The sequence below is a fragment of the Rhodobacter sp. 4.3.4 genome, from assembly GCF_058724655.1.
Genome location: NZ_CM178967.1, coordinates 232672 through 343304 on the forward strand (window position 1 = coordinate 232672; position 110633 = coordinate 343304).

The following is a 110633-nucleotide window of genomic DNA, read 5'->3' on the forward strand; positions in this document are numbered from 1 at the left end:
GCCGCCCCAGCACCGTGCCGGGCGAGACTTCGTCGCCCTCGGAGACATTCAGCTCCGCCAGAATCCCGCCCTCCAGGTTCTGGATGATCTGCGGCTTCGACGACGAGACGATCTCGCCGGGCCCGCGCACGATCTGGTCGATGCGGGCATAGGCGGACCAGACCAGAAAAGCCAGGATCGACAGGCCGATCAGCCAGATCGTCCAGCTCATCCGACGCGCCGCCGTGGTCACCGCCGAAGGATCGACGGTGCTCATTGCGTCCCCCCGGCCTTCGCCTTGCTCAGATGCGCCAGCACCGCATCGCGCGGACCATCAACCGCCATCCGGCCGTTTTGCAAGATCAGCGTGCGCGCGGTCAGCGCCAGAATCGGCACCCGATGCGTGGCGATGATCGCCGTGCGCCCCTCAAGCCAGGTCTCCAGCCGGCTGACCAGCGTGGTTTCCAGCGTGGTGTCCAGCGCCGCGGTGGGCTCGTCCAGGATCACCACCGTCGGGTCCTGCAGCCAGAGCCGCGCCCAGCCGATCGACTGGCGCTGCCCCACCGAAAGCCCCTCGCCGCCGTCGCGGATCGGCAGATCAAGCCCCTTCGGATGGCTGCGCAGGAACGGCCCCAGCCCGGCAAAATCGAGCGCCCGGTAAAGCCTGTCCTCGTCGCGTTCCAGCTGCGTCAGGTTCAGGTTGTCGCGCAACGTGCCGGAAAACAGCCGCACGTCCTGGCTCAGATACCCCACCGCCCGGCGCAGATCGCGCGGATGCAGCTGGCCCAGATCGACGCCATCCAGCAGGATCCGCCCGCCCGAAGGGTCGTAAACCCCCGCAAGCAGCTTCAGAAGCGTTGACTTGCCAGAGCCGTTCGCGCCCAGAATGGCGACCCTTTGCCCCGGCGGAATGCGCAGCGCGGCAATGTCCACCGTCGCCGATCCCTCGGGGTCGTATTTGAACTCCAGCCCGCGCAGCTCGTATTCGCCCTCGATCCGCTCGGCGCGCAGATAGCTGCGGCTGGCCGCCTGCACCTGATCGGCGCTTGCGATTTCCTCCAGCCCCTGCAGTGCCGCCTTCACATTGGCCCAGCGCGCCATCGTCCCCGCCAGCTGCGTCAGCGGCGCCAGCGTGCGCGAGGTCAGAAGCCCGATGGCGATGATCGCGCCGACGGTGAACTCGCCCTCGAAGACCATATAGGCGCCGACCATCACCGCGGTCACATAGGTCGCCTGCTGCACCATCTGCGCCCAATAGGTCAGCGCCGAGGCAAGCTTGCGGCTTTCCGAGGATTTCACCGCCGAAAGCGTCGTCAGCTCTTCCCAGACCCGCTTGAACCGGTCGGCGCCGCGCTGGGTGGCCACCGTTTCATGCTCATAAATCGCCTCGTGCAGAAGCTTCGCCGCCCGGGCCGAGGCGCCTTGCGTCGATTGCGTGATCTTCATCATCTTGCCCTGCAGCAGGAAGCCGGGCACCACCATCAGGATCGCTCCCGCCAGCAGCACCCAGACCAGATTGCCGCCGATCGAGGCGACAAGGGCAAGGAAGATGAAGATGAAGGGAATGTCGGCGATCGTGCCGATGGTCGAGGCGGTGAAGAACTCCCGCACCGAGGAAAATTCCCGCATCGCGGAAAACAGCTGGCTGGGCGAACGCCGACCGGGCGCCGCCTTCATCCCCAAAAGCCGGTCCATCAGCAGGCTTTGCACCGTCAGCTCGATCTTGCGCCCGGACAGATCCATCAGCCCCGACCGGGCCAGCTTCAGCGCCATTTCCAGCACCAGCGCCAGCAGCGCGCCAAGGGCCAGCACCCAAAGCGTCGCTTCGGATTTGTGCGGGATCACGCGGTCATAGACCTGCATCGAGAACATCGAAACCGCGACGGCCAGGATATTGGCAAAAAGCGAGCCCAGCGCCACTTCGACAAAGGCGCGGCGTTGCGCCTTGAAGGCGCCCCAGAACCAATGTTCGGGCGCGGTGTCGGGGGCGTGGCGTTGTTCCAGCTGGCGCAGCGAGGTGCGGGCGCGGATGATCTTGCCAGAAAAGAACGGCGCGAATTCGGTCAGGGCCACTTCGGCGCGCTGATCGGGGCAGGTCTTGTCATAGACGAACAGCAGTTCGGCTTCCTGCCGGATCACCAGCACCAGCTGCCCCGAGGTCATCTGCGCCAGCGCCGGCCATTGCCCGGGCGAGAGCCGGGTGATCTGCTCGACCGTGGCGGTCATCCCCGCCACCCGCAGCACCGCGGCGATATGTTCGGGCTGGACCTCCCCCGCCTCGGCGCCGGTGACGGCGGCGGTGGCCTCGCCCACGGCCAGAAGCATCTGTTCCAGAATATCGGCGGCGGGCACCTGCGCCCCCAGCAGCGCGGCATAGGCCGAGGCCAGTTCCGCCCGCGCCCGCGCCCGTCCGGGGGTCTTGGGCGGGTTCGGCTGCGCGGGCACGGCTTTGGGCAAAGCGCCATCGGACGCCCCGCTGACACGGGCCGCATTCAGATCGAAGGCTATCACCCGGTCTGCCAAACTCCCGCACCGTTTCAGATATTGCTGCCGTCCACCAATATCCCGTGTTTGCGCGCGATTTCCAGCTCTATCAGCGCGATGTCATACTTCAGCCCGGCCTGCGCATGGGCCATCTGCGCGTGGTTTTCATACATGCTCACCAGATCCATCAGCGACCGCCGCCCCATCTTGTATTGCTCGGTGAACATTTCCAGCCCGGCGGCGGTTTCCGCCACCACCGCGCCATCGCGGGCCTCCCGCGCGGCAAGCGCGGCGATCTTGGCGCGCAGCGCCGCCAGCTCCTGCGCCTCGGCCTGTTCGGTCCGCGCCACCCGGGCCGACGCCGCCTCGCGCGTGGCCTCGACCGCTTCCAGCTGCGCTTTCGTGCCAAAGCCCAGCATCTGATCGATGCCCAGCGTCAGGCCGATGTCGCTGTCGCCGCTGCCGGTGCGGGCCTCGGCGCCCAGTTTCGGCAGATGCCCGGCGCGGTTGATCTGCGCCTCGGCCTCGGCCCGTTCCGCCTCGGCGCGCGATTTCGTCACCGAAAGCGGCCCGGGCAGGGGCTCTGGCAGGGCCAGGGCGTTCATCCCCGCAAGCCCGTCGAGCGGCACCGCCGTCATCGCGCGCAGCTGCGCCAGCGCCGCCGTCGCCGCGTCGCGATCGGCCTGGGCCGTCGCCTGCATCTCGGACAGCTTTTGCGCCAGCACCCGCGCCTCGGTGCCATCCGACAGCCCGCCTTCGACGCGGATCTGCATGATCGTGTTGAAATCGCCCAGTTTCGCAACCGAACGATCGGCCACCGCCGCCTGTTCGCGCGCCTTCAGCGCGTTGATATAGGCCCGCAGCCCCTCGGCCACGGTGTCGTTCATCTCGGCCGAAAGCGACACCGCCGCCACTTCGACATCGGCCGCCGCCGCTTCGCGCTCGGCCCGTTTCGCGCCATTGTCCCACAAGGTCTGGCTGATCAGCAGCTCGGCCGCCAGATCGCCCAGCCGCGTCAGGCTGAGGCTGGGCCCGATCCGCGGCAGCCAGTTCTTCGAGGTCGCCTGCGCCGTCAGCCGCGCCACCCGCAGCTCCGCCTTGGCAGAGCCCTTGGCATCGCGCAGCACCGCCTCGGCCACCTGCGCATAGGGGCCCGAGCCGGGCAGCACCGACACCCGGCCCGCCAGCTCGGCGATGATCGCCGAGGTCTCGGCGGTGGTGCCGGGCTGGCCCGCGACAAGGCTGGCCGTCGCCGGCGAGAAGGCCGAGCGGCCGGTGGGGAAGGGGGTTCCCTCCATGCAGCCGCTCGCCATCATCGCAATCAGTGCCGCCGCCGACATCCGGGCCACGGGGAGGGCCCGGAAAAGCGGCGTGAAGCTGCCATTCCGGGTCATCGGGGCACCGTCAGATCGTGACGTTGGTGATCGAGTCGTCGATCAGGATGCGGTGTCCCTCGTCTCCCAGCGTGTAGATGCTGAAGTTGTGCCCGTCGATCGACGCCGTCGCGCCGGTGTCGGTGGCCCCCAGCGCGGTGACGCGGTCGTTGGCATCGCCCCGCACGATCAGGTCGTTGTCGCCGCCGGTCAGCGACTGCAGCTGCGCGGCGGTGATCGTCAGATTGACCGAGGCGTGATGCAGGTCGATGGCTCCGAAGTCGAACCGGTCCAGCCCGCTGTTGTTCAGATCCATCGTCACGCTGCCGTTCGGGCTGACGACCAGCAGGGTCGACACCGCGTTTCCGGCGGTATCGCTGTCGGTGACGACAAGGAACTGCCCATCCGGCACCCGGTTGAACGCATAATATTCGTCCGAGCCCGGTGTGGTCGTTGGCGCGCTGTCACGCAGCAAGGTGACGGTGCCATCCGCCGCGACGGTTTCGATCACATAGTGATCGGCCTCGCTGACATCGGCGTAAAGGCCGCGGGTGCCGTTGCCGTTGTTGGTCACGTCACCGATCACCGGCGCATCCGGCGCCACCAGGTCATAGGTGAAGCTGCCCGAGGTCGTCGCGGTGTTATGCGCGGTATCGGTGGCCACGGCGGTATAGTGCATCGTCCCCGAGCCGCCCGGCATGTCGGTCGTGGTGAAGACCGCGGTCCAGGTCCCGTCGCCGCGGGCGGTGACGGTGCGCACGGCGCCGTTTTCCAGTGTCACCGCGACCGTGGCCCCGGGTTCGACCGTGCCCGAGATCGCAAAGCCCGTCTGCGCCTCGGCCCGGTTCACCACGTTGTCGTTTGTCACCGTGCTGACGGCCTGGAAGTTGCGCACCAGCGGATCGACATCGATCAGACTGGTCTGGGTCGCGGTGTTGCCATAGGGATCGGTGGCCTTCACCGTCAGCTGCAGGTTGTTCGTCTCACTTGTCGGCAGGTCCGAAGCCGGGATGTTCGCCGACCAGGTGCCGTCCGACTTCACCGAGGCAGTGACGACCCGGCCCGAGGCCAGCTGCACGGTGACGACCGATCCGGCCTCGACGGTGCCCTCGATCCGCAGCCCGCCCGAAGCCTCGGCGCCGTTCACCACGCCGTCGGTGCCGGGGGTGTCGGTCCAGTGCGACAGCGGTTTCACCTCGGTGTCGACATCGATCAGATGCGTCGTGGTGGCGGTATTGCCGGCAAGGTCGGTCGCGGTGACCGTGGCCGTGCCGGTATAGGTGCCCGCGGCATATTCCCCGGCGCTGAAGGCGGCGCTCCAGCGGCCATTCGCATCGGCGGTGACGCTGTGCGAGCCGGTGCCGAACTGCACCACCACCGTGGCCCCGGCCTCGGCCGTGCCGGTCAGCACCAGATTGCCCGCGGCGCGTTCGGCCTGGTTCACCAGATCGTCCCCGCCCGCCAGATTGGTATCGAAGCGGACGCTGGTTTCGGTATCGACGGCCAGCGTGTCGGTCAGCGTGGTGACGTTGCCGTGGATGTCGGTCGCGGTGACCAGCATGCCCTTGGTATAGGTGCCCCCCGGCAGGTCGGAGGTCGGGAAGGTCACGTTCCAGTTGCCGTTGCCACCGACGGTGGTGGTCTGTTCATGGCCGTCGATCACGACGCGGATCGTCGCGCCGGGCTCGCTCGTGCCGCGAATGGTGACGCCATCGGCATGTTCGCTGGCGTTTTCGATGTCGCCGGTCGAGCGCGCGCCCTCGGTGATCGCCACCGGCGGACGGGTCATGTCGATCAGGTAATCGGGGCCGTCGAGATTGTAGATCTTGCCGCCGGGCGCGGTCACCACCACGCTCGAGGAATAATCGCCATCCGCCGGGAAGGTCGAGCCGGTGAAGGTCACCGACCAGGTGCCGCTGGCACCGACGGTGGCGGTCAGGGTCTTGCCGCCCAGGGTGACCACCACAGTCGAGCCGGTCTCGCCGGTGCCCGATACCGTCGCCGAGGCTGCGGTATTGGTGGTCAGCGTCGCCGGATCGCGCTCATCGACGGTGGGCGTCGGATGCGTGGGCTCGGTCGGGTCGGTCGGCCCGGTGGGGTCGGTCGGGTTGGTGGGGCCGGTCGGCCCGGTAGGATCGGTCGGGTTGGTGGGACCGGTCGGTCCGGTAGGATCGGTCGGGTTGGTCGGCCCGGTCGGTCCGGTGGGATCGGTCGGGTTGGTGGGGCCGGTCGGCCCGGTGGGGTCGGTCGGGTTGGTGGGACCGGTCGGGTTCGTCGGGTTGGTCGGCCCGGTGGGGTCGGTCGGGTTGGTGGGACCGGTCGGGTTCGTCGGCCCGGTCGGGTTCGTTGGGTTGGTCGGCCCGGTGGGGTCGGTCGGATTGGTGGGGCCGGTCGGGTTCGTCGGGTTGGTCGGCCCGGTGGGGCCGGTCGGGTTCGTCGGGTTGGTCGGCCCGGTGGGGTCGGTCGGGTTGGTGGGGCCGGTCGGGTTCGTCGGGTTGGTCGGCCCGGTGGGGTCGGTCGGGTTGGTGGGACCGGTCGGGTTCGTGGGGGTCGTCGGGCTGGTCGAACCGCCGCCGCCGCCGCCGCCGGCAACGCCCAGACCGGCCAGGCCGGCCGCAGCCCAGCCCAGCGGCCCCAGAGCCAGCGCAGCCGGAGCAAAGGCCGCCATGCCGGTGACATCATCCCCGGCCGGGGCCAGGATGCCATCGCCATCAAGGAAGGCCAGCTGGTCGTTCGGGCTCCATTTCCCCATCACCTCGGGGGTGCCGTAATCGGCATAAATCACCCCGTTGCCGCCCTCTTCAAGCGCCACCGCGGTCAGTTCCCCGTCCGAAGAGATGTAAAGCTCGCCCCGCGCGGGATAGAAGCCCGACAGGGTGATGGTGCGCCCGTCGACCAGAACGATCTGGAGATCGTCGCCGTCCCGCATGTATTTCAGGATGCTGGTCTTGCTCAGGTTCAGCGAAATCTCGTCGCCAACCCCCACCTGAATGAAGTCGCTTGCGCCCGCACCGGCAACAACGCCACGGGAAATACCGCCCATAGTATCACGGACGGCAAAGTCGACAGACTCCGCCATTATACTGCTCCGCCTCGAACATGAACCGGCTCTTTTGGCCGACTGTTAACTGCTAAACTTCGAATACCTCAAAATTGACACAATGACTAGCGGTCCTGTTGACGCCGGGACAGTTTCGCGTTGCAAAAGCCCGATATTGCAGTGTTTTCGCAACACTCAGCCCAAATTTTGCAGAACTTTCGCCATGAAGTGCCGATCCCCGGAATTGCTCAGCGCGGCCAGCGCCTCGGCGCCCGACATCCAGAAGGCGGTATGGCCGGGTTCGCTCGGCGGGCCACGGCGCAGCGCCGGACGCGCCAGATAGATGTGGCAGACCTTTTCGGCCCAGCGGTCATATTCCGGCATGTAGGTGAAGCGCCGATAGGCCCCCAGCCGCCGATGCCCGCTGATCGACCAGCCGGTCTCCTCGTAGACCTCGCGGTTCAGCGCCGTCAGCGCGCCTTCGCCCGGGTCGATGCCGCCGCCGGGCAGCTGGAATTCGGGGGTCGGTTCGGTCTGATGCGTCAGCAGGAATCGGTCGCCCCGCATCAGCACCGCATAGGCCCCCGGCCGCAGCCTGTAGCGCTGCCCTGCCACCACCTGTTCGCCAAACCGCCGCATTTTCGCACATCCTCTGTTGGGGGAACCGGTTGCCCCGCCTATATAGGCACGATATGCCAGCCCAAGGGCTGCTCGAAAACCCCCGGGAACCAGATGACACCGCTTTCGCAAATCGCTTGGGACGATACCGTCCTGCCGTTCCAACTTGACCGCTCGGATGTGCGCGGCCGGATCGCCCGCCTTGATGGCGTGCTGGAAGACGTGCTGCGCCAGCACGATTACCCCGCCATCGTCGAAGGGCTGGTGGCGGAAATCGCCCTGCTGACGGCGCTGATCGGGCAGACGATGAAACTGCGCTGGAAGCTCTCGCTGCAGGTGCGCGGCAAGGGGCCGATCCGGATTCTGGCCACCGATTATTACGCCCCCGAAACCGAGGGCGGCTCCGCCCGCATCCGTGCCTGGGCCAGTTTCGATCCGGCGCGGCTGGAGGAAGACGCCGATCCCTTCAGCCAGATCGGCGAGGGCTATCTGGCCGTGCTGATCGACCAGGGCGAGGGGACGCTGCCCTATCAGGGCATGACGCCCTTGGCCGGGGGCTCGCTTTCGACCTGTGCCGAGACCTATTTCGCCCAGTCCGAACAGCTGCCGACGCGGTTCCAGCTTGCTTATGGCCGCTCGACCGAAACCGGGCAGGCCGAACGCTGGCGGGCCGGTGGCGTGATGCTGCAGATGATGCCCTCCTCGCCCATCGCCGCGCGCGAAGGCTCGGGCGAGGGCGGTCTTCTGCGCCATGCCGACATTCTGGCCGGGGCCGAGGACGAGAACTGGACCCGGGCCAATGTGCTGCTGGATACGGTCGAGACGATGGAGCTGATCGGCCCCTCGGTCGGGCTGACGAACCTGCTGGTGCGGCTCTTCAACGAGGAAGTGCCGCGGGTCTATGATCCGGTGCCGGTGCGCTTCGGCTGCACCTGCTCGGCCGATCGGGTGCGCACCAGCCTGTCGATCTATTCGGCGCGCGATCTGCGCCACATGACCACCGCCGAGGGCACGGTGACCGCCGATTGCCAGTTCTGCGGCGCGCATTACGTGTTCGATCCGCTGACGCTGGGCTTCGAGGCGGTGAAGAACCCCGATGGCAGCCCGAAAGAGGCGACGGATGGCTGACGGCTTCGCGCCCCTCCTTGCCGCTCTGGCAAGGCCGGGGCGGCCGTCGTCGGATTTCGACCTGAACCCCGGCACCGTGCTGCCCGAGGGCCGTGTGCTGCGGCCCGCGGGGGTGCTGCTGGTCTTCGAGGAGACACCCGCGGGGCTGCGGCTTTACCTGACCAAGCGCGCCTCGCATCTGCGCCACCACCCGGGGCAGATCGCCTTTCCGGGGGGCAAGGTCGAGCCGGGCGACGCAGGCCCGGTGGCGGCGGCTTTGCGCGAGGCCGAGGAGGAAATCGGCCTGCCGCGCGCGGCGGTCGAGATCCTTGGCACGCTTGACCCGCATGAGACGGTGACCGGCTTTCTGGTCACCCCGGTTCTGGCGCGGCTGAGGGCGCCCTTCACCCCGCGCCCGGACCCGTCCGAGGTCGAGGCGGTGTTCACCATTCCCCTCTCGCATCTGGTTTCGGGCCGGTTCAGGGTCGAAAGCCGCCACTGGCGCGGCGGGATGCGGCACTATTATGTGGCGCCTTTTGGCCCGCATTACATCTGGGGCGCCACCGCGCGGATGCTGCGGGCGCTGACCGATCGGATGGGCCGATGAAGATCGCGGGCGACTGGCTGACGGCGGGCCATGTGCAAAAGGTGCTGGCGATGCTGTCGGGCGGCGGGCATCAGGCGCTTCTGGTCGGCGGCTGCGTGCGCAATGCGGCTCTGTTCCAGCCGGTTTCCGATATCGACATCGCCACCGATGCGCCGCCCGAACGGGTGATGGCGCTGGCGAAAGCTGCCGGGCTGAAGCCGGTGCCGACGGGGATCGCGCATGGCACGGTGACGGTCGTTGCCGATCATGTCGGCCACGAGGTCACCACCTTTCGCCGTGATGTCGAGACCTTTGGCCGTCATGCCACCGTGGCCTTCTCGACCGATCTGCGCGAAGACGCGGCGCGGCGCGATTTCACCATGAACGCGCTTTACGCAACGGCAGATGGCATCGTGATTGACCCTTTGGGCGAGGGCTTGGCCGATCTTTCCGCGCGACGCCTGCGCTTTGTCGGCGATCCGGCGCAGCGTATCACCGAGGATTATCTGCGCATCCTGCGCTTCTTCCGCTTCACCGCCTGGTATGGCGATCCCGACCAGGGGATGGATGCCGAGGGTCTGGCCGCCTGCGCCGCGTTTTCTGCCGGAATAGAGACGCTTTCGCGCGAACGTATCGGCCATGAGATGCGCAAGCTGCTGGCCGCCCCCGATCCCGCCCCGGCCGTCGCGGCGATGGCGGCAAGCGGCGTGCTGGCGCAGGTTCTGCCCGGCGCCGAGGCGCGGTTTCTGGCGCCGCTCGTGCATCTGGAAGGCTCTGTTCCGCCGGATCCGCTGCGGCGGCTGGCCTGTCTGGGCGGCGAAGACCCGGCCGACCGGCTCCGGCTTTCGAAAACCGAGGCCCGGCGGCTGGAGCAGTTGCGCACGGCCCTTTCCGGTCCCGGCTCGGACGCTGAACTGGGCTATCGCTACGGCGCCGAGACGGGGCGCGATGCGCTGCTGATCCGCGCCGCTGCGCTGGGGCAAGACATCTCCGATTCCAGCCGGAACAGGGTCGCATTCGGGGCGGCGCAAAGGTTCCCGGTCAGCGCCGCCGACCTGATGCCGACGCTTGCCGGACCGGCCCTGGGCGCGCGGCTGAAAGCGCTGGAAACCCGCTGGATCGCCTCGGGCTTCTCGCTTTCGCGTGAGGCGCTGCTTGCCGCCGACGGCTGAGCTTCCCCTTTCCTCTTCGCCCGCTATATTCAAGGACGAAAGGAAATCCGATGATCGACGCCTTCCTGCCTGCCGAGGGCCCGCCGCCCTCGCGATTCACGCCGTTTCTGCGCTGGTGCCTGAAGGGCGCCTGGCCCGCTGTCTGGATGGCCGGGATCGCCTCGGCGCTGGCGGGCTCGATGGAGGTGGGGGCGGCCTGGCTGCTGGGGCTGGTCATCGATTCCGTCGTCGGCGCCGATCCCGCGACCTATGCCGGGCAGCATCTGTGGCTGCTTTTCGCCTTCGTCATCTTCTATCTGGTGATCCGGCCCGGAGCCTTTGGGCTTTCGACCTGGACGACGAACATGCTCGTGGCGCCGAATGTGATGCCGCAGGTGCTGTCGCGGCTGCACCGCTGGACGATGGGGCATTCGGTCACCTTCTTTGACAACGACTTTGCCGGCCGCATCGCGCAAAAGCAGATGCAGACCGCCCGCGCCGTCACCGATGTGGTGTCCGAAGTCATCGGCACGGTCTTTTTCGCGCTCGCCTCGATCATCGGCTCGGTGGTGCTTTTGGCTGGAATAGACACTTGGGGGGCGCTGGCGCTGGCGCTTTGGCTGGTGTTCTATCTGCTTCTGATCCGGGCCTTCCTGCCGCATGTGCGGGGGCGGTCCAAGGCCCGCGCCTCGGCCCGGGCGATGGTGACGGGGCAGGTCGTCGACACGATCACCAACATCAAGACGGTGAAGCTTTTCGCCCATGCCGCCCACGAGGATCAGGTGGCGCTGGGCGCGATGGAGGGGTTCCGCACCGCCACACGGCGTTTCGGCGTCACCTCCACCTGGTACCGGCTGAGCCAGATCACCTTCTCCGGCCTGTTGCCGATCCTGCTGGTCGGCGGTGCGATGCTGATGTGGCGCAAGGGCGCCGCGACGCCGGGTGACATTGCCGCCGCGGGGGCCGTTGCCATGCGCATCGCGCAGATGTCGGGCTGGGTGTCGCAATCGCTGATGGCGCTGTGGTCGAACATCGGTGAGGTCGAGGATGGCATGCGCACCCTGACCCCCGCCCATGCGATCACCGACGCGGCCGATGCGCAGGTGCTGGGCCGGGTGAAGGGCGAGGTCCGGTTCGATCAGGTCAGCTTCGCCTATGGCCGCGAGAAGGGCGGTATCGAAGCGGTCGATCTGACGATCCGGCCGGGGGAGCGGATCGGCATCGTCGGCGCCTCGGGGGCGGGGAAATCGACGCTCGTCTCGCTGCTGCTCAGGCTCTATGACACCGAAAAGGGCGCGGTGCGGATCGATGGCACCGACCTGCGCGCGGTCACGCAGGAAAGCCTGCGCCGCAATATCGGCATGGTCACGCAGGAAACCGCGATGTTCAACCGCTCGGCGCGGGAGAACATTCTGTATGGGCGCCCCGATGCGACCGAGGCCGAGATGATCGCCGCCGCACAGGCCGCCGAGGCGCATGACTTCATCCTGGGGCTGGTCGATCACACCGGCAAGACCGGCTATGACGCGGCGCTCGGCGAGCGCGGGGTGAAGCTGTCGGGCGGGCAGCGGCAGCGGATCGCGCTGGCGCGGGCCTTCCTGAAGAACGCCCCGATTCTGGTGCTGGATGAGGCGACCTCGGCGCTCGACAGCGAGGTGGAGGCGGCGATTCAGCAGGCGCTTGGACGGGTGATGGAGGGCAAGACCGTGCTGGCCATCGCGCACCGGCTCTCGACCATCGCGGAAATGGACCGGATCGTCGTTCTGGATCAGGGGCGAATCGTCGAGGAAGGCAGCCATGCCGAGCTTCTGGCGCAGAACGGTCTTTATGCGCGCTACTGGAACCGGCAATCGGGCGGCTTCCTTGGCACCGAGGAGGAAGAGGCCGAAGAGCCGCTGCCGGGCGCCGAGGCCGCGCAATAGGCTTGGCGGGGCGGTGCCCATCGGCTAAGCGGGCGCAAAGGAGCCCGCCCATGCCATTCACCATCGATCGTCTTTCCCTGCTTGCCGATGGCGTCGCGCATGGGCCTGAGGGCACCGTGCATGTGGCGATGGCGCTGCCGGGCGAGCTGGTCGAGGGGACGGTCGAAAATGGCCGCATCGCTGCGCCCTCGATCGTCACGCCCTCGCCCGACCGGGTGAAGGCGCCCTGTCCGCACTACCGCGCCTGTGGCGGCTGTCTGTTGCAGCATGCCTCGGAGGCTTTCGTCGCGGGCTGGAAGGCGCAGGTGGTGGAAACCGCGCTGGTGGGCCGGGGCATTGCCGCGCGGGTTGCCCGGGTCGAAACCTCGCCCGAGTTTTCGCGCCGCCGCGCGACCTTTTCCGGGCGGCGGACGAAGAAAGGCACGCTGGTCGGCTTTCACGCCCGCGCCTCGGATACCGTCGTCGAAGTGCCCCAATGCCGGATCCTGCGGCCGGAGCTGCTGGCCGTGCTGCCTGCGCTGAACGCGATGACGGCGGCGGGGGCCTCGCGCAAGGGCGAGATTTCCTTTGCGGTGACACTCTCCGAAGCCGGGCTGGAAGTGGCGGCCAAGGGCGGCAAGGAGATCGACCCCGCGCTGTTTCAGACCCTTGCGCGTCTGGCCGAACAGCAGGATTTCGCCCGGCTGAGCTGGGAGGCCGAGACCATTGCCGCCCGCCGCCCGGCGCTGCAGAGCTTTGGCGCCGCCCGGGTCAACCCGCCGCCCGGGGCGTTCTTGCAGGCCACCGCCGCGGGCGAGGCGGCCCTGGTCGATTTCGTGCGCGAGGCCACCCGCGGCGCGGCGAAGATCGCCGATCTGTTCGCCGGTTGCGGCACCTTTGCCCTGCCGCTGGCCGCGACGGCCGAAGTCCATGCGGTCGAAAGCGAGGCCGCGATGCTGGCCGCGCTCGACAAGGGCTGGCGCGGGGCGCAGGGTCTGAAGCGTCTCACCCACGAGGCCCGCGATCTGTTTCGCCGCCCGCTTTTGCCCGACGAGATCGACCGTTTCGACGCCGTGGTGATCGATCCGCCGCGGGCGGGCGCCGAGGCGCAGGTGGCCGAGATCGCCGCATCACGGCTGCGCCATCTGGCCTATGTGTCCTGCAACCCGGTGACCTTTGCGCGGGATGCCGAAAAGCTGGTGCAGGCGGGCTTTGCGCTGGCTGACGTGATCGTGGTCGATCAGTTCCGCTATTCGGCGCATATCGAGCTTGCAGCAAGCTTCCGGCGCACGTAAGGCCATCGCGCCCGGCCTGATTTCCTGATAGGCTGGGCGCAACGATAACACCAAACTACCGGCAGCACACAGGCACGTCATGCACCGTCGCACGCTTCTTCTGGGGCTTTCCAGCCTCACACTTCTGGCCGCTTGCGGCGGCGATTCCGCAAAATTCCGCAATTATTCCGGGCCCAAGGTCACCCAGATCCAGGTCTTCAAGCGCAAACGGAAGATGTTCCTCTTCATCGGCGACGATGTGGTGCGGAAATACAGGATTTCCCTTGGCAATCGGCCGGTCGGCACGAAGCGCTTCGAGGGCGATGGCAAGACCCCCGAGGGGCTTTACCACATCACCCATCACAATCCGCGGTCGGCCTATCACCTGTCGCTGGGCGTGTCCTATCCGAATGACCAGGATCGCGCCTTTGCCGAGGAACATGGCCGCAAGCCGGGCGGCGACATCATGATCCACGGTCAGGGGCGGAAATACCGCGGCCGCCGCGATGACTGGACCGCGGGCTGCATCGCGGTGACCGATGCCGAGATCGAGGAAATCTACGCGATGGTGCCGAATGGCACGCCGATCCTCATCTTCCCCTGATCCGATCCCCGGACAGGCAAAAGGCCCCCGCGGGGGCCTTTTTCGTTTCTGCTGCGGGCCTTTTTACTGGCCGGTGACCATCGTCCACCAGATCTTGCCCGAGGGCTCCTGATACCAGGAAAAGCCCATCTGCGTCGCCGCCGGGTTCAGGATCACGTCGCGGGTGTCGGGAAGACCCATCCAGGCCGACAGGGTCTCGGTCTCGGTCTCGTAGGTCTCGGAGATGTTCTCGCCGAGGAACTGGCCCATGAAGCCCGCGCGCTGCACGCGCTGCAAGGGCGAGGACCCGTCCGAGCCCCAGTGCCAAGGCCGGTTCTGATCGGCCATGTCACGGGAATGCCGTTGCGCGGCCGCGGTCAGCGCCGGGTTCAGCGCCACCGGCGCGGTGCCGCGGGCGGCGCGCAGCGTGTTCACGGCCTCGACAACCCGCGCCGGGATTTCCTTCGCATCGCTTTTGGAGATGCGATACATCTGCGGCAGCGGCTTGCCATCGGGGCCGATCTGTTCGCCGGAAGTGGTGCAGGCCGCCAAGGCAAGGCTGGCCGAAACAAGCAGGACGGTAGCGCGGATCATGGGTTCCCCTCGGATTTGAGCGGTGCCTTACACCGCCGCGCGGGGCGGCGCAAACCCACAGTTGCGTGAAACGTCACAATGACGCCGGTTTGATTTGCACCTGCGGCCCGGCGGCATTAAGGAAGCGCCCTGAATCGTTCACGCCCTACGGAGTTCACCCATGTCGGATGCGCGCAAGATGCTCGATCGCCGTTCCTTCCTCGGCACCGCCGCATTTGCCGGGGCCTCGCTGGCTGCGCCCGCGGTGCTTGCCCAGGCCATGCCGGATACCGGTCTCGAGCAGCGCGAGGAAACCGCGAACACCAATATGCGGCGCAACATCTCGAGCTTCCGCGAGCTCGACTGGAAGCCCTATTTCGCCAACACCAGAAACGGTGTCATCCTGGTCGACACGATCTCGCGGGCGCTGCATTTCTGGTCCGAGGATGAGACGATCTACAAGCTTTACCCGACCTCGGTGCCGGTGTCGGAAGAGCTGACCCGCCGCGGCCGCACCGAGATCATCCGCAAGGTGAAGAACCCGACCTGGTCGCCGACGCCCTCGATGAAGCAGCGCAACCCGGAATGGCCCGATTTCGTCGGCGCCGGTCCGGACAATCCGCTGGGCACGCGGGCGCTGTATCTCAGCTGGCAATATTACCGCATCCACGGCACCCATGACACGCGCAAGATCGGCCGCAAGTCGTCGAACGGCTGCGTCGGCCTGTTCAACCAGCATGTCGAAGAATTGTACGAGCTGGTGAAGGTCGGCACCCAGGTCGTGCTGATCTGAGACCCGGATCATCGGCAAAGGAAAGGGGGCCAGTGGCCCCCTTTTTCATCTCCGGTCTTGTCATCCCGGCCGCGGGTGGGCGGATCAGTCGATCCAGCCCGCCAGATTTTCCTCGACCACTTCCAGCAGCGCCGCGATATGCAGATCGTCGTCGTTCAGGCAGGGCACATAGGTGAAGCTTTCGCCGCCCGCATGCTCGAAGGCCTCGCGGATCTCGCCGTTGATTTCTTCCAGCGTCTCGATGCAATCGGCCGAAAAGGCGGGGGAAATCACCGCGATGTTCTTCTTGCCCGCTTCCGCAAGCTGCACCACATGCTCGACCGTATAGGGGCGCAGCCATTCCTCGGTGCCGAAGACCGACTGAAAAGTGGTGTCGATCGAATCCGGCCCCCAGCCCAGCCGTTCGCGCAACAGCCGCGAGGTTTTCTGGCATTGGCAATGATAGGGGTCGCCCTCGCGGTGATAGCGCTTGGGCATGCCGTGATAAGAGGCCACCAGCACGTCGGGCCGGGTGTCGAGCGTCGCATAGACCCGCTCGACCGAACTGGCCAGCGCCTCGATATAGCTTGGCCTTGCGAAATATTCCGGCGCAGTGCGGGCGGCGGGCTGGCGTTTCACCTGCATCAGCGCGCGGAAGAACTGGTCGTTCGCCGTGGCCGAGGTGGCGCCCGCATATTGCGGATAAAGCGGCAGGAACAGGATGCGTTCGCAGCCCTGCGCCAGCATGTCATCGAGCACGTCACGGGTCGAAGGATTGCCGTAGCGCATGCAGAAATCGACCACCACATTGCCCGCGCCATAGCGGCTCTCGACCGCGGCGCGCAGCTTGCGCACCTGATCGCGGGTGATCGTCATCAAGGGGCTTTCGTCGCGCTCCTCGTTCCAGATCGAGCGATAGTTGTTGCCCGAGGTGAAGGGCCGCTTCGACAGGATGATCAGCTGCAACAGCGGCTGCCATTTCCAGATCGGATAGTCGATCACCCGCCGATCGGAGAGGAATTCGTTCAGATAGCGCCGCATCGACCAGTAGTCGGTGGCGTCGGGCGTGCCAAGATTGGCCAAGAGCACGCCGACACGCGGCACCGGCACCGGCGGATGGTCGGCGGGGGCGTGCGAAAGGATGCGGTTGGCAATCGTCATGACGTGTCCTGATGGCTGTCCGGTCCCGGAGGTATAGCTTTTTCATTTCGGGTCAATGAAAAGCTGAACAATATCCCTGTGCAATCTTTGCGCGGCATCACCCCTGCGGCGTTTTGCCCAGCACCTTGGTCAGGGAACAGGTGGCAGAGCCCGGTCGCAGCGGTTTTTGCTGGCTTTCATGCGGTTTCCAGCCGGTCAGCCAGACCATGTCGAAACTGGCCCGCACCCGCCCCTCGGCATCGGCGAAATGGGCCGCGTACCGCGCCAGCGCCTGCGCCAGCACCGCGCGCGGGGTGAAGCTGCGCCGCCGCGCGCTCAGCGCATTCGTCTCGCCCATCGCCCGCAGATCGCGCAACAGCCGCAGCGGATCGCCATAGCTGACCCGGCGCAGCACGCTGTCGGCCACCGGCAGCGCCAGCCCGGCGCGTTGCAACAGCGCCCCCAGATCGCGGATCTCGCCCATCGGCAGCACCCGTGGCGACAGACCGCCGGTCACTTCGACCTCGGCCTCGGCCAGAACCGCGCGCAGCTCGGACAGGGTCTGGCCGCCGAACAGCACGGCGATGAACAGCCCGTCCGGCCGCAGCGCCCGGGCGCATTGCACGATCTGCCCCACCGGATCTTCGGCCCAGTGCAGGCACATCGCATGCACCACCAGATCATGCGCCCCGGGGGCGAGATCAAGCACCTCCTCGTCGGCGACGATCTTCGCGCCGGGCAGGATTTCCGCCCAGGGTTGCAAAAAAGGCGTCACCACAGCCGCAGATGTAAAGGTTCTGTTAACCTCGTTCAGTCTCTCCTGAAGCTCGACGGCGGCGTCGTTGTGCAGGAACAGCTCGGGCCCAAGCGCGCGGGCGCGGGCGCGGTGGTGCAAAAGGGCGGTGCGGTCGGTCAGGCGAGGGGATTGGGTCATGGTCAGGGCAAAAGATAGGGCGGTTCGTCCGCAGATGCCAGATGCCCTGCGGTCGGCCTTGCGGCTGGCGCTGCATACGGTGTTTCCGCCGCGCTGCCTCTGTTGTGGTGCCGCGGTCGGCTCCGATGACGGGCTGTGCGGTCCGTGCTGGCGCGAGACCAGTTTCATCTCCGGCACCGTCTGCGACGGCTGCGGCACCCCCCTGCCGGGCGAGGAGGCGGGGCCGGTGCTCTGCGACCAGTGTCTTGCGCAACCGCGGCCCTGGGCGCGGGGGCGGGCGGCGTTTCTTTATGCGGGCACCGGGCGGAAACTGGTGCTGCAGCTGAAACATGCCGACCGGCTGGACCTGGTGCCGCCGCTGGCGGCGATGCTGGCGCGGGCGGCCGCGCCGATCCTGCGGCCGAAGATGCTGGTGGCTCCAGTGCCGCTGCACCGGCTGCGGCTGTTGCGGCGCAAGTTCAACCAGTCGGCGCTGCTGGCGCAGGCCGTCGCGCGTGAGGGCGGTCTGGCCTGCCTGCCCGATCTGTTCCTGCGCACCCGGCCCACGGCGGCGATGGAGGGGATGACCCGCGCCGAACGCCGGGCCAATCTGGAGGGCGCCATCGCGGTCACCCCGAAACATCTGGACCGGATCAGGGGCAGGCATCTACTGCTGATCGACGACGTGCTGACCTCGGGGGCGACGCTGGAAGCCACGACCGAGGCGGCCCTGACCGCGGGCGCGGCCAGGGTTTCGGTTGCGGTTCTGGCCCGCGTTGCACGCGACGGCTGAAGCCCTTAGCTTGGGGGCAGAAGGAGCCCCCATGAAACGTGTCGAAATCTACACCACCCGCACCTGCCCCTATTGCCTCGCCGCCAAGGAGCTGCTGACCGCCAAGGGCGTCACCTTCGAGGAAACCGATGTCGGCGCCGATCCCGCGCTGCGGGCGGCGATGCGCGACCGCGCGAATGGCCGCCATACCGTGCCGCAGATCTTCATTGGCGGCAGGCATGTCGGCGGCTGCGACGACCTGCATGCGCTGGATGCCGCGGGCAGGCTTGATCCGATGCTGGCCGACTGATGCGCGCGGCTCTGGTCCAGCTTTCGGTGACCGATGATCCGGTGGCGAACCTGCCGGTAACGGTCGATTTCATCCGCGCGGCCGCGGCCGCGGGGGCGGGCTTCGTGCTGACGCCGGAATGCACCAATCTTCTGTCCTCGGACCGGGCGCATCAGCGCGCGGTGCTGGCGCATGAGGCAGAGGATGCGACGCTTGCCGCCCTGCGCGCCGAGGCGGAACGGCTGGGCATCTGGCTGCTGATCGGCTCGCTGGGGCTGAAGACCCATGATGCCGATGGCCGCTTTGCCAATCGGTCGTTCCTGATCGGGCCTTCGGGGCAGATCGTGGCGCGGTATGACAAGATCCATATGTTCGATGTCGATGTCAGCCCGACCGAGCGCTATCGCGAATCCGAGGCCTACCGCCCCGGGACGAAAGCGGTCCTGGCCGAGGCCGGTTTCGCGCGGATCGGCATGGCGATCTGCTACGACCTGCGGTTTCCGCAGCTCTTTCGAAGGCTCTCGCAGGCGGGGGCACAGCTGCTGACCCTGCCCGCGGCTTTCAACGACACCACGGGCGCGGCGCATTGGGAAAGCCTGATCCGGGCGCGGGCGATTGAAAACACCTGTTTCGTGCTGGCCCCCGCGCAATGCGGCACCCATGCCGCCCATGCGGGCAAACCGCGCCGCACCCATGGCCACAGCCTCGCCGTCGCCCCCTGGGGCGAGGTTCTGGCCGATGGCGGCACGGAGCCGGGGGTGACGCTGGTCGATCTGGACCTTGCCCGCGTCGCCGAGGCCCGCGCCCGCGTGCCCTCGATTGCCCATGACCGCGGGTTTGACGGCCCATGAGCGATCCGACCGACCCGCTCGCCGCCGCGCTGTTCGCCGAGGTCTTCATGGCCGATCAGCTGGCGCGCAACGTGGTCAGCCGGGCGCTGCCGAAGGGGATGGAGATTTCCCACTTCTCGGTGCTCAACCATCTGGCCCATATCGCCGAGGAACGCACGCCTGCCCAATTGGCCGCGACCTTCCACGTCACCCGCGGCGCGATGACCAACACGCTGTCGAAACTGGTCTGGGCGGGGCATGTGCATATCCGCCCCGACTGGGACGACGCGCGGCGCAAATTCGTGGCGATCTCGCCCGCGGGGCGACAGGCGCGGGATGCGGCGCTGGCCTCCTTCATGCCGGTGATTGCCGATGTGGTGCGCGACATCGGCGCCGACAAGGTCCGCGCGGCCCTGCCCGTGCTGCGCGAATTGCGGCTGCGGCTCGAGGAAAGCTGAGGTCGGACGGGGGGCTTTCCGCCCCCCGCACCCCCCGAGCGTATTTGGACCAAGAAAAAGCGAGGCGGTTTTTTCTTGGTTCAAATACGCAGTCTTCACATCAAAAAGGCCCCGCCGGCGAACGGCGGGGCAAGGTCGTGCCTGAAACCATCGTTCAGACACCGGCGGTAACCGCTTGATCTTTCAGTTCATCTCGGCGCGGATCTGCTGGCGCAGCAGGTCGATCGGCACCATTTTGCCGTCGCGCTTGAAATGCCAGTAGGTCCAGCCGTTGCAGCTGGGCGCGCCTTCCAGATGGGCGCCGACCTGATGGATCGAGCCCTTCACGTCATTGCCGACCAGCGTGCCATCGGCGCGGACCTTCGCCTTGAAGCGATTGCCGATGGAATAAAGTTCCTCGCCCGGGCGCAGCATGCCGCGTTCGACCAGCTGGCCAAAGGGCACGCGCGGTTCGGCGCGTTTCGAGCCGGTGATCTCCAGCGCCTCGCGGTCGAATTTGCGCACTTTGTCGATGCGTTTGCGGGCGGCCTCGCGATAGGCTTCCTCGCGCTCGATGCCGATGAAATCGCGGCCGAGCATCTTCGCCACCGCGCCCGTCGTGCCGGTGCCGAAGAACGGGTCCAGCACCACATCGCCCGCATTGGTCGTGCCGAGGATGATCCGGTGCAGCAGGCTTTCCGGTTTCTGCGTCGGATGCGCCTTGTCGCCCGCGTCATCCTTCAGCCGCTCGTTGCCGGTGCAGATCGGCAGCACCCAGTCCGAGCGCATCTGGACGCCTTCATTCAGCGCCTTCAGCGCCTCGTAGTTGAAGGTGTATTTCGCGCCCTCGGATTTGCTGGCCCAGATCAGCGTCTCATGCGCATTGGTCAGCCGCTTGCCGCGGAAATTCGGCATCGGGTTCGACTTGCGCCACACGACATCGTTCAGGATCCAGAAGCCCTGGTTCTGCAGCTCGGCGCCCAGACGGAAGACGTTGTGGTAAGACCCGATCACCCAGATCGCGCCATTGGGTTTCAGGATGCGTTTCGCCGCCGCCAGCCAGTCGCGGGTGAAAGTGTCGTAATGATCGAAGCTGCCGAACTGGTCCCAGGCGTCATCCACCGCATCGACCTTGGAATTGTCCGGCCGGTGCAGATCGCCGCGCAATTGCAGGTTGTAGGGCGGGTCGGCAAAGATCAGATCGACGCTTGCCTCGGGCAGGCCGTTCATCACCTGGATGCAGTCGCCCGCAAGTATTTCATTGAGCGGAAGCGCCGCCTGCGGCTTCCGCGTCTCGGATTTGCTCATGTCTGCCTCATTCTGCCCGTTCGGGTCTTGCCCTTGGGTCGCCAGCTTGTGCCGGTCTATGCGTGCAAAAATGAGTCAAAGATGAATCGTCGTCAATTTCTTTTTTGAATCAACGGGTTACAGAAATGTCTTGGCACAAGATGTTGTGCACGGGCTTGAACGAACGCCTATGAACGGGGGTGACCCCAAAATCTAGAAGCGCCTGCAGATGGTCCCGGGTCGGGTAGCCCGCGTTCCTTTCCCAGCCATAGCCCGGGTATTGTTGCGCCAAATCCACCATCAGCGCGTCGCGGGCTTCCTTGGCCAGGATCGAGGCGGCGGCGATCGAGACCGAGCGGGCATCGCCCTTCACGATCGCCTCGGCCGAGAGCGTCAGCGCCTTCGGCAGCCGGTTGCCGTCGATCAGCACGTGATCGGGCGGGGTTTTCAGCCCTTCGATGGCGCGGATCATCGCCAGATGGCTGGCCTGCAGGATGTTGAGCGCGTCGATTTCCGCGACCGAGGCATGGGCGACGGACACCTCTGCCGTCGCGGTGATCGCCGCCACCAGCGCGGCGCGGCGCTTCGCGGAGAGCTTCTTCGAATCATTCAGCCCTTCGGGAAGGCGGGAGAGGTCGAGCACCACGGCGGCGGCGGTGACCGGCCCGCAGAGGGGGCCGCGGCCGACCTCGTCGACGCCGGCGATGCGGGTGAAGCCGCGGGCAAGCGCGGCCTGTTCGAAACTGCTGTCGGGTGCGGTGCTCATGGCGCCGGTGTGGCGTCTGGCGCCGCGGATGGCAACGAAAAAGGCGCGAGGGTTCCCCCGCGCCAGGTCGTCCGGTTCAACGGTTGTGGTAGTAGCGCCAGTCATCCGGCCCCCAGGCCTGCGGCGGCGGACGGCGGTCGCGGCGATGCCCGCGCCGGTCAGAGCAGCCGGGGGAATGTTCCTCGATCCGGCGGCCGTCGCGGTCGTACCAGATCTCGACCCGGCAGTCGTCGGCGCGGCGATGATCGGGGTAGCCGCGGGGCGGCGGGGGCGGCGGGCGGCGGTCGCGACGGGGCTCATCGCTGTCGGCGATCGCGGCCAGCACGCCCAGACCGACGATCAGGCCCAGCGCGGCCCGGTCGCGGTCGTTCATGGCGCTGGCTTGCGTGGCCGAAAGTCCCGTCAGCGCGACGGCACCGGCAAGCACGGCGGCGGTCAGGCGCGGGAAGGCGAAGGCGGTCATGGCAGGGATCCTTTGAAGGCGGGCCGGGTTCGCAATGGCCCGCAGTTGCCTGACCAGATCATGGGGATCGCCCCCGCCGCAGCGCAATATCGGCCCGGTGTTATCCGATATCCGCCCCGAAAATCCCTTTGGTTCTTGCATGTCACGGCCCGCCCGTGCAGCCTGCGCCCATGATGAGACCCCTGTTCCTTGCCCTTTTGCTGCTGGCGGCCGCCCCGGCGCAGGCGCAGTGTTTCGCCTCGTGGAAGGCGAAACAGGATGCGCCCTTGCGGCTGATCTATGGCGTCTCCGAAGTGCCCGATGCCGCCTGTTCGAAGAAAGCCGCCAAGGCGGAGCTGGTGCCGCGTCTGGCGGCGGCGGGCTGGACGCTGCTGACCGTCGTTTCGGTCTTCGGCCCCGAGGGCCTTGAACAAAGAAAGGTCAGTTCCGGTGAATTCTTCCTCCGTTACTGAGGGGCTGAAGACCGGCTCGCGGGCGCTGATCTGGGGGGTGGTGGCGATTGGCCTTGCCCTTGCGGCGGCGGCGGCGTTCCTGTTCCTGTCGCTGCCTGACAGCAATGCCTTCGATGCCCGGGTCGAGCAGATCTTCGTGCAAAACGACGTGCTGACGAACCCGACGCAGCTGCGGCTGCTGGAGGTGCTGGCGCAATCTTCGAACACCTTCGCCGACATGCTGCATTCCTATCGGGTGATCATCTTCATCCTGCTGGTCTTTGCCATGGCGCTGATGGTGGCGGCGCTGGTGCTTTTGGTGGTGATCCTGGGTCTGAACCGGCGGATGAGCGCGATTCAGCGCGCCGGGATCGAGGTGCAGTCCCTGCGCATCCTGCGCGCGGAAAATGCGGTGATGCTGAACGACATGGTCTTCACCCTGACGCCCGCGGCGATCGAGACGCTCGCCGTTCTGGCCGAGGCGCGGATGGATGACGAATGGCTGACCGGCGCGCGGATCGAATCGGTGATCTCGGGCCGTCCCGAGGGGGATTGCGAGGAGGCGGCGGGGGCCACCCGGATCAAGCGGCTGCGCGACGCTTTGGGCAATGCGCTGGTGTCGGAACTGCTGGTGCGCAATGTTTCACGCAAGGGTTACACGCTCGGCGTAGCGAAGGAGCGGCTGCGGGTGGACTGATCCCTTGGCCCCCGATCCGCGAATCCTGTTGCGCGGGGGGGAGGGGGTCCTATATCGCGGCTTCACTTTCGCGCGGGGGGGCGCCCATGATTCCGACACCCTTCTACCTGATCGACGAGACGGCGCTTTTGCAGAACCTGCAAAAGATCGACCTTCTGCGCGAAGCCTCGGGCGCCAAGGCGCTTTTGGCGCTGAAATGTTTCGCCACCTGGTCGGCCTTCGACATCATGCGCCCGCATATGGACGGCACCACCTCCAGCTCGCTTTACGAGCTGCGGCTGGGGCGCGAGAAATTCGGCAAGGAGACCCACGCCTATTCGGTGGCCTGGTCGGATCGCGAGATCGACGCGGCTTGCAGCTATGCCGACAAGATCATCTTCAATTCGGTGGGCCAGCTGACCCGCTTTGCCGAGCCCTCGCAGGGCATCCAGCGCGGCGTGCGGCTCAATCCGCGATTTTCGACCTCCGGCTTCGATCTGGCCGATCCGGCGCGGCCGTTCTCTCGCCTTGGCGAATGGGATGTGACGAAGCTTCTGGGCGTTGCCGATCTGATTTCCGGCGTGATGATCCATTACAACTGCGAGAACCGCGATTTCGCGTTGTTCGATGCGCAGCTGGGCCGGATCGAGCGGGAATTTGCGCCGCTCTTGGAAAAGCTCGACTGGGTCAGCCTTGGCGGCGGCATCCATTTCACCGGCGAGGGCTATCCGCTGGAAGAATTGGCGCAGCGGCTGAAGGCGTTTTCGGAGCGTTTCGGCGTGCAGGTCTATCTGGAACCCGGCGAAGCCTCGATCACCAAATCGACCACGCTTGAAGTCACGGTGCTGGACCTGCTCGACAATGGCAAGCAACTGGCCATCGTCGACAGCAGCATCGAAGCGCATATGCTTGATCTGCTGATCTACCGCGAAAGCGCGAAGCTGCCGCAGGAGGGCGATCATGCCTATCAGATCTGCGGCAAATCCTGCCTTGCGGGCGACATCTTCGGCGAGGCGCGGTTCCCCGCGCCCCTGAAAGTGGGCGACCGTATTTCCGTGGCCGATGCCGCGGGCTACACCATGGTGAAGAAGAACTGGTTCAACGGCGTCAACATGCCCTCGATCGCGATCAAGCGCGCTTCGGGCCAGATCGATCTGATCCGCGAGTTCACCTATGAGGATTACCTCTCATCCCTGTCCTGAGGGGCTGATCGCCCCCTTCCCTGTCTCGTGAAAGGAGCCAGAAGAAGTGAAGAAGAACGTGCTTATCATCGGTGCCGGTGGCGTCGCGCAGGTGGTTGCCCACAAATGCGCGCAACACAACGACATTCTGGGTGACCTGCACATCGCATCGCGCACCACAGCGAAATGCGACGCCATCATCGCCTCGGTGCACGAGAAAAACGCGATGAAGGTGCAAGGCACGTTCACGGCGCATGCCGTCGATGCGATGGACACGGCGGCGGTGGCCGCGCTGATCCGTCAGACCGGGGCGCAGATCGTCATCAACGTGGGCTCGTCCTTCGTCAACATGACGGTTCTGCAGGCCTGCATCGAAACCGGCGTCGCCTATATGGACACGGCGATTCACGAAGACCCGAAGAAGATCTGCGAAACGCCGCCGTGGTATGGCAACTACGAATGGCAACGCCGCGAGGCCTGCAAGGCCGCCGGTGTCACCGCCATTCTGGGCGTCGGCTTCGATCCGGGCGTGGTGAACGCCTATGCCCGTCTGGCCGAGGAAGAGTTCCTCGACACGATCGAAAGCATCGACATCGTCGATATCAACGCGGGCTCGCATGGCCGCTGGTTTGCGACGAATTTCGACCCCGAGATCAACTTCCGCGAATTCACCGGCACGGTCTATTCCTGGCAAAAGGGCGCCTGGCAGACGAACAAAATGTTCGAAGTGGGCAAGGAATGGGATCTGCCCGTCGTCGGCACGCAGAAAGCCTATCTGACCGGCCATGACGAGGTGCATTCGCTCTCGGCCCGCTATCCGCAGGCCGATGTGCGCTTCTGGATGGGCTTTGGCGATCACTACATCAATGTCTTCACCGTGCTGAAAAACCTTGGCCTGCTGTCGGAAAAGCCGGTGAAAACCGCCGAGGGGCTGGAGGTGATCCCGCTCAAGGTGGTGAAAGCCGTGCTGCCCGATCCGGCCAGCCTTGCGCCCGATTATACCGGCAAGACCTGCATCGGCGACGTGATCCGCGGCACGAAGGACGGCAAACCGGCCGAGGTCTTTATCTACAACGTCGCCGATCACAAGGAAGCCTTCGAGGAAGTGGGCAGCCAGGGCATTTCCTACACCGCGGGCGTGCCGCCGGTGGCCGCCGCGATCCTGATTGCCAAGGGCATCTGGGACGTCGGCCAGATGGCCAATGTCGAAGAGCTGCCGCCGCGGCCCTTCCTGGAACTTCTGGGCGAGATGGGCCTGCCGAACCGGGTCATCGACGCCAGCGGGCAAGATCGCCCGATCTGAGCCCCCCGACCAGACCGAAGACACCCCGGGCCGCATCGGTCCGGGGTTCTGCTTTCCCCCTTCGCCCCTTGAGATACGGGCGAAAACGCACTAGACCCGCGCGAAACCGCAGTTCCGGAGGCTCCTCATGTCTGCTCCCAAGAAAGTCGTGCTTGCCTATTCGGGCGGCCTTGACACCTCGATCATCCTGAAATGGCTGCAGACCGAATACGGCTGCGAGGTCATCACCTTCACCGCCGATCTGGGGCAGGGCGAGGAGCTGGAACCGGCCCGTGCAAAGGCCGAGCTGATGGGGATCAAAAAGGAAAACATCCACATCGTCGACGTGCGCGAGGAATTCGTCCGCGACTTCGTCTTCCCGATGTTCCGGGCGAATGCGCTGTATGAGGGGCTTTATCTGCTCGGCACCTCGATTGCCCGGCCGCTGATTTCGAAACATCTGGTCGAGATCGCGCAAAAGCACGGCGCCGATGCGGTGGCGCATGGCGCGACCGGCAAGGGCAACGATCAGGTGCGGTTCGAACTGTCGGCGGCGGCGCTCGACCCGTCGATCCGGGTGATCGCGCCTTGGCGGCTTTGGGATCTGACCTCGCGCACGAAGCTTCTGGAATTCGCCGAGGCGAACCAGATCCCGATCGCCAAGGACAAGCGCGGCGAGGCGCCGTTCTCGGTCGATGCGAACCTTTTGCACACCTCGTCGGAAGGCCGCGTGCTGGAAGACCCGGCGCAGGAATTCCCGAACTATGTGCTGCAGCGCGTCGTGCCGGTCGAAGAGGCCCCGGATACGCCCGAGATGGTCGAGATCACCTTCGAGCGCGGCGATGCCGTCGCGATCAATGGCGAGGCGATGTCGCCCGCGACGATCCTCGCCAAGCTGAACGAGATCGGCGGCAAGCATGGCGTCGGCGTGCTCGATCTGGTGGAAAACCGCTTCGTCGGCATGAAGTCCCGCGGCGTCTATGAAACCCCCGGCGGCACGATCCTGCTGGAAGCCCACCGCGGCATCGAGCAGATCACGCTCGACGCGGGCGCCGGGCACCTGAAAGACAGCATCATGCCGCGCTATGCGGAGCTGATCTACAACGGCTTCTGGTTCAGCCCCGAACGCGAGGCGCTGCAGGCGCTGATCGACAAGACGCAGGAACATGTTTCGGGTACGGTGCGGATCAAGCTTTACAAGGGCAAGGCCTCGACCGTCGCGCGCTGGTCGGATCACAGCCTCTATTCCGAAAAGCACGTCACCTTCGAGGAAGACGCGGGCGCCTACGATCAAAAGGACGCGGCGGGCTTCATTCGGCTGAATGCGCTGCGGCTGCGCCTGATCGCCACCCGCAACGCCCGCGTGGCAAAGAAATGACGGCAAGGGTTGCCATTGTCACCGTTTCCGACCGCGCCGCGCGCGGGGACTACGAGGACAGGGGCGGGCCGGGCTGCGAGGACTGGTTGAGGGGTGTCGTCACGACACCCCTTTCCATTTCCCGGGTGATCATCCCGGACGGTCGCGACAGCGTGGCCGATTGCCTGCGCGGATTGGTGGGGCAGGGCGTCGATCTGATCCTCGTCACCGGCGGCACCGGCCCGGCGCCGCGGGACGAGACGCCCGAAGGCGCGGCCGAGGTGATCGAAAAGGAACTGGCCGGTTTTGGCGAGGAGATGCGGCGGGCGTCGCTGCGTGAGGTGCCGACCGCGATCCTGTCGCGGCAGACCGCGGGGATCGCGGGCAAAAGCCTGATCCTCACCCTGCCGGGCAATCCGCGCGCGATTGCGACCTGTCTGAATGCGGTTTTCGCCGCCGTGCCCTATTGCCTGGATCTGATCGGGGCCGGGCATATCGACACCGATCCGGGAAAGATCGCGGCCTTCCGCCCGAAGACGACGTAAGCAGGGGGCGCTGCCCCCTCTTTGCCTGACGGCAAATTCACCCCCGGGATATTTGAGGCAAGATAAAGGGGCCTGTTTTATCTTGCTCCAAATATCCCGGGGGTCTGGGGGCAGCGCCCCCAGCCTTAGCGTTTCACGCAGGCGGCGGCGTAGTTCACGCTGAGATCGCGCGACGACAGCGACCAGCTCCAGCCCAAGGGGTTGAAGACCATCCCCTTGCGGTCGATGGGATCAAGCCCCGCCTTGCGCATCAGCTCGTAAAGCTCGTCCGGCGTCACGAATTTCGACCAGTCATGCGTGCCGACGGGCAGCCAGCGCATCACCCGTTCCGCGCCGAAGATCGCCATGACATAGCTTTTCGGATTGCGGTTCAGCGTCGACATGATCATCAGCCCGCCCGATTTCAGCAAAGCGGCGCAGGTGTCGGTGAAGCCCTGGGTGTCGGCGACATGCTCGATGATTTCCATCGCCAGCACCACATCGAACCGCTCGCCCGCCGCCGCCAGATCCTCGGCGGCGCAGTTGCGATAGTCGATCGTCAGGCCGGATTGCTCGGCATGAAGTTGCGCCACCGGGATGTTCTTCGGCGCGGCATCGGCGCCCACCACAGTCGCGCCCAGCCGCGCCATCGGTTCGGCCAGAAGCCCGCCGCCGCAGCCGATATCGAGAAGCCGCAGCCCCTCGAACGGGCGGGGGGCGCGCAGATCGCGGCCGAACTGCGCCGCGATCTGGGTGGTGATATAGTCCAGACGGCAGGGGTTCAGCATGTGCAGCGGCTTGAACTTGCCGTTCGGGTCCCACCACTCGGCCGCCATCGCCTCGAATTTCGCCACCTCGGCGGGGTCGATTGTCTTCGTTGCGGTTTCCATGCCATCCTCCGGTCAACTTTTGGGGTACGCCCCATGGCGGGGGCGGTCGAGGCGTTATATAGTGCAGTCATGGACAAGAACGCAGGGCAAAAGCGCACGGCAAGCGCCTTTCTCTATCCGCCGGTCGAGCCTTTCGATCAGCGGATGATCGATGTCGGTTTCGGCCATCAGATCTATGTCGAGCAATCGGGCAATCCGCGCGGGCGGCCGGTCGTGGTCTGCCACGGCGGGCCGGGGGGCGGCTGCAGCCCGGCGATGCGGCGCTATTTCGACCCGCGGCATTACCGCATCGTGCTGTTTGACCAGCGCGGTTGCGGGCTGTCGAAACCGCATGCCTCGGTGGGCCACAACACCACCTGGGATCTGATCGCCGACATGGAGCGGATCCGCACCGAGCTGGGCATTTCCACCTGGATCGTCTTTGGCGGCAGCTGGGGGGCGACGCTCTCGCTGCTTTATGCCCAGACCTATCCCGACCGGGTCGAGGCGCTGGTGCTGCGCGGCGTATTCCTGGCGCTGAAATCGGAGCTGGACTGGTTCTATGGTGGCGGCGCCGGGCAGTTCTTTCCCGATCTGTGGACGCAGTTCATCGCCCCCATCCCCGAGGGCGAGCGCGACGATCTGATCGCCGCCTATCACAAGCGGCTGTTTTCCGGCGATTATCTGCAGGAAGCCCGCTTTGCCCGGCATTGGGCGATGTGGGAGAATGCGCTCGCCTCGGTCGATTACGACGGTTTCCCGGGCGAATCGCCGCCCGATTACGCCCATGCCTTCGCGCGGCTGGAAAACCACTTCTTCCTGAACCGCGCCTTCCTGGAAGTCGATGGCCAGATCCTGCGCGACCGGCATCTGATCGAACATATCCCGACGGTGATCGTGCAGGGCCGGATGGACATGATCTGCCCGCCGATCTCGGCCTGGCGGCTGGCGCATGGCTGGAAGCGATGCGAGTTGCGCCTCGTGCCCGCCGCGGGTCACGCCCTGAGCGAGCCGGGGATCACCGCCGGTCTTGTCGCGGTGATGGACCGGATGCGGGGCTGAGCCCAGAGAAAGCTTGCAACATGAGGGCGATTCGCCTATACGCAATGCAACAGCGGCGTTTCAGGGTCCAAACCTGAGGCCCACCGGATCCATGTCACGGGCCGCTCGGGCCCGTTTTTTGTTTTCAGGGATCGGAATGACCGACCTCATCGCCAAGACCGGCATCGACCGGCGTCTCGCCGACATTGTCGGCCCCACCATCGAAGGCCTCGGCTTCGAGCTGGTCCGCATCCGCATGCAGGGCGGACGGCATCCGCTGTTGCAGATCATGGCCGACCGCCCCGAGGGCGGGATCGATGTCGACGATTGCGGCGCGATCTCGACCGCGGTTTCCGCCGTGCTCGACGTCGAAGACCCGATCGAGGAAAAATACACGCTGGAAGTGTCTTCGCCCGGGATCGACCGTCCGCTGACCCGGATGAAGGATTTCGACATCTGGGAGGGCTACGAGGCCCGGATCGAGACCGACGAACAGATCGACGGGCGCAAGCGTTTCAAGGGCATCCTGCGCGGCACCGAAGACGACGAAGTGCTGATCGAGATCGAAAATCAGGGCGAACAGGTCACCATCGGCCTGAAGTTCGACTGGCTTTCGGATGCGAAACTGATCCTGACCGACGAGCTGATCGCCGAGATGCTGCGCCAGCGCAAGGCGGCGGGCATCATCGACGAAGACCAGTTCGACGAGATCCAAACCGAAGACGACGACCAGACTTCCCCCGACGAGGAGACCTGACAGATGGCAATCACCTCTGCCAACCAGCTCGAGCTTTTGCAGACCGCCGAGGCGGTGGCCCGCGAGAAGATGATCGACCCCGATCTGGTGATCCAGGCGATGGAAGACAGTCTCGCCCGGGCAGCGAAGTCGCGCTACGGCTCGGAAATGGATATCCGCGTGAAGATCGACCGCAAGACCGGTCGCGCCAGCTTCACCCGGGTCCGCACCGTCGTCGAAGATGAGGCCGTCGAGAATTACCAGGCGCAGCTGACCGTTGCCCAGGCGAAGCAATACAAGACCAATCCGCAGATCGGCGACGAGATCGTCGATGACGTGCCGCCGGTCGATCTGGGCCGGATCGCGGCGCAATCGGCGAAACAGGTGATCTTGCAGAAGGTCCGCGAGGCCGAGCGCGACCGTCAATATGACGAATTCAAGGATCGCAAGGGCACGATCCTCAACGGCGTCGTCAAGCGCGAGGAATATGGCAACATCATCGTCGACATCGGTCGCGGCGAAGCCATCCTGCGCCGCAACGAAAAGATCGGCCGCGAAAGCTATCGCCCGAACGACCGCATCCGCGCCTATGTCAAGGATGTCCGCCGCGAGACCCGGGGGCCGCAGGTGTTCCTGTCGCGCACCGATCCGCAGTTCATGGCGGAACTGTTCAAGATGGAAGTGCCGGAGATTTATGACGGCATCATCGAGATCAAGGCCGTGGCCCGCGATCCGGGCTCGCGCGCGAAGATCGCGGTGATCTCGAACGACAATTCGATCGATCCCGTGGGCGCCTGTGTCGGTATGCGGGGAAGCCGCGTGCAGGCCGTGGTGGGCGAGCTGCAGGGCGAAAAGATCGACATCATTCCGTGGAACGCCGATGCGGCCACCTTCCTTGTGAATGCGCTGCAACCGGCCGAGGTCGCCAAGGTGGTGATCGACGAGGAGGCGGGCAAGATCGAGGTGGTGGTGCCCGATGAACAGCTGTCGCTGGCCATCGGCCGTCGCGGGCAGAACGTGCGTCTGGCCAGCCAGCTGACCGGGCTTGATATCGACATCCTGACCGAGGCCGAGGAATCGTCGCGTCGTCAGGCCGAATTCGCCGAGCGGACCAAGCTCTTTGTCGATGCGCTGGATCTGGACGAATTCTTCGCCCAGCTGCTGGTGGCCGAGGGCTTCACCAATCTGGAAGAAGTCGCCTATGTCGATCTGGATGAACTGCTGTCGATCGAAGGCGTCGATGACGGCACCGCCGAGGAGTTGCAGGCCCGCGCCCGCGACTATATCGAGGCGCAGAACGCCAAGGCGATCGCTGCGGCGAAGGAACTGGGTGTCGAGGAGTCGCTGTTCAATTTCGACGGCCTGACGCCGCAGATGATCGAGGCGCTGGCCAAGGACGACGTGAAGACGCTGGAAGATTTCGCCACCTGCGCCGACTGGGAACTGGCTGGCGGCTGGACCACGGTGAATGGCGCCCGCGTCAAGGACGAGGGCATTCTCGAGAAATTCGGGATGAGCCTGGAAGAGGCGCAAAAGCTGATCATGACGGCGCGGATCCAGCTGGGCTGGGTCGATATTTCGGAACTGGACGCCGAAGACGCGACCGACAGCGACGAAGAAGAAACCGAGGAATGAGATGAGCCGCGGCGGCAAGGACAAGGACAGCGAAGACCCCGAACGGCGCTGCATCGTCACTGGCGATGTCGGGCCGAAGGTCGGGCTTGTGCGGTTCGTCCTTGGCCCCGATGGCATGATCTACCCGGATCTGGCCGAAAAGCTTCCCGGCCGGGGCATCTGGGTGACGTCGGACCGGGCCGTGCTGGAAAAGGCGGTCGCCAAGGGGGCGTTTGCCCGCGCCGCAAGGTCGCAGGTGAAGCTACCCGAGAACCTGTGTCAGCTGGTCGAAGACGGGCTGGCGCAACGGGTGGTTGAACTGATATCCTTGAGCCGGAAGACCGGCCATGCGGTCTGCGGCTTTGAAAAGGTCAAGGGCTGGCTGGCGGATGGCAAGGCCAGGGTGCTGTTTCAGGCCTCGGACGGATCGGAACGCGGCAAGGGCAAGCTCTGGACTCCGCCCGGCGGGCGCTGGTTCGGTTGTCTCACGGCCTCGGAATTGGGTTTGGCTTTTGGCCGCGACCATGCCATACACGGCGCGCTTGCGGCTGGGGGACTCACCCCGCGTGTAATCAGAGAAGCGGCAAGGCTTGCAGGTTTGCGCAAGCAGGACGGCGGCGATACCGCCATGAAGGATACGAAGACGGCATGAGCGATACGGACGGCAAAAAACCCCTCGGTCTTGGCGGCGCCCGCCCCGGTTCGGTGAAGCAGAGCTTCAGCCACGGACGCACGAAAAATGTGGTGGTCGAAACCAAGCGCAAGAAGGTGGTGGTGCCGAAGCCGGGTGCCGCCCCGACAAAGACCGCGGGTTCGCCCGCGCTGGGCGACCCGTCGCGTCGTCCTGCGGGCATCTCGGATGCCGAGATGGAACGCCGTCTGAGGGCGCTGCAGGCCGCGAAAATCCGCGAGGTCGAAGAGGCCGCGCAGCGTGCCGCCGATGAAAAGGCGCGCGAGGAAGAACGCGAACGCCGTCGCGCCGAGGCCGAGGCCAAGGAACGCGAAGAGCGCGAACGCGAGGAAGCGCTGCGGCTGAAGGCCGAGGAAGAAGAGCGCAAGGCCCGCGAGGCCGAACTGCGCGCGCAGAAAAAGGAAGAGGTCCGGGCGAAACCGGCGGCGAAACCGGCTCCGGCCGATCCGGCTGCGGCCGAGGCTGCCGCCGCACGCGCCGCGACCAAGGGCGTGTCGAACACCGGCCCGCGCAAGACCGACCGTGACCGCGATGACCGCAATGCCACCCCCGACCGCAACAGCAAGGCGGCCAAGGGCGGCGACGAGGGCCGTCGGGCCGGTAAGCTGAGCCTGTCGGATATCGAGGGCGAAGGCGGGCGTCAGCGCTCGCTGGCCGCGATGAAGCGCAAGCAGGAAAAGGCCCGGCAAAAGGCGATGGGCTTCGGCCAGAAAGCCGAAAAGATGGTCCGCGACGTGCAGTTGCCGGAAACCATCGTGGTCTCGGAGCTTGCGATCCGTATGGCGGAACGCGCTGCCGACGTGATCAAGGCGCTGATGAAGATGGGGATGATGGTCACCGCGAACCAGGCGATCGACGCCGACACCGCGGAGCTGATCATCGAGGAATTCGGTCACCGCGCCGTCCGCGTCTCGGATGCGGATGTGGAACAGGTGATCGACACCGTCGAGGACAAGGCCGAGGATCTGGTTGGCCGTCCGCCGATCATCACGATCATGGGCCACGTCGACCACGGCAAGACCTCGCTTCTGGATGCGATCCGCAACGCCAACGTCGTGGCGGGCGAAGCGGGCGGGATCACCCAGCATATCGGCGCCTATCAGGTGACGACGGAATCGGGCGCGGTGCTGACCTTCCTCGACACGCCCGGCCACGCCGCCTTCACCTCGATGCGCGCCCGCGGGGCGCAGGTGACGGATATCGTCGTGCTGGTGGTGGCCGCCGATGACGCGGTGATGCCGCAGACGGTCGAGGCGATCAACCACGCCAAGGCCGCCAAGGTGCCGATGATCGTGGCGATCAACAAGATCGACAAGCCCGCTGCCAACCCGCAGAAAGTGCGCACGGATCTTTTGCAACACGAAGTCGTCGTCGAAGAGATGGGCGGCGAGGTGCAGACCGTCGAAGTCTCGGCCAAGACCGGCAAGGGGCTCGACAACCTGCTTGAGGCGATCGCGCTGCAGGCGGAAATCCTCGAGCTGCGCGCCAACCCGGGCCGTGCGGCCCAGGGCGCGGTGATCGAGGCGAAACTGGATGTCGGCCGCGGTCCGGTGGCGACGGTTCTGGTGCAGCACGGCACGCTGAAACGCGGCGACATCTTTGTCGTCGGCGAGCAGTGGGGCAAGGTGCGGGCGCTGATCAACGACAAGGGCGAGCGCGTCGACGAGGCCGGTCCCTCGGTTCCGGTCGAGGTGCTGGGTCTCAATGGCACGCCGGAAGCCGGGGACGTGCTGAACGTCGTCGAAACCGAGGCGCAGGCGCGCGAGATCGCGGATTACCGCGAGAAAGCCGCCAAGGACAAGCGCGCGGCTGCCGGTGCGGCGACGACGCTGGAACAGCTGATGGCCAAGGCCAAGGCGGACGAGAACGTCTCGGAACTGCCGGTGCTGGTCAAGGCCGACGTGCAGGGCTCGGCCGAGGCGATTGCCCAGGCGCTGGAAAAGATCGGCAACGAGGAAGTCCGCGTGCGGGTGCTGCATTCGGGCGTCGGCGCGATCACCGAAAGCGATGTCGGCCTGGCCGAGGCTTCGGGGGCGCCGGTGATCGGCTTCAACGTCCGGGCCAACGCCCCGGCGCGGGCGGCCGCGAACCAGAAGGGGGTCGAGATCCGCTATTACTCGATCATCTACGATCTGGTGGACGATATCAAAGCCGCCGCCTCGGGTCTGCTGAAGAACGAAGTGCGCGAGAATTTCATCGGCTATGCCTCGATCAAGGAGGTCTTCAAGGTCTCTGGCGTCGGCAAGGTCGCGGGCTGCCTGGTCACCGAAGGCGTTGCCCGTCGTTCGGCTGGTGTGCGCCTGCTGCGCGACAACGTGGTGGTGCACGAGGGCACGCTGAAGACGCTCAAGCGCTTCAAGGACGAGGTCAAGGAAGTGCAATCCGGTCAGGAATGCGGCATGGCCTTCGAGAATTACGACGATGTGCGCGCAGGCGATGTCATCGAGATCTTCGAGCGCGAGGAGGTCGAGCGCAAGCTCTGACCTTTGTCGCCGCTGCGGAAACAGTGAAAAGGGGGGCGAAAGCCCCCCTTTTGCATGCCGTGAGTGGCGATATGTGCGGTGGATCAGGCGTTGTTGCGCAGCACGGGCTTGCCCGCGAACAGCCGATCCCCAACCCGGACAACGATTTTTCCATTTTCGAGCTGCGACTCGAACGTTCCCTGCACGGAGACGCAGCTGCCGACGACGATGGTGCGAAGCATGAGACATCCTCCCTAGAAATCTCGATTACAGTTTCAGCTTAGTCACGAAAACTTAACAAACTGCAAACGAAAAAGTGTCTCAGATGGCTCTTTTGGGTAGCTTTGTTGCGGGGTGTGGCGTTTGGGCGCATTAATGTTTCTGCGCCGCGGAGATTCATGCCGCGGCTGCGCGGTCAAAGCCAGTCCTGCAGCACCGGGATCAGCGGCTCGTCGGCGGGCGGCATCGGGTAATCGCGCAGCTTCGCAGGCGCCACCCAGGCCAGTTTCTGCCCCTCGCGCGGCTGCGGCGTGCCGGACCAGCGGCGGCAGGCGAAAAGCGGCATCAGCAGGTGGAAGCTCTCGTAGCTGTGGCTGGCAAAGGTCAGCGGCGCCAGACAGCTGCCCCAGGTGTCAATCCCGAGTTCCTCGTGCAGCTCGCGGATCAGCGCGGCCTCGGGGGTTTCCCCCGGCTCGACCTTGCCGCCCGGAAACTCCCAAAGCCCGGCCAGCGACTTGCCCTCGGGGCGCTGCGCCAGCAGCACCCGGCCATCGGGATCGATCAGCGCCACCGCACTGACCAGAACCACCCGCGCCGTCGTCGGCGCGGGCGAGGGACCGCAGGGCGAGGTCACGAGCGATAATCCGCGTTGATGTCGATGTAGCGATGCGTCAGGTCGCAGGTAAAGACCGATTTCGCCGCCTTGCCCAGCCCCAGATCGATGCCGATCACCAGCTCCTGCCCCTTCATATAGGCCGAGGCCGCTTCCTCGGAATAATCCGGCACGCGCCAGCCGTTTTCCGCCAGAACCATGTCGCCAAAGGAAATCCGCAGCTTGTCGCGATCGGCCTTGGCGCCCGACTTGCCGACGGCGGCGACGACGCGGCCCCAGTTCGCATCCTCGCCGGCGATCGCGGTTTTCACCAGCGGCGAATTCGCCACCGCCATCGCGACCTTGTGCGCATCATCGGCATTGGCGGCGCCGCTGACGCGGATCTCGACGAATTTCGTCGCACCTTCGCCGTCGCGGACCACCTGTTGCGCCAGATCGAGCATCACCCCATGCAGCGCCGCTTCGAAATCCTTGGCGGCGCGCGAGCGCAGATCGGTGATCTCGGCCGCGGCCGAGCGCCCGGTGGCGGCCAGGATCAGCGCATCCGAGGTCGAGGTGTCGCTGTCCACGGTGATTGCGTTGAACGTGTCATCGACATGCCGCGACAGCATTTTTTGCAGCAGTTTCGCGGGGATCTTCGCATCGGTGAAGAGATAGACCAGCATCGTCGCCATGTTCGGCGCGATCATCCCCGAGCCCTTGGCGATGCCCGCGATGCGGATCAGCCCGCCGTCGCCCTGCACCTCGGCGCAGGCGCCCTTGGGGAACGTGTCGGTGGTCATGATCGCCCGCGCGGCGGCTTCCATCCCCGCCGGGTCCAGCGCGGCGACAAGGCCGGGCACGGCGGCAACGATGCGGTCATGCGGCAGCGGCTCGCCGATCACCCCGGTCGAGGAGGAAAAGACCCGGTTGATCGGCAGATCGAGCGCCTCGGCCACGGCGCCGGTGACCGCATCGACCGAGGCTTGCCCGGCGGCGCCGGTGAAGGCATTGGCATTGCCCGAGTTCACCACGATTGCGGCGCCGGTGCTTTCATCGACCGCGCCCGCCAGTTTCGCCTGGCAATCGAGCACGCAGGCGGCGCGGGTGGTGGAGGTGGTGAAGACGCCCGCGATCGTCGCGCCCGGGGCGATCTGCGCCAGCATCACGTCGGTGCGGCCCGCATAGCGCACCCCCGCGGCGGCGGCGGCAAAGGACACGCCCTCGATCACCGGCAGGGCGGGGAAGGCGGCGGGGGCCAGCGGCGAGACCGGCGCCTTCGGCTTCACCGCGGCGGCGGTCTCGGCTGCGGCGGTGGCCGCGGCGGTGGCGGCCGTCGTCGCGGCTTCGGCCACGCCCTCGCGCAGCGCCGAGGCGACCTCGGTCACCTCTTCGCGCAGCATCGCCACCGCATCTTCGGTGATCTCGCCCAGCTGCGAGCGCAGGTCCTTCACCTTCGACTTCAGCTTGGCGATCTTGTCTTCGAGTTCGCGTTTCTTCGCCATCGTCTTCTCCCCCTCCATCCGCGGACCCTACTTGGCGCCGAAGAAATTCGCCGTCTTCAGTACCGCGGGATCGATCCCCTCGACACGCTTTTCGACCTTGGCCTTGGCCACGGTGTCAGTCACCCGGTCCTGCACCGCCTGCTGGCGCAGATCGCCCGAAAGCTCCTCGGTCGCATCCTCCAGCGTCGGCGCCGCGCCCAGACGGGTTTCCATCAGCTTGATCACATGCCAGCCATATTCGGTTTGCACCGGGCCCTTGACCTCGCCCGCCTTCATCGCGGCTACCGCCTCGGCAAAGGGCGGCACCATCGCGGTCAGATCGAACCAGCCCAGATCGCCGCCATTCGCCGCCGCGCCGTCTTGCGACTTCGCCTTGGCCACGGTGGCAAAATCGGCGCCGCCGTCGATCTCGGCCTTGATCGCCTTGGCCTCGTCCTCGGTGGGCACGATGATATGGGCGGCGTGATATTCGCGGCTCGGTTCGGCCTTGGCGAATTTCATGTCATAGGCTTCTTTCAGCTTCTCGGGCGTCACCGCGCGTTCGGCGGTGTAATCGAGCAGCATCCCCGCCAGATAGGCGCGGCGTTCGACCTCGAGCGCGATCTCGTCGCGGCGGGTCATCATGCCTTCGCCCACCTTCGCCAGCGCGGTCTGCTGGATCAGCTGATCCAGCACGCCGTTGAACAGCACCTCGTCGGGCAGCTGCTGATATTCCGCGGGCAGGCTGTTGCGGACGGACACCATCATGCCCAGCGTGATTTCGGTGCCGTCGACGGTGGCGACGACGGTTTCCGGGCCGGGGGGCGGGACCGCTTTCGCGGCCTCCTCGGCCAGCGCCGGACCGGCCAGAAGCGCCATCACGGCGACAGACCCCAGAACGCGTGTGAAAATCGGCATCAAAGCCTCTCCCGCAGGGCCGCGGCACCCCGCGGCGTTGACACTCGGACGGCAGCCCCTTACATCGCCAAGGGTCCTGTGAAGGCCGTTTCGCCCTTATCCGCTTGCCGTTCTACGGGTGCGCGACGGGTGCGACAAGACCGCATTTCACACGATTTGGTCAGACGAACCCGCGGAGAAAAAATGCTGGGCCTCGGTTACATTGGAAGAAAGCTCTTCGGCACGCCCAACGACCGCAAGGTCAAGCGCACGCGTCCGCTGGTGGCGAAGATCAACGCGCTGGAACCGGCCTTCGAAAAGCTCTCCGATGCCGAGATCGTGGCGAAGACCCGCGAGCTGCAAAAGCGCGCGCAATCGGGCGAAAGCCTGGATGCGCTGCTGGTCGAGGCCTTCGCCAACTGCCGCGAGGCCGCGCGCCGGGCGCTTGGCCTGCGCGCCTTCGACACCCAGCTGATGGGCGGGATCTTCCTGCATCAGGGCAATATTTCCGAGATGAAGACCGGCGAGGGCAAGACCCTTGTCGCGACCTTCCCGGCCTATCTGAACGCGCTGGCGGGCAAGGGCGTGCATATCGTCACGGTGAACGATTATCTGGCCCGGCGCGACTCGGAATGGATGGGCAAGGTCTATCGCCATCTGGGTCTGACCTGCGGCGTCGTTTATCCGTTCCAGCCCGATGATGAAAAACGCGCCGCCTATGCGGCCGACATCACCTATGCGACGAACAACGAGCTGGGCTTCGATTATCTGCGCGACAACATGAAGGCCTCGGTCGCGGAAATGTATCAGCGCGATCACTTCTTCGCCATCGTCGACGAGGTGGACAGCATCCTGATCGACGAGGCGCGCACGCCCCTGATCATCTCGGGCCCGTCGCAGGACCGGTCCGAGCTGTATCGCACGCTTGATGCCTATATCCCGTTCCTGACTGAAGAGCATTACAAGCTCGACGAGAAACAGCGCAACGCCACCTTCACCGAGGAAGGCAACGAGTTTCTGGAACAGAAGCTGCAGGCCGATGGCCTTCTGCCCGAGGGGCAGTCGCTTTACGACCCGGAAAGCACGACGATCGTGCATCACATCGGCCAGGCCTTGCGGGCGCACAAGCTGTTCTTCAAGGATCAGAACTATGTCGTCGCCGATGACGAGATCGTGCTGATCGACGAATTCACCGGGCGGATGATGAAGGGCCGCCGTCTGTCGGACGGTCTGCATCAGGCGATCGAGGCGAAGGAACGGGTGACGATCCAGCCCGAGAACGTCACGCTGGCCTCGGTGACCTTCCAGAACTATTTCCGGCTTTACGAAAAGCTGGCGGGGATGACCGGCACCGCGGTGACCGAGGCCGAGGAATTCGGCGATATCTACAAGCTTGGCGTCGTCGAAGTGCCGACGAACCGCCCGGTGGCGCGGAAAGACGAACACGACCGCGTCTATCGCACCGCCAAGGAAAAATACGCCGCGGTGATCGAGGCGATCAAGACCGCGCATGAAAAGGGCCAGCCGACGCTGGTTGGCACCACCTCGATCGAGAAATCCGAGATGCTCTCGGAGATGCTCAAGGCCGAGGGGCTGCCGCATAACGTGCTGAACGCGCGTCAGCACGAGCAGGAGGCGCAGATCGTCGCCGATGCCGGGCGTCTGGGCGCGATCACCATCGCCACGAACATGGCCGGGCGCGGCACCGACATTCAGCTGGGCGGCAATGTCGAGATGAAGGTGCAAGAAGAGATCGCCGCCAATCCCGAGGCCGCCCCCGAAGAGATCCGCGCCCGGATCGAGGCGGAACATGCCGCCGAAAAGCAAAAGGTGATCGAGGCCGGGGGCCTGTTCGTTCTGGCCACTGAACGGCACGAAAGCCGCCGCATCGACAACCAGCTGCGCGGCCGCTCGGGCCGTCAGGGCGACCCGGGGCGGTCGCTGTTCTTCCTGTCGCTCGAAGACGATCTGATGCGGATCTTCGGTTCGGACCGGCTGGAAGGCGTGCTCTCGAAACTGGGCATGAAGGAAGGCGAGGCGATCATCCACCCCTGGGTGAACAAGTCGCTGGAACGGGCGCAGGCCAAGGTCGAGGGGCGCAACTTCGACTGGCGCAAGCAGCTGTTGAAGTTCGACGACGTGATGAACGACCAGCGCAAGGCGGTCTTTGGCCAGCGCCGCGAGATCATGGAAACCGACGAGATTTCCGAGATCGTCGCCGATATGCGCCAGCAGGTGATCGACGATCTGATCGACCAATTCGCGCCGCCGAAAAGCTACGTCGATCAATGGGATGTCGAGGGGATGCGGGCGGCGTTCATCGACCATGCCGGGGTCGATCTGCCGCTGGCGGACTGGGCGGCCGAAGAGGGCGTCGACCAGGACGTGCTGCGCGAGCGGGTGACGGCTGCGCTGGATGCGGTGATGGCGCAAAAGACCGAAGCCTTCGGCGCCGAGACGATGCGGGTGATCGAAAAGCAGATCCTGCTGCAGACGATCGACACGAAATGGCGCGAGCATCTGGTGACGCTGGAACATCTGCGCTCGGTCGTGGGCTTCCGCGGCTATGCGCAGCGCGATCCGCTGTCGGAATACAAGACCGAGTCGTTCCAGCTGTTCGAGAGCATGCTCGACAGCCTGCGCTACGAGGTGACGAAGCGGCTGGGCCAGATCCGTCCGATGAGCGACGAGGAACGCGCCGAGATGCTGCGCCAGCAGGCCGCCGCCCTTGGTGTGGCCGAGGCGGCGACCGATCCGGCCGAAGCTCCCGCGCCGCAGCCGGCGGCTCCGGTGGCGCTGGCCGCCGCGCCGGGATTTGTCGAATCGGATCCCTCGACCTGGGGCGAGCCCTCGCGCAATGACCCCTGCCCCTGCGGCTCGGGCGAGAAGTTCAAACATTGCCATGGCCGTCTGGCCTGAAACAAAGGCGCTGAAATAAGGCGGCGGCGCGGGGCTTTCCGCGCCGCCGTTTTTCATTATCCTGTTGATCTGGTTGCGTTTTCGTGAAAATTTGCCGTCGGGGTGACGTTTCCCTTTCGGAAACCCTGCCGCAGTCCGGCCCCAGCTTTGTCGAGATCTCGCGTTAACCTTTTGGCAAGAAGCAGGAGAATCCGGGCATGAGACCGATTCACAAGATTGCCATGGTCTGCACCACCTTCGTTCTGGCGGCGGCCACCGGGCATGTCATGCAGACGGCCGCGCCCGAGGGCATGCGCGCTGACCCCTCGCAGCCGGTGACGGCGGAGGTGATGCCGGGCGCCCGGGGACATCTGGCGGCGCCTGCGTCCGCGCTGTCCCTGCCGCGGTTGACGGTGCCGGTGATGCGCCGCCCGGCCGCCGAAGCTGCCCTTGGCCCGCTGCCGCAGGACATCGAAACCGCGCCGGGCGCCTGTGCCGCGCCGCAGCTGCAGGCCGCGCTTGCCCCCGGCGCCTCGGTCCGGCTGACCGTTCTTGCGCCCTGCCACCCCGGCGCGCTGGCCGAGATCCGCCACGCGGGGCTGCGCCTGCCGATCCGGCTTTCGGATCAGGGCGGCTGGAGCGGTCTGGTTCCGGCCTTTGCCGAGCAGGCGGTGTTTCAACTGGGCTTGCCGGGGGGCCGTGTCGCGCCGCAGGTGGCGCTTGCCGTGCCGACGCTGCCGACGGTGCAGCGCATCGCGCTGATCCTTGCCCCCGAGAGCGGGGCGCAGTTGAACGGCCATGACGACGGTGCCGCGATCGGCGATGTTTCGGCGGCGGTGCCGCGCGCGGCCAAAACGCAAGCTGGCGGCTGGGTCAGCAGCTTTCAGCAGCCCGGTGCTGCGCAGGCGGTGCAGATCTATTCCGCCCCGGCCGCGATGTCGGATCTGCGGCTGGTGCTGGAGGCGCCGGTGACGCCGAAAAGCTGCGGCAAGGATCTGCAGGGCGTGGTCCTGCGCCCGGTTGGCACCCGCACCGAGCAGGTGCCGCTGTCGCTGGCCATGCCCGATTGCGGCGATGGCGACGGCGCGGTGATGATGCCTCTGCCCGGCTTCCCGCTGGCCGTGGCGGCGAATTAAAGCAACCCCTCGGCGCGAAAGCTGAGTTCGCGGCCCTTGCCGATCACCAGATGGTCGTGCAGCACCAGCCCCAAGGCCTCGGCGGCATGGCGGATCTGGTCGGTCATCGCGATATCGGCCTGCGACGGGGTTGGATCGCCCGAGGGGTGGTTGTGTACCTTTTGTGCCCCGTTTTCTTATGTGGCCCGCCGTCAAGATTAGCAGCTCTTTCAATGGCTTGTGGAATGAAGTCGGACACATAACGGCGCATGCCGTGCAACATGACCGCACCTGTCATTTTCCAGAAGGATGCTTGTCATGTTGGAACGCCATTTCAGGTCGCTCAAGGTGATCGACCGTATTAGAGCCCAGTGGCTTGGGCCGCAGATCGAGCGCTACGCTCAATCGCTTGATGAGTTACATACCGGTACCGCCACTGTTCGGCAGCATCTTCGGGCCCTCGGGCACTTCAACGATTTTGTCGTTGGGCGCGGCGCAAAACGCCTTGATGAACTGCCCGACCACGTAGATGCGTTTGTCAGCCACTGGTTTGCTGAACACGGCACGTGGTGCAAGAGCCCACAAGATCGGGCGACAATTGTCTCTCAGAGCCGTTTGCCAGTGGAGCGGATGCTTTGCCTAGCCCTGCCCTGTTTCACACGGCCGAGCGACCGCCAGGCCAATCCCTTCTACGTCAGCGTGCCCGGCTTCTTCCCTTTCCTTCTCAACGAGAAAGGACTGCGCCAAGCCACGCTACAAAAATACACCTACACCCTGCGCCCGTTCGAGTCATACTTGGCACAGGCGGGCATAACCTTGTCGGCGCTTTCCCCGGCGTCCATCACCGATTTCATCAACGTCCGCGCGGAGGCATTGCATAAGTCCGGCATGCTCGGCACAATGGGCGCCTTGCGTGTCTTCCTCGCCTATCTGCACCGTGAAGGCATCATCGCCAACGATCTCACGCGCAGTCTTCCGCGCGGCCGCGTCTATCGGCGAGCATCCATTCCACGCGCCATTTCATGGCCTGATGTCGAACGCCTGCTGGCCAGCGTCGATTGCCGCTCCGACTTGGGCAAGCGCGACTATGCCATTTTGACATTGCTCGCCAGCTACGGATTGCGTGCGAGGGAGATAGCAGCCCTGTGCTTGGACGATCTTGACTGGGAGCATGACCAGATCAGCATCCCAATGCGCAAAGGCGGCCATTCGACCCGATATCCGTTGTCGGCGACAGTCGGCGAAGCAGTGATCGCCTATTTGCGGGTTCGGCGCACGGATATCGCTGATCGCCAAGTCTTCTTGGCCGCAAGATCGCCATATACCCCTATGACGCATACGGGGGTCTCGTGCATGGTTTCTGGCCGCATGCGCAGAATTGGCATTCAAGTTGCTCGTGCCGGCTCTCACACATTGCGCCATGCCTGCGTTCAGCACCTTGTAGAAGCCGACCTGCCGTTCAAAGTCATTGGCGATTACGTCGGTCATCGTCACCCAGCATCCACATTGGTCTATGGCAAGGTGGCGGTGCACAAGCTGCGAGAAATGGTCATTGCCCAAGGGGAGGACGTGCTATGACCGCCCCCTGGAACAGCTTTCAAAGCATCCTAGCCCCTCAGATCGAACAATACCTGCGTGCAAAACGCGCCATGGGATGCAAGTTCGCCTGCGAAGATCGCCAACTTCGGCTGCTCGATCGATTTCTCAACAACCGCGGCGTGGAAAGCCTTGAGGCGATTGACGCACAGTGCTTGCAGGACTTCTTGGATTCCCGCACACGCACCAACCCGCGCAGCTACAACAATCTGCTCGGAGATGTTCGACGATTGTTCGATTGGATCGTTAGCCAGCAAATCCCTGGTGCCTCACCGGTAACGATCAAGCCTCAGCCGCAAACAGCGCGACAGCTGCCCTACCTGTTCTCGGACGAGACGATCCGCCACCTGCTGACTTTGGCCGCAGCATTGCCGGATAACGCGCGCGCGCCACAGCGCGGCCTTATCTATGAGATGATCTTTGCCTTGCTCGCCGGACTTGGCCTACGCGTCGGGGAGGTTGCTCATCTGCAATGGGGCGATGTGGACTTGGTGCGAGACATTGTGGAGATCCGCAACACCAAGTTCGGCAAGGACCGACTTGTGCCCTTTGGGCCCAAGTTGGCCATCAGGCTACGCAACTACCGCACACAACGGGAACAACATGGGTTCGCCTGCTCGGGCGCCAATCACCTGTTTTCCTGGAATGGTCGTAGCCCGATCAGCACCAACAGCATCCGCAACACGTTCCGTGATGATCTGTTGCCCCAACTCGCCCTTGCGATACCGCCTGGGGTTTTCGGCCCACACGTTCATGGCCTGCGCCATTCATTCGCGGTGCGCACCCTGCTGAACTGGTACCGCCAAGGGATCGCGCCAGCCGACCGTCTTCATCATCTGTCCACATTTCTGGGGCATCTCAATCCCAACAGCACAGCAGTTTATCTGACCATCACGAACGACCTGCTCGATGCCGCCAACCACCGCTTCGAAGCCTTCGCGCCGACGTTGACCGATGGAGGCGAAGCATGACGCAGCCAAACTTTCCGGCATCCGTGCACCATTACTTTCTGGAGTATCTGCCGCGCCATAAAGGCCTGCAATCCAGCACAATCCGCAGCTATCGAGATAGCCTCCGCCTGTTTCTGATCTTCGTGGCCGATGCCAATCGGATCGGGGTCAGTAGTCTCGGGTTCGAGCATTTGGACTACTCTGCTGTGCAGGCATTCTTGTACAACATGGAAGTCGAGCGTGGTAATGCGATCAGTACGCGCAACCAACGCCTGACAGCCCTGCATGTTTTTTTCGAATATCTCGGCAGGACGGCACCAGAGATGTTGCCGGTTAGCGCCAAGGTCGCAGCCATACCGATGAAGCGCCATCAGCGTCCAGAGATGAAGTTTCTGGCACGTGATGAAGTCGAGGCGCTCTTTGCCTGCATCCCCGCCCAGGATCGACTTTCGCTACGCGACCGTGCACTCCTCATGCTGCTCTACAATACCGGCGCGCGCGTCTCAGAGGTCGCGCAACTGAAGGTGGATCAACTTGATTTGGCGTCACCGGCCCGGGTCAGGCTGCTGGGCAAAGGGTCAAAGTGGCGAACCTGCCCTCTGTGGAGCCAGACTGCCAAGGCCTTGCAGGCCATGCTAGATGAACGCGCCACAGTTCTCTCGCCGGATACCCTTGTGTTTGTCGGAGCCACAGGCGGCGGGATGACCCGTTTCGGCATTTACAAGCGCATTCGCCATTACGCCAAACTCTGGGAGGCGGCGAGCGTACAAGCGCTGCGCACCCACATCACACCCCATGTGTTTCGGCACACAACGGCGGTCCATCTCCTCGAGTCTGGGGTGGAGGTTAACGTCATTCGGGGCTGGTTGGGGCACGTCAATCTGGAGACGACCAATCGTTACGCCGAGATCACCATACGCATGAAGGAGGAAGCTCTGAAACTTCTTGAACCGGTTGCAAATACAGGCGCGCGAAAATCCGCATGGCGAGATGACGCGGCCATGCTGGCGTGGCTATCGTCACTGTAGCGCCATGACGCTGGGCGGCATGATTGACCGCCCAGCGTCTAAACAATCATTCTTCGCCAAAAACCAGGAACCATCGATGCCAGCACGCGAGCGCCGTTATGTGCTCGACTTTGCCTCAGAAGCCATTGAAAGAGCTACTGATCTTGACGGCGGGCCACAAAAGAAAACGGGGCACAAAAGATCCATTATGTGGCGCGCCACATAATGTACCAGAATCAGCGCGGAGGCATCCAGCTCCAGCGCCCGTTTCACCACCTCGCGCGGATAGACCGGCACATGATCCACCGTGCCGCGGGCCTGTTCCTCGTCGGCGATCAGCAGGTTCTTGCGGTCGAGATAGAGCACCCGGAATTGCTCGGTTGGCCGATGCGCCATCGCGGTGTGGCAGTAGTCCAGCAGCGCCTGCCACGACGACAGCACCGGCCGTTGCAAGACGCGCGAGCGGGCCAGCCGTTGCGCTGCGGCTTCGACGATCTTCAATTCCTGCACCACGGCCTCGCCGACGCCCGTCACCTCGGTCAGCCGCGCGGGCGGCGCCGCCAGCACATGGCCGAAACTGCCGAAGACCTCCAGCAGCCGCCGCGCCAAGGGCTTCACATCCTGCCGCGGCAGGGCGCGAAACAGGATCAGTTCCAGAAGCTCGTAATCGGGCATGGCCTCGGCCCCGCCCGTCATGAAGCGTTCCCGCAACCGCTTGCGGTGATCGGTGATGTAAGAGGGCAGCCGGTCGGAGGACACCGCGACCGGCTGCGCCTCGTCCGGGTCGCCAAACAGGGTCGGCCCTTCTTGGAAGCTGGAGGAACGGGTCTTCATCGCCCCAGCTTGCGCCGACATGGTAAATAAAGTGTTAACGGTTTTCCTGGTCCAAATACCAAAAGGGCGCCCGCAGGCGCCCCCTTTTCGTTTTCAGGCATTCAACCCTTCATCCCGTCCCAGAAGCTTTTCACCTTCTGAAAGAAGGACGCGCCTTCCGGGTTGTTCTCGGCCTGGATGCGCTGGAACTCATCCAGCAGTTCCTTTTGCCGTGTGGTCAGGTTCACCGGCGTTTCCACGGCCAGTTCGATCACCATGTCGCCGATGCCGCCGCCGCGCAGCGCGGGCATGCCCTTGCCGCGCAGACGCATCTGCCGACCGGATTGGCTGCCCACCGGCACCTTGACCTTCGACCGACCGCCATCGATCGTCGGCACCTCGACCTCGCCCCCCAGCGCCGCCGAGACCATGCTGACCGGCACCCGGCAGAACAGGTTCACACCGTCGCGCTGGAAAATCGCATGTTCGCGCACTTCGATGAAGATATAGAGATCGCCCGAGGGCCCGCCGCGCATCCCGGCCTCGCCCTCGCCCGCCAGACGGATCCGCGTGCCCGTCTCCACCCCCGCGGGAATGTTGACCGAGAGCGTCCGTTCCTTCTCGATCCGGCCCGAGCCATGGCAGACGCGGCAGGGGTTCTTCACCACCTGACCTTGCCCGCCACAGGTGGGGCAGGTGCGTTCGACGGTGAAAAAGCCGTTCTGCGCCCGCACCTTGCCCAGACCCGAACAGGTCGGGCAGGTTTGCGGTTCCGCGCCCCCTTCGGCGCCGGTGCCGTTGCACGATCCGCAAGCGGCCGAGCCGGGAACGGTGATCGTCTTTTGCGACCCCTTGAACGCCTCTTCCAGCGTCACCCGCATGTTGTAGCGCAGGTCCGAGCCGCGCGTCGCCCGCGACCGGCCACCGCCGCCCGGACCGCGCCCGCCCATGAAATCGCCGAACAGATCCTCGAACACATCCGAGAAAGCCGAGGAGAAATCCGCGCCCTGACCATAAGGCCCGCGCGGACCGCCACCGCCCATGCCGCCCTCGAACGCCGCGTGACCGTAGCGGTCATAGGCGGCCTTCTTGTCGCCATCCTTCAGCACGTCATAGGCTTCGTTCACTTCCTTGAACTGGGCCTCGGCCTGCGGATTGTCCTGATTGCGGTCGGGGTGCAGTTCCTTCGCCTTGCTGCGATAGGCCTTCTTGATCTCCTCGGCCGAGGCGCCCCTGGACACCCCCAGAACCTCGTAGAAATCACGCTTCGCCATTGGAAAGCCCCACTGCGAGAACAGGGAAGCGAGCCCCGTGACGGGGCCCGCTCCTCAGGTTCCGGCGCTTACTTGCGCTTGTTTTCACCCATGTCCTCGAAGTCGGCATCGACGATGTCATCATCGACCGACCGCGGGCCGTCCTCGTCCTCCGCAGCAGCCGGGCCACCTTCGGCCGCCTGCGCCTTGTAGATCGCTTCCCCAAGCTTCATCGCGGCATCGGTCAGGTTCTGCACCGCGCCCTTGATCTTGCCCGGGTCTTCCGACTTCAGCGATTCTTCCAGCGCGTTGCAGGCCAGCTCGATCATCTCGACGGTCGAGCCATCGACCTTGTCGCCATGCTCTTCCAGCGACTTGCGGGTCGAATGCAGCAGGCTCTCGCCGGTGTTCTTCGCCTCGACCAGTTCCTTGCGCTTCTTGTCGGCTTCGGCATTGGCTTCGGCGTCCTTGATCATCTTCTCGATGTCATCGTCCGACAGACCGCCCGAGGCCTGGATGGTGATCTGCTGTTCCTTGCCGGTGCCCTTGTCCTTGGCCTTGACCGAGACGATGCCGTTCGCGTCAATGTCGAAGGTGACTTCGATCTGCGGCACGCCACGCGGCGCCGGGGGGATGTTCTCCAGGTTGAACATGCCCAGCATCTTGTTGTCGGCGGCCATTTCCCGCTCGCCCTGGAAGACGCGGATCGTCACCGCGTTCTGATTGTCCTCGGCAGTCGAGAAGATCTGGCTTTTCTTCGTCGGGATCGTGGTGTTGCGGTCGATCAGACGGGTGAAGACACCGCCCAGCGTCTCGATGCCGAGCGACAGCGGCGTCACGTCGAGCAGAACCACGTCCTTCACGTCGCCCTGCAGCACGCCCGCCTGAATCGCGGCGCCAAGGGCCACGACTTCATCCGGGTTCACGCCCTTGTGCGGTTCCTTGCCGAAGAACTTCGTCACTTCCTCGACCACGCGCGGCATCCGGGTCATCCCGCCGACCAGAACGACTTCGTCGATCTCGTCCTTCGACACGCCCGCATCCTTCAGCGCCGCGGCGCAGGGCTTCAGCGAGGCCTTGATCAGGTCATCGACCAGGCTTTCCAGCTTGGCGCGGGTCAGCTTCATCACCATGTGCAGCGGCACGCCGGTCGCCGCGTTCATCGAGATGAACGGCTGGTTGATTTCGGTCTGGCTGGCCGAGGACAGCTCGATCTTCGCCTTTTCAGCCGCTTCCTTCAGCCGCTGCAGCGCCATCTTGTCCTTGGTCAGATCGACGCCGTGTTCTTTCTTGAACTCGTCGGCAAGGTAATTGACGATCCGCATGTCGAAATCTTCGCCGCCAAGGAACGTGTCCCCGTTGGTCGATTTCACCTCGAACAGACCGTCGTCGATTTCCAGAATCGTGATGTCGAAGGTGCCGCCGCCAAGGTCATAGACGGCAATCGTCTTGCTGTCCTTCTTGTCGAGGCCGTAAGCCAGCGCCGCCGCCGTCGGTTCGTTGATGATGCGCAGCACTTCAAGGCCCGCGATCTTGCCCGCGTCCTTGGTGGCCTGACGCTGGGCGTCGTTGAAATAGGCCGGAACGGTGATCACGGCCTGGGTCACGGTCTCGCCCAGATAGCTCTCGGCGGTTTCCTTCATCTTTTGCAGGATCACGGCCGAGACTTGGGCGGGAGAGAATTTCTCGCCGCGCACTTCCACCCAGGCGTCGCCGTTGCCGCCGTCGACGATGTTGTAGGGCACCAGTTTCTTGTCCTTTTCCACCTCGGCATCGGTGGTGCGGCGGCCGATCAGGCGCTTGACCGCAAAGACGGTGTTCGTGGGGTTTGTCACGGCTTGCCGCTTGGCGGGCTGGCCGACCAGACGCTCGTTGTCGGTGTAGGCGACGATCGAGGGGGTGGTGCGCGCCCCTTCCGAATTCTCGATCACGCGGGGTTGCGAGCCGTCCATGATGGCGACGCAGGAGTTGGTCGTCCCAAGGTCGATCCCGATGACTTTGGCCATTTCAATACCTCTTCTTTCGGCGACAGGTGGGGGCGGGTCCCATCAGGCCCCCGGCCCCTATCCCAAGGTTTCCAGACGGTCCGGCGCAGGTGGCCTGCTCCGGCTTCCCGGCGTATATAAGGAGGGGAAAATAGCCCTGCAAGAACTGACGCGCGGGAGTTTGCGACAAATGCCACAATCCGACCAACCGGTGCAAAAACGCCCGGATCCGCAGCAAATCCGCGGCTTCCGGCATTACCCCGGCTGGCTTTCGCCCGGCGAGCAGACGGCGCTGGTCGCGGACCTGCGCGCGGTGGTGGCCGCGGCGCCGCTGTTCTCGCCGATGACGCCCTATGGGCGGCCGATGTCGGTGCGGATGACCTCGGCGGGGCGGTTCGGCTGGGTGAGTGACCGGCGCGGCTATCGCTACAGCGAAACCCATCCCGCGGGCGGGGCCTGGCCGCCGATCCCGCAAAGCGTTCTGGGCATCTGGCGGGCGGTGTCGGGCACTGATCGCAGCCCCGAGTGCTGTCTGGTGAATTTCTACGCCGAAGGGGCGCGGATGGGTCTGCATCAGGACCGCGACGAGGCGGATTTTGCCCAGCCGGTGGTGTCGATTTCCTTGGGCGATGACGGGCTGTTCCGCATCGGCAATGAAACGCGGGGCGGGAAAACACAAAGCCTCTGGCTGCGCTCGGGCGATGTGCTGGTGATGGGCGGTTCCGCGCGGCTGCTTTACCACGGCATCGACCGGATCGCGCCCGGGACATCGACGCTGCTGCCACAGGGCGGGCGCATCAATCTGACCTTGCGCGTGGTGACGTGACAGAGAAGGGCGTATTTGATCCAAGAAAAAGCCAGTCCTTTCATCTTGCCTCAAATATCTCGGGGGTGCGGGGGCAGCGCCCCCGCTTCTGCCAGATCCCAGACCTTGCGCATCACCGTGGGCAGGGCGGCGGGCGAAAACTCCTGCCTTGGGGTGAAGCCCTCCCCCTCGGTTTGGGCGATGAAGACCCGCAGCCGCAGGTGGAAATGGGTGAAGGTGTGGCGCACCTCATGCGAGAGCGCCGTCCAGTCGGCGGCAAGGGGCGGGCAGGGGGCGGGTTCGGTCTCGGCCCAGTCCGAACCGGGAAAGCCGAGCATCCCGCCCAGAAGCCCCTTGTCCGGGCGGCGCTCCAGAAGCACCCCGCCATCGCGGGCGAACGCGACATAGGCCAGCCCGAAACGGGTTGGTTTCTCGGGCTTGGGCGTCTTGCGCGGCAGCTCTGCGGCGATGCCCTGCGCCTTTGCGGCGCAGAACGCATTGACCGGGCAGAGCGCACAGGCCGGATTGCGCGGCGTGCAGATCGTGGCGCCCAGATCCATCATCGCCTGCGCATGATCGCCCGGGCGCCGCTTGGGCGTCAGCCGCCCGGCCCTGTCGATCAACTCGGCTTTCGCCGCGGGCATCGGGGTTTCAACCGCCCAGAGCCGCGCCACCACCCGTTCCACATTGCCATCGACCACCACGGCCGGTTCGTCAAAGGCGATCGCCGCCACCGCCGCCGCCGTATAGGGGCCGATGCCGGGCAGGGCGCGCAGCCCTGCCGCTGTTTCGGGAAACCGCCCGCCCGCCGCCGCTACGGCGCGGGCGCATTTCAAAAGATTGCGGGCGCGGGCGTAATAGCCAAGCCCCGCCCATTCGGCCATCACATCGTCATCCCCGGCCGCGGCCAGATCGGTGACAGAGGGCCAGCGCGCGGTGAAGCGGCGGAAATAGTCGCGCACGGCGGCGACGGTCGTTTGCTGCAGCATCACCTCGGAGAGCCAGACGTGATAGGGATCGGGCCGCACGCCTGCCGCGCGCTCTGCCGGGCCGACCCGCCAGGGCATCACCCGCGCCCGGGCATCATACCAGTCCAGCAGGGCTGCCCCCGCCGCCGCCTCGTTTCCGTCACGCAATCTTTATGGCCCCCCGCCCCATTCCTCTGGCTTTGCCCCGTGGCCTGCCTAGAATAGGACCAGGTTCCGGAAAGGACAGGGATGGACGACGATCACCACCACCATGCGCCGTCCGAGCGCCCCGCGGCGCCCGCGAGGCTGCGCCGGATGCGCGGGTTTGAGCCTGCCGCCGGTCTGGTGAAGGAGCGCATCCGCGCCGTGGGCGAAGCACGCGGCTTCGCCATCGCCCGGCTGGTGACGCATTGGGCCGAGGTCGTCGGCGCCGAAATCGCCGCCCATGCCCGCCCGGTGAAGATCGGCTATGGCCGCGAAGGCATCGGCGCCAGCCTGACGCTTCTGGTCGAGGGGCCGATGGCGCCGATGATCGACATGAGCCGCGAAAAGATCCGCGCCAAGGTCAATGCCTGCTACGGCTACAACGCGATTTCCCGCATCCTGATCACCCAGACCGCCGCCACCGGCTTTGCCGAGGGGCAGGCAGCCTTCACCCCGGCGCCGAAAAAGGCCGCCCCGGAACCCACCCCCGAGGTCTGCGCCCGCGCGCAGCTGGCGACCGAGGGCCTGGCCGATGCCGGGCTGCGGGCGGCGCTGGAAGACCTTGCCCGCAACATCCTGATGAAACCCGCCAGACGGCGGGACGAGCTGAGAAAGGCTGATCCATGAACCGACGTTCCCTTTTGCTTGGCCTCGCCGGTGGCGCCGTAGTTGCGGCTGCCGGCGGCGGCTATGCCGTGCTGCGGCAGGCCCCGGCCGAGACGCTGATCGCCACACCGGCCGAGGCGGCCCCGGGCGGCGCCGTCCTGCCCGATATCGCGCTGGGCCGGGCGGATGCGCCGGTGACGCTGATCGAATACGCCTCCTATACCTGCTCGCATTGCGCGCGGTTCCATGAAACCGTCTTCCCGTCGCTCAAGCGCGATTACATCGACACCGGCAAGCTCCGCTTCATCCTGCGCGAGGTCTATTTCGACAAGTTCGGGCTTTGGGCCGGGCAGGTGGCGCAATGCGGCGGCGATCTGAAGTATTACGGTATCGCCGGGATGCTGTTTGCCGAGCAGAAATCTTGGATCGGCGACGGCACCGAGGCGGCGATTGCCGAGAACCTGCGCAAGATCGGTCTCAAGGCCGGGCTGACCAAGGAACAGGTCGAGACCTGTCTGAACGACACCGCCCGCGCCGAGGCGATGGTGAGGACCTATCAGAAGAACGCCTCCGCCGATGCGATCGAGGGCACGCCGACGCTGGTGATCAACGGCGAGAAGCATGACAACATGGGCTATGCCGAGCTGAAGAAGATCCTTGACGCCAAGCTGGGCGGTTAAAGGCCGAGGTTTTCCAAGGCTTTGAGAAGCGGTGCGGCGTCTTCGAAGACCAGCCGCACCGGCAGCGCCAGCACCTTGGGCCGGAACGACACCGGCAGCCGGGCGGCGTCCTTTTCCGTTGTCACAAGTTGCGCATCCAGAAAGAGCGACTCGGTTTCCAGCCGTGTCAGCAGCTGCGCCGAGAACGGCTGATGATCGTCCAGCGCCTCGGCCCGCACCACCTCGGCGCCAAGGTTGCGAAGGGTGGCGAAGAATTTCTCCGGATGGCCGATGCCTGCAAAGGCCAGCACCCGCTGGCCCTCCCAGTCCATGCCGGTGGGCAGGGGCACCAGCTGCCCGCGCAGATGCGGCACCGGGATCTGCGCCCCCCAGCGCGCGGCGAAGCTTTGCTGCGCCGGGACCGGCCCGATCGACAGCGCCAGATCGGCCCGCGCCAGGCCTTCGGCCACCGGCTCGCGCAGCGGCCCCGCGGGCAGGCAAAGCCCGTTGCCAAAGCCCTTGGCCGCATCGACGACGACAATCGAGAGATCCTTTTGCAGCGCCGGGTTCTGATGCCCGTCATCGAGCAGGATCAGCTTCGCCCCGGCCGCCACCGCCGCCCGGGCGCCCTCGGCGCGGTCGCGGGCGACCCAGGTCGGCGTGAAGGCGGAAAGCAGCAGCGGTTCGTCACCTACCTCGGCGGCACGGTGGCGCATTTCCTCGACCCGGACCGGGCCGGTCAGGCTGCCGCCATGGCCGCGGCTGACCACATGCGCCTCCAGCCCGCGGCTGGCCAGAAGCTGCGCCAGCGCGATCACCGTGGGCGTCTTGCCGGTGCCGCCCGCATTGATGTTGCCCACCGAAATCACCGGCACCGGCAGCCGCAGCCCGTCTTGCGCCACCCGCAGCCGGGTGGCCGCGGCATAGATCCGCCCGAGCGGGCCAAGCAGCCGCGCCCGCAGCGCCGGGCGGGCGGGATCGGTAAACCAGAAACCGGGGGCCTGCATCACATTGTCCTTTCTGCGCGGGCGGCGTCGAATTCCCGCAAGATCGCCCGCACGATGGCCTCGGCCGCCGCCGCCCCGCCCGAGGTCACCGCCCAGGCGTTATGCGCCAGAACCGCGGCGCGGTCGGGGGACATCAGATCGGCGATGGCCTCGCCAAGCGAGGTGTCGTCATGGATCGACCGCGCCGCCCGGGCTTCGTCGAGCCTTGCATAATCGGCGGCGAAAGGGGCGGTCTGCGGCCCGTGCACCACCGCCGAGCCCAGCGAGGCCGGTTCAAAGGGCGAGCGCCCCTGACTGGCCGCGCCGATCAGCGTGCCGCCCATGTAGCTGACCGGGGCGATGCGATACCAAAGCCCGTATTCGGCCGGATCATCGGCCAGAAAGATTTCCGTCTCGGCGTCGGGCTCGCCTTCCAGCGAGCGGCTGGCCACCGCCCAGCCCGCATCGGTCAGCCGGTCGCCCAGCTCCAGCGCGTCGTCGGGCTGGTCGGGGGCCAGGATCAGCAGCATCCGATGCGCATGGTGCTGCGCATGCGCCTGCGCCGCCAGCACGGCCTCGATCTCCTCGGGCGGCACCGCGGCGGCCAGCCAGACCGGCCGGGTATGGGTCAGGCTGGCCATCGAGGCCCGTTCCGCCTCGGAGCAGCGCAAAGGCTGCGGCGGCAGGCCAAGGACGCCGCCGACATCGATCTGCGCGGGGTTCAGCCCCTGGCGTTCGAGCAGCGCGAAAGAGGCCTGGTCGCGCACGACGATCCGGCGGATCCGCCGCAACAGCCCGCGTTGCCCGAACCGGCCCAGACGGCGGGCAGGCGGCGGCAGGCAGACATCCGCCATCATCACCGCAATCCCCGCCCGGTCGGCCGCGGTGATCAGCCCGCCCGGCAGGTCATTGCCGAAAAGCACCACCAGCCCCGGCCTGACCCGTTCCAGCAGATCCCGCGCCGCGGCAAGGCTGTCTTCGGGCGGGGTCGCGGCTTCGACGGTTTCGGGCAGCGCCACCTCCGGTCCCGGCGGCAGCGCCAGCATCACCCGCATCCCCGGGCGCAGCCGATCAAGACGCGCCAGAACCTGCCGCACGCCTTCAAGACCGGCGCTGGCGGCCTCCGGGCCGAGCTGCATCCAGATCAGCGGCCCCCGATCCTCGGGGGGGGGCGTCGCGGCCTCTGTCCCGGCGCGCCACCAGCGGGCAAGCGATCCCAGCATCGGGGTCTGGATCTCAGCTGCCCAGTTCCTCGGTCGCCGAGGCCGGGGTCTCCTCGTCGCGCAGCCGGTGCAGATGGGCGATGAAATAGCGCATGTGGGCATCATCGACGGTGCGCTGCGCCTCGGCCTTCCAGGCGGAATAGGCCGTGGCATAATTCGGATAGATGCCGACGATATGGATGGCGTTCACATCCTTGAATTCGGTGCGCGAGGCGGAGACCAGTTCGCCGCCGAAAACGAGATGCAGGCGTTGGGGGGAAGGTTTGCTCATGGGCCATCCTGTCGGAAAAGGTGTGCCGCCAAGACTATGCGAAGCCCCGCCGCCTCTCAAGCTTCGATACGGGGCTTCGATAGGGGGGCGCTACTGCGCCAGACCCAGCCCGATCAGGTGATCCGCCCCCTGCCGCAGCGCGCGCGGATCGGCGACCTCGAGCAGCAGCCGCGGCATCTGCGGCAGCCGGTTCAGCGCGGCAAAGACCGACTTCCAGGGAATGTTGCCCTCGCCCGGGTGCCAGTGCCGGTCGGCAAAGCCATCGACATCCTGCAGATGCACATGGCGCAGCGCCGCCCCGCCCGCCAGCGCGAAGGCATCGACCGGCGGCGCCCCGCAGCGGCAGTGCATCATCTGCGCATGGCCGGTATCCAGCGACAGCTTCACCGCCGGACTGCCCAGAGCCTCGGCCAGCCGCGCCCGCAGCCCCGGATCGGTATCCTCGACATTTTCCAGCACCAGCTCGACGCCCAGCCGCTCGGCGCGTTCGATCACCGGCCCCATCACGAAGCGCACCCGCTCAAAGGAAACCGCCGCCACCACCGCGGAGGTGGCGATCTCCGCCTCGGTCCACAGCCCGTAGGGCGAATGCACCACCATCTGATCGGCGGTCAGATCGGCGCAGATTTCCAGCGCCCGCAGCAGGCGGTGCCGGATCACCGGGGTGATCTCGGGATCGGCGCAGTCGATGCGGAAGGACATGAAGGGCCCGTGCAGCCCGCGCCGCCCCTTGTGGCCGTCAAGCAGCCGTTTCGCCTGCGCCACCAGCTCGGGCGTGTCGCCATCATGGGTGGTCGGCCAGCAGAAGCTTTGAATCTCGATGGGGCGGTTGCTTTCGAACAGCCAGTCCCGGTGCAGCTCGATCATGTCGAGGCTGAGGGCCGCACCCAGAACGGGTAACTCTTTTGTCATCGCCGATCCCTATGGTTGTTCGCGCCCGCACAGGCTGCGCCAGCTGCGCGCGCTTTTCAATCCGGTTTGAAGTCGCTATCAGGCGCCATGCACAGAAGTCTCACCCAGATCTACGACGGCCGCGTCGCGGCGGGAACCCTGCGCGCCGATGCGGCGCAACGGGCGGTGCTGCCGCTGCTGGACCGGGTCCGGGCCGAGCTGGAGGCGCCGGTGAAGAAGCCCGGCCTGTTCGGGCTTTTCGCGAAGCCCCCCGAGCCGGTGAAGGGGCTTTACCTGTGGGGCGGTGTCGGGCGCGGCAAGTCGATGCTGATGGATCTGTTCGGCGAGGCGGTGGCGGTGCCCAAACGCCGGGTGCATTTCCACGCCTTCATGCAGGAGGTGCAGGGCAAGATCGACACGCATCGCCGCGCGAAGGCGGAAGACCCGATCCAGCCCGTCGCGGCGGAAATCGCCGCCGCGGTCCGGCTTTTGTGCTTCGACGAAATGCAGATCACCGACATCGCCGATGCGATGATCGTCGGGCGGCTTTTTGACGAGCTGTTCAAGCGCGGCGTGACGGTGGTGACGACCTCGAACCGCCCCCCCGTCGATCTTTACAAGAACGGCTTGAACCGGCAGCTGTTTTTGCCCTTCATCGAGATCCTGTCCACGCGGCTTGACGTGCATGAAATCGTGTCGGAAACCGATTACCGGCTGCATCGGCTGGCCGGGGCGGAGGTCTATTTTGCCCCCGCGGGGACGGCGGCGCATCGAAAAATGGATGCGCTCTGGAACGAGCTGACCGGGCATGACGGCACGGTGCCGCTGCGCCTTGAGGTCAAGGGGCGGTCGGTGGTGATCCCGCAGTATCACAACGGCGTCGGGCGGGCGCGGTTCTGGGATCTGTGCGGCGCGATGCTGGGCCCGGCCGATTATCTGGCGATCGCCGGGGCCTTGCGGGTTCTGATGATCGACGACATCCCGCATCTGTCGGCGTCGAACTTCAACGAGGCGAAGCGCTTCGTGACGCTGATCGACGCTTTGTACGAGGGCAAGGTGCGGCTGATCTGTTCCGCCGCCGATGTGCCCGAACGGCTTTACAACGAGGGCGAGGGCAGTTTCGAATTCGCCCGCACGGCCTCGCGGTTGCGGGAGATGCAATCGGCCGACTGGTCGCAGGAAAACCGCTAAGCGGATTTGTGTCGGGCGGGGAAAGGCAGCAGCCGTTCTGGTCCGCCCGACACAGCCTCAGGCCAGCATGTCGCGCACCATCGGCGCGACCTTGCTGCCGTAAAGCGCGATCGTGTCGCGCAGATGCGCGGGGTCTTGCGGACCGGCCGAATATTTCAGCGTGAAGCGTGACAGCCCCAGCGCCTTGACCGTTGTCGCGATTTTCCGCGCCACCGTCTCCGGGCTGCCGACATAAAGCGAACCATGGGCGATTTCCGCCTCGAAGGCTGCCCGGGTGAAGCGCGGCCAGCCGCGCGAGCGCCCGATCAGATCGTGCATCACCGCATAGGCCGGGAAGTAGCGGTCCTTCGCCTCCTCATCGCTTGCCGCGACATGGCCCGGCGAATGCACCGAGAGCGGCAGCGGTGCCGCCCCCATCCTCTCGCGGCTATGGCGATAAAGATCGGCCAGGGGCGCAAACCGCGCCGGATTGCCGCCGATGATCGCCATCACCAGCGGCATGTCCATCGCCGCCGCCTCCAGCACCGAGTCGGGGCTGCCGCCGACGCCGCGCCAGACCTGCAACGGGCGCTCGGGGCGCGGATAGACGGTGACGCCCTTCAGCGCCGGGCGGTGGCTGCCCTGAAAGCTGACCTTCTCCTGGCTGACAAGGCTGTGCAGCAGCTGCGCCTTTTCGGCAAACAGCGTCTCGTAATCGTTCAGGTCGAAGCCGAAGAGCGGGAAGCTTTCGGTGAAGGACCCCCGCCCGATCGTCAGCTCCGCCCGCCCCGGTGCCAGCGCATCCAGCGTCGCAAAGCGTTGGAACAGCCGGATCGGATCATCCGAGGACAGCACCGTGACCGAGGTCCCGGCATGGATCTTTTCCGTGCTGGCCAGGATCGCCCCCAGCAGCGGCTCCATCGCCGAGATCGCGAAATCCGGGCGATGGTGTTCGCCAAGGCCGATGAAATCCAGACCGACCTGATCGGCCAGAACCGCCTCGGCCAGCGTGTCGCGGATCACCTGCGCGCCCGGGCGGGGCCCGGTCGCATCCGCGGTGATGTCGCCAAAAGTATCAAGGCCAAATTCGAGCACCATAGCGGCCTCCTTTCCGTTGCAGGAAAGATAGGCAAAGCGCGCCTGTGCGCACAGGCACAGGCGCGCACAGGACTTGGTGCAGGAATGCGCAGGTCTCAGCCGTTCTCGCGCAGGACCTGACCCGCAAGATAAAGCGAGCCGCAGATCAGCACCCGCGCCTGCGGGTCATCTTGTGCAATCGCCCCAAGGGCTTCTGCGACCGATCCGGCCTCGGTCACCTGTGCGAACCCGGCCTTGCGGGCGGCCTCGGCCGTGGCGGCGCTGGGGAGCGTGTTGACCTCGTTCGGGATCGACACGGCGGTCAGGCTTTGCGCCTGCGCCGCGAGCGGCCGCAGATAGCCCGCGATGTCCTTGGTGTTGAGCATGCCGCAAATCAGATGCGTCGGGCGTTTTGCCATCCGCGACAGCGTGGCCGCCACCGCTTCGCCACCCGCCGGATTGTGGCCGCCATCGAGCCACAGCTCGACCCCGGGCGCGCTTGCGGCGAGCGGCCCTTGCCGCAGACGCTGCATCCGCGCGGGCCAGTCGGCTTTCGTCACCGCCGCCTCGCAGGCCAGATCGTCGAAACCGAGACACCGCAGCGCGGCAATCGCGGCGCCGGCGTTTTCGATCTGATGCGGCCCGGGCAGATTGGGCAGCGGCAGATCCAGAAGCCCGGTCTCGTCCTGATAGATCAGCCGCCCGCGTTCCTCGAAAGCGTGCCAGTGCTGGCCATGCGCAAAGAGGGGCACGCCCAGCCGCGCGGCTTTTTCCTCGATCACGGCAAGCCCGTCGGGATGCTGCGGCCCGACCACGCAGGGCACGGCCCGCTTGAGAATCCCGGCCTTTTCGCCCGCGATCTCGGGCAGGGTCTCGCCCAGATATTGCTGATGGTCGATCGAGATGGGCGTAAGGATCGTCAGCGCCGGTTGCGCGATCACATTCGTCGCGTCAAGCCGCCCGCCAAGGCCGACTTCCAGCAGGGTGAAATCGGCAGGCGTGCGGGCAAAGGCCAGAAAGGCCGCAACGGTGGTGATTTCGAAGAAGGTGATCGGCTGGCCGCCATTCGCCGCGTCGCAGTCGTCGAGCAGCGCCGACAGGGCGGGTTCGGAGATCAGCGCGCCCGCCAGCCGGATGCGTTCATGAAACCGCGCCAGATGCGGGGACGTATAGGCGTGGACCGTCTTGCCCGCGGCCTCAAGCCCGGCGCGGATCATCGCCTGGGTCGAGCCTTTGCCATTCGTGCCCGCAACATGAATGACCGGCGGCAGGCGGGTTTCGGGGTGATCGAGCGCCGCCAGCAGCCGATGCACCCGGTCAAGCGTCAGATCGATGATCTTCGGGTGCAGCCCCATCAGCCGCGCCAGGATTTCATCGGAAGGTTGCGGCATGCTGGGCTCCTCTCATGCAAAGGCCGGGGGCGCTGCCCCCGGACCCCCGGGATATTTAGAGCAAGATAAAGATTATTCCGCCGCGGGCTGGTCAGTCGGCGGGGCGGCCTCGGTCGGCGCCGGGCCGGGGGGCGGCAGCTCGCCCCAGATCGGCGGCGGCAGGCGCATCATCATGCGCAGGATTACGATCAGCTCCTCGCGCAGTTTCTTGCGATGCGTGACGCGGTCAAGCATGCCGTGATCCAGCAGATATTCGGCGCGCTGGAAGCCCTCGGGCAGGGTTTCGCGGATCGTCTGTTCGATGACGCGCGGCCCGGCAAAGCAGATCAGCGAATTCGGTTCGGCGATCTGCACATCACCCAGCATCGCATAGGACGCGGTCACGCCGCCCGTGGTCGGATGGGTCAGCACCACCACGTAAGGAAGCCCGGCATCTTTCAGCATCTGCACGGCGACGGTCGAGCGCGGCATCTGCATCAGGCTGAGGATGCCCTCCTGCATCCGCGCGCCCCCCGCGGCCGAGAACAGCACCATCGGGCAGCGCAGTTCGATCGCGCGCTGGGCGGCGGCAAGGATCGCATTGCCGACATACATCCCCATCGAGCCGCCCATGAAAGAGAAATCCTGCCCGACGGCGACGATCCGGGTCTTGCCCACCTCGCCCTCGACGACCAGCATCGCCTCTTTCTCGCCGGTGGTCTTTTGCGCCGCGCGCATCCGGTCGGGATATTTCTTCTGGTCGCGGAAATGCAGCGGATCGGCGATCGGCTCGGGGACCTTGACCTCGGTGAAGGCGCCAAGGTCGAAAAGCGCCTCGAAGCGGTCGCGCGGCGTGATCGCCATGTGGTGATCGCAGTTGGTGCAGACGTTCAGATTGTCCGTCACCTCGCGGTGGAACAGCATGGTTCCGCATTCGGGGCATTTCGTCCACAGGTTCTCGGGCATCTCGCGGCGCGAGAACAGCGAGTTGATCTTCGGTCGGACGTAGTTCGAGATCCAGTTCATCGGGGGGCCCCTTGGTTTCCGCGACGTCGCTTTGCAAGCTTGCGCTCAGATAAGCCCGTGCGCGGGCAAATGCAATCAGCGCCGCAGCCGCAGGCGTGCCGCGACCCAGAACACCACGATCGCCAGCGCATCCAGCGCCAAATAGGGAGCCATCGCCGCAAGGTCGCGGGTGTTCAGCACCAGCGTGTAAAGCGCCAGCCCGTCCAGCTGGCCGTAAAGCCCGATCAGCAGCAACGCCGAGATGTTGTTGGCGAAATGCAGCGCCAGCGCCGGGCCGAGGTTGCCCGCCCTTGCGGTCAGATCGGCAGCAAGGCAGCCAAACAGCATCGCCCAGAGCGCGAAGAAGATCGCCGTCGCGCCGTTCTGGCCGGGCGCATAATGCAGCGCGCCGAACAGCGCCGCGGGCAGCACCATCCAGGCCAGCGGATGGCGGAACCGCGCCCCGATCTGTTGCAGCAGATAGCCGCGAAACAGCAGTTCCTCGGCGGCGATCTGCACGAAAAGCAGCGGCAGCGCGATCGGCAGCCAGCGCAGCAGGACCGACAGGGGCGTCGATTTGCCAAGGTTCGGATCGAAGGCCGAGGTGGCGGCGACCAGCGCCACCAGCGCCAGCAGCGGCGGGAACACCCGCAGGAAATCGCGTCCCGCGCCGGGGCCGAGCAGGCTGGCAAGGCCGCGCCGATGCAAAAGCCGCGTCACCAGCAGCACGCCAAGCGCCAGCGGCAGGAAGGTCGTCAGCACCAGCACCAGCCCGAATGCAGTGCCACCGCGCTCGAGTTCCAGCATCACCGCGCCCAGGACGACATTGCCCGCCAGCGCCTGCACCAGCGTCAGCCCCCCGATCACCGCCGCCCAGTAGAAAGCGGCGATCAGCACAAGGCCGATCAGGCTGCGCGGCCATTCGGCACGGGCGCGGGCAGGGGCCAGATAGGCGGCAAGGCGGGCGTAGGGCATGGCGGTCTCCGGCTGCGGGCAGCGGCGCCCGTCGGTCTGGCGGGTGACCCTAGCGGCGCCGTCCGGGCGGGACAAGCGGCTTTGTTTGCGGGCTTTACTTTGCTTTTGCGCTGGCAGAGACAGGGGGCTGGCCCGGAGGATGCATGTTCGAAGTTTCCCTTGATCTGGCCCTGTCGCTGATCGGCGCGGCTTTCGTGGCCGGGTTTGTCGATGCCATCGCGGGGGGCGGCGGGCTGATCACCCTGCCGGTGCTGCTGCTGGCCGGGGCGACGCCGGTGCAGGCGTTTTCGACCAACAAGCTGCAGGGGGTTTTCGGCGCGGCCACGGCGGCGCTGACCTATGCGGCCAAGGGGCAGGTCGATCTGCGCGCGCAGCTGGGGGCGGCGTCGCTCGCGTTCCTGTCCGGGCTTGGCGGGGCGTTTCTGGTCTCGGTGCTGCCGACCGAGGCCCTGCGCCGGGGGCTGCCCTTCGTGCTGATCGCGATTGCGGCCTTCTTCGCCTTGCGCAAGGGCCTTGATGACACCGACCGTGCCGAGCGGATCCGGCCTGCGGCCTTCACCGCCTTTGTCGTGCCGCTGATCGGCTTTTACGACGGGCTGATCGGGCCGGGGGCGGGGGCCTTTTACATGATCGGCTTCGTGATGTTGGCGGGCTATGGCGTGCTGCGGGCCACGGCGCATACGAAGCTTCTGAATTTCGCCTCGAATCTGGGCGGGCTTGCGGCCTTCGCGGCGATCGGGGCGCCCTGGTGGGGGATCGGGGTCGCAATGGGGCTGGCGCAGGTGGCGGGGGCCAGCCTTGGCGCAAGACTGGCGATGAAGAAGGGGGCGCGGTTGATCAGGCCGCTTCTGGTCGTGACCTCGACCGCGCTGGCGGTGCGGCTGATCTGGCAGATGATCTAGCAAACCCCGGGGGCCCGCCGCATCCCTCCAATCCGTCTTTCATGCGCGAAAAGCCGCCGGGGGGGCTTTCCCCAAACGCCACTTTTGCGTTATCACTGGAATATCGAGTTGAAATCAGGTCTGCCACAGTCAAGAAGGGCCGATAGCCTACGGGCGGACCAGAGGCACAGACAGCTGGAGGCTGTTCCATGAAGACGATCATCACGAGCGTCGCAGCGGTTCTCGCCGCGTCGCTGGCACTTTCCCCTGTCGCCCAGGCGCAGGAAAGTTCGAACCGCGTCGCCGCGAAAACCGACTGGAGCGTCTTCGTCGAAGACAGCCCGAAAGAATGCTGGGGCGTCTCGCCGCCGAAAAAATCGGCGGCCAGCAAGGACGGCAAGCCGGTGCAGGCGCGGCGCTCGGAAATCCTGCTCTTCGTCACCTTCCGTCCCGGCAAGGCCGGCGAGGTGATGTTCATGGCGGGGTACCCCTTTGCCGATGGCTCGACCGCGGATCTGAAGGTGAACACCGGCGCCAGCTTCACGCTGTTCACCAAGGGCGAAGGCGCCTGGGCGGGCTCGCCCGAGGAAGACGCCAAGCTGATCGCGGCGCTGAAATCGGGGGCCGAGGTGACGATCTCGGGCCGGTCGGGGCGCGGCACCAAGACCGAGGACACTTTCTCGTTGATGGGCTTCACCGCGGCGATGGAAGAAGCGGCCAAGCGCTGCAAATAAGCGATCCGACACAGGCGACGGCCCCGGCACTGCCGGGGTCTTTGCGTTTCGGGCTACCTTTTGCGCCGCGAATCCCCTATATGCACGGCTTGCCCAACGCTGGACCTGCCATGACCGAGCCGACTTCCCCGATCACCCAAGACGTGCTGACCCTGCCGCGCAAGCTGCCCGAAGGGGGCAAGGTCAATCTGATCGGCCTGACCCGCGACCAGCTGCGCGATGCGCTGATCGCCGCGGGCACGCCCGAGAAACAGGCGAAGATGCGGGTCGGTCAGGTCTGGCAGTGGATCTATCACTGGGGCGTGCGCGATTTCGGCGCGATGACCAATCTGGCGAAAGACTACCGCGCGCTGCTGGATCGGCATTTCGAAATCGCCCTGCCCGAGGTGGTGACCTGTCAGGTCTCGCTCGACGGCACGCGGAAATATCTGTTGCGCATCGCCGGCGGGCATGAGGTCGAGGCCGTCTACATCCCCGAGGAAAACCGCGGCACGCTCTGCATTTCAAGCCAGGTCGGCTGCACGCTGACCTGTTCCTTCTGCCATACCGGTACGCAGAAACTGGTGCGCAACCTGACGGCGGGGGAAATCGTCGGTCAGGTGATGGTGGCGCGCGACGATCTGGGCGAATGGCCGAAACCGGGCGAACCGAAGGATGAAACCCGGCTGATTTCCAACGTCGTGCTGATGGGCATGGGCGAGCCGCTTTACAATTTCGAAAACGTCCGCGACGCGATGCAGGTTGTCATGGACAACGAGGGGCTGACGCTGAGCCGCCGCCGGATCACGCTTTCCACCTCGGGCGTCGTGCCGGAAATCGCCCGCACCGCCGAGGAGATCGGCTGCCTGCTGGCGATTTCCTTCCACGCCACCACCGATGCGGTGCGCGACAAGCTTGTTCCGGTGAACAAGAAATGGAACATCGCGACGCTGCTTGATGCCCTGCGCGACTATCCGCGGCTGTCGAATTCCGAGCGGATCACCTTTGAATATGTCATGCTCAAGGGCGTGAACGACAGCGACGACGACGCGCGGCGTCTGGTGCGGCTCATTCAGGGCATCCCGGCGAAGATCAACCTCATTCCCTTCAACGAATGGCCCGGCTCGCCCTATCAGCGCAGCGACTGGGAGCGGATCGAGGCGTTTGCCGATATCGTCTACAAGGCTGGTTATGCCGCGCCGATCCGCACGCCGCGCGGCGAAGATATCATGGCGGCCTGCGGGCAGCTGAAATCCGCCACCGAACGGGCGCGCAAGTCGAAGGCCGAGATCGAGGCCGAAACGGGTCTTTAGATCCCCGCCGTCGCAAAGGGCGTATTTGCGCCAAGAAAAAACCAGCCTGCTTTTTCTTGGTCCAAATACGCCCTTGCGCCCTCAGTCCGGGGCGTGCGCGCTGGCCCAGGTCTCGATCACCTCCACCGCTTCCTCGGCGGTTTCGACGAAGCTGATCAGCTTGATATCCTCCGGCGCGATCGTGCCCGCCTCGGCCAGATAATCCCAATCGACCACGCGGCGCCAGAACTCTGCACCAAATAGGATCAGCGGGATGCGCTTCATCCGCCGGGTCTGGATCAGCGTCAGCGTTTCGAACATCTCGTCCAGCGTGCCGAAGCCGCCCGGAAAGACGCAGACCGCTTTCGCCCGCATCAGGAAATGCATTTTGCGGATGGCGAAATAGTGGAAGTTGAAGCACAGATCCGGCGTCACATAGGCATTCGGCGCCTGTTCATGCGGCAGCACGATATTGAGCCCGATCGACTGGCCCCCGGCCTCGTGGGCGCCGCGGTTGCCCGCCTCCATCACGCCCGGCCCGCCGCCGGTGCAGATCACCCATTCCCGCCCGTAAGCCGCCATCGAGCGTTCCGTCATCATCCGCGCGAAGGTCCGCGCCTCGTCGTAATAGCGGCTCAGCTCCGCCAGAACCGGGGTTTTCGCCGTGTCCTTTTGCGCCGGTTCGGGGATGCGGGCGCCGCCGAACAGCACCACCGTGCTTTCCACGCCGCGTTCATCCATGATCAGCTGCGGCTTGAGCAGTTCCAGCTGCAACCGCACCGGGCGCAATTCCTCGCGCATCATGAAGCCGCCATCGGTGAAGGCGAGCTTGTAGGCGGGCGCCCGGGTCTGCGCGGTGGCGGGGATGTCCTGCGCCGTTTTCGCATCCATGATGCTGTCACGGAACGGGTGGGAACGGCTCTCGTCTTTCATGTCACGGCTCGTTGCGCGAAGGGCTTTTCCCAACTATAGGGGGAAAACCATGAAAGCCACCTGAAAGAGGACCGTTCCGATGTCGAACGCCATGCTCGAAGCTGCCATCGAAGCCGCCTGGGAGGTTCGCGACACCCTCACGCCCCATTCCAAGGGCGAGGCACGGGATGCGATCGAGGCCACGCTCGAGGCGCTGGACAAGGGCGTGCTGCGCGTCGCCGAGAAGAAGGATGACGGCAACTGGCATGTGAACCAATGGGCGAAAAAGGCCGTGCTGCTGGGCTTCCGCGTCAAGGAGATGGAAGTGCATTCGGGCGGGCCGCAGAACGGCACCTGGTGGGACAAGGTCGACAGCAAATTCGCCCATTGGGGCGAGGCGCAGTGGAAAGCCGCCGGGTTCCGCGCCGTGCCGCACTGCATCGTCCGCCGCTCCGCCTATATCGCCAAGGGCGCGGTGCTGCTGCCCTCCTTCGTCAACCTCGGCGCCTATGTCGATGAGGGCACGATGGTCGACACCTGGGTGACGGTCGGTTCCTGCGCGCAGATCGGCAAGAATGTGCACCTGTCGGGCGGCGTCGGCATCGGCGGCGTGCTGGAGCCGATGCAGGCCGGGCCGACGATCATCGAGGACAACTGCTTCATCGGCGCGCGCTCGGAAGTGGTCGAGGGCTGCATCGTCCGCGAGGGCTCGGTTCTGGGCATGGGCGTCTTCATCGGCAAATCGACGAAGATCGTCGATCGCGAAACCGGGGAAGTGTTTTACGGCGAAGTGCCGCCCTATTCGGTGGTCGTCGCGGGCTCGATGCCGACCAAGGGGGGCATCAACCTTTACTGCGCAGTGATCGTGAAACGGGTCGATGCGCAGACGCGCTCGAAAACCGCGATCAACGATCTGCTGCGGGACTGATCATGCTGTTGTCGCTGGGCGCCAGGGTGGTCGATGCGGTGCGCGGGGCGGCCTTGCCGCAACCTTTGCGCTTTGTGCTGATGGTGGCCGATCTGGCGATCCTCGGGCTTGCGACGCCGTTCGTGCTGACGCTTCTGGGCGAGATGGCGAAGGCGGCAGAGCCGGGGCAATGGTGGCCCGGCGCCGCCATCGGGCTTTATGTGCTGGTCGCGGCCTGGCTGGCCGTGACCTCGCTGCGGTCCTTGCGTCGCAGCTGAGAAGGGAAAACGAATGACCGAGACCGCCGAGAAACCGGAAAAGGCGAAACGCCCGCAGCAGGTCTATACGCTGCTGGTCGAGGTGGGGCGCTCGGCCAATGATGGTCTGCCCAAGGGGGCCACCGGGGCGGGGCTGCTCTGCTATGCCTCGGGCGTCGACGAGGCCGAGGCCGTGCGCGAAACCGTGGCGATCCTGAAACAGGCCGAGATGGCGCCTTTGGACGTGACCGGCTACGGCACTTTGGCCGAACGCGAAAAGGCGGGCGACGAGATCGACGCCGCCGAGAAAGAGCTGATGCAACGGGCGCTGGACGAAAACTCCGTCGTCGTGGCGCAGATGACGCCCTTTTACGACGCGAAGGCCTGAGCCAAAGCCGGTTTGCGCAAGCGCCATTGCCTGCTAGACTGCTCTCAAACACGAGCAGTCGGGCAGGCCATGAAACACGCGTTGAAACCCCTTGTCGTCACCCTTCTGGCCTTTTCGGCGCTGACCGCCTGTGGCGGGCCGCTGGATCGGGGGGGCGTTTCCATGAACACGATCGAAGAGATCCCGCCTGTCGATGCCGCGACGCAGGCGGGGATGGATGCCTGGGTGGCGGGCTTCAAGCCCCGCGCGATGGCGGCGGGGATTTCCGAGGCAACCTGGACCCGCGCGATGCGCGATGTGCCCTATAACCCGAAGGTGATCGAGCGGCAGCAGTTTCAGGCCGAATTCGTGAAACCGATCTGGGATTACATGGACAGTGCGGCGTCCGAGGAACGCATCGCCAAGGGCCGGGCGGCGCTTTCGCAGCATGCGGCGATCCTGCGCGAGATCGAGGCCCGCTATGGTGTCGACAAGGAAGTGGTCGTCGCCGTCTGGGGCATGGAAAGCCGCTATGGCGCCAAGCGCGGCAACACCCTGATCATCCCGGCACTGGCGACGCTTGCCCATGACGGGCGGCGGGCGCAGTTCTTTGAAAGCCAGCTGATTGGCGCGCTGAAGATCCTGCAGGCGGGCGATATCGACCCGGCCCACATGACCGGGTCCTGGGCCGGGGCGATGGGGCATACGCAGTTCATCCCGACCTCTTACCTCGCCTTTGCGGTCGATTTCACCGGCGATGGCAAGCGCGACATCTGGTCGGACAATCCGGCCGATGCGCTGGCCTCGACCGCCGCCTATCTGGCGCGCTCGGGCTGGTCGAAGGGGCAGCCCTGGGCGGTGGAGGTCTCGCTGCCCGAGGGCTTTGACGTGGGGCTGGCGGGCAAGAGCACGAAGCGGTCGCCCGCGGATTGGGCGGCGCTGGGCGTGCGCGGCGTGAACGGCGGGGTGGTGCCGAATTACGGGCCGGCCTCGATCCTGCTGCCCGCGGGGCCGCAGGGGCCTGCGCTGATGATCTTTGGCAATTTCACCGCGATTTCGCGCTACAACAATGCCGATGCCTATGTGATGGGGGTCGGCCATCTGTCGGACCGGCTGAAGGGGCAGGGGCCTTTTGTCCATCCCTGGCCGCGCGAGGGCCGGGCGCTCACCGATGCCGAAAAGGTCGAGGTGCAGCAACTGCTGACCGCGCAGGGCTATGACACCAAGGGCACCGACGGGCTGATCGGCGCGGGCACGATCGGCGCGGTGATGGATTATCAGCGCGACCACGGCATGACCCCGAACGGCTGGGTGACGATCAAGCTGCTGGAAAGCCTGCGCGGCGGTTGATCGGCTCTCCCGCGCCGATCACGGCGCCGGGCTGAGGCCGATCACCAGCTCATGCAGATGAAACACCGCCGCCCAGGCGAAGATCGCGATGGCGAGCCGGAGCCATGACGGCCGCCCCCGCGGGCGCCAGCGGCCGGTCAGAAGCGCGGAGCAGGGGATCAGGCTGGTTTGCGCCGCAAGACGGTTGAACTCGGCCAGACCGATGCGGCGGATCAGACGTTTTTCCATCGCGCGCATCCCGATCAGCGAGAACAGCAGGAACCCCCCGAACAGGATCGCATGCGCCAGATCGCCGTTCACCAAGAGATGCGCCAGCGCCCAAAGCACCAGCGCCCAGAGGAAGGGCTGCCGGGTGATGCCGACGATCCCGGGCCGCGCGGGGTCGAAACCGGTCGCCCGGCCCTCGAAGGCGAAGGGGTTCGGGGCGGCGATGGCGTAGCTTGAAATCAGGATCACCAGCGGCATCACGATATTCGCGACCCAGCGCATCCAGATTTCCTGCGGCCAGAGTTCGACAAAGGGGGCGCGGGCGGCGGCCAGGATCAGCCAGTAGAGCAGCCCCAGAGCAAGGGTGCCAAAGGCGATGCCATAGCCCGCAGGGCCAAGGGTGGCGACCAGCGATGCCTTGATCCGCGGCGTGGCCGGGATCAGATGGGTCGCCATGAAGGCAAGGCCCGCGAGCGAAAACTCAAGCCAATCCATCGCTTATCTTTGCTTCGACAGCTGCACGGCCAGAATGCCGCCGGTGATGATGACGACGCCCAGCAGATCCGGCAGGCCCAGCCGCTCGCCCAGCACCACCGCCGCGATGGCGACGCCGAAGAACGGGTTGAGGAAATGGAAGGTCGCGGCCTTGACCGCGCCGATCCGTCCGACCAGCCGGAACCAGATCCAGGTCGCCAGAAGCCCGGGGATCAGCGTCGTGTAAAGGAAGGCCAGCACGAGCCGGGTCGAGGGCACCACCTCCCAGGTTTCGGTCAGCGCAGACACCACCGCCAGCACCGCGGCGCCCACCAGCATCTGCAAGCCGACGATCATCAGCACATTGCCGCCCGAAGACGCGCCGCGCACCGAGAGCGTGGCGATCGACAGCGCCAGGGCCGCCGCGAAGCACAGGCTCAGCCCGACCGGATCGACCCCGCCCGAGAGCCGCGCCCCCATGATGATCGCCACCCCGATCACCCCCGCCACCAGCCCGGCCAGACCCAGCGGCCGCACCGTGTCGCCGTAGACGACGCGGCCCAGAAGCGCCACCATCAGCGGCATCGTCGAGGCGACGATCGAGGCGACCGAGGCCTGCACCCATTGCATCGCGACGAAATTCAGCCCGAGATAAAGCGCGTTCTGGCACAGGCCGAAGATCAGCGTCGCCTTCCATTGCGGGCGCGTCAGCCGCCAGCTTTGCCCCAGCGCCAGCGCAATGGCGACGCCCAGGCCCCCCGAGATCAGGAACCGCGCCGAAAGCGCCAGCAGCGGCGGCGCCTCGGCCACGATCATCCGCGCCGAGGTGAAGGCCGATGACCACATCAGCGCGAAGGCAAGGCCCATGACGATGGCGCGAAGATCCATTCCGTTCCCCCTGTCGGTGCGATTTCGAACAGCCAGAACCGGAAACCCCCGCATCGGACAAGATAAAACCTGTATGCGATACAGGTTCTTCGCCCCGGGGCCGGGGGGCGTGCATGCAAAAGGCCGCCCTGCGGAGGCAGAGCGGCCCGAATTCCGGCTCCCTTGCGGGGCCTCGGGGATCAGACGTTGACGCTGTCCTTGAGGGCTTTGGCGATCGTCACCTTCACCTGCTTGTCGGCAGGTTTCATCATCGTTTCCCCGGTGGCCGGGTTGCGCACCTGACGCTCCGGACGGGCCTTGCACGAGACCTTGCCGATGCCCGGCAGCGTCACCGACCCGCCCGCCGCGACTTCCTTCGTCACGACATCGGCGATGGCGTCGATGGCGGCGGTCGCGGTTTTCTTGTCCGACCCCATGGCTTCGGCAAGTGCTGCCACCAGCTGGGTCTTGGTCATCGGTTTCGACATGGGTCTTCCTCTCATACGCCCCGGGTGGAGGGGCCATCTTGATCCGTCTGCACGGTTTGATGCGCCCTCTAACACACGGTTTTTTCCAGCATGGCAAGCCTTTTCGGGCAGGTTTTGCGGATTTTACCGGCGTCAAGGCAGCGCATCAGAGGAAGGCGGTTTCGTCGAAAGAGCGCAGTTTCCGGCTGTGGATTCGCTCCAGCGGCATGGCCCGCAGCTTCTCCATCGCCCGCACGCCGATCAGCAGATGGCTGGCCACTTGCGTGCGGTAAAACTCGGTCGCCATGCCCGGAAGTTTCAATTCTCCGTGCAGCGGCTTGTCCGAAACGCAAAGCAGCGTGCCATAGGGAACGCGGAAGCGGAACCCGTTCGCGGCGATGGTGGCGCTTTCCATGTCGAGCGCCACGGCCCGGCTTTGATTGAGCCGTTGCACCGGGCCGGACTGGTCGCGCAGCTCCCAGTTGCGGTTGTCGATCGTCGCCACCGTGCCCGTGCGCATGATCCGTTTCAGCTCGTAGCCCTCCAGCTGGGTGATCTCGGCCACCGCCTCCTGCAACGCCACCTGCACCTCGGCGAGCGCCGGGATCGGCACCCAGACCGGCAGATCGTCATCGAGCACATGGTCTTCGCGCAGGTAGGCATGGGCCAGAACGAAATCGCCTAGGGATTGCGAGTTGCGCAGCCCTGCACAATGGCCGACCATCAGCCAGGCATGCGGGCGCAGCACCGCGATATGATCGGTCGCGGTCTTCGCATTCGACGGCCCGACGCCGATATTGACCAGCGTGATGCCGTTCCCGTCCGGCCGCTTGAGGTGATAGGTCGGCATCTGCGGCAGCTTCGCCAAGGGCGGGATCACGCCATCGGCGGTGGTGATTTCCACATTCCCGGGCGCGACGAAACTGCTGTAGCCCTGTGCCGGATCGGCCAGCATCTGCCGCGCGACTTTCTCGAATTCGTCGACATAGAACTGATAGTTGGTGAACAGCACATGGTTCTGGAAATGCTCAGGGCTTGTCGCGGTGTAATGCGAGAGCCGGGCGAGCGAGTAATCCACCCGTTGCGCGGTGAAGGGCGCCAGATGCCCCGATCCATCCGGGTTCGGCTTGGCCGTGCCATTCACGATATCGTCGTTCATGCTTTCCAGGGACGGCACGTCGAAAACATCGCGCAGGGAAATCGTCAGCGCCCCTTCCTGCGGGATCGTCACCTCGGGCTGACCGGCCACGGCGAAATGCACCGGGATCGGCGTTTCCGAGGGGCCGACCGTCACCGGCACCCCATGGTTGCGCATCAAAAGCCCGATCTGCTGCGTCAGGTAATTGCGGAACAGATCGGGGCGGGTGATCGTCGCCACCTTGGTCCCCGGCGAGGAGACATGACCAAAGCTCAGCCGGCTGTCGACCTTGAGATGCGAGGTGACGGTGATCCGCACCTCGGGGTAGAAAGCGCGAAAGCGGGTGTCGGCGCGGCCGGTGGCCAGAACCTCGTTGAAGTTCTGCAGAAGGAAGCCGGTCGCCTCGGCGTAAAGCTGTTCGAGCCGCGCCACGGCGGCGGCCGGATCGGTGAAACTGTCATGCGCCGAGGGCGGCGGGGTCAGGATCGTCACGGGATCATTCATGCGAAAAGCTCGGTCAGTTGGAATTTCGTTACATCGACAAGGCCAAGGTCGGAAATGCGGATTTCCGGGATCACCACCAAGGCCAGCAGCGAATGCTGCATATAGGCGTTGTTGAGCCTGCAACCGCAATCGGCCATCGCCTTCACCATCGCTTCGGCGCGGGCGGCGACCTCGGCGGCGGGGTCGTCGGACATCAGCCCGGCGATGGGCAGGGGCACCGCGGCCAGCTCGGCGCCGTCTTTCCAGACGCTGATGCCGCCGCCCATCTCGCCCAGCCGGTTCGCCACGGCGGCCATCGCGTCGCGGTCGGTGCCCACCACGATCATGTGATGGCTGTCATGCGCCACGGTCGAGCCGATGGCCATGGACCCCCTGTAGCCAAAGCCCGAGACGAAGCCGTTCACCACCTTGCCGGTGCCCCGGTGCCGCTCGACCAGCGCGATCTGCGCCACGTCTTTCGCCTCGTCCGGCTGCGCCAGCCCATCCACCACCGCCAGCTCCGCAGTCAGCGCCTTGGTCGGCGCCTGATTTTCGACGACGCCGATCACCCTTGCCGTCACCGTATTCGCGCCTTCGGGCGCGGGAATGGCGAAATCCTCGGCCGTCAGATGCTTGCCCAGATGCACGGTCTGCCGCGCACTGTCGGGCCAGTCGTAATGCGGGCAGTCCGCCTTCAGAATGCCGTTTTCCGCCACCACCTGCCCGCGGGCGATCACCAGCTCGACCGGCAGGCTGACCAGATCCGAGGTCAGGATCACATCCGCCCGCCGCCCGGGCGCAATCGAGCCCAGTTCCCGTTCCAGCCCGAAATGGCTGGCCGTGTTCACCGTGCACATCTGTAGCGCGATCAGGGGATCGCAGCCGCAAGCGACGGCATGGCGATAGGCGCGGTTCATGTGGCCGTCGTGAACCAGCGTGCCGGAATGGCAATCGTCGGTGCAAAGAATGAAGTTGCGCGGATCAAGGCCGCGCTGCGTCACCGCGGTGATCTGGCTTTCGATGTCATACCAGGCCGAGCCGAGCCGCAGCATCGCCCGCATCCCCTGCCGCACCCGGGCCACGGCGTCTTCCTCGCAGGTGCCCTCGTGATCATCGGCCGGACCGCCCGCCACATAGGCGCGGAACGGCGCGCCCAGATCGGGGCTGGCATAATGCCCGCCGACGGTTTTCCCCGCCCGCTGCACGGCGGCGATCTCGGCCAGCATCTTGGCATCGGCGCCGATGACGCCCGGAAAGTTCATCATCTCGCCCAGGCCGATGATGCCGGGCCAGGACATCGCCTTGGCCACATCCTCGGGGGTGATCTCATAGCCCGTGGTTTCCAGCCCGGGGGCCGAAGGCGCGCAGGAGGGCATCTGGGTGAAGATGTTGACCGGCTGCAACATCGCCTCGTCATGCATCATCCGCACCCCGTCCAGACCCAGCACATTGGCGATTTCATGCGGATCGGTGAACATGGTGGTTGTGCCATGCGGAATGACGGCGGCGGCGAATTCCGCGGGGGTCAGCATGCCGCTTTCGACATGCATGTGGCCATCGACGAGACCGGGGATCATGTAGCGGCCCTGCGCCTCGATCACGGTGGTTTCCGGCCCGATGGCGGCGGAAAGATCGGGGGCGATGGCGGCGAAACGCCCCTCGGCAATCGCGATGTCGTAGCCGTCCAGCACTTCGCGGCTTTGGACGTTGACCCATTTGCCCTGCCGGATCACGCAATCGGCAAGCGAACGGCCCGCGGCGACGGCAATCAGACGCGGCGCGGCCTCGGGCCAGGTTTTGAGAGATGTCATATGTTCCATGACCAAAGGTGCCAGAGCTTTTTGCCCTTCGCAAGTGACGACGTGATGACTACCTTGCGAGCCGAAGGAGAAACCCATGAAAACGCTGCTCTCGATCGGTCACGGCTATTCGGCGCGGGCGCTGGCGCGGCGGCTTTTGCCCGAGGGCTGGCGGATCATCGCCACGACGCGCAGCGCGGCGAAAGCCGACATGCTGCGCGCCGAAGGGGTGGAGTCGATGGTCTGGACCGGGGGGGCGCTGCCGCTTTCGGAAGCCACGCATCTGCTGACCTCGGTGGCCCCCGATGGTTCTGGCGACCCGGTTCTTGCTGCGCAGCGAAATGAAATTGCTGCGGCGCGGCATCTTGAATGGGTGGGCTATCTGTCCACCGTCGGCGTCTATGGCGATCATGGCGGCGGCTGGGTGGATGAGGAGACGCCGCTGACCCCCTCGACCACGCGCGGCGTGCAACGGGTGGCGGCGGAAACCGCTTGGGCCGCGCTGGGCCAGCCGCTGCATGTGTTCCGGCTTGCCGGGATTTACGGCCCCGGCCGCGGCCCGTTCGAGAAGGTCCGCGACGGCACCGCGCGGCTGATCGTCAAGCCCGGGCAGGTATTTTCGCGCATCCATGTCGAGGATATCGCGCAGGTGCTGGCGGCCTCGATCGCGCGGCCAAACCCGGGGCGGGTCTACAATGTCTGCGATGATGCGCCCTCGCCGCCCGAGGATGTGCTGGCCTATGCGGCGGAACTTCTGGGCCTGCCGCGTCCGCCCGAAGTGCCCTTTGACCCGGCCAGCATGACCCCGATGGCGGCGAGTTTTTACGCCGAAAACAAGCGGGTGCGGAATGACCGGATCAAGGCCGAACTTGGGGTGACGCTTCGTTACCCCGATTACCGCGCGGGACTTGAGGCGATGCTTTGATCCGGGGGCTTCAGGCCGGTTGCGCCTGAAGCGGCCGTTCCTTCACCGGCAGATGGACAAGGGCCGAAAACGCCCCCATGCCGACGCCGACCCACCAGACCAGCGTGTAATCGCCCGCGATGTCGTAAAGCCGCCCGCCCAGCCAGACGCCCAGAAACGCGCCGAGCTGATGCGAGAAGAACACCACGCCATAAAGCGTGCCCATGTAGCGCAGCCCGTAAAGATCGGCGATCAGGCCCGAGGTCAGCGGCACCGTCGCCAGCCAAAGCGCCCCCATGACCAGCGAGAAGACCAGCACCGTCGCAGGCGTCATCGGCGCCAGGATGAAGGCGGCGGCGGCCAGCGTGCGCAAAAGGTAGATGATGGCGAGAGCGTATTTCTTCGAATAATGCCGCCCGGCCCAACCGGCAAGGATCGTGCCCGCGATATTGGCCAGACCGATCAGCGAGATGGCAACGGCGCCAAGGGTCGACAGGCTCTCGATCCCCACCGCGGCCAGCAGCGAGCCGGGGGGAACGGCGCCGCACATCTCGGTCACCATTGCCGGGAAATGCGCGGTGATGAAGGCCAGCTGATAGCCGCAGGAGAAAAAGCCCAGAAAGATCAGGGTGAAGGACGGGTCTTTCAGCGCGCGTTTCAAGACCGTGCCCATCGGCTCGCTGGTGCCATGCTGCGCCGTGCGGGCGGGGCTGCGCAGCAGCGGCAGGGCCAGAAGCGCCAGCAGGATGGTGACGGCAAAGATCACGAAAACGCTCTGCCAGGGGAAGTGCCGCAACAGCAGTTCCGCCACCGGGGCGCCAAAGACCTGACCGGCCGAGCCCGCGGCGGTGGCGATGCCCAGCGTGAGCGAGCGGTTCTCATCGGACGCCGCGCGCCCGACAACGGCCAGGATCACGCCAAAGCCGGTGCCTGCGATGCCGAAGCCGACGAAGATCTCCAGCAGGTCATGTTGCCAGGGCTGGGTGGCAAAGGCGGACAGCACCAGCCCGAACGCATACATCAGCGCGCCCAGGATGATCGCCTTGCGGTCGCCGAATCGTTCCGCGATGGCGCCGAAGATCGGCTGGCCGATCCCCCAGGCCAGGTTCTGGATCGCGATGGCCAGTGAAAATTCCGCCCGCGGCCAGCCGAATTCGGTGGCGATCGGGATCTGGAACACCCCGAACGAGGCCCGGATGGCGAAGCCAAGCATCAAGATGATGGCCCCGCCCACAAGGACGGGGGTGATCAGGCGGCTTTGTGTCATTTGCGTCTCCCTCGCAAGGGGACCAGTCCGCCATGCGGGAGGGCGCGGCGTCAACCGGCCGATTGTGCCCCGAACAATCGCGCCGCCGCGGCGCGGCCCGCGATGCGGCCGGTCGCCAGACAGCCGGTCAGCAGATAGCCGCCCGTTGGCGCCTCCCAATCCAGCATCTCGCCCGCGGCAAAGACCCCGGGCAGGGCTTTCAGCTCCAGCTGCCCGGTCAGGGCGGTGGCACAAATCCCCCCCGCCGAGGAGATCGCCTCGGAAAGCGGTCGGGGACCAAGGTGGCGCACCGGCAGCGCCTTGATCTTGCGGGAAAGCGCCAGCGGATCAGAGGGCAGCGGACGGCCCCATTCCTGCAAAAGCGCCAGTTTCACCGGGTCCAGCCGCAGCGCCTTGCGCAGCCGGTTGGGCAGGCTGTCGCGCGCGGGGGCGCGGCCCAGCCGATGCGCGATGTCCTCGAGGCCAAGATCGGGCGCAAGGTCCAGCGAAAGCGGCGCGCCGTCCCGCACGAGCGCCGCGATCGCATAGATGCCGCCGCCCTCAAGACCCCGGGCGGACAGGACGAATTCGCCCCGGCTGATCCGGTCGGGGGTGATCAGCGCCGCTCCCTTGACCGGCTGGCCCAGATGCGCGGCCATATGGGGCGACCAGTCGACGACCAGCCCCATGTTCGCGGGCTGAAACGGCGCCAGCGTCACGCCCTTGTCCAAAAGCCACGGCACCCAGGCCGCGTCCGACCCCAGCCGCGGCCAGCTGGCGCCGCCAAGCGCCAGAACGGTGACGGCGGGCCTCAGCACCTGCCCTCCCGCGGGCGTGTCGAAGGCGAAACCATCTCCGGCAAAGCCGGTCCAGCGCCAGCGGGTGCGCGTTTCGACGCCCAGATCGGCCAGCCTGCGCGCCCAAAGCCGCAGCATCGGCGAGGCTTTCATCGCGACCGGAAACACCCGGCCCGTCGAGCCGGTGAACAGATCGACGCCAAGACCGCGGGCAAACTCCATCACCGCCGCGGGGCCGAAACCGGCGACATGCGGGCGAATCCAGTCGGGGGAATAGGCGTCCAGAAACTGCGCCAAAGGCTCGTCGCGGGTCAGGTTCAGCCCGGATTTCCCCGCCATCAGGAATTTCCGCGCAAGCGTCGGCTTCGCCTCGGCCAGCAGCACCCGGGCGCCTGCGCGGGCCAGCTCCTCGGCGGCCATCATCCCCGCCGGACCGCCGCCGATCACCAGCGCCGTCACAGCTTCGCCGCCACGGAGGCGAGCCGCATCAGCGCCCGCTCGATCACCGCCATCTGCGGCGCCTTGGAGGCCGAGCGCAGCGTCAGATCCGCCTCGATCAGCACTTTCAGTGCTTCTTCGAGCCGCATCATCCCCCAGCGACTGGCCTGCCGCTGCAGCACATCCCGGCGCGGGCCGAAGACCGGCGGGCGCAGCTTGCCAATCCCCGCGCCCACCCCGCCGGGGTCCGAGGCCGCCATATGCAGGGTGCGGAAATGCCGCGTCGCCATGATCGCCAGCGTGACCGGTTGCACGCCCTGTCCCTCGATCCGGCGCATCATCCGCGCCAGGTCCAAGGGCCGCCCGTCGGCCACCAGTTCCAGCACCTCGTCGATCTCGGCTTCGACCGTGCTGGGGGCGCACAGCGCCACCTCGGCCGGGGTCAGGGGGCTGCTATCCCCATGTTTGTAAAGCGCGATCTTTTCGATCGTCTGGCGGAAATCGCCGGGATCGAGCGCCTTCGACAAAGCCAGAACATCGGTCATCGTTTCGTTCGGGATCGCCCGCAGCCCGGCCTTTTTCAGGATCTCCTCGATCTCTTCGCGACTGGGCGGGTCGTCATAAATCCCGATCGCATAGGCGTTCGGATGGTTTTCGAAAATCTTGCGCAGCGCCGATTTCGCTGTCAGCGCGCCCGCCGTGACGATGATCTGCGCATCGCCCTGCGTCCAGGCCTTGACCGCCGCGTCAAAGGCGGGGGCGGTGGTGTCGGTGGCTTCTTCGACAAAGACCACGCGCGGGCCGGGAAAGAAACCGATCTCCTTGATGCCGTCGATGACTTGCGACGCATCCTTGCGCAGATCGGCGCCCGAAAGCCGGGTCAGCCGCATCTCGGCCTCGCCCTCGGGGCCGATCAGCGCCGCGATCACCTCTTGCCGCCGCAGCGCGACCCGCATCGCATCGGCGCCGTAGATCAGAAGCCCCAGCCGCGCCGGATCGGGTTTGCCGAAATAGCGCGTCGCGGCGATGCCGGCGAGTTTCATTTCGGCAGCGTGCCCGCCTGCGCCAGCAGACGGGTGATGATCTGATCGGCCAGCATCCGCATCAGGCGGCGATGCGCGTCATCCTCGGCCGAGGCGGTCGCGACGACCGAGCCCGAGGCCGACCAGGAGGTGAAGCTGCTCACCTTGCCCGCCAGCAGAACGGCTTCCGAGCGGCTGTCCTGCAGCCGATACTCGACCTGCCCGGTCAGCGAATAGCGCGTGGTGGCGCCTTCGGGGGTGATCGCCTGGCCCAGAACATCGGTGGTCACGGTGTAGGACAGCCGATACCGGGGTTTCTCGACCGGGCCGAGCCGTTCCGACAGCCGCCGCACCAGGGCGAAATCGTCGGGCGTCTGCGGCATGTCGGTTTCGACCCGGCCCAAAAGCCCGGCCGCCCCGCCCCCCGGCCCATAGGCCGGGGTGAAGCCGCAAGCCGAAAGCGTTGCGGCGCCGATCAGAGCCAAAAAGGACCGACGGTCAGATGACCACATTGACGATGCGCCCCGGCACAACGATGAGCTTTTTCGGCTGGCCACCGGCCAGAACCTTGATCACAGTCTCGTCCGCCAGCACGAGCTTTTCAACCTCGGAAGCGGGCATGTCCTTCGGCACGGTGACTTCGGACCGGCGCTTGCCGTTGATCTGGATGGGCAGCGTCACCGTATCTTCGACCAGCATCGCCGGATCGGCCTTGGGCCAGGGCGCGCGCACGACCAGGCCTTCGCCGCCCTGATGCGCCCAGACATCCTCGGCCAGATGCGGCACCATCGGCGCCATCAGCTGCGCCAGCGTCCGCATTGCCTGTTGCCGCACCGGCTTGCTGGCATCCGATTTCGCCAGCGTGTTGGTGAATTCGTAAAGCTTCGCAATCGCCTTGTTGAAGGCGAAATTCTCGATCGAGAAGGTGACATCGGCAATCGCCCGGTGCATGGCCCGAAGCAGCGCCTCGTCCTCGCGCGGCGGCAGGTCATCGGGCAGCGAGGCGATGCGATCGCACAGGTTCCACACCCGGGTCAGGTGCTTGCAGGCGGCCTCGGCCCCCGAGGCGGTCCATTCCACGTCCCGCTCGGGCGGGCTGTCCGACATCACGAACCAGCGCGCGGTATCGGCGCCGAATTGCGCGATGATGTTCATCGGATCGACGACGTTCTTTTTCGATTTCGACATCTTGGCCGAGGGGATGATCTCGACCTTTTCTCCCGTCGCCTTCAGCGTGCCGGTTTCAAGATCCACCTCTTCGGGCAGGTGCCAGACCGGACGGCCATTGGTGTCGGTGGTCTTGTAGATCTCGTGCGTCACCATGCCTTGGGTGAAGAGCGCGTCGAAAGGTTCGATCGCCTTCGCGGGCAGGTGCCCGGTCTTCGCCATCGCCCGGGCGAAGAAGCGCGAATAGAGCAGGTGCAGAATCGCATGTTCGATGCCGCCGATATACTGATCGACGTTCATCCAGTACTCGGCATCCTCGGCCACGGTCGGCGACGTCGCATGGGGCGCGGTGAAGCGGGCGTAATACCAGGACGAATCGACGAAAGTGTCCATCGTGTCGGTTTCGCGCCGCGCCGGGGCACCGCATTTCGGGCAGCTGCAATCGCGCCAGGTCGGATGCCGGTCCAGCGGGTTGCCCGGCTTGTCGAAGGTGACATCATCGGGCAGCCGGATCGGCAGGTTTTCCTTTTTCTCGGGCACGACACCGCAGGCGGCGCAATGCACGACGGGAATCGGGCAGCCCCAGTAGCGCTGACGGGAAAGCCCCCAGTCGCGCAGACGATATTTCGTCACGCCGGTGCCCCAGCCCGCGGCTTCGGCAAAGGCGATGGCTGCGGCCACGCCCGCTTCGCCGGTCTGCACGGCGTCCCCGGCAAAGCCGCGGATGTAGCGCACGGGTTCCGATTTCATCGGCACGAAGGCTTCGGTCAGCACGGCTTCCTCGGCGCCCTCGGCGGTGAAGACCGGGTTGATCGGCAGGGCATATTTCGTGGCGAATTCGAAGTCGCGCTGGTCATGCGCCGGGCAGCCGAAGATCGCCCCGGTGCCGTAATCCATCAAGATGAAATTCGCGATCCAGACCGGCAATTCCCAATTGGGATCAAGCGGATGCTTGACGCGGATGCCGGTGTCCAGACCGATCTTCTCGGCGGTCTCGATCGCTTCCTCGGTGGTGCCGCCCTTGCGGCATTGGGCGATGAACTCGGCCATTTCCGGGTTCGCCGCTTCCAGCACTTTCGCCAGCGGATGATCAGGCGAGATGCCCACGAACGACGCGCCCATCAGCGTGTCGGGACGGGTGGTATAAACCTCGATCTTGCCGAAACCTTCCGGCGCATCGACGGTGTCGAAGCTGAATTGCAGCCCGCGCGACTGGCCGATCCAGTTCGCCTGCATCAGCCGCACCTTTTCCGGCCAGTCCTTCAACCCATCCAGCGCCGCCAGCAATTCGCCCGCGAAATCGGAAATCTTGAAGAACCACTGCGTCAGTTCCTTGCGCTCAACGAGCGCGCCCGAGCGCCAGCCGCGCCCGTCCTCGACCTGTTCATTCGCCAGAACCGTCATGTCGACCGGGTCCCAGTTCACCACCGCGTTCTTGCGATAGACGAGACCGGCCTCCAGCATATCCAGGAACATCGCCTGCTGCTGGCCGTAATATTCCGGGTCGCAGGTGGCAAACTCGCGGCTCCAGTCGATCGACAGCCCCAAAGGCTTCATCTGCGCGCGCATGTCGGCGATGTTGGAATAGGTCCAGTCCTTCGGATGGCCGCCCCGCTCCATCGCCGCATTTTCCGCGGGCATTCCGAAAGCGTCCCAGCCCATCGGGTGCAAGACACTGAAACCGCAGGACATTTTATAGCGCGCCACGACATCGCCCATGGTGTAGTTGCGCACATGGCCCATGTGGATGCGCCCCGAGGGATAGGGGAACATCTCGAGCACGTAATATTTCGGCCTGGCGGGGTCCCGCCGCGCGGTGAACACGCCTGCCGCCTCCCAGGCGGCTTGCCATTTCTGTTCGCTCTGGCTCGGTTCGTAACGCGACATCTGGCCCCTCGTTCGTCATCGGTCGCGGGTTTGCTACACCGCGCGGGGCCGGAAGGTCCAGTGATCAGCACGGACAAGTGACAAAATATCCCCGCCGCGGGACGGCCCGGGCGGGGAGAAGGTCCCTGTCGAAAGGGTCGAAAGACTTAAAGACCCGAGTCGCGGATCCGCAGCTGCCGGGCCCGGGTCAGGATCGCATCCTCGACCGCGCGCACGGTTTCGGGCGCGACCGTGCCGCCGCGGCTTTCCAGCGACACCTTGAGCGAGCGCGCATCAAGCGCCGGATCGGTGACATGGATCGTCGCGCGGTAAGCCTTGCCGCCGCCGGGCGGCGTGCCATAGCCGGTGACGATCAGCCCCGAGAACGGATCGACCGACTGGATCGGCAGGAAGTCGAGCACTTCAAGCGAGGCCATCCAGAGATATTTGTTCACCCCGATCGCGACATTCGGATCCTGGTTGTTCGAAAACAGATCCCAGACCGAGGATTGCTTGGGTTCGGCATGGAACTTGTCCCGGGCGGTTTCCTGCTGTTGCGGCGCGGGCCGGGCCGGGCCGCCCCAGTTGAACAGCTTGCCGCTGGAGGTGCCGCAGCCTGCCAGACCAAGCGCGACCGTCACCAGCAGACCGGTGCGCAAAGAGGTTGCTTTCTTCATACGATCAACTGCCCCCGCAGGCTGAACCCATTGGCTTTTCCTGTCTCTAGCCGATGGCCGGGGGGGCGACAAGATTTTTCCCCCGTACAGCCGCCCGCGCGTCCGCCCGCAACGGGGCGCGGCGCCCGCCGGTCCCAGCGGGGGACTGTGGCAAAGCTGCACCACGCGGTTTCGCTTTGGCCGCTTCGGTCCCGTTTTCGTTGCAATATGAGGCGGGGCGAGAGAAAAAGCCCTCATACCCACCTCGGATTCCCCTGAGTTGGGGCTTACCTTAGCAAAATGAGGGAAAAATGAAAAAGCTTCTCATCGCGTCGACCGCGCTCGTCATGGTCGCCGGCGCTGCCGCCGCCGAAGTGAAACTCTCGGGCGACGCCCGCATGGGTACCCTGTACGATGGCGACGAGTGGAACTTCTCGAGCCGCGCCCGCGTGATCTTCACGCTCTCGGGCACCACGGACACCGGTCTGGAATTCGGCGCCACCTTCAAAACCTCGGACCTGCGCGGCGATGCCACGCAAGATCCGCGCAACGGTAGCCGCGGCACCGTCTTCCTGTCGGGCGCCTTCGGCAAGATCACCATGGGTGACGTGACCTCGGCCCCGGAAGAGCTGTTCGGCGATCTGGCCGACGTGGGCTACCTGGGTGATGACCAAACCACTTCGGGTGTGGACGCGGCTGGTGATTCGCTCGGCCTCACCAACGACATCCCCTATCTGACCCTCGACAACCAAACCCAATCCGCGGTGCTGTACACCTACACCGCCGGTGCGTTCTCGGTTGCCGCGGCGCTGACCGACGGTCAACAGAACGGCGTCTTTGACGACAAGACGACCCCGAACGTCAACGAGAGCGAAGAAGACCAAGCTTACTCGGTCGCCGGTGCTTACACCTTCGGCAACTACACCGTTGGCCTCGGCTACGAAAAAATCGACGGCGTTGTCGCTGCCGATGATGCTGCGCAAACCGAACTGGCCGGTATGGCGAAATTCGGCAACACCGATGTCAAAGCCTACTACGCCATCGGCGACGATGCGAACCCGATTGACGATGCGATCGGCCTGAGCGTTGCCTCGGCCTTCGGTGCGGTCACCGTCAAAGGCTACGTGCAAAAGGCGAGCCCGATCAACGGCGTTGACATCGGCGGTGGCGTTGACGAGTCGGTCACCTGGTACGGCCTCGGCGCCGACTACGATCTCGGCGGCGGCGCGGTCATCGCGGCTGGTCTGCAAGACGACAACACCCCGGACAGCGACATGGTCGCCAACATGGGTGTGAAATTCAAGTTCTGATCTCTCGGAACCTGATTGGGAAAGAGCGGGCTTCGGCCCGCTCTTTTCTTTTGCGGCGCCCTGTGCTCGATTGCGCCGCGAAGGAGAGTGCCATGGGATTGCAGGAGATTGAGAGCCGGATCGCGGAAGCGACCCGGGCCGCGGGCCGGGCCGAGGGGTCGGTGCGGCTGATCGCCGTGTCGAAGGTGCAGCCGCCCGACCGGGTTCTGGCGGTGCTTGATCAGGGGCAGCGGCTCTTTGGCGAGAATTACGTGCAGGAGGCGGCTGCGAAATGGCCCGCCTGGCGCGATCAGTTTCCGGGCGTGGCGGTGCATATGATCGGGCCGTTGCAGACCAACAAGGCGAAACAGGCGGTGGCGCTGTTCGAGGCGATCCACACGCTCGACCGGCCCTCCTTGGCGGTGAAGCTGGCCGCGCTGGCGCAGGCGCGGGGGGCAAGCCCGGATCTCTTCGTGCAGGTCAACACCGGCGCCGAGCCGCAAAAGGCGGGCGTTCTGCCCGAAGCTTTGGATGATTTCGTCGCCGAGGCGCGGCGGCTGGATCTGCCGGTCGTCGGGCTGATGTGCATTCCGCCGGAAGCGGAAGACCCCGCCCCGCATTTCGCGGCTCTGGCGGGGATGGCGGCGCGCAACGGGCTTTCCGGGCTGTCGATGGGGATGAGTTCGGATTTCGAGGCGGCGATTGTGGCGGGGGCGACGCATGTGCGCGTGGGGTCCGCCATTTTCGGGGCACGCGATTACGGGGCGCGCGCCTAGGCCTTGTCGGCGGACCGGGGCGCTGCCCCGGACCCCGGGATATTTTTCGCAAGATGAAAGCAGGCAAGCGGCGGGATGAGGAGTTCCGTGCCGGGTTTCAGGCTGCGGGCGAGCTTGAGCAGATCGGCGCGGTCAAGCGCAAGGCAGCCCGCGGTCGGGTAACACAGGCGGCGGCGCTGATGCAGGAAGATCGCCGAGCCTTTGCCGGGCGTCGCTTTCGGGTAGTTCCAGTCGGTGATCAGCACGATGTCGTAAAGCGGATCGCGGCGGGCCATGCGTTCGTGGCTGGCTTTGAACGGCGCGCGGACGGGCTGGTTATAGGCGGGGTGGTCGGGATCGTCGCACCACAGATCCTGCGGGCCGATCGGCCTTGCCCAAGGTGCGGGGCGCGGCAGGCGGTCGGCGCGGTAGAGCATCCCGACGATGCGCAGCCGACCGATGGGCGTGGCGCCGTCACCCTCGCGTTTCGTCAGGCTCAGCCCGCCGCGGCCGATCTGCACCGGATGGCGGCGGCCCTGGAACAGAAGCCCGGTGGCGGTCAGGCGGATCACAGCAGATGCCCCGATTTCGCGGCCTTGGTCGCAAGATAGGCTTCGTTATGGGCGCTTTGGCCGACCTTGAGCGGCACCCGCTGCGCCACCGCAATGCCGTGGGTTTCCAGCATCCGCACCTTGGCCGGGTTGTTGGTCAAAAGCCGCACCGAGCTGAAGCCGAGCTTTTTCAAGAGCGCCGCGCCGATGCGGAAATCGCGTTCGTCATCCTCGAAGCCCAGCCGGTGGTTTGCCTCGACCGTATCAAAGCCCTGATCCTGCAGCGAATAGGCGCGCATCTTGTTGGCCAGCCCGATGCCGCGTCCCTCCTGATTGAGGTAAAGCAGCACGCCCGCGCCCTCGGCCCCCATCTGATGCAGCGCCGCATCCAGCTGCGGCCCGCAATCGCATTTCAGCGAGCCCATCACATCGCCGGTGAAACAGGCCGAATGCAGCCGCGCCAGAACCGGCTGCATCCGGTCGGGCGAGCCGATCTCGATGGCGTAATGTTCCGGCCCGCCATCATCGGGGCGGAAGATGTGCAGCCGTCCCTTTTCCGCGGCCCGCATCGGCACCCGCGCCGCGGCGACGGGGGCAAAGACCGCCTCGGAAGACAGCAGATGCAGCAGCTGCGCCGCGTCAAGCGCTGTCAGCGCTTCGGGCGCGGGATCGGGAAGGGGGGCGAGCAGCGCCGCGGGCAGAAGCTGCGCGGTCTTGCAAAGCCCGATCGCGGCGCGGGCGAGGGTGGCATCCCCGCCGCGCTGGCTGGTGAGCGGCCCCTTCATCGGCATACGCAGATCATCGGCCGGATCGGCCAGCGCCCGCAGCCAGGCCAGATCGGCGTCCTCGGGCACGGCGATCCGGGCAAGGTCGTCATCATAGACCCGGGCCTTCAGCGTCTCGGCCCGCCACGAGGTCAGCGCCAATGTGAGCGGCCCGACGTTGCGCAGCGCCTGCAGACGCTCGGGCGAGAGCGTCTCGATGGCGACGGCAAGTCCCTGCCCCGAGAGCACGACGGGAAGCCCGAGCCGCAGATCGGCGCGGGCACGGTTCACAAGTTCAAGGGCGCTCGGGCCGAGGGCAGGGGGCGTTTCCATGGCCGGAAGATAGCGGCGGTTGAAACAGATTGAAACACTTCCCGCCTCTGCGTCACCCTTGCGTGAGAAAGATTTCACCTCTCTTGCCGCAGTCGTGAGGAGAGTCCAGCTTGACACAAACCGCACCAAGATCGGGAGGCAAAGATGGCCGGGCTGAAGAAAATTCTTCTGGTGGATGACGACAGCGACCTGCGCGAGGCGCTGGCCGAGCAGCTGATCGCGACCGAGGAATTCGACGTGTTCGAGGCGGGTTCGGGCGCCGAAGGGGTCGAAAAGGCCAAGGGCGCGCTTTACGATCTGGTGATGCTCGATGTCGGTCTGCCCGATACCGACGGCCGGGAGCTGTGCAAGAAGCTGCGCAAGCAGGGCGTGAAATGCCCGATCATGATGCTGACCGGCCATGACACCGATGCCGACACGATCCTTGGGCTGGACAGCGGCGCGAATGATTACATCACCAAGCCGTTCAAGTTCCCGGTGCTGCTGGCCCGCATCCGCGCCCAGCTGCGCACGCATGAACAGTCGGAAGATGCGGTGTTCCAGCTCGGCCCGTATACGTTCAAGCCGGCGATGAAGATGCTGATCGACGCCAAGGATCGCAAGATCCGGCTGACCGAAAAGGAAACCAACATCCTGAAGTTCCTGTATCGGGCGCAGGACGGGGTGGTGGCGCGCGATGTGCTGTTGCACGAGGTCTGGGGCTACAATGCGGGCGTGACCACGCATACGCTGGAAACCCACATCTACCGGCTGCGTCAGAAGATCGAGCCCGATCCGTCGAATGCCCGGCTGCTGATCACCGAGTCGGGCGGTTACCGGCTGGTTGCCTGACACAGCTCAGGAGCGGGGGTTTCACACCCCCGCACCCCCGTGGCCTATTTTGCCAAGGAAAGGCCGGGCTTTTTCTTGGCAAAATACGCCACTGGGGGAGTCCGCTTGCGGACGGGGGGCAGCGCCCCCCCTTATACAGTCGGGTGGATCTCGTCCTCGGCTTCCTCAAGGCTGATCCCCATCGCATTCAGCCCGTCTTCCAGGTAATCAGCCAGCATCGGAATGCCGAGCAAATAGTCCTCGGTCGGCGCGGTCGCCTCGGCCTTGGCGGTCTCGAAGGCCTCGTCGAATTCCTCGGCCTCGAAGGTCTCGCGGCCGATCCACATCAGCGCGGTCAGCGCCGCCTGCTCATCCTCGTTCAAGGCCGCGATGAAGGCGCGCAGCTCGCGCCCCTGACCGGAGCCGGGCACTTCGGCATCGAACTTGCGGGCGCGGATGATCACATGGGCGATTTTCGACGAGCTGATCGGCAGCATGACACGTCCTCCTGTGGGGCCAGTCTCGTCCCGGACGGGGCGTGACGCAAGCGCCATCTCAGCTTTCGACGGGAAGCCGCAAGGGCGGTTCCGGCGCCAGCTCCTCGAAGTCGAAATTGTCGAGCCGATGCGCCCGCTTGCCCGCCTTTTCCGCCGAGGTCCGGATCTCCTCGATATCCCGCGCGGCCATGGTGAAATGGCGATCAAGGTTCGCCACCCGGTCCCCCAGCCGCCCGACATCGGCGTGCAGCGCGGCAAGTTCGCGGCGGATCGCCCCGGCCTGCGCCCGCATCCGCGCGTCTTTCAGCACCGCGCGCATCGTGTGCAGCGTCGCCATGCAGGTGGTGGGCGACACGATCCAGACCTTGGCGGCAAAACCCTCGCGCACCAGTTCGGGGAAATTCGCGTGCAGTTCCGCATAGACGGCCTCGGACGGCAGGAACAGCAGCGCGCCATCCGAGGTCTCGCCCTCAAGGATGTAGCGATCCGCAATGGCGCGGATATGGGAGCGCAGCGAGATTCGCATCATCCGTTGCGCCTCGATCAGCTGGCTTTGATTCTCGGCGCGGCGCAGGGCCTCATAGGCTTCGAGCGGGAATTTGCTGTCGATCACGATGGGGCCGGGCGGGTGCGGCAGATGGATCAGACAATCGGCGCGGCGCCCGTTCGAGAGCGTCGCCTGCATCGTGTAGGAATCGCGCGGCAGCGCCTTTTGCACGATGTCATGCAGCTGGATCTCGCCAAAGGCGCCGCGGGTCTGCTTGTTCGACAGAATGTCCTGCAGCCCCAGCACATTGCCCGAGAGCTTCTCGATATTCGCCTGCGCCTTGTCGATCGCGGCCAAGCGCTGCTGCAGATCGCCAAGGCTGCGCGCCGTGCGGGTGGCCGAGCCGTGCAGGCTCTCGGTCATCGCCCGGTTCACCTCGGCCAGCCGGGTCTCCATCAATTGCAGCATCCGGCTTTGGCTGGCCGCCTGGGCTTCGGAGACATGATGCAGCCCGCCCGCCAGCTGGTGTTGGCCGTCCGAAAGCGCCTGCACCCGCTGCGCCAGTTGCAACAGGGTCCCGGCCAGCGGGTCCAGCGCCTTGGCCGTGCGCAGGGATGCCCGCAGCATCAGAACGATCAGCAAGATCACAAGCCCCGCGGCGCCGAAAGCCCCCTGCACCAGCGGGTCTTGCAGGTCAATCAGATGCGGGCCGAGTTCGATCATGTCCGGCCGAACAACCGTTCGATGTCGGACAGCTTCAGTTCGACATAGGTCGGGCGGCCGTGGTTGCACTGGCCCGAAAGCGGCGTCGCCTCCATCTCGCGCAGAAGCGCGTTCATCTCCTCGACCCGCATCTGCCGACCGGAGCGGATCGAGCCGTGGCACGACATCCGCGACAGCACCGCGTCGATTTTCGATTGCAGCCGCAGGCTGTCGCCCTGATCGGCCAGCTCGTCCAGAATATCGCGCAGCAAAGCCGCGGCGTTGATTTCGCCGAGGATCGCGGGGGTCTCGCGCACGGCGATGGCGCTGCCGCCAAAGGGCTCGATGGCAAGGCCAAGCCGGTGCAGATCGTCCGCCACATCGAGCAGCCGGGCGGCCTCGGCGGGGGAAAGCTCGACAATTTCGGGGATCAGCAGCGCCTGCGCCGCGATGCCCTTTTCCGCGCTTTGCGCCTTCAGCCGTTCATAGACCAGCCGCTCATGCGCGGCGTGCTGATCGACGATCACCATGCCGCGCTCGGTCTGGGCGATGATGTAGTTTTCATGCAGCTGCGCCCGCGCAGCGCCCAAGGGGCGGTGGATCAGCTCGGCCGTCTCGGGCGGGGGCGGTTCCACCCGGGCCGAGGGGGCGAAGGGCGCGGTGAAGGGCTGGGGGGCCTCGTCGAAGCTTTGCAGGGGCATCTGCGCGGCAAAGGCGTTGCGAATGGCGCCGTAACTTGGCCGCTCCATCTGATAGAGGCGGGGCTGCGCCGGTTCGGGCTGCATCGCGCCCAAGGTGGCGGTGGCGACGGTCGAAGACGAGCGATGCCCCGATTGCGCCAGCGCGTGGCGGATGCCGGTCACGATCAGGCCCCGCGGCACGCCCGCTTCGCGAAAGCGCACCTCGGCCTTGGCGGGGTGGACGTTGACATCGACCGACTCGGGATCGCAGGTCAGGAACAGCACCGCGGCCGGGTGACGGTCGCGGGAGAGCACGTCGATATAAGCGGCCCGCAGCGCGCCCAAAAGCATCTTGTCGCGCACCGGGCGGCCGTTGACGAAGAGGAATTGCTCGACCGCGGCGCCGCGGGAGTAGGTGGGCAGGGCGGCATAGCCGGTCAGCCGGATGCCCTCGCGTTCGGCGTCAAGCGCCACGGCATTGTCGGCAAAGGCCCGGCCCAGGATGCGGCCCAACCGGCCCGAGAGCGCGCCGAAAAGCTCGCCCTGTTCGGCATCGGCGCGAAAGATGTCCCGCGTTTCGCTGCCCGCGATCTCGCGCAAACTGAAGCTGACATAGGGCTCGGCCATGGCGAGGCGCTTCACCGTGTCGGCGATCGCCTGCGCCTCGGTGCGGTCGGTGCGCAGGAATTTCAGCCGCGCCGGGGTGGCAAAGAACAGATCGCGCAGCTCGACCACGGTGCCGCGGTTCAGCGCCGCCGGTTTCACCGCGCCGATCTTGCCGCCGGCGACGGTGATCTGTGCCGCCTCGAACCCTTCCGCCCGCGAGGTGAGGGTGAGCCGCCCGACCGCGCCCAAGCTTGGCAGGGCCTCGCCGCGAAAGCCGAAAGTGTGGATGTTCAGCAGGTCCGAGCCGTCGATCTTCGAGGTGGCATGGCGGCAAAGCGCCAGCGGCAGGTCTTCGGCCGTCATGCCGCAGCCGTCATCCGTGATGCGGATCAGCGTCTTGCCGCCGTCCGAATAGGCGATCTCGATCCGGCTTGCCCCGGCGTCGAGCGCGTTTTCCACCAGTTCCTTCACCGCCGAGGCGGGGCGTTCCACCACCTCGCCCGCCGCGATGCGGTTGGCGGCGGCGTCGTCAAGCTGGCGGATCACCGGGCGGGAAGCGCCGATTTGGGGGGGCTGTGCGTTCATGCCACAAGGGATAGCACAGCCCGAAATCAAGCCCAACAGATTCGGGCTTACTTCAGCCCCTCGGGCTGGCCCACGACGACAAAACGCAGCCCGTCCGCCTTGATCAGCCGCTGCGCCATCCGGGCGATGTCGTCTTTCGTCACCGCATTCACCTTGTCATTGCGGCTGTTGATGTAATCGATCGGCAGGCCGTTCAGCTGCATCCCCGCCAGAATGTCGGCGATATTGCCGTTGCCGTCAAAGTTCAAAGGATAGGCGCCGGTCAGATAGGTTTTGGCATTGGCCAGTTCCCGGTCCGTGACCTTGCCACTCGCGGCCTTCGCCCATTCGGCCTTCACGATCTCGATCGCCTCCGCGACCTTGCCATTGGCCGAGGCGAAACTGCCCTGCCAGGTCTCGCCCAGATCCTTCGGCACGAGATAGGTGTTGATGCCATAGGTCAGGCCGCGCTTTTCGCGCACCTCATCCATCAGCCGCGAGGAAAACCCGCCCGCGCCGAGGATCTCGTTGAAGACATAGGCGGGGAAGAAATCCGGGTCCGACATTGCCAGACCCTGTCCGCCAAAGATCACCGTCGCCTGCGGCGTGTCGAAGGGAACGACGGTCACGCCGCCGGTCAGCGCCAGATTTGCCCGCGGCGGCAGCGGCGCGCCGGTGGCGGGCAGATCGCCCAGAAGCTTGTCCAGCAGCGGGCCGAGTTCGGTGGCGGTGATGTCGCCCACCGCCGAGACCACCAGCCGGTCGCGCGCCATCACCCGGGCCTTGGCGGTGAACATGTCCTCGCGCGTCAGCGCCTGCACGCTGTCCAGAGTGCCGCTCACCGAACTGCCATAGGGATGATCGCCGTAGGCCAGCTTGTAGAAGGTTTGCGCGGCGATCGCCTGCGGGTCCTGGGTTTCCGAGGCGATGATCGACAGCACCTGACCGCGCACCCGGTCGACCGAGGCCTGATCGAAATGCGGATCGGTCAGCGCCCCGCGCAGCAGATCCACCGCCTTGTCGCGGTTTTCGGTAAGCATCCGGGCGGAAATGCTCAGCGTGTCGTCATCGACATCGAACTGGAAACTGGCGGCAAGTGCTTCCTGCGCCGCGGCGAAGCCCTGGCTGTCGAGATCGGCCGAGCCTTCTTCCAGCGTCGCCATCATCAGATTGGTGGCGCCGCGTTTGCCCGGCTCATCGAGGCTCGCGCCGCCGCGAAAGCGGATCTCCAGCGCGGTGAAGGGGATGTCATGCGCCTCGACCAGCCAGGCCTTGATGCCGCCGGGCGAGGTGACCTCGGTGATCTCGATCGCCGCGGCGGGCAGGGCGGAAAGCAGTGTCATCGCAAGGGCGGCAAGCACGCGAAACGGGGCGCGAGGGGTCATTGCTTGGCCTCCGGGGTCAGGGCGGGTGCGACGGGGATGGGGGCGACAGGGCCAACGGCGACCGGGGGGGGCGAAACCGGCGCGGCACCGCCGCCCGCGGTTTCGGCGAAGACCGTCACCGAGCGCGCCGGATCGAACAGCGCCGTGGCGGCGGCCATCACCTCGTCGGGGGTGACCGACATCAGCACCTCCGGCCAGGCCTCGACATCGGCGACGGAAAAGCCCGAGGCCAGCGCCTCGCCATAGCGCTGCGCCAGCGCCTCGGTATCGTCCTGTTCATAGATCTGGCCGGCGCGGATCTGCGTGCGGATGCGCTCGAACTGCGCCGGATCGATGCCGTCGGCAAAGAAATCGGTGAGCGCCTTGTCCAGCGCCGCCTCGGCCTGGGGCAGATCGACATCCTTGGCGGGCATTACCGCAAGGGTGAAGGTCGTCTTGTCGATCGACATGCCGTCATAGCCCGCCGAGACATGGATCGCATCGCCCGCCTCGAAGACCAGTTTCCGCCCCAGAACCGAGGTGGCCATGTTGCCGCCCAGAAGCTCCGCCAGAATCGTCAGCGCCGCCGCCTGTTTCTGATCGCCCGGGTTGCGCTCGGGGGCCAGATAGCTGCGCACCACATAGGGTTGGGCGATGCGGGCATCGCGAAACACCATGCGCCGGGCCGCAAGCTGCGGCGGCTCCTGCGGGCGGATGCGGGGCGGAATGGTCTTCGACGGTTCCAGCGGGCCGTAATAGGTCTCGGCGAGCCGCTTCACCTGATCGGGCGTCACATCGCCCGCCACCACCAGCACCGCGCCATTCGGCGCGTAGTAGCGGCTATACCAGGCCAGCGCATCCTCGCGGGTCAGGCCCTCCATCTCCTGGCGCCAGCCAAGCACCGGCGTGCCATAGGGGCTGTTGAGGAATTGCGCCGCCAGCATCTGCTCGTTCAGAAGCTCCGAAGGGTCGCTGTCGGTGCGCTCGGCGCGTTCCTCCAGAATCACTTCGCGCTCGGTCTTCCAGTCATCGGGCGAGATGCGCAGGTTGCGCATCCGGTCGGCTTCCATCTTCATCACCAGCTCCAGCCGGTCGGCGGCGATGCGCTGGTAATAGGCGGTGTAATCATAGCTGGTGAAGGCATTGTCCGAGCCGCCATTCGCCGCCACCACCTTGGACAATTCGCCCGATGCCAGCGTGTCGGTGCCCTTGAACATCAGATGTTCCAGGTAATGGGCGATGCCCGACTTGCCGCGGACCTCATCGGCCGATCCGGCCCTGTACCAGACCATCTGCACCACGACCGGGGCACGGTGATCCTCGATCACCACGGCCTCCAGCCCGTTCTTCAGGGTAAAATGGGTCACCGGCGCGGCTGAAGCGCCAAAAGCCGTCGCCGTCAGGAACAATCCGGCAAGCATCGTGCGCATGGGCACCTCCGTCGATCTGTCGCCATGGTAAACACGTCGCCGCCACAGGCAACCGTGACGGCACGGGGCTGACGCAGGTTTGAACGGACGTTACGGCAACGCCTGCTGCGCCGTGCCCGAGGGCGGCGCGGCGGGGGTGCGCAGGCCCCGCTGCCGCCAGCGCTCCAGCTCGGCCTGCTGGTCAAGCGACATCGGCGCATAGGCCTTGAGATAGACGTTGATGTTGAACAGTCGTTCCAGCAACCGGCCATCATGCTTGCGCCGCCACTCCAGATCCTCGGTGGCAAGCCGGTCGCGGATGCCGGCTTCGGTGCCGAAGCGCCCCGAATGGCCCAGCAGCCCGCGATCGCCCGCGGCGCGGCCGGTGCCGGTCACGCGGGCGGGATCGCCGCCCAGCGCCGCAACGGCATCGGCCTGCGGTGTCGGATCGGTGATGTTCGCGCCCCCCGGCGTCGGCGCGGGCAGCTCGGTCAGGCTGTCGGGCATGGCCAGCGGCTTCGTCGGCAGGATGCCGAATTCATCCGGCCCCGAGGTCGAGGACCGCAGGTGCATCAGCTCGGGCTGTTTGTCCTTCGCGCCGCCGCAGCCGCCAAGGGCCAGCGCCGTCACCAGCGCAATCCCGAGCGTTCCAGACACCGATCGCATGCAGCACTCCATCGCCGTTTGCCCCGTCTTAGCCTATCGCCAGCCGTCCGTCACGTCCCAAAGGCACTCATCCCCGGCCGGACTTGCCCTCGCCGGTGAACAGCACCAGACCCGCCGCGCCGAGGAAGATGGCGATATCGGCGACGTTGAAGGAAAACGGGTTGTCCCAGAACGGCGTCGAGACATTGAGGAAATCGGCCACCGCGCCATAGGTGATGCGGTCGATCACATTGCCCAGCGCCCCGCCGATGAGCAGACCCGCGGCGACCTGTCCGCGCAGCCCCTGCGGATGGCGGCTGACCCAGTGCCAGACCCAGGCCGAGATGGCGAGCGCCATCACCACCAGGGCCCAGCGGGTGATCTCATCCTCGCCCGCGAACAGGCCGAAGTTGATGCCCCGGTTCCACGCCATGCGCAGGTTGAACCAGGGCGGCAGCACCGCCATCTGGCCGATCCGGTCGAGCCCGATCCATTGCACGACGATGACTTTCGTCACCTGATCGAGCAGCAGCACCGCTGCCGCAAACCGCGCCATCACCCGCATGATGCCTCAGTGCCGGAAGTGGCGCATGCCGGTGAAGACCATGGCGAGACCGCGCTCGTTCGCGGCGTCGATCACCTCCTGATCACGCATCGAACCGCCGGGCTGGATGATCGCCGTCGCCCCCGCCTCGGCGGCGGTGATCAGACCATCGGCAAAGGGGAAGAAGGCGTCGGACGCCACCACCGAACCCTGGGTCAGCGGCGCGGCCAGGCCCATCACCTCGGCCATGTCGAGGGATTTGCGGGCGGCAATCCGGGTGCTGTCGACGCGGCTCATCTGCCCCGCGCCAACGCCGACGGTGGCGCCGTCTTTCACATAGATGATCGCGTTCGACTTGACGTGTTTCGCGACTTTCCAGGCAAAGAGCAGGTCTTTCAGCTCCTGCTCCGAGGGCGCGCGTTCGGTGACGACCTTCAGATCATCGAGCGTGATCGCGCCATTGTCCTTGCCCTGCACGAGGAAGCCGCCCGCCACCTGACGGAAGCTGGTGATCGGCGCTTTCGGGTCGGGCAGGGCGCCCGTCGTCAGCAGGCGCAGGTTCTTTTTCGCGGCAAAGATCGCCTTCGCCTCGTCGCTGGCCGCGGGGGCGATCACGACTTCGGTGAAGATCTTGCAGATTTCTTCCGCCGTTGCGGCGTCAAGGGGCTGGTTCAGTGCGATGATGCCGCCAAAGGCCGAGGTGCGGTCGCAGTCGAACGCCCTTGTGTAGGCTTCGAGCATCGTCTTGCCGGTGGCCACGCCGCAGGGGTTGGCGTGTTTGATGATCGCGCAAGCCGGGGCGTCGTTCGGGAATTCCGCCACCAGCTCAAAAGCCGCGTCGGTGTCGTTGATGTTGTTGTAGCTCAGTTCCTTGCCCTGATGCTGCTGCGCCGTCGCCACGCCCGGACGGGCCGAGCCGTCCAGATAGAAGGCGGCCGACTGATGCGGGTTTTCGCCATAGCGCAGGGTCTGCGCCAGCGTCCCGGCAAAGGCGCGGCGGCGCGGGGCCGCTTCGCCGATCGCCTGCGCCATCCAGGTGGAGACCGCGGCATCATAGGCGGCGGTGCGGGCATAGGCGATCTGCGCAAGGCGCTGGCGGAAGGCGAAGGTGGTCTTGCCGTCATTGGCATCCAGTTCCGCCAGCACGGCGGCGTAATCCTCGACATCGACCACAGTGGCGACGAAGGCATGGTTCTTCGACGCGGCGCGGATCATCGCCGGGCCGCCGATGTCGATATTCTCGATACAATCGTCATAGGCGGCGCCCTTGGCCACGGTGGCCTCGAACGGGTAAAGGTTGACGACGAGCAGGTCGATCACCTCAATGCCATGGGTTTCCATCGCAGTCAGATGCTCGGCATTGTCGCGCAGCGCCAAAAGCCCGCCATGCACCTTCGGGTGCAGCGTCTTCACCCGTCCGTCCATCATCTCGGGGAAGCCGGTCACCTCGGCCACGTCACGCACCGAAAGCCCGGCTTCGCGCAGCGCCTTGGCGGTGCCGCCGGTCGAGAGAAGCTCGACCCCGCGGGCGGCCAGCGCGCGGGCGAAATCGACCAGACCGGTCTTGTCGGACACCGAAAGCAGCGCACGGGTGAGCGGAATGGGATGGGTCACGGGACTTTCCTTCTTTGCAAGGGCCGTCGCGGCCCGTGGTCAGGGAGCGGGAGAGGGCGGCGTGGGCGCGCCCGGATTGGCGCCGGGGGTATCCTGAGCCTTGGCCAAGGTCCAGCCGATTTGCTGGATCGGCGCCTGCAAACGGCCCGAAAGCACGATTTGTTGCGTGGCGCGCGGGCGCAGGCGGCCCTTTTCCAGATAGACCGAGGGGTCGAGCGTCAGATCGACCGGGCCGTCGAAGCGGAAAACCCAGATCTCGCCGGATTTGAGCGCCATCGACACCGCCCAGCCGCCCATGTCGAGCGTGGCATCGACCTCGGGGTGGATGTGGAAACGAATCTGAAACGGAATGCCGCGCAGCGCATCGGCCTGAAACACGGTCTCGAACCGGGCCTTGTCGGCGCTGGTCATCGCGCCCAGCGTGTCCATCCCCTTCAGCGCGTTGCCATCGGGGGCAAGCTCCAGCTCGCGGATATGGGTCAGCCCGTGGGTGAGCAGATAGCCGTCATGGCCGAAAAGCGCATGCCGGGCCGGGTCTGTTTCCGGCCGCATCCAGACTTCGGAGGGCGTTTCCTCAAGCCAGGTTCGCATCGCCGCGCCGGTGCGGCGGGCGGGGCCAAGCCGCGACGAGGAATAGCCCTCGATCGCTAGCGTCGAATGGCTGGGCGTGGCGCGGCCGGCGCGGTGCCAGTCGGGGCCGAACATCGCCCCCGAGCCGCAGTTGACGATCAGCGGCCAGCGCCCCGAGGTGAGTTCAAAGGCCAGCGTCGAGGCATGGGCATTGGCCGAGGCGGCGCCCTTGGGCGGGGGCGCGGCATCGACGATCAGGCTGCTGCGCCCGGCATGCAGCCGGGCAAAGCCCATCGCCAGCCCGGTCCGCGCCACGGCCCGGGTGCCGGAGGCGTTCAGCGCGCTGTCCAGCCGCCCCTCGGCGCCGCGGCCACCGCCATGAAACCGCGCCAGCCCGCCATCGGCATGGCGCAACGCCCGCAGCGTCGGCGCGATCCGCGCGATCGCGGCCAGATGCTCGGGCAAAGGCGTGCGCCCGGCCGCGGTCATCGCATCGGCGGCCCACAAAAGCAGCGTCAGGACTTCCAGCAATTCCTCGGGGTTGCGGGTGGGAATGGCGCCTGCCGCGTCGATATCCTCGGTGCATTCGGCGGCCAAAGCCTCGGAGGCGGCCCCGGCATGGCGCTCCATCCCGGTCAGCGCGAGGCTCGCATAAATCAGCCCGGTCAGCGCCTCGACCCGCGGCAGGCCGGGGCTGGCCGAGCGCCAGCGCCGCGCCAGAAACAGCGTCTGCTGGCCGAGCGAGCGGAAGAAGGCCTGCGCCTCGGTCTTGTCGCGGCCATTGAGCAGGAACAGCGCATGATTGATCAGCCGGATCAGCCGCCGCCCGGTCAGATCCGGGGTCCAGCCCGGCCCCCGGGCCCGGCCATAGCGGGCGATCCAGTCAAAGACCCAGGCCTGCGCCCTGTCGCGCGCGGGCCGGTCGCCCACCGCGGCCAGATCGTCAAGCCAGGTGAACCCCTGCAGCGCCTCCTCGAAGCTGGGGTCGGGGACGGGCAGATCCCAGATCGAGCGGTCCGGCCCCTCGACCAGAAACCCGGCAAAAAGGAAATTCCCGGCGATCATCTGCCGTCCGCGGGCAAAGGAGCCGATTGAGCGCGGCTCGGGCTGGCTGACGAAGCCGGTGGCGGGGCTGGCCATGGTGGCGCGCAACGCCGCCAGCCGGTCAAGCAGGCCGGTCAGCCGCCGCCGCGACCCGGCCCGCGCGGATTTGCCCTTTCCCCCCGTCATCCTGCCTGCCCTTGAATGTGAACCGTCATGCCTGCTGTCGTTTCTGGCGCAGAATAAAGTCCTGCCCGGGTCCTGTCATCGGGTGTTTTTCCGGTCAGCCGTCCCGCCGCAGCACGGCGATGAAGAAGCCGTCAAGCCCGCCGCGGTCCGGCCAGAAATCCGGGCGCAGGCGCAGGCAGCCATGTTCCGTCCGCCAGTCGGGATCAAGGCCCGGGACGGTCGCGGGAAGGATCTGCAGCCCCGGATGGCGGGTCAGGGCGGCGGCGATCTGCGCCTCGCCCTCCTCGGGCAGAAGCGAGCAGGTGGCATAGATCATCCGCCCGCCGGGTTTGAGCCAGCCCAGCGCCCGGTCCAGCAGCGCCGCCTGCAGCGCCACCAAGGTCTTGATGCCGCTGGCATCTTTCACGAAGGGCAGATCCGGGTGGCGGCGAATCGTGCCGGTGGCCGAACAGGGCGCATCGAGCAGGATCGCATCGAAAGGCGCCGCGGGAACCCAGTCGAGCGCATCGGCCACGACGGTTTCGGCCCGCATCCCGCAGCGGGCCAGATTCTCCTCCAGCCGGTCAAGACGCGGGGCGGAGACATCCAGCGCGGTGACCCGGGCCCCGGCAGCGAGCAGTTGCAGCGTCTTGCCGCCGGGTGCCGCGCAAAGGTCAAGCACCTGCTCGCCCGGCTGGGCGTTCACAACCTTGGCGGGCAGGGCGGCGGCGGCATCCTGCACCCACCAGTCGCCCGTCGCATAGCCCGGAAGTTCGGTGATCTGCCCGGCCTGCGTCAGCCGCAGCGTGCCGGTGGGCAGCAGTTCCGCCCCGAGTTTCGCGGCCCAGGTCTCGGCATCGGCTTTCACCGACAGATCGGTGGGGGCGCCCGCCAGATGCGCCGCCTCCATCCGCATCACCGCGACCTTGCCGTAAGCCGACATCAGCCGCCCGCGCAGCCAGCCCGGCAGCGCGGGGGCATCAAGCCGCGCCCAGCGGTCAGTGTCAGAGGCGATCTTGCGCAGCACCGCGTTGATCAGCCCGGCGAAGCCTTCGGTCTTTTGCCCGCCCGAGCGCGCAAGGGTGACAAGCGCGTCGGTGACGCCATGGGGCGCTTCGCCCAATGCGCAGATCTCGACCGTGCCGAGGCGCAAAAGCACATGCAGATCGGGCGGCGGCGCCTTGCGCAGATGCGGCTTCAGCATCGCATCGGCGCGGGTGAGGTTGCGCAGCGTGGCCAGCGCGATCCGCTGCGCCCGGGCGCGGTCGGGCGGCGCCAGCGCGGCCAGCTCGCCCGCCTGTTCGGCCAAGGTCAGCCGTTCCTGCAGCACGCCGGACAGAAGCGCCGCTGCCGCACGGCGGGCCGGATCGATCGAAGCCATGGCGCTTTCCCTTGCTTGTTCGCGTGGATGGGGCGGCCTATATCAGGCCCGACCCGAAACGCAAAGCCGGAGGCCTTGATGAGCGAAGACGCCCCGAAGGAGCTGCCCCCCGCCGCGATCCGCGCGCTGGCCGAGGCCGAGGAACGGCGCAAGGCGGCGAAAGCCGCGGACTTGCCGAAGGAATTCGGCGGCCGCGACGGACCCGAGCCGGTGCGCTTTGGCGATTGGGAGAAGAAGGGCATCGCCATCGACTTCTGAGGCGCCGGTGCCCGACCGTGGCGGCGGGGGTTTCACACCCCCGCACCCCAGTGAGGTATTTCGAGCAAGATGAAATCAGGCGCGGAGTTGGGTCAGATCCCCAGCACGTCCATCATGTCATATTGGCCGGGGGTCTTGTCCTGCCCCCAGAGCGCGGCCCGGAGCGCGCCGCGGGCGAAGATCGCGCGGTCGGTGGCGATGTGGCGCAGCACGATGCGCTCGCCCGCCGTGGCGAAGATCACGTCATGTTCGCCCACGATATCGCCGCCGCGGATCGCCGAAAAGCCGATGGCGCCGTGCTTGCGGGCGCCGGTGAGGCCGTGCCGACCCGATTCGGTCATGCCCTCCAGATCGATGCCGCGGCCGTCGGCGGCGGCCTGACCCAGCATCAGCGCCGTGCCCGAGGGGGCATCGACCTTGCGGTTGTGATGCGCCTCGACCACTTCGATGTCCCAATCGGCATCCAGCGCCTGCGCCACGGTCTTTGCGAGTTTCGTCAGCAGGTTCACGCCAAGGCTCATGTTGCCCGCCCGGATCTGCACCGAATGCCGCGAGGCGGGTTCCAGCGCCGCGATCTGCTCTTTCTCGAAGCCCGTCGTGCCGATCACATGCACGGCGCGGGCCTGTGCGGCGAGCCGCGCAAATTCGAGCGTCGCTGCAGGCGCGGTGAAATCGATCACCGCCTGCGCCTTCGCAAAGGCTTCGAGCGGATCATCGGTGACGATGACACCGTTTTTTGGCCCGCCCAGCGCCTCGCCCAGATCGCGGCCGATCCAGTCATGGCCCGCGCGCTCGACCGCCCCGACAAGCCGCGCCTTGTCCGAGGCGGCGACGGTTGCCGCCAGCATCCGCCCCATGCGTCCCGAAATCCCCGTGATCACGATCCCCGGCAGGTCAGTCATTTGTCTCTCCATGCGTTTCGCCCTTCCTAGCCCGCGCCCGCCCGCTTGGCAAAGCCCCGTTATGGGCCCCGTTGCGGCCCCCGTTGCGGAAAGGGCCCGAAAGCCCTATGTGCGGGGCATGGCAAAGAACCGTTTCTCCTCGGGCGATGGCCCCTCGCAACGTCAGCTTCGCGTCGGCGAACTGATCCGGCGCACCCTTTCCGACGTGCTTTTGCGCGGCGATGTGCATGACCCGGACCTCAACAAGATCTCGATCACCGTGGGCGAGGTGCGGACCTCGCCAGATCTGAAGGTGGCGACGGTCTATGTGGCGCCGCTGGGCGGCACGCTGGGGGGCGAGAGCGCCGAGGCGATGCTGGCGGCGCTGCGCCGTCATTCGGGCGAGCTGCGCCATCATGTGGCCAAGGCGATGACGCTGAAATACGCGCCCGACCTGCGGTTTCGCATGGACGAGACCTTTGACCGGCTTGACGAGACGCGGCGGCTGTTTTCCGATGAAACCGTGCAGCGCGATATTGCGGCGCGGGATGACGATGCAGGCGATGACGATTAAGCCACTCTGGGCGCGGCTGTTCGCGGCGCTGGCGCTGATTGTGCCGCGCCTCGCGCTGGCGGCCGATCCCTGCCACACCGTCACTTTCGAGGACACGCCCTTCACCGTCTGTCAGGCGCAGGCCGGGCAGGATGTGCGGCTGTGGCTGAAGAACGATCAGGGCCAGATTCTGGGCAATGCCGAGCGGGTCAAGGCCGGGCTGGCGCCGGGCGAACGGCTGGTCTTTGCGATGAATGCCGGGATGTATGCGCCAAGCCGCGATCCGGCCGGGCTTTACATCGAAAACGGCATCGAACTTGCGCCGATCGTTACCCGCGAGGGGCCGGGGAATTTCGGCATGTTGCCGAACGGGGTCTTCTGCATCTCGGACCGTTTCGCGGTGATCGAGAGCCGGGCCTTTGCCGCCGCCCCGCCCGCCTGCCGCTTTGCCACGCAATCCGGCCCGATGCTGGTGATCGACGGCGCGCTGCATCCGCGGTTCCTGCCCGACAGCACCTCGACCTATATCCGCAACGGGGTGGGGGTTTCGGCCGACGGGCAGACCGCCTGGTTCGTGATTTCCGACCGGCCCGTGACCTTCCACCGCTTCGCCCGCTTCTTCCGCGACAGCCTTGGGGCGCCGAATGCGCTTTATTTCGACGGCTCGATTTCGCGGCTGTTCGTGCCCGCGCAGGGCCGCGCCGATTTCGGCCTGCCGCTTGGTCCGATGGTCGGGCTTGTTGCCCGCGATTGACCCGCAGGCCGCAAGGCGCTAGCAGGCGGGCCTGCATCAGGGAGACGGTCATGGGTCGCAAGAAGGGTCGCGAGATTTCGGGCTGGGTTGTCGTCGACAAACCTGCGGGGGTGACCTCGACCGCGGTCGTCGGAAAGGTGCGCTGGGCCTTTGACGCGAAAAAGGCCGGCCATGCGGGCACGCTCGACCCGGCCGCGACCGGCGTTCTGGCGGTGGCTTTGGGCGAGGCGACGAAGACCGTGCCCTTCATCACCGATGCGCTGAAATGCTACCGCTTTCAGGTGCGCTTTGGCGCGGCGACGGCGACCGACGATGCCGAGGGGGCGATCGTCGCGCGCTCCGACAGCCGCCCGAGCGATGCCGAGATCGCGGCCGCGCTGGGGGCGTTCCGGGGCGACATCCTGCAGGTGCCGCCACAATATTCCGCGGTGAAGGTCGAGGGCGAGCGCGCCTATGATCTGGCCCGCGAGGGCGTCGACATGGATCTTGCCGCCCGCCCGCTCTGGGTCGAAAGCCTGGAGATGATTTCGCGGCCCGATGCCGACACGGTGGAGCTGGAGATGGTCTGCGGCAAGGGCGGCTATGTGCGTGCGATCGCCCGCGATCTGGGGCAGGCCCTGGGCTGCCTTGGCCATGTGCTTTGGTTGCGCCGGGTCTGGTCGGGCCCGTTCGAGGCGGAGAAGGGTCTGAGCCTTGACGAGATCGACCGGATGGCGCGGACGCCGGAGCTGGACGCGCAACTGCTGCCGCTGGAACTGGGGCTGGATGATCTGCCCGAGGTCAAGGCCACCGTCGAGGGCGCGGTGCGGCTGAGCCATGGCAACCCGGGTCAGGTGATCTGTTCGGGCATCGACTTCGGCACCGAGGTCTGGGTCAGCCATCACGGTCTGGCCATCGCGGTGGGCCGCTACATGGGCGGCGAGGTCCACCCCGAGCGCGTCTTCAACCGGACCGGGGCATGATCACCCGGACCCATGTCAAGGGCGATGCCCCCTCGGTGGCGGTCTATTCCGACTGCGAGGCCTATCGCTATCTGCTGACGCGGGTCTGGGACGGTGCCCTGCCGCGGGCGCTGTTCGTGATGCTCAACCCCTCGACCGCGACCGAGGTGCAGAACGACCCCACGGTCGAGCGCTGCGAACGCCGGGCGCGGGCCTTGGGCTTTGGCGCCTTCCGGGTGACGAACATCTTCGCCTTTCGCGCCACCGATCCGCGCGCGATGCGGGCCGTGGCCGATCCGGTCGGGCCGGACAACGATGCCGCGATCCGCGAGAGCGTGGATTGGGCGGGCGGACCGGCGGACCGGATCATCTGCGCCTGGGGCACGCATGGGGCGCATCTGAACCGCGGTGCGGCGGTGGCGCAGCTGCTGCGCGAATCGGGGCGCGATCTGCACCATCTGGGCCTGACCGCCGCCGGGGCGCCGAAACATCCGCTTTACATCGGCTATGCGCAGCCGTTGCAGCTCTGGCGCTGACCCGGGCGGGGGGCAAGCTTAACCACGGCCCCGGGAAAACCGCCTCGCGACCCTGTTTTCGCCGAGTTTGCTTTTGTTCCGCGCGGCGGTTTCGGCTATGATGCGCCGGTAAGGGTGAGGGTGCGCCATGCTGTTCCTGTCGGGGTTTCTGGGTCTTTTGATGGCGGGTCTTGCCGCAGGTGTCGCCCCGACCGGGGATACTGAGACCGGGACGGTCGGGGATAGCGCGCAGGATCGGGACGAAGCCGATACCGATGCTGGCACCGGGTCCGAAGATCCTTCGACCGATGACACCGAGACCACCCTGCCCGACGAGATCCCGACCGAGCCCGAGCCCTCGCCGGAGGCGACCGATGGACGCGACATCCTTTGGGGCGATCTTTTCGACGATCAGCTTGACGGTCTGGCGGGCGATGACCAGATCAATGGCTATGCCGGGGACGATACCCTCCGCGGCGGCGATGGCGATGACAGCCTTGTGGGCGCGGCGGGCGACGACAGCCTTGAGGGCGGGCGCGGCGACGACAGCCTTGAGGGCGGGCGCGGCGACGACACGCTGATCGGCGGGGCGGGCGATGACACCTTGGCGGCAGGCTTTGGCGACGACAGTCTGGGTGGCGGCGCGGGCGCGGACCTGCTTCTGGGCGGTGCGGGCGAGGATCGCGTTGAGGGCGATGCGGGCGATGACAGCCTGTGCGGCAATGCCGGGGAGGACACGCTGATCGGCGGCACCGGCACGGACGAGCTGAGCGGCGGAAGTGGCGACGACCTTCTCATCGGGGTTGTTTCGGACGGTCAAAGCGGCAACAGTGATGCCGATGGTATGGATTTCCTCAACGGCGGTGTGGGGGCCGATACGCTGATGATAGGTGCGGGTGATTGGGCCTCGGGCGGTGAGGATGGCGATCTGTTCGCGCTGGGCGAGTGGATCGATCCCGAAACCCCCGCGACGATCACCGATTACGATTCCAGCGCCGATCAGATCGTCGTCGTCTATGACCCGGACAATGGCGTCCCCCCGGAAGTGACGCTGGAGCCCGCGACGACCGAGGGCAATGTCTGGATCACCCTGAATGGGGTGCATCTGGCCGAGGTGGTCGCTGCGGGCGATCTGCGCCCCGAGGATGTGCTTTTGATCACCCCCGAGGAATTCGGCGCCGTCTGACCCGGGCTTTGGGCTTTCCTTTGCAGCGTTTTTCCGCTAAACGCCGCCATCCGCCGGATTCGGCGGAGACTCCACGGGCCCTGCTGGACGACATCCCGGCTTGCGCCATCACCCTTTGCACAGGAGACCCCGATGTCGATCACCGTCGAGACCAAAACCCGTCTGATGAAAGAATTTGCCACCAAGGAAGGCGACACCGGCTCGCCGGAAGTCCAGGTGGCGATCCTCAGCTCGCGCATCGCGACGCTGACCGAGCACTTCAAGGCCCACAAGAAAGACAACCATTCGCGTCGTGGCCTGCTGATGATGGTGGCCCAGCGCCGCAAACTGCTCGACTATCTGAAGAAGAAGGATGTGGCCCGCTACCAGTCGCTGATCGAGCGTCTCGGCCTGCGCCGCTGATCCCTTTCGGGTTTCGAAAAACGGAACGCCTGCCCCCCGGGGCAGGCGTTTTGCTTTGGGCCGGGTCCGGGGTCTGTTGCGCCGCCCGCGGGGGCGCTGCCCCCGCACCCCCGAGGTATTTGCGGCAAGATGAAAGGGGGCCGATTTGGGGCGGCGGGTCAGTCCGCCCAGCCCGAGATCGACTTCACTTCGCAGAATTCCTCGATGCCCCAGCGGCCGCCCTCGCGGGCGCGGCCCGAGGCGCGCACGCCGCCGAAAGGCGCCCCCGCGCCGCGGCTTTGGCCGTTCATCTCGACCATGCCCGAGCGCAGCAGCCGCGCCAGCCGGTTGCGCCGGGCGCCGTCTTGCGACTGCACGTAATTGGTCAGGCCATAGGGCGTGGCATTGGCGATGGAGACAGCCTCGGCCTCGGTGTCGAAGGGCATGATCGAAAGCACCGGACCGAAGATTTCCTCGCGCATCACCGTCATGTCCGGGGTGCAATCGGCAAAGACGGTCGGGCGGATGAAGAAGCCCTTGTTCAGCCCCTCGGGGCGGCCAAGGCCGCCCGCGACCAGACGGGCGCCTTCCTTGATCCCGGTTTCGATCAGGGACTGGATCTTCTCGAATTGGGCCGCGTTCACCACCGGGCCGATGTGGCGGCCGGGCGCCTGCGCCGGGGCGACCTTGATCGCGGCGGCAACCTCGGCGGCGATCTGTACGGCGCGGTCGTAAAGCGGGCGCTCGACCAGCATCCGCGTCGGCGCGTTGCAGCTTTGGCCTGAGTTGTTCATGCAATGCCGCACGCCGCGGGCGATGGCGTTGTCGTCGGCATCGGCAAAGACCAGATTGGCCCCCTTGCCGCCCAGTTCCAGACAGACCCGTTTCAGCGTCGCCGCGGCGGCCTGAGAGATCGCCTTGCCCGCCCGCGTCGAGCCGGTGAAGGAGATCATCTCGACATCGGGATGGGTGGACAGCTGCGTGCCGACGCCCGCGCCGTCGCCGTTCACCAGGTTGAAGACGCCCGCAGGCACGCCCGCCGCGTGCACGAATTCCGCAAAGAGCAGCGCGGAGAGCGGCGCCTCCTCCGAGGGTTTCAGAACCATCGTGCAACCGGCGAGCAGCGCCGGAACGACTTTCAGCGTCACCTGATTCATCGGCCAGTTCCAGGGCGTGATCAGGCCGACGACGCCGACGGGTTCATAGGCGATCATCGCGCCGGGCGTGCCGTCGCCGAGCGGATGCAGCCATTGGAAGTCCTTGGCGGCGCGGATGAAATTCGAGATATGCCAGATGCCGGCACCGACCTGGCTTTCGCGGGCGAAATCGATCGGTGCGCCCATCTCAAGGCTCATCGCCTGCGCCATTTCCTCGGCCCGGGATTGATAGATCGCCAGCAGGCGTTCCACCGCCGCCAGACGCGCGGCGGGGGGCGTCGCGGCCCAGCCGGGACCGGCGCGCAGGGCGGCGGCCACCGCCGCCTCCGTATCCGCCCGGTCGCCGAGCGAGATCACCGCGCAGGGCTCCTCGGTCGAAGGGTCGATCACGGCATGGTCGCGCGGCTGATGCGGGCCGACCCATGTTCCGTCGATGTAGAAGTGGCGTTTCTCGATCATGGCAGTCTCCCTTGTCCGGGCCAGCGTGGCGTCAGCGTGACAGGGGGAAGGCCTTGTGACAAGCCTTCTGCCGGAAAATTTGATCAAATTATTTTCGGCCATGTGGTAACAAAACCTTACCAGTCATGCAGTTTCGGCATCGCGGCCTTGTCCAATCCCCGGATTGTGCGATGGCCGCTTCAGGCGCAGGTTGTCGGTAACGGCGGGATGGTCCTGCCGGAGACCGAAAGACGAAAAGATGCCCCTCGCTTCCACGCTGTCCCAGCCCCGCCCCGTCGCCTTGCTGGATGTGCTTGTCCATGCCGTCGCGCAGCTGCGCGCGGCCCATGCGCAACGTCGCGCCTATGTCGCGCTTTTGGCGGAATTCGACCGCATGACCGATGCCGACTGGTTCGACCTTGGCCTGTCGCGTCACAATGCCCGCGATCTGGCCCGTCATGCCGTCTACGGGCGCTGAGCCCCGGCCCAAGGGCCGAAAAGCAAAAGCCCCCGCGGTTGCGGGGGCTTTGCCGTTTTTGCGCTGCGATCAGCCCTCGGGCTGCTCGTCCTTCGATTTCGCCTCGGGCGGCAGCTCGGCGCCGGTCTCCTGATCGACCATCTTCATGCCAAGGCGCACCTTGCCGCGATCGTCGAAGCCCAGAAGCTTGACCCAGACTTCCTGACCTTCCTTCAGCGCCTCGTTCGGATGGTTCAGACGCTTGCCCGCGATTTGCGAGACATGCACCAGACCGTCGCGCTTGCCGAAGAAGTTCACGAAGGCGCCGAAATCGACCAGCTTCACCACCTTGCCGCGGTAGATCTTGCCCTCTTCCGGCTCGGCCACGATCGAATAGATCATGTCATAGGCCTTCTTGATGGCTTCGGCATTGGCCGAGGCGATCTTGATCACGCCGTCGTCGTTGATGTCGACCTTGGCGCCCGAGACCTCGACGATCTCGCGGATCACCTTGCCGCCCGAGCCGATCACTTCGCGGATCTTGTCGGTCGGGATCTGCATCGTCTCGATCCGCGGCGCATGGGCCGAGAATTCCTGACGACCGGCCGAGAGGGCCTTCGACATTTCGCCCAGGATGTGCATGCGGCCGTCTTTCGCCTGCGCCAGCGCCTGCTGCATGATCTCGGGCGTGATGCCTGCGACCTTGATGTCCATCTGCAGCGAGGTGATGCCGTTTTCGGTCCCCGCCACCTTGAAGTCCATGTCGCCCAGATGGTCTTCGTCGCCCAGAATGTCGGTCAGAACCGCCCAGCGGCCGTCATTTTCCAGGATCAGACCCATGGCCACACCGGCCACCGGGGCTTTCAGCGGCACACCGGCATCCATCATCGACAGCGAGCCGCCGCAGACCGAGGCCATCGAGGACGAGCCGTTCGATTCGGTGATCTCGGAGACGACGCGGATCGTGTAGGGGAAGTCGGTCGCCGCGGGCAGAACCGCCTGCAGCGCGCGCCAGGCCAGCTTGCCATGGCCGATCTCGCGACGGCCCGGGCTGCCGACGCGGCCCACTTCGCCGACCGAATAGGGCGGGAAGTTGTAGTGCAGCAGGAAGTTCGACCGGGTGTTGCCGTTCAGCGCGTCGATGATCTGTTCGTCATCGCCGGTGCCGAGCGTGGTCACGACCAGACCCTGCGTTTCGCCGCGGGTGAACAGCGCCGAGCCATGGGTGCGCGGCAGGATGCCGACTTCCGCCACGATCGGACGCACGGTCTTGTTGTCGCGGCCGTCGATGCGGGCGCCACCGTTGATGATGTCACCGCGCAGGATGCCCGATTCGAGCGCCTTGATCGCCGAGCCGAGGTTGATGTCGGCCAGGTCTTCTTCCGAGAGCTTCGACTTGATCAGATCGACCGTCGCCGAGATCGCATTCGAGCGTTCCTGCTTGTCGCGGATCGCGAAGGCGGCGCGCATCTCGGTCTCGCCCGCGGCTTTCACCCGCTCGAGCAGCGCCGAGTAATCGGGCGCGTCGAAATGGAAGGGCTCTTTCGCGGCCTCTTCGGCCAGCGAAATGATCAGGTCGATCACCGGCTGCATCTGTTCGTGGCCGAACTTGACCGCGCCGAGCATCTCGTCCTCGGTCAGCTCATAGGCTTCCGATTCCACCATCATCACGGCGTCTTTCGTGCCCGCGATGACCAGATCCAGACGTTGCTCGGGGTTGTCGCGCAGCTTGGTCATGTCGTCCATGGCCGGGTTCAGCACATAGGCGCCGTTGACGAAGCCCACGCGCGCGGCGCCGATCGGCCCCATGAAGGGCACGCCCGAGATCGTCAGCGCGGCCGAGGCGGCGATCATCGCGACGATGTCGGGATCGTTCACCAGATCGCAGGACAGCACGGTGGCCATCACCAGAACTTCGTTCTTGAAGCCCGGCACGAAGAGCGGACGGCAGGGACGGTCGATCAGACGCGAGACCAGCGTTTCCTTTTCCGAAGGACGCGCCTCGCGTTTGAAGAAACCGCCGGGGATCTTGCCGGCGGCGTAGTATTTTTCCTGATAATGCACGGTCAGCGGGAAGAAATCCTGCCCCGGCTTGGCTTCCTTGGCAAAGGTGACGTTGGCCATGACCGAGGTTTCGCCCAGAGTGGCGATGACCGACCCATCGGCCTGACGGGCAACTTTGCCCGTTTCCAGCGTCAGCGTCTCACCGCCCCACTGGATCGATTTTTTCGTAACGTTGAACATCAGCGTATCCTGTCTGGGAGCACGCATGGGACCTTCCCATGTCTCCCGGCATATGGCGGCCCCATTGCCGCCGCCCCCCAATCCTTCGCATGCGCCCGGGGGGTTGGGCTCACGTCGCAGATTGTGCGCGCATACAGGAAAATCGCGGTTTTGGGAAGCGCGAGTTGCGGCGGCGGCGGGCTGCGGCGAATTGGTTTGCGGGAACTGTGCGCAGATCGCCGTCAGCCGCTTGACGGCCCCGCACAAGATATGTAGTGACGCGGCAGGCACAGGAGTTTAGCTCAGTTGGTAGAGCATCGGTCTCCAAAACCGAGGGTCGTGGGTTCGAGTCCCCCAACTCCTGCCATCCTTCATTTCCCGAAATCGCAGCGTGCCGCAGCTTGTGGCCCGGTTTCGGTGTGGCGCAGATCCACGCATCGCGCTTGAATTCTGCCGCATCTGCGCGTATCCCGGCGCCGTCGCATGAGAGGAAGCAGCATGGCAAACCCGATCCAGTTCCTGAGCCAGGTGCGCTCGGAAGTTGGCAAGATCACCTGGCCGACCCGGCGCGAGGTCGTTCTGACCACCATCATGGTGCTGACCATGGCGATGGTGGCGGCGATCTTCTTTTCCCTCGTGGATTGGGTGATCAACCTCGGGATCAAGGCAATGTTCATCTGAGGCCATCGAAGCCCTTGAAATGCGGGGCGGGCAAGGCTAAACGGGCACGACACTCAAGAACCGGCGTGCATCGATTCGAATGATGCGCGCCGTTCTTTGTTGACAGGGCAGCGGCAGGACCGTTGCGCAGAGAAAATTTCGGCGCTCGCCGCCGGGGGGAAAGAGGCAGGTTGATGGCGAAGCGGTGGTATTCGGTTTCCGTTCTCTCGAACTTCGAGAAGAAGGTGGCCGAGCAGATCAAGCAGGCCGTGATCGACAAGGGCCTGGGGGACGAGATCGAGGAAGTTCTGGTTCCCACCGAAGAAGTGATCGAGATCCGCCGCGGCAAGAAGGTCACGTCGGAGCGTCGCTTCATGCCCGGCTATGTGCTGGTGCGCATGGACATGACCGACCGTGGCTATCACGCGATCACCTCGATCAACCGCGTCACCGGCTTCCTGGGTCCGCAGGGCAAGCCGACGCCGATGCGTGATTCCGAGGTGAACACGATCCTGAACCGTCAGGGCCCGACCGGCGAAGTCGTCGCGCCGCGCAACCTGATTCGCTTCGAGATCGGCGAGAATGTGTCCGTGACCGACGGCCCGTTCGAGGGCTTCTCGGGCATGGTCGAGGAAGTCGACGACGCCGCGGGCCGCCTCAAGGTCACGGTGTCGATCTTTGGCCGGCCGACGCCGGTCGAGCTGGAATTCACCCAGGTGTCGAAAACCGCCTGAGTTGATGCGTGGGAGGCGGGCGACCGCCTGACCACTAAACTTCGCCCCATGGTGGGGCGGCAGTGAAAAGGAGAGGGCCACATGGCCAAGAAAGTCATCGGGCAGCTGAAGCTGCAAGTGAAGGCGGGGAAAGCCACTCCCTCCCCGCCGATCGGTCCGGCGCTGGGTCAGCGCGGGATCAACATCATGGAATTCTGCAAGGCGTTCAACGCCCGCACGCAGGAGCTTGAGCCGGAATCGCCGGTTCCCTGCGTCATCACCTACTATGCCGACAAGAGCTTCACCTTTGA

At 65.9% G+C, this 110633-nt stretch carries 108 protein-coding genes, 1 tRNA gene and 1 pseudogene (2 of these 110 only partly in view); 54 read left to right on the forward strand and 56 right to left on the reverse strand.

Features of this window, described 5'->3' with window-relative positions:
* From AC4PTB_RS01065 to AC4PTB_RS01085, 5 genes are all read right to left on the reverse strand, one after another.
* Positions 1–256, reverse strand: partial view of an HlyD family type I secretion periplasmic adaptor subunit gene (locus tag AC4PTB_RS01065; RefSeq protein WP_492191284.1) — the 5' end (the start) only. The gene continues 917 nt to the left of window position 1, outside the view; the window shows 256 of its 1173 coding nt (coding positions 1–256); it begins with the start codon at positions 254–256; its stop codon lies beyond the left edge, outside the window.
* Positions 253–2490: an ATP-binding cassette domain-containing protein gene (locus AC4PTB_RS01070; protein WP_492191285.1), complete on the reverse strand. Its 2238-nt coding sequence runs from the start codon at positions 2488–2490 to the stop codon at positions 253–255. The genes AC4PTB_RS01065 and AC4PTB_RS01070 overlap by 4 nt, the downstream gene beginning before the upstream one ends.
* Positions 2491–2516: 26 nt before the next feature.
* On the reverse strand, positions 2517–3857 hold the full coding sequence (locus AC4PTB_RS01075) for a TolC family protein (protein ID WP_492191286.1): 1341 nt from the start codon (positions 3855–3857) through the stop codon (positions 2517–2519).
* 10 nt (positions 3858–3867) lie between these two features.
* Entirely contained in the window at positions 3868–6879 is a 3012-nt protein-coding gene (locus AC4PTB_RS01080) for an Ig-like domain-containing protein (RefSeq protein WP_492191287.1), read from the reverse strand.
* Between the two features lie 192 nt (positions 6880–7071).
* Positions 7072–7515, reverse strand: coding sequence for an NUDIX domain-containing protein (locus tag AC4PTB_RS01085; protein WP_492191288.1), 444 nt, complete (start codon positions 7513–7515; stop codon positions 7072–7074).
* Positions 7516–7608: 93 nt separating this feature from the next.
* Between AC4PTB_RS01085 and hslO the strand changes: the two genes are divergently transcribed.
* The 6 genes from hslO to AC4PTB_RS01115 all read left to right on the forward strand — a co-directional run bounded on the left by hslO (position 7609) and on the right by AC4PTB_RS01115 (position 14117).
* Positions 7609–8622, forward strand: a complete 1014-nt coding sequence (gene hslO / locus AC4PTB_RS01090) for an Hsp33 family molecular chaperone HslO (RefSeq protein WP_492191289.1) — start codon at positions 7609–7611, stop codon at positions 8620–8622.
* Positions 8615–9208, forward strand: a complete 594-nt coding sequence (locus tag AC4PTB_RS01095) for an NUDIX hydrolase (RefSeq protein ID WP_492191290.1) — start codon at positions 8615–8617, stop codon at positions 9206–9208. The genes hslO and AC4PTB_RS01095 overlap by 8 nt, the downstream gene beginning before the upstream one ends.
* A complete protein-coding gene (locus tag AC4PTB_RS01100) occupies positions 9205–10359 on the forward strand; it encodes a CCA tRNA nucleotidyltransferase (RefSeq protein ID WP_492191291.1) in 1155 nt (384 codons plus the stop codon). Before AC4PTB_RS01095 ends, AC4PTB_RS01100 begins: the two co-directional genes overlap by 4 nt.
* Positions 10360–10409: 50 nt before the next feature.
* Positions 10410–12260: an ABC transporter ATP-binding protein gene (locus tag AC4PTB_RS01105; protein WP_492191292.1), complete on the forward strand. Its 1851-nt coding sequence runs from the start codon at positions 10410–10412 to the stop codon at positions 12258–12260.
* Positions 12261–12310: 50 nt separating this feature from the next.
* Complete coding sequence (locus AC4PTB_RS01110; protein ID WP_492191293.1) at positions 12311–13534, forward strand: class I SAM-dependent RNA methyltransferase; 1224 nt, start codon at positions 12311–12313, stop codon at positions 13532–13534.
* A gap of 79 nt (positions 13535–13613) precedes the next feature.
* Positions 13614–14117: a L,D-transpeptidase family protein gene (locus AC4PTB_RS01115; protein WP_492191294.1), complete on the forward strand. Its 504-nt coding sequence runs from the start codon at positions 13614–13616 to the stop codon at positions 14115–14117.
* A 63-nt stretch (positions 14118–14180) separates the two neighbouring features.
* On the opposite strand, the gene dalA is transcribed toward AC4PTB_RS01115, so the two are convergent.
* The gene (dalA, locus tag AC4PTB_RS01120) at positions 14181–14690 is read right to left on the reverse strand and encodes a divisome-associated lipoprotein DalA (protein ID WP_492191295.1); all 510 of its coding nucleotides are present in this window, start codon (positions 14688–14690) and stop codon (positions 14181–14183) included.
* A gap of 160 nt (positions 14691–14850) precedes the next feature.
* On the opposite strand from dalA, the gene AC4PTB_RS01125 reads away from it, so the two are divergent.
* Positions 14851–15462, forward strand: coding sequence for a L,D-transpeptidase (locus AC4PTB_RS01125; protein ID WP_492191296.1), 612 nt, complete (start codon positions 14851–14853; stop codon positions 15460–15462).
* A gap of 84 nt (positions 15463–15546) precedes the next feature.
* On the opposite strand, the gene hemH is transcribed toward AC4PTB_RS01125, so the two are convergent.
* Together hemH and AC4PTB_RS01135 are read right to left on the reverse strand one after the other, a co-directional pair.
* Positions 15547–16602 (reverse strand): ferrochelatase, encoded by a 1056-nt coding sequence (gene hemH, locus AC4PTB_RS01130; RefSeq protein ID WP_492191297.1) that lies wholly within the window; start codon positions 16600–16602, stop codon positions 15547–15549.
* A gap of 97 nt (positions 16603–16699) precedes the next feature.
* Complete coding sequence (locus AC4PTB_RS01135) at positions 16700–17515, reverse strand: methyltransferase domain-containing protein (RefSeq protein ID WP_492191298.1); 816 nt, start codon at positions 17513–17515, stop codon at positions 16700–16702.
* Positions 17516–17549: 34 nt separating this feature from the next.
* Here AC4PTB_RS01135 and AC4PTB_RS01140 point away from each other — a divergent pair, with 34 nt between their 5' ends.
* From AC4PTB_RS01140 to AC4PTB_RS01155, 4 genes are read left to right on the forward strand one after another with little or no spacing between them, the layout of a single operon-like run.
* A complete protein-coding gene (locus tag AC4PTB_RS01140) occupies positions 17550–18287 on the forward strand; it encodes a ComF family protein (protein WP_492191299.1) in 738 nt (245 codons plus the stop codon).
* Positions 18288–18318: 31 nt separating this feature from the next.
* Positions 18319–18576, forward strand: coding sequence for a glutaredoxin 3 (grxC, locus tag AC4PTB_RS01145; protein ID WP_492191300.1), 258 nt, complete (start codon positions 18319–18321; stop codon positions 18574–18576).
* Positions 18576–19406, forward strand: coding sequence for a carbon-nitrogen hydrolase family protein (locus tag AC4PTB_RS01150; RefSeq protein WP_492191301.1), 831 nt, complete (start codon positions 18576–18578; stop codon positions 19404–19406). The genes grxC and AC4PTB_RS01150 overlap by 1 nt, the downstream gene beginning before the upstream one ends.
* Positions 19403–19843: a MarR family winged helix-turn-helix transcriptional regulator gene (locus AC4PTB_RS01155; protein WP_013065947.1), complete on the forward strand. Its 441-nt coding sequence runs from the start codon at positions 19403–19405 to the stop codon at positions 19841–19843. Before AC4PTB_RS01150 ends, AC4PTB_RS01155 begins: the two co-directional genes overlap by 4 nt.
* 183 nt (positions 19844–20026) lie before the next feature.
* Here AC4PTB_RS01155 and AC4PTB_RS01160 read toward each other — a convergent pair whose 3' ends face one another.
* From AC4PTB_RS01160 to AC4PTB_RS01170, 3 genes are all read right to left on the reverse strand, one after another.
* On the reverse strand, positions 20027–21130 hold the full coding sequence (locus AC4PTB_RS01160) for a site-specific DNA-methyltransferase (RefSeq protein WP_492191302.1): 1104 nt from the start codon (positions 21128–21130) through the stop codon (positions 20027–20029).
* Between the two features lie 109 nt (positions 21131–21239).
* Positions 21240–21875, reverse strand: a complete 636-nt coding sequence (rnhB, locus tag AC4PTB_RS01165) for a ribonuclease HII (protein ID WP_492191303.1) — start codon at positions 21873–21875, stop codon at positions 21240–21242.
* A gap of 76 nt (positions 21876–21951) precedes the next feature.
* Entirely contained in the window at positions 21952–22338 is a 387-nt protein-coding gene (locus AC4PTB_RS01170) for a hypothetical protein (RefSeq protein WP_492191304.1), read from the reverse strand.
* Between the two features lie 170 nt (positions 22339–22508).
* Between AC4PTB_RS01170 and AC4PTB_RS01175 the strand changes: the two genes are divergently transcribed.
* The 6 genes from AC4PTB_RS01175 to mog all read left to right on the forward strand — a co-directional run bounded on the left by AC4PTB_RS01175 (position 22509) and on the right by mog (position 27810).
* Positions 22509–22790 (forward strand): hypothetical protein, encoded by a 282-nt coding sequence (locus AC4PTB_RS01175; RefSeq protein ID WP_492191305.1) that lies wholly within the window; start codon positions 22509–22511, stop codon positions 22788–22790.
* Positions 22768–23466 carry a hypothetical protein gene (locus AC4PTB_RS01180; protein WP_492191306.1) on the forward strand — a complete coding sequence of 233 codons (699 nt, stop codon included), beginning with the start codon at positions 22768–22770 and terminating at the stop codon, positions 23464–23466. Before AC4PTB_RS01175 ends, AC4PTB_RS01180 begins: the two co-directional genes overlap by 23 nt.
* 86 nt (positions 23467–23552) lie before the next feature.
* Entirely contained in the window at positions 23553–24647 is a 1095-nt protein-coding gene (locus AC4PTB_RS01185) for a carboxynorspermidine decarboxylase (protein WP_492191307.1), read from the forward strand.
* A gap of 46 nt (positions 24648–24693) precedes the next feature.
* Complete coding sequence (locus tag AC4PTB_RS01190; protein WP_492191308.1) at positions 24694–25929, forward strand: saccharopine dehydrogenase family protein; 1236 nt, start codon at positions 24694–24696, stop codon at positions 25927–25929.
* A gap of 127 nt (positions 25930–26056) precedes the next feature.
* On the forward strand, positions 26057–27286 hold the full coding sequence (locus AC4PTB_RS01195) for an argininosuccinate synthase (RefSeq protein WP_492191309.1): 1230 nt from the start codon (positions 26057–26059) through the stop codon (positions 27284–27286).
* Positions 27283–27810 carry a molybdopterin adenylyltransferase gene (gene mog, locus AC4PTB_RS01200; RefSeq protein WP_492191310.1) on the forward strand — a complete coding sequence of 176 codons (528 nt, stop codon included), beginning with the start codon at positions 27283–27285 and terminating at the stop codon, positions 27808–27810. The genes AC4PTB_RS01195 and mog overlap by 4 nt, the downstream gene beginning before the upstream one ends.
* 125 nt (positions 27811–27935) lie before the next feature.
* On the opposite strand, the gene ubiG is transcribed toward mog, so the two are convergent.
* Complete coding sequence (gene ubiG / locus AC4PTB_RS01205) at positions 27936–28679, reverse strand: bifunctional 2-polyprenyl-6-hydroxyphenol methylase/3-demethylubiquinol 3-O-methyltransferase UbiG (RefSeq protein ID WP_492191311.1); 744 nt, start codon at positions 28677–28679, stop codon at positions 27936–27938.
* A gap of 69 nt (positions 28680–28748) precedes the next feature.
* Here ubiG and pip point away from each other — a divergent pair, with 69 nt between their 5' ends.
* The 5 genes from pip to infB all read left to right on the forward strand — a co-directional run bounded on the left by pip (position 28749) and on the right by infB (position 35223).
* Positions 28749–29720, forward strand: a complete 972-nt coding sequence (gene pip / locus AC4PTB_RS01210) for a prolyl aminopeptidase (protein ID WP_492191312.1) — start codon at positions 28749–28751, stop codon at positions 29718–29720.
* A gap of 136 nt (positions 29721–29856) precedes the next feature.
* Positions 29857–30456, forward strand: coding sequence for a ribosome maturation factor RimP (gene rimP, locus AC4PTB_RS01215; protein WP_492191313.1), 600 nt, complete (start codon positions 29857–29859; stop codon positions 30454–30456).
* 3 nt (positions 30457–30459) lie between these two features.
* Entirely contained in the window at positions 30460–32070 is a 1611-nt protein-coding gene (gene nusA, locus AC4PTB_RS01220) for a transcription termination factor NusA (RefSeq protein ID WP_492191314.1), read from the forward strand.
* A gap of 1 nt (position 32071) precedes the next feature.
* Entirely contained in the window at positions 32072–32701 is a 630-nt protein-coding gene (locus AC4PTB_RS01225) for an RNA-binding protein (protein WP_492191315.1), read from the forward strand.
* The gene (infB, locus tag AC4PTB_RS01230) at positions 32698–35223 is read left to right on the forward strand and encodes a translation initiation factor IF-2 (protein WP_492191316.1); all 2526 of its coding nucleotides are present in this window, start codon (positions 32698–32700) and stop codon (positions 35221–35223) included. The genes AC4PTB_RS01225 and infB overlap by 4 nt, the downstream gene beginning before the upstream one ends.
* A gap of 83 nt (positions 35224–35306) precedes the next feature.
* Here the strand turns inward: infB and AC4PTB_RS01235 are convergent, their stop codons facing one another.
* From AC4PTB_RS01235 to AC4PTB_RS01250, 4 genes are all read right to left on the reverse strand, one after another.
* Positions 35307–35444, reverse strand: a complete 138-nt coding sequence (locus AC4PTB_RS01235; protein WP_492191317.1) for a hypothetical protein — start codon at positions 35442–35444, stop codon at positions 35307–35309.
* A gap of 173 nt (positions 35445–35617) precedes the next feature.
* Positions 35618–36055, reverse strand: coding sequence for a (deoxy)nucleoside triphosphate pyrophosphohydrolase (locus AC4PTB_RS01240; protein ID WP_492191318.1), 438 nt, complete (start codon positions 36053–36055; stop codon positions 35618–35620).
* Complete coding sequence (gene argJ, locus AC4PTB_RS01245; RefSeq protein ID WP_492192571.1) at positions 36052–37416, reverse strand: bifunctional glutamate N-acetyltransferase/amino-acid acetyltransferase ArgJ; 1365 nt, start codon at positions 37414–37416, stop codon at positions 36052–36054. Before argJ ends, AC4PTB_RS01240 begins: the two co-directional genes overlap by 4 nt.
* Positions 37417–37545: 129 nt before the next feature.
* Complete coding sequence (locus AC4PTB_RS01250; RefSeq protein ID WP_492191319.1) at positions 37546–38415, reverse strand: peptidylprolyl isomerase; 870 nt, start codon at positions 38413–38415, stop codon at positions 37546–37548.
* A gap of 183 nt (positions 38416–38598) precedes the next feature.
* Between AC4PTB_RS01250 and secA the strand changes: the two genes are divergently transcribed.
* Positions 38599–41313 carry a preprotein translocase subunit SecA gene (secA, locus tag AC4PTB_RS01255; protein WP_492191320.1) on the forward strand — a complete coding sequence of 905 codons (2715 nt, stop codon included), beginning with the start codon at positions 38599–38601 and terminating at the stop codon, positions 41311–41313.
* Positions 41314–41510: 197 nt separating this feature from the next.
* Positions 41511–42428 carry a hypothetical protein gene (locus AC4PTB_RS01260; RefSeq protein WP_492191321.1) on the forward strand — a complete coding sequence of 306 codons (918 nt, stop codon included), beginning with the start codon at positions 41511–41513 and terminating at the stop codon, positions 42426–42428.
* Here the strand turns inward: AC4PTB_RS01260 and AC4PTB_RS01265 are convergent.
* Positions 42425–42586: pseudogene (locus tag AC4PTB_RS01265) on the reverse strand (JAB domain-containing protein); the annotation flags it as partial. The gene AC4PTB_RS01260 and the pseudogene AC4PTB_RS01265 overlap by 4 nt on opposite strands.
* 139 nt (positions 42587–42725) lie before the next feature.
* Between AC4PTB_RS01265 and AC4PTB_RS01270 the strand changes: the two are divergent.
* From AC4PTB_RS01270 to AC4PTB_RS01280, 3 genes are read left to right on the forward strand one after another with little or no spacing between them, the layout of a single operon-like run.
* Positions 42726–43985, forward strand: a complete 1260-nt coding sequence (locus AC4PTB_RS01270) for a tyrosine-type recombinase/integrase (RefSeq protein WP_492191322.1) — start codon at positions 42726–42728, stop codon at positions 43983–43985.
* The gene (locus AC4PTB_RS01275) at positions 43982–44974 is read left to right on the forward strand and encodes a tyrosine-type recombinase/integrase (RefSeq protein WP_492191323.1); all 993 of its coding nucleotides are present in this window, start codon (positions 43982–43984) and stop codon (positions 44972–44974) included. The genes AC4PTB_RS01270 and AC4PTB_RS01275 overlap by 4 nt, the downstream gene beginning before the upstream one ends.
* Complete coding sequence (locus tag AC4PTB_RS01280; protein WP_492191324.1) at positions 44971–45981, forward strand: tyrosine-type recombinase/integrase; 1011 nt, start codon at positions 44971–44973, stop codon at positions 45979–45981. The genes AC4PTB_RS01275 and AC4PTB_RS01280 overlap by 4 nt, the downstream gene beginning before the upstream one ends.
* A 96-nt stretch (positions 45982–46077) precedes the next feature.
* On the opposite strand, the gene AC4PTB_RS01285 is transcribed toward AC4PTB_RS01280, so the two are convergent.
* From AC4PTB_RS01285 to dnaK, 3 genes are all read right to left on the reverse strand, one after another.
* Positions 46078–46794, reverse strand: a complete 717-nt coding sequence (locus AC4PTB_RS01285; protein ID WP_492192572.1) for a JAB domain-containing protein — start codon at positions 46792–46794, stop codon at positions 46078–46080.
* A 101-nt stretch (positions 46795–46895) separates the two neighbouring features.
* A complete protein-coding gene (dnaJ, locus tag AC4PTB_RS01290; protein WP_492191325.1) occupies positions 46896–48047 on the reverse strand; it encodes a molecular chaperone DnaJ in 1152 nt (383 codons plus the stop codon).
* A 68-nt stretch (positions 48048–48115) separates the two neighbouring features.
* Entirely contained in the window at positions 48116–50032 is a 1917-nt protein-coding gene (gene dnaK, locus AC4PTB_RS01295; RefSeq protein WP_492191326.1) for a molecular chaperone DnaK, read from the reverse strand.
* Between the two features lie 169 nt (positions 50033–50201).
* Between dnaK and AC4PTB_RS01300 the strand changes: the two genes are divergently transcribed.
* Complete coding sequence (locus AC4PTB_RS01300) at positions 50202–50837, forward strand: alpha-ketoglutarate-dependent dioxygenase AlkB family protein (protein WP_492191327.1); 636 nt, start codon at positions 50202–50204, stop codon at positions 50835–50837.
* A gap of 50 nt (positions 50838–50887) precedes the next feature.
* Here AC4PTB_RS01300 and mutY read toward each other — a convergent pair whose 3' ends face one another.
* Positions 50888–51952 (reverse strand): A/G-specific adenine glycosylase, encoded by a 1065-nt coding sequence (gene mutY, locus AC4PTB_RS01305; protein ID WP_492191328.1) that lies wholly within the window; start codon positions 51950–51952, stop codon positions 50888–50890.
* An 81-nt stretch (positions 51953–52033) separates the two neighbouring features.
* Here mutY and AC4PTB_RS01310 point away from each other — a divergent pair, with 81 nt between their 5' ends.
* Both AC4PTB_RS01310 and AC4PTB_RS01315 read left to right on the forward strand, forming a co-directional pair.
* Complete coding sequence (locus tag AC4PTB_RS01310) at positions 52034–52615, forward strand: DUF721 domain-containing protein (protein ID WP_492191329.1); 582 nt, start codon at positions 52034–52036, stop codon at positions 52613–52615.
* Entirely contained in the window at positions 52612–53274 is a 663-nt protein-coding gene (locus AC4PTB_RS01315; protein ID WP_492191330.1) for a DsbA family protein, read from the forward strand. Before AC4PTB_RS01310 ends, AC4PTB_RS01315 begins: the two co-directional genes overlap by 4 nt.
* Here AC4PTB_RS01315 and lpxK read toward each other — a convergent pair.
* The 4 genes from lpxK to AC4PTB_RS01335 form a co-directional block, all read right to left on the reverse strand.
* Positions 53271–54260, reverse strand: a complete 990-nt coding sequence (lpxK, locus tag AC4PTB_RS01320; RefSeq protein ID WP_492191331.1) for a tetraacyldisaccharide 4'-kinase — start codon at positions 54258–54260, stop codon at positions 53271–53273. The two genes, AC4PTB_RS01315 and lpxK, sit on opposite strands and share 4 nt — an antisense overlap.
* On the reverse strand, positions 54260–55462 hold the full coding sequence (locus AC4PTB_RS01325) for a 3-deoxy-D-manno-octulosonic acid transferase (protein ID WP_492191332.1): 1203 nt from the start codon (positions 55460–55462) through the stop codon (positions 54260–54262). The genes lpxK and AC4PTB_RS01325 overlap by 1 nt, the downstream gene beginning before the upstream one ends.
* Before the next feature lie 13 nt (positions 55463–55475).
* Positions 55476–55733, reverse strand: coding sequence for a DUF4170 domain-containing protein (locus AC4PTB_RS01330; RefSeq protein WP_492191333.1), 258 nt, complete (start codon positions 55731–55733; stop codon positions 55476–55478).
* Between the two features lie 90 nt (positions 55734–55823).
* On the reverse strand, positions 55824–56645 hold the full coding sequence (locus tag AC4PTB_RS01335) for a sugar phosphate isomerase/epimerase family protein (RefSeq protein WP_492191334.1): 822 nt from the start codon (positions 56643–56645) through the stop codon (positions 55824–55826).
* An 87-nt stretch (positions 56646–56732) separates the two neighbouring features.
* Here AC4PTB_RS01335 and zapE point away from each other — a divergent pair, with 87 nt between their 5' ends.
* Positions 56733–57815 (forward strand): cell division protein ZapE, encoded by a 1083-nt coding sequence (zapE, locus tag AC4PTB_RS01340; RefSeq protein ID WP_492191335.1) that lies wholly within the window; start codon positions 56733–56735, stop codon positions 57813–57815.
* Positions 57816–57872: 57 nt separating this feature from the next.
* Here the strand turns inward: zapE and AC4PTB_RS01345 are convergent, their stop codons facing one another.
* From AC4PTB_RS01345 to AC4PTB_RS01360, 4 genes are all read right to left on the reverse strand, one after another.
* Positions 57873–58892, reverse strand: coding sequence for an LLM class flavin-dependent oxidoreductase (locus AC4PTB_RS01345; protein ID WP_492191336.1), 1020 nt, complete (start codon positions 58890–58892; stop codon positions 57873–57875).
* Positions 58893–58987: 95 nt separating this feature from the next.
* Complete coding sequence (locus tag AC4PTB_RS01350; protein WP_492191337.1) at positions 58988–60262, reverse strand: bifunctional folylpolyglutamate synthase/dihydrofolate synthase; 1275 nt, start codon at positions 60260–60262, stop codon at positions 58988–58990.
* Positions 60263–60334: 72 nt separating this feature from the next.
* Positions 60335–61267 (reverse strand): acetyl-CoA carboxylase, carboxyltransferase subunit beta, encoded by a 933-nt coding sequence (gene accD / locus AC4PTB_RS01355; protein ID WP_492191338.1) that lies wholly within the window; start codon positions 61265–61267, stop codon positions 60335–60337.
* A gap of 75 nt (positions 61268–61342) precedes the next feature.
* On the reverse strand, positions 61343–62221 hold the full coding sequence (locus tag AC4PTB_RS01360) for a CPBP family intramembrane glutamic endopeptidase (protein WP_492191339.1): 879 nt from the start codon (positions 62219–62221) through the stop codon (positions 61343–61345).
* A 143-nt stretch (positions 62222–62364) separates the two neighbouring features.
* Between AC4PTB_RS01360 and AC4PTB_RS01365 the strand changes: the two genes are divergently transcribed.
* The 3 genes from AC4PTB_RS01365 to rlmN all read left to right on the forward strand — a co-directional run bounded on the left by AC4PTB_RS01365 (position 62365) and on the right by rlmN (position 65128).
* On the forward strand, positions 62365–63123 hold the full coding sequence (locus AC4PTB_RS01365; RefSeq protein ID WP_492191340.1) for a TSUP family transporter: 759 nt from the start codon (positions 62365–62367) through the stop codon (positions 63121–63123).
* Positions 63124–63311: 188 nt separating this feature from the next.
* Positions 63312–63836 carry an invasion associated locus B family protein gene (locus AC4PTB_RS01370; RefSeq protein ID WP_492191341.1) on the forward strand — a complete coding sequence of 175 codons (525 nt, stop codon included), beginning with the start codon at positions 63312–63314 and terminating at the stop codon, positions 63834–63836.
* 110 nt (positions 63837–63946) lie between these two features.
* On the forward strand, positions 63947–65128 hold the full coding sequence (rlmN, locus tag AC4PTB_RS01375; RefSeq protein WP_492191342.1) for a dual-specificity RNA methyltransferase RlmN: 1182 nt from the start codon (positions 63947–63949) through the stop codon (positions 65126–65128).
* 81 nt (positions 65129–65209) lie between these two features.
* On the opposite strand, the gene AC4PTB_RS01380 is transcribed toward rlmN, so the two are convergent.
* Entirely contained in the window at positions 65210–66040 is an 831-nt protein-coding gene (locus AC4PTB_RS01380; RefSeq protein WP_492191343.1) for an LOG family protein, read from the reverse strand.
* Between the two features lie 79 nt (positions 66041–66119).
* On the opposite strand from AC4PTB_RS01380, the gene dapD reads away from it, so the two are divergent.
* From dapD to AC4PTB_RS01400, 4 genes are all read left to right on the forward strand, one after another.
* A complete protein-coding gene (gene dapD / locus AC4PTB_RS01385) occupies positions 66120–66947 on the forward strand; it encodes a 2,3,4,5-tetrahydropyridine-2,6-dicarboxylate N-succinyltransferase (protein WP_482592778.1) in 828 nt (275 codons plus the stop codon).
* A gap of 2 nt (positions 66948–66949) precedes the next feature.
* Entirely contained in the window at positions 66950–67204 is a 255-nt protein-coding gene (locus AC4PTB_RS01390; protein WP_492191344.1) for a hypothetical protein, read from the forward strand.
* Positions 67205–67217: 13 nt separating this feature from the next.
* Complete coding sequence (locus AC4PTB_RS01395; protein ID WP_492191345.1) at positions 67218–67571, forward strand: DUF8846 family protein; 354 nt, start codon at positions 67218–67220, stop codon at positions 67569–67571.
* A 69-nt stretch (positions 67572–67640) separates the two neighbouring features.
* Positions 67641–68900: a lytic murein transglycosylase gene (locus AC4PTB_RS01400; RefSeq protein WP_492191346.1), complete on the forward strand. Its 1260-nt coding sequence runs from the start codon at positions 67641–67643 to the stop codon at positions 68898–68900.
* A gap of 18 nt (positions 68901–68918) precedes the next feature.
* Here AC4PTB_RS01400 and AC4PTB_RS01405 read toward each other — a convergent pair whose 3' ends face one another.
* The 5 genes from AC4PTB_RS01405 to ade all read right to left on the reverse strand — a co-directional run bounded on the left by AC4PTB_RS01405 (position 68919) and on the right by ade (position 74356).
* On the reverse strand, positions 68919–69602 hold the full coding sequence (locus AC4PTB_RS01405) for an NnrU family protein (protein WP_492191347.1): 684 nt from the start codon (positions 69600–69602) through the stop codon (positions 68919–68921).
* A gap of 3 nt (positions 69603–69605) precedes the next feature.
* Positions 69606–70469 carry a DMT family transporter gene (locus AC4PTB_RS01410; protein WP_492191348.1) on the reverse strand — a complete coding sequence of 288 codons (864 nt, stop codon included), beginning with the start codon at positions 70467–70469 and terminating at the stop codon, positions 69606–69608.
* A 179-nt stretch (positions 70470–70648) separates the two neighbouring features.
* On the reverse strand, positions 70649–70936 hold the full coding sequence (locus AC4PTB_RS01415) for an HU family DNA-binding protein (RefSeq protein ID WP_013065996.1): 288 nt from the start codon (positions 70934–70936) through the stop codon (positions 70649–70651).
* A 145-nt stretch (positions 70937–71081) separates the two neighbouring features.
* Positions 71082–72557, reverse strand: coding sequence for an AMP nucleosidase (locus AC4PTB_RS01420; protein ID WP_492191349.1), 1476 nt, complete (start codon positions 72555–72557; stop codon positions 71082–71084).
* Positions 72554–74356 (reverse strand): adenine deaminase, encoded by a 1803-nt coding sequence (gene ade / locus AC4PTB_RS01425; RefSeq protein ID WP_492191350.1) that lies wholly within the window; start codon positions 74354–74356, stop codon positions 72554–72556. The genes AC4PTB_RS01420 and ade overlap by 4 nt, the downstream gene beginning before the upstream one ends.
* 76 nt (positions 74357–74432) lie before the next feature.
* On the opposite strand from ade, the gene AC4PTB_RS01430 reads away from it, so the two are divergent.
* On the forward strand, positions 74433–75260 hold the full coding sequence (locus AC4PTB_RS01430; RefSeq protein ID WP_492191351.1) for an SDR family oxidoreductase: 828 nt from the start codon (positions 74433–74435) through the stop codon (positions 75258–75260).
* 10 nt (positions 75261–75270) lie between these two features.
* On the opposite strand, the gene AC4PTB_RS01435 is transcribed toward AC4PTB_RS01430, so the two are convergent.
* From AC4PTB_RS01435 to AC4PTB_RS01460, 6 genes are all read right to left on the reverse strand, one after another.
* Complete coding sequence (locus tag AC4PTB_RS01435; protein ID WP_492191352.1) at positions 75271–76506, reverse strand: MFS transporter; 1236 nt, start codon at positions 76504–76506, stop codon at positions 75271–75273.
* A gap of 50 nt (positions 76507–76556) precedes the next feature.
* Positions 76557–77741 carry a TIGR03862 family flavoprotein gene (locus tag AC4PTB_RS01440; protein ID WP_492191353.1) on the reverse strand — a complete coding sequence of 395 codons (1185 nt, stop codon included), beginning with the start codon at positions 77739–77741 and terminating at the stop codon, positions 76557–76559.
* A complete protein-coding gene (holA, locus tag AC4PTB_RS01445; protein ID WP_492191354.1) occupies positions 77738–78763 on the reverse strand; it encodes a DNA polymerase III subunit delta in 1026 nt (341 codons plus the stop codon). The genes AC4PTB_RS01440 and holA overlap by 4 nt, the downstream gene beginning before the upstream one ends.
* Positions 78760–79227 (reverse strand): LPS assembly lipoprotein LptE, encoded by a 468-nt coding sequence (gene lptE, locus AC4PTB_RS01450; protein WP_492191355.1) that lies wholly within the window; start codon positions 79225–79227, stop codon positions 78760–78762. The genes holA and lptE overlap by 4 nt, the downstream gene beginning before the upstream one ends.
* 13 nt (positions 79228–79240) lie before the next feature.
* A complete protein-coding gene (gene leuS / locus AC4PTB_RS01455; protein ID WP_492191356.1) occupies positions 79241–81796 on the reverse strand; it encodes a leucine--tRNA ligase in 2556 nt (851 codons plus the stop codon).
* A gap of 146 nt (positions 81797–81942) precedes the next feature.
* A complete protein-coding gene (locus AC4PTB_RS01460) occupies positions 81943–82452 on the reverse strand; it encodes a DUF3576 domain-containing protein (RefSeq protein ID WP_492191357.1) in 510 nt (169 codons plus the stop codon).
* 290 nt (positions 82453–82742) lie between these two features.
* Between AC4PTB_RS01460 and AC4PTB_RS01465 the strand changes: the two genes are divergently transcribed.
* Entirely contained in the window at positions 82743–83741 is a 999-nt protein-coding gene (locus AC4PTB_RS01465; protein WP_492191358.1) for a porin, read from the forward strand.
* 92 nt (positions 83742–83833) lie between these two features.
* Positions 83834–84496, forward strand: coding sequence for a YggS family pyridoxal phosphate-dependent enzyme (locus tag AC4PTB_RS01470; protein ID WP_492191359.1), 663 nt, complete (start codon positions 83834–83836; stop codon positions 84494–84496).
* On the opposite strand, the gene AC4PTB_RS01475 is transcribed toward AC4PTB_RS01470, so the two are convergent.
* Together AC4PTB_RS01475 and ribA are read right to left on the reverse strand one after the other, a co-directional pair.
* Positions 84493–85047: a L,D-transpeptidase family protein gene (locus AC4PTB_RS01475; RefSeq protein ID WP_492191360.1), complete on the reverse strand. Its 555-nt coding sequence runs from the start codon at positions 85045–85047 to the stop codon at positions 84493–84495. The genes AC4PTB_RS01470 and AC4PTB_RS01475 overlap by 4 nt on opposite strands.
* Positions 85044–86123 (reverse strand): GTP cyclohydrolase II, encoded by a 1080-nt coding sequence (gene ribA, locus AC4PTB_RS01480; protein WP_492191361.1) that lies wholly within the window; start codon positions 86121–86123, stop codon positions 85044–85046. The genes AC4PTB_RS01475 and ribA overlap by 4 nt, the downstream gene beginning before the upstream one ends.
* Before the next feature lie 144 nt (positions 86124–86267).
* Between ribA and AC4PTB_RS01485 the strand changes: the two genes are divergently transcribed.
* Positions 86268–86954, forward strand: coding sequence for a response regulator transcription factor (locus AC4PTB_RS01485; protein WP_013066010.1), 687 nt, complete (start codon positions 86268–86270; stop codon positions 86952–86954).
* A 131-nt stretch (positions 86955–87085) separates the two neighbouring features.
* Here the strand turns inward: AC4PTB_RS01485 and AC4PTB_RS01490 are convergent, their stop codons facing one another.
* The 10 genes from AC4PTB_RS01490 to AC4PTB_RS01535 all read right to left on the reverse strand — a co-directional run bounded on the left by AC4PTB_RS01490 (position 87086) and on the right by AC4PTB_RS01535 (position 99205).
* Positions 87086–87430, reverse strand: a complete 345-nt coding sequence (locus AC4PTB_RS01490; RefSeq protein ID WP_492191362.1) for a DUF3775 domain-containing protein — start codon at positions 87428–87430, stop codon at positions 87086–87088.
* Between the two features lie 58 nt (positions 87431–87488).
* Positions 87489–88640, reverse strand: a complete 1152-nt coding sequence (locus AC4PTB_RS01495; protein ID WP_492191363.1) for a DNA recombination protein RmuC — start codon at positions 88638–88640, stop codon at positions 87489–87491.
* Positions 88637–90490 (reverse strand): DNA mismatch repair endonuclease MutL, encoded by a 1854-nt coding sequence (mutL, locus tag AC4PTB_RS01500; protein WP_492191364.1) that lies wholly within the window; start codon positions 90488–90490, stop codon positions 88637–88639. The genes AC4PTB_RS01495 and mutL overlap by 4 nt, the downstream gene beginning before the upstream one ends.
* 47 nt (positions 90491–90537) lie before the next feature.
* A complete protein-coding gene (locus AC4PTB_RS01505; RefSeq protein ID WP_492191365.1) occupies positions 90538–91854 on the reverse strand; it encodes a M16 family metallopeptidase in 1317 nt (438 codons plus the stop codon).
* A complete protein-coding gene (locus AC4PTB_RS01510) occupies positions 91851–93263 on the reverse strand; it encodes a M16 family metallopeptidase (RefSeq protein WP_492191366.1) in 1413 nt (470 codons plus the stop codon). Before AC4PTB_RS01510 ends, AC4PTB_RS01505 begins: the two co-directional genes overlap by 4 nt.
* A 90-nt stretch (positions 93264–93353) precedes the next feature.
* Complete coding sequence (locus AC4PTB_RS01515; protein WP_492191367.1) at positions 93354–93908, reverse strand: DUF3035 domain-containing protein; 555 nt, start codon at positions 93906–93908, stop codon at positions 93354–93356.
* A 67-nt stretch (positions 93909–93975) separates the two neighbouring features.
* Positions 93976–94452, reverse strand: coding sequence for a signal peptidase II (gene lspA / locus AC4PTB_RS01520; protein ID WP_492191368.1), 477 nt, complete (start codon positions 94450–94452; stop codon positions 93976–93978).
* 6 nt (positions 94453–94458) lie between these two features.
* Positions 94459–96045: a bifunctional phosphoribosylaminoimidazolecarboxamide formyltransferase/IMP cyclohydrolase gene (gene purH, locus AC4PTB_RS01525; RefSeq protein WP_492191369.1), complete on the reverse strand. Its 1587-nt coding sequence runs from the start codon at positions 96043–96045 to the stop codon at positions 94459–94461.
* 39 nt (positions 96046–96084) lie between these two features.
* A complete protein-coding gene (locus AC4PTB_RS01530) occupies positions 96085–97845 on the reverse strand; it encodes a heparinase II/III family protein (RefSeq protein ID WP_492191370.1) in 1761 nt (586 codons plus the stop codon).
* Between the two features lie 94 nt (positions 97846–97939).
* Positions 97940–99205, reverse strand: coding sequence for an RsmB/NOP family class I SAM-dependent RNA methyltransferase (locus AC4PTB_RS01535; RefSeq protein WP_492191371.1), 1266 nt, complete (start codon positions 99203–99205; stop codon positions 97940–97942).
* A gap of 78 nt (positions 99206–99283) precedes the next feature.
* Here AC4PTB_RS01535 and AC4PTB_RS01540 point away from each other — a divergent pair, with 78 nt between their 5' ends.
* Entirely contained in the window at positions 99284–99463 is a 180-nt protein-coding gene (locus tag AC4PTB_RS01540) for a DUF1674 domain-containing protein (RefSeq protein WP_492191372.1), read from the forward strand.
* Positions 99464–99555: 92 nt separating this feature from the next.
* Here AC4PTB_RS01540 and dapB read toward each other — a convergent pair whose 3' ends face one another.
* The gene (gene dapB, locus AC4PTB_RS01545; RefSeq protein ID WP_492191373.1) at positions 99556–100365 is read right to left on the reverse strand and encodes a 4-hydroxy-tetrahydrodipicolinate reductase; all 810 of its coding nucleotides are present in this window, start codon (positions 100363–100365) and stop codon (positions 99556–99558) included.
* A 118-nt stretch (positions 100366–100483) separates the two neighbouring features.
* On the opposite strand from dapB, the gene rbfA reads away from it, so the two are divergent.
* The 6 genes from rbfA to rpsO all read left to right on the forward strand — a co-directional run bounded on the left by rbfA (position 100484) and on the right by rpsO (position 104695).
* Complete coding sequence (gene rbfA, locus AC4PTB_RS01550; protein WP_492191374.1) at positions 100484–100918, forward strand: 30S ribosome-binding factor RbfA; 435 nt, start codon at positions 100484–100486, stop codon at positions 100916–100918.
* Positions 100908–101651: a phosphodiester glycosidase family protein gene (locus AC4PTB_RS01555; protein WP_492191375.1), complete on the forward strand. Its 744-nt coding sequence runs from the start codon at positions 100908–100910 to the stop codon at positions 101649–101651. Before rbfA ends, AC4PTB_RS01555 begins: the two co-directional genes overlap by 11 nt.
* Positions 101652–101701: 50 nt before the next feature.
* Positions 101702–102613, forward strand: coding sequence for a tRNA pseudouridine(55) synthase TruB (gene truB, locus AC4PTB_RS01560; RefSeq protein ID WP_492191376.1), 912 nt, complete (start codon positions 101702–101704; stop codon positions 102611–102613).
* Positions 102610–103128, forward strand: coding sequence for a DUF1643 domain-containing protein (locus tag AC4PTB_RS01565; RefSeq protein WP_492191377.1), 519 nt, complete (start codon positions 102610–102612; stop codon positions 103126–103128). Before truB ends, AC4PTB_RS01565 begins: the two co-directional genes overlap by 4 nt.
* 127 nt (positions 103129–103255) lie before the next feature.
* A complete protein-coding gene (locus tag AC4PTB_RS01570) occupies positions 103256–104293 on the forward strand; it encodes a calcium-binding protein (protein WP_492191378.1) in 1038 nt (345 codons plus the stop codon).
* A 132-nt stretch (positions 104294–104425) separates the two neighbouring features.
* Complete coding sequence (gene rpsO, locus AC4PTB_RS01575) at positions 104426–104695, forward strand: 30S ribosomal protein S15 (protein ID WP_013066028.1); 270 nt, start codon at positions 104426–104428, stop codon at positions 104693–104695.
* A gap of 158 nt (positions 104696–104853) precedes the next feature.
* Here the strand turns inward: rpsO and AC4PTB_RS01580 are convergent, their stop codons facing one another.
* Entirely contained in the window at positions 104854–106290 is a 1437-nt protein-coding gene (locus AC4PTB_RS01580) for an aldehyde dehydrogenase family protein (RefSeq protein WP_492191379.1), read from the reverse strand.
* A gap of 238 nt (positions 106291–106528) precedes the next feature.
* Here AC4PTB_RS01580 and AC4PTB_RS01585 point away from each other — a divergent pair, with 238 nt between their 5' ends.
* The gene (locus tag AC4PTB_RS01585; RefSeq protein WP_492191380.1) at positions 106529–106747 is read left to right on the forward strand and encodes a hypothetical protein; all 219 of its coding nucleotides are present in this window, start codon (positions 106529–106531) and stop codon (positions 106745–106747) included.
* Between the two features lie 69 nt (positions 106748–106816).
* On the opposite strand, the gene pnp is transcribed toward AC4PTB_RS01585, so the two are convergent.
* Positions 106817–108970, reverse strand: coding sequence for a polyribonucleotide nucleotidyltransferase (gene pnp, locus AC4PTB_RS01590; RefSeq protein WP_492191381.1), 2154 nt, complete (start codon positions 108968–108970; stop codon positions 106817–106819).
* Positions 108971–109240: 270 nt separating this feature from the next.
* Here pnp and AC4PTB_RS01595 point away from each other — a divergent pair.
* The 4 genes from AC4PTB_RS01595 to rplK form a co-directional block, all read left to right on the forward strand.
* Positions 109241–109316, forward strand: a tRNA-Trp gene (locus tag AC4PTB_RS01595).
* Positions 109317–109447: 131 nt separating this feature from the next.
* Positions 109448–109630 (forward strand): preprotein translocase subunit SecE, encoded by a 183-nt coding sequence (secE, locus tag AC4PTB_RS01600; protein WP_081024549.1) that lies wholly within the window; start codon positions 109448–109450, stop codon positions 109628–109630.
* A gap of 173 nt (positions 109631–109803) precedes the next feature.
* Positions 109804–110343: a transcription termination/antitermination protein NusG gene (nusG, locus tag AC4PTB_RS01605; protein WP_013066033.1), complete on the forward strand. Its 540-nt coding sequence runs from the start codon at positions 109804–109806 to the stop codon at positions 110341–110343.
* 81 nt (positions 110344–110424) lie between these two features.
* Positions 110425–110633: the 5' end (the start) of a 50S ribosomal protein L11 gene (gene rplK, locus AC4PTB_RS01610; protein WP_492191382.1), read on the forward strand. The gene runs 244 nt beyond the window's last position; 209 of the gene's 453 nt are visible here — the first part of the coding sequence; the start codon lies at positions 110425–110427; the stop codon falls past the right edge of the window.

Excerpts from the sequence above, each read along its gene's own strand:
- AC4PTB_RS01075 (WP_492191286.1), bottom strand. The coding sequence starts at position 3,857 with ATGACCCGGAATGGCAGCTTCACGCCGCTTTTCCGGGCCCTCCCCGTG.
- AC4PTB_RS01080 (WP_492191287.1), bottom strand. The coding sequence starts at position 6,879 with ATGGGCGGTATTTCCCGTGGCGTTGTTGCCGGTGCGGGCGCAAGCGAC.
- AC4PTB_RS01085 (WP_492191288.1), bottom strand. The coding sequence starts at position 7,515 with ATGCGGCGGTTTGGCGAACAGGTGGTGGCAGGGCAGCGCTACAGGCTG.
- hslO (WP_492191289.1), top strand. The coding sequence starts at position 7,609 with ATGACACCGCTTTCGCAAATCGCTTGGGACGATACCGTCCTGCCGTTC.
- AC4PTB_RS01095 (WP_492191290.1), top strand. The coding sequence starts at position 8,615 with ATGGCTGACGGCTTCGCGCCCCTCCTTGCCGCTCTGGCAAGGCCGGGG.
- AC4PTB_RS01100 (WP_492191291.1), top strand. The coding sequence starts at position 9,205 with ATGAAGATCGCGGGCGACTGGCTGACGGCGGGCCATGTGCAAAAGGTG.
- AC4PTB_RS01105 (WP_492191292.1), top strand. The coding sequence starts at position 10,410 with ATGATCGACGCCTTCCTGCCTGCCGAGGGCCCGCCGCCCTCGCGATTC.
- AC4PTB_RS01110 (WP_492191293.1), top strand. The coding sequence starts at position 12,311 with ATGCCATTCACCATCGATCGTCTTTCCCTGCTTGCCGATGGCGTCGCG.
- AC4PTB_RS01115 (WP_492191294.1), top strand. The coding sequence starts at position 13,614 with ATGCACCGTCGCACGCTTCTTCTGGGGCTTTCCAGCCTCACACTTCTG.
- dalA (WP_492191295.1), bottom strand. The coding sequence starts at position 14,690 with ATGATCCGCGCTACCGTCCTGCTTGTTTCGGCCAGCCTTGCCTTGGCG.
- AC4PTB_RS01125 (WP_492191296.1), top strand. The coding sequence starts at position 14,851 with ATGTCGGATGCGCGCAAGATGCTCGATCGCCGTTCCTTCCTCGGCACC.
- hemH (WP_492191297.1), bottom strand. The coding sequence starts at position 16,602 with ATGACGATTGCCAACCGCATCCTTTCGCACGCCCCCGCCGACCATCCG.
- AC4PTB_RS01135 (WP_492191298.1), bottom strand. The coding sequence starts at position 17,515 with ATGACCCAATCCCCTCGCCTGACCGACCGCACCGCCCTTTTGCACCAC.
- AC4PTB_RS01140 (WP_492191299.1), top strand. The coding sequence starts at position 17,550 with ATGCCAGATGCCCTGCGGTCGGCCTTGCGGCTGGCGCTGCATACGGTG.
- grxC (WP_492191300.1), top strand. The coding sequence starts at position 18,319 with ATGAAACGTGTCGAAATCTACACCACCCGCACCTGCCCCTATTGCCTC.
- AC4PTB_RS01150 (WP_492191301.1), top strand. The coding sequence starts at position 18,576 with ATGCGCGCGGCTCTGGTCCAGCTTTCGGTGACCGATGATCCGGTGGCG.
- AC4PTB_RS01155 (WP_013065947.1), top strand. The coding sequence starts at position 19,403 with ATGAGCGATCCGACCGACCCGCTCGCCGCCGCGCTGTTCGCCGAGGTC.
- AC4PTB_RS01160 (WP_492191302.1), bottom strand. The coding sequence starts at position 21,130 with ATGAGCAAATCCGAGACGCGGAAGCCGCAGGCGGCGCTTCCGCTCAAT.
- rnhB (WP_492191303.1), bottom strand. The coding sequence starts at position 21,875 with ATGAGCACCGCACCCGACAGCAGTTTCGAACAGGCCGCGCTTGCCCGC.
- AC4PTB_RS01170 (WP_492191304.1), bottom strand. The coding sequence starts at position 22,338 with ATGACCGCCTTCGCCTTCCCGCGCCTGACCGCCGCCGTGCTTGCCGGT.
- AC4PTB_RS01175 (WP_492191305.1), top strand. The coding sequence starts at position 22,509 with ATGATGAGACCCCTGTTCCTTGCCCTTTTGCTGCTGGCGGCCGCCCCG.
- AC4PTB_RS01185 (WP_492191307.1), top strand. The coding sequence starts at position 23,553 with ATGATTCCGACACCCTTCTACCTGATCGACGAGACGGCGCTTTTGCAG.
- AC4PTB_RS01195 (WP_492191309.1), top strand. The coding sequence starts at position 26,057 with ATGTCTGCTCCCAAGAAAGTCGTGCTTGCCTATTCGGGCGGCCTTGAC.
- mog (WP_492191310.1), top strand. The coding sequence starts at position 27,283 with ATGACGGCAAGGGTTGCCATTGTCACCGTTTCCGACCGCGCCGCGCGC.
- ubiG (WP_492191311.1), bottom strand. The coding sequence starts at position 28,679 with ATGGAAACCGCAACGAAGACAATCGACCCCGCCGAGGTGGCGAAATTC.
- pip (WP_492191312.1), top strand. The coding sequence starts at position 28,749 with ATGGACAAGAACGCAGGGCAAAAGCGCACGGCAAGCGCCTTTCTCTAT.
- rimP (WP_492191313.1), top strand. The coding sequence starts at position 29,857 with ATGACCGACCTCATCGCCAAGACCGGCATCGACCGGCGTCTCGCCGAC.
- nusA (WP_492191314.1), top strand. The coding sequence starts at position 30,460 with ATGGCAATCACCTCTGCCAACCAGCTCGAGCTTTTGCAGACCGCCGAG.
- AC4PTB_RS01225 (WP_492191315.1), top strand. The coding sequence starts at position 32,072 with ATGAGCCGCGGCGGCAAGGACAAGGACAGCGAAGACCCCGAACGGCGC.
- infB (WP_492191316.1), top strand. The coding sequence starts at position 32,698 with ATGAGCGATACGGACGGCAAAAAACCCCTCGGTCTTGGCGGCGCCCGC.
- AC4PTB_RS01235 (WP_492191317.1), bottom strand. The coding sequence starts at position 35,444 with ATGCTTCGCACCATCGTCGTCGGCAGCTGCGTCTCCGTGCAGGGAACG.
- argJ (WP_492192571.1), bottom strand. The coding sequence starts at position 37,416 with ATGCTGCGCGAAGAGGTGACCGAGGTCGCCTCGGCGCTGCGCGAGGGC.
- AC4PTB_RS01250 (WP_492191319.1), bottom strand. The coding sequence starts at position 38,415 with ATGCCGATTTTCACACGCGTTCTGGGGTCTGTCGCCGTGATGGCGCTT.
- secA (WP_492191320.1), top strand. The coding sequence starts at position 38,599 with ATGCTGGGCCTCGGTTACATTGGAAGAAAGCTCTTCGGCACGCCCAAC.
- AC4PTB_RS01260 (WP_492191321.1), top strand. The coding sequence starts at position 41,511 with ATGAGACCGATTCACAAGATTGCCATGGTCTGCACCACCTTCGTTCTG.
- AC4PTB_RS01270 (WP_492191322.1), top strand. The coding sequence starts at position 42,726 with ATGTTGGAACGCCATTTCAGGTCGCTCAAGGTGATCGACCGTATTAGA.
- AC4PTB_RS01275 (WP_492191323.1), top strand. The coding sequence starts at position 43,982 with ATGACCGCCCCCTGGAACAGCTTTCAAAGCATCCTAGCCCCTCAGATC.
- AC4PTB_RS01280 (WP_492191324.1), top strand. The coding sequence starts at position 44,971 with ATGACGCAGCCAAACTTTCCGGCATCCGTGCACCATTACTTTCTGGAG.
- AC4PTB_RS01285 (WP_492192572.1), bottom strand. The coding sequence starts at position 46,794 with ATGAAGACCCGTTCCTCCAGCTTCCAAGAAGGGCCGACCCTGTTTGGC.
- dnaJ (WP_492191325.1), bottom strand. The coding sequence starts at position 48,047 with ATGGCGAAGCGTGATTTCTACGAGGTTCTGGGGGTGTCCAGGGGCGCC.
- dnaK (WP_492191326.1), bottom strand. The coding sequence starts at position 50,032 with ATGGCCAAAGTCATCGGGATCGACCTTGGGACGACCAACTCCTGCGTC.
- AC4PTB_RS01300 (WP_492191327.1), top strand. The coding sequence starts at position 50,202 with ATGCCACAATCCGACCAACCGGTGCAAAAACGCCCGGATCCGCAGCAA.
- AC4PTB_RS01310 (WP_492191329.1), top strand. The coding sequence starts at position 52,034 with ATGGACGACGATCACCACCACCATGCGCCGTCCGAGCGCCCCGCGGCG.
- AC4PTB_RS01315 (WP_492191330.1), top strand. The coding sequence starts at position 52,612 with ATGAACCGACGTTCCCTTTTGCTTGGCCTCGCCGGTGGCGCCGTAGTT.
- lpxK (WP_492191331.1), bottom strand. The coding sequence starts at position 54,260 with ATGCAGGCCCCCGGTTTCTGGTTTACCGATCCCGCCCGCCCGGCGCTG.
- AC4PTB_RS01325 (WP_492191332.1), bottom strand. The coding sequence starts at position 55,462 with ATGCTGGGATCGCTTGCCCGCTGGTGGCGCGCCGGGACAGAGGCCGCG.
- AC4PTB_RS01330 (WP_492191333.1), bottom strand. The coding sequence starts at position 55,733 with ATGAGCAAACCTTCCCCCCAACGCCTGCATCTCGTTTTCGGCGGCGAA.
- AC4PTB_RS01335 (WP_492191334.1), bottom strand. The coding sequence starts at position 56,645 with ATGACAAAAGAGTTACCCGTTCTGGGTGCGGCCCTCAGCCTCGACATG.
- zapE (WP_492191335.1), top strand. The coding sequence starts at position 56,733 with ATGCACAGAAGTCTCACCCAGATCTACGACGGCCGCGTCGCGGCGGGA.
- AC4PTB_RS01345 (WP_492191336.1), bottom strand. The coding sequence starts at position 58,892 with ATGGTGCTCGAATTTGGCCTTGATACTTTTGGCGACATCACCGCGGAT.
- AC4PTB_RS01350 (WP_492191337.1), bottom strand. The coding sequence starts at position 60,262 with ATGCCGCAACCTTCCGATGAAATCCTGGCGCGGCTGATGGGGCTGCAC.
- accD (WP_492191338.1), bottom strand. The coding sequence starts at position 61,267 with ATGAACTGGATCTCGAACTACGTCCGACCGAAGATCAACTCGCTGTTC.
- AC4PTB_RS01360 (WP_492191339.1), bottom strand. The coding sequence starts at position 62,221 with ATGCCCTACGCCCGCCTTGCCGCCTATCTGGCCCCTGCCCGCGCCCGT.
- AC4PTB_RS01365 (WP_492191340.1), top strand. The coding sequence starts at position 62,365 with ATGTTCGAAGTTTCCCTTGATCTGGCCCTGTCGCTGATCGGCGCGGCT.
- AC4PTB_RS01370 (WP_492191341.1), top strand. The coding sequence starts at position 63,312 with ATGAAGACGATCATCACGAGCGTCGCAGCGGTTCTCGCCGCGTCGCTG.
- rlmN (WP_492191342.1), top strand. The coding sequence starts at position 63,947 with ATGACCGAGCCGACTTCCCCGATCACCCAAGACGTGCTGACCCTGCCG.
- AC4PTB_RS01380 (WP_492191343.1), bottom strand. The coding sequence starts at position 66,040 with ATGAAAGACGAGAGCCGTTCCCACCCGTTCCGTGACAGCATCATGGAT.
- dapD (WP_482592778.1), top strand. The coding sequence starts at position 66,120 with ATGTCGAACGCCATGCTCGAAGCTGCCATCGAAGCCGCCTGGGAGGTT.
- AC4PTB_RS01390 (WP_492191344.1), top strand. The coding sequence starts at position 66,950 with ATGCTGTTGTCGCTGGGCGCCAGGGTGGTCGATGCGGTGCGCGGGGCG.
- AC4PTB_RS01395 (WP_492191345.1), top strand. The coding sequence starts at position 67,218 with ATGACCGAGACCGCCGAGAAACCGGAAAAGGCGAAACGCCCGCAGCAG.
- AC4PTB_RS01400 (WP_492191346.1), top strand. The coding sequence starts at position 67,641 with ATGAAACACGCGTTGAAACCCCTTGTCGTCACCCTTCTGGCCTTTTCG.
- AC4PTB_RS01405 (WP_492191347.1), bottom strand. The coding sequence starts at position 69,602 with ATGGATTGGCTTGAGTTTTCGCTCGCGGGCCTTGCCTTCATGGCGACC.
- AC4PTB_RS01410 (WP_492191348.1), bottom strand. The coding sequence starts at position 70,469 with ATGGATCTTCGCGCCATCGTCATGGGCCTTGCCTTCGCGCTGATGTGG.
- AC4PTB_RS01415 (WP_013065996.1), bottom strand. The coding sequence starts at position 70,936 with ATGTCGAAACCGATGACCAAGACCCAGCTGGTGGCAGCACTTGCCGAA.
- AC4PTB_RS01420 (WP_492191349.1), bottom strand. The coding sequence starts at position 72,557 with ATGAATGATCCCGTGACGATCCTGACCCCGCCGCCCTCGGCGCATGAC.
- ade (WP_492191350.1), bottom strand. The coding sequence starts at position 74,356 with ATGGAACATATGACATCTCTCAAAACCTGGCCCGAGGCCGCGCCGCGT.
- AC4PTB_RS01430 (WP_492191351.1), top strand. The coding sequence starts at position 74,433 with ATGAAAACGCTGCTCTCGATCGGTCACGGCTATTCGGCGCGGGCGCTG.
- AC4PTB_RS01435 (WP_492191352.1), bottom strand. The coding sequence starts at position 76,506 with ATGACACAAAGCCGCCTGATCACCCCCGTCCTTGTGGGCGGGGCCATC.
- holA (WP_492191354.1), bottom strand. The coding sequence starts at position 78,763 with ATGAAACTCGCCGGCATCGCCGCGACGCGCTATTTCGGCAAACCCGAT.
- leuS (WP_492191356.1), bottom strand. The coding sequence starts at position 81,796 with ATGTCGCGTTACGAACCGAGCCAGAGCGAACAGAAATGGCAAGCCGCC.
- AC4PTB_RS01460 (WP_492191357.1), bottom strand. The coding sequence starts at position 82,452 with ATGAAGAAAGCAACCTCTTTGCGCACCGGTCTGCTGGTGACGGTCGCG.
- AC4PTB_RS01465 (WP_492191358.1), top strand. The coding sequence starts at position 82,743 with ATGAAAAAGCTTCTCATCGCGTCGACCGCGCTCGTCATGGTCGCCGGC.
- AC4PTB_RS01470 (WP_492191359.1), top strand. The coding sequence starts at position 83,834 with ATGGGATTGCAGGAGATTGAGAGCCGGATCGCGGAAGCGACCCGGGCC.
- ribA (WP_492191361.1), bottom strand. The coding sequence starts at position 86,123 with ATGGAAACGCCCCCTGCCCTCGGCCCGAGCGCCCTTGAACTTGTGAAC.
- AC4PTB_RS01485 (WP_013066010.1), top strand. The coding sequence starts at position 86,268 with ATGGCCGGGCTGAAGAAAATTCTTCTGGTGGATGACGACAGCGACCTG.
- AC4PTB_RS01490 (WP_492191362.1), bottom strand. The coding sequence starts at position 87,430 with ATGCTGCCGATCAGCTCGTCGAAAATCGCCCATGTGATCATCCGCGCC.
- AC4PTB_RS01495 (WP_492191363.1), bottom strand. The coding sequence starts at position 88,640 with ATGATCGAACTCGGCCCGCATCTGATTGACCTGCAAGACCCGCTGGTG.
- mutL (WP_492191364.1), bottom strand. The coding sequence starts at position 90,490 with ATGAACGCACAGCCCCCCCAAATCGGCGCTTCCCGCCCGGTGATCCGC.
- AC4PTB_RS01505 (WP_492191365.1), bottom strand. The coding sequence starts at position 91,854 with ATGACCCCTCGCGCCCCGTTTCGCGTGCTTGCCGCCCTTGCGATGACA.
- AC4PTB_RS01510 (WP_492191366.1), bottom strand. The coding sequence starts at position 93,263 with ATGCGCACGATGCTTGCCGGATTGTTCCTGACGGCGACGGCTTTTGGC.
- AC4PTB_RS01515 (WP_492191367.1), bottom strand. The coding sequence starts at position 93,908 with ATGCGATCGGTGTCTGGAACGCTCGGGATTGCGCTGGTGACGGCGCTG.
- lspA (WP_492191368.1), bottom strand. The coding sequence starts at position 94,452 with ATGCGGGTGATGGCGCGGTTTGCGGCAGCGGTGCTGCTGCTCGATCAG.
- AC4PTB_RS01530 (WP_492191370.1), bottom strand. The coding sequence starts at position 97,845 with ATGACGGGGGGAAAGGGCAAATCCGCGCGGGCCGGGTCGCGGCGGCGG.
- AC4PTB_RS01535 (WP_492191371.1), bottom strand. The coding sequence starts at position 99,205 with ATGGCTTCGATCGATCCGGCCCGCCGTGCGGCAGCGGCGCTTCTGTCC.
- AC4PTB_RS01540 (WP_492191372.1), top strand. The coding sequence starts at position 99,284 with ATGAGCGAAGACGCCCCGAAGGAGCTGCCCCCCGCCGCGATCCGCGCG.
- dapB (WP_492191373.1), bottom strand. The coding sequence starts at position 100,365 with ATGACTGACCTGCCGGGGATCGTGATCACGGGGATTTCGGGACGCATG.
- rbfA (WP_492191374.1), top strand. The coding sequence starts at position 100,484 with ATGGCAAAGAACCGTTTCTCCTCGGGCGATGGCCCCTCGCAACGTCAG.
- AC4PTB_RS01555 (WP_492191375.1), top strand. The coding sequence starts at position 100,908 with ATGACGATTAAGCCACTCTGGGCGCGGCTGTTCGCGGCGCTGGCGCTG.
- truB (WP_492191376.1), top strand. The coding sequence starts at position 101,702 with ATGGGTCGCAAGAAGGGTCGCGAGATTTCGGGCTGGGTTGTCGTCGAC.
- AC4PTB_RS01565 (WP_492191377.1), top strand. The coding sequence starts at position 102,610 with ATGATCACCCGGACCCATGTCAAGGGCGATGCCCCCTCGGTGGCGGTC.
- AC4PTB_RS01570 (WP_492191378.1), top strand. The coding sequence starts at position 103,256 with ATGCTGTTCCTGTCGGGGTTTCTGGGTCTTTTGATGGCGGGTCTTGCC.
- rpsO (WP_013066028.1), top strand. The coding sequence starts at position 104,426 with ATGTCGATCACCGTCGAGACCAAAACCCGTCTGATGAAAGAATTTGCC.
- AC4PTB_RS01580 (WP_492191379.1), bottom strand. The coding sequence starts at position 106,290 with ATGATCGAGAAACGCCACTTCTACATCGACGGAACATGGGTCGGCCCG.
- AC4PTB_RS01585 (WP_492191380.1), top strand. The coding sequence starts at position 106,529 with ATGCCCCTCGCTTCCACGCTGTCCCAGCCCCGCCCCGTCGCCTTGCTG.
- pnp (WP_492191381.1), bottom strand. The coding sequence starts at position 108,970 with ATGTTCAACGTTACGAAAAAATCGATCCAGTGGGGCGGTGAGACGCTG.
- secE (WP_081024549.1), top strand. The coding sequence starts at position 109,448 with ATGGCAAACCCGATCCAGTTCCTGAGCCAGGTGCGCTCGGAAGTTGGC.
- nusG (WP_013066033.1), top strand. The coding sequence starts at position 109,804 with ATGGCGAAGCGGTGGTATTCGGTTTCCGTTCTCTCGAACTTCGAGAAG.